The organism is Flavobacterium psychrophilum DSM 3660 = ATCC 49418 (assembly GCF_002217405.1).
GTDB lineage: Bacteria > Bacteroidota > Bacteroidia > Flavobacteriales > Flavobacteriaceae > Flavobacterium > Flavobacterium psychrophilum.
Window position 1 is genome coordinate 9,476 of record NZ_MUHE01000018.1, and the last position, 88,145, is coordinate 97,620.

Consider the following 88,145-nt stretch of genomic DNA (forward strand, 5'->3'; position numbering starts at 1 on the left):
GCTTTTTTTATTAATCATTATCGCCATCATCTAAATGAACTGACTTTTTTAGCAACTTAAATAAAACAGGAAAAGTTGTTATTACGATAATTAAAATAACAATATACTCGATATAATGTTTTAAATTGATATGAAATTCCTCTAAAAATATCTGGTACAAATAATGACCAGAAAAAATCATACCAAATGCCCACAAAATAGAGCCTAGAATATTAAAAAACATAAAACTCTTTTTATTCATGCCCACAATTCCGGCAATAACTGGTGTAAATGTTCTTACAATAGGCATAAATCTTGCAAATACAATAGCTTTGCTTCCGTACTTATCAAAAAAGGCTTTTGCGTCTAATAAATATTTCTTTTTAAACAAAAAATTATCTTTACGATTGTATAAATAGGTTCCGCTTTTTGCCCCAAACCAGTAACCAAACATGTTTCCTATGATACCCATTATAGCAACTAAAGAGGCTAAAAATGTAACATTTAGAAAATCGTTCCCTACTGAGATTTGTTGCGTTAATGTTTTGCTATAAATTCCAGAGAGAAACAACAAACTGTCGCCTGGCAGAAAAAAACCTGCTAACAATCCTGTTTCTGCAAAAACGATAAATAAGACTACGATTAAGCCTATTTTAATACCATTAAATTCTAATAAAATATAAAATTCTGGGTTAAAAAGTTGTTTCCAATCAAAATTATTCATGCAGTAAATATAAATGTTTTTTATTAAAAAAAGCGAATGTAGCACAATTAGCACATTCGCCCTATTTTAAATTATTAATCTTTTATTAAATATTAAGCTGATATACTTCGGGTAAATCTTGATTTGAAGAATAATTTACTTCTAAATCTGTTACATATCCTGAATTTAATCCGTAAACCCAACCATGCAAAGTAAGTTCCTGCCCGCTTTTCCAAGCGCTTTGCACAATCGATGTTTTAGCTAAATCTGAGACTTGCTCTTTTACATTAATTTCGACAAATTTATTAAAACGTTTGCCTTCATCATGAATATCATTTAGTTCTTTTTTATTTAAACGATAAACATCTTTAATATGTCGAATCCAATTGTCGATAATTCCGTAAGACTCATTTGTCATTGCGGCTTTCACTCCTCCGCAACCGTAATGCCCGCATACAATAACGTGCTTTACTTTCAATACATTAACCGCATAATCTAACACGCTCAACATATTCATATCACTATGAATGATCATATTGGCAATATTTCTGTGTACAAAAACCTCTCCTGGTTTTGCACCAATAATTTCGTTTGCAGGAACACGACTGTCCGAACAACCAATCCATAATAATGGCGGGCTTTGTCCTTGCGATAAGTCTTTGAAATAATTTTCATCGATAGACAATTGACTTTCTACCCATTCTTTATTGTTTTCTAATATTTTTTTATAAAAATCACTCATTTTTATTTATTTTTTTTAATTATTATACTGGTTTATGCTCTACAAAAACGTGTTTTTCTTCTTCGCCAGTATTTACTAAATCGTATGCTTTTTTGAAGCCTACTAATTTTACATTAATATTATCTTCTATCGATTTTATTTTTTCAAATTCTTGTATCAAATCTAATACATCATGAGCAATATACACAGTATCTGAGGCATTAATTATCACTTTCGAATTTTCAGGAATAGAAGCCAACGTTAATTTAATTGCTGCTTTATTCAGAAAGGATACTTCTTGAGCCAAATCAATATGAATGGTATCGCCATCTAAAAGAGTTTCTTTTCTAAAAATATAAGCCCTTTGCATATTTCCTTTCAAAATAAAAATAATACTGATAATAACTCCCAATGCTACACCTTTTAACAAATCTGTAAAAACAACCGCTAACAAGGTACATATAAAAGGAATAAATTGGTACTTTCCTTTTTCGAAAAAGTGCTTGATAATTTTTGGATTAGCCAATTTATAACCCACCAATAGTAGGATTGCTGCCAATGTAGCCAACGGTATTTTATTTAACAAAAACGGAATTGCCAAAGCACTCACTAATAATAATACCCCGTGAATTATGGCCGCCATTTTAGACTGTGCTCCAGCATTAGAATTTGCAGAAGTCCTCACAACCACCGAAGTCATGGGCAATCCTCCTAATAAAGCACTAATAACATTACCAATTCCTTGGGCTTTTAGCTCTACATTGGTATCAGTATAGCGTTTATGAATATCCATACGATCTGCCGCTTCAATACAAAGCAAAGTTTCGATAGATGCTACGATAGTAATAGTGAATGCAACAACCCAAACTTGCTTGTTGGCAATGGCAGAAAAATCAGGTGTTATAATGATGTTTTTAAACTCATCAAAAGTAGTAGGTACGGGCAACGAAACTAAATGTTTGCTAGTAATAGCCAATGAGCTTCCTGAACGAATAAATAATTCGTTGATAAAAACCCCTACAATAACGGCAATTAAAGCAGCGGGAACCAATTTTAGCTTTTTGAGAAAAGTTACTTTATCCCACAAAATTAAAATGGCTAAGGAAACAATTGTAATAATTACTGAACCCAAATTAATGTTTTCAACAACTAACATAATTTCGGAAAATGTGTTTTTCCCATCGGATTGCAGAAAAGACAAATCGCCTAAAAAATCCTTATCTAAACCAAAAGCATGCGGAATTTGCTTTAGAAAAATAATAATTCCTATTCCAGCAAGCATTCCTTCGATAACATTTGTTGGAAAATAGTTAGAGATACTTCCGGCCTTAATATAGCCCAAAATAAGTTGTAAAATTCCCGCAATAAAAGCAGCAAGGAGAAATACCCTAAAATCGCCTAAAGCGGTAATAGCGGTGAGTACAATAGCTGTTAATCCTGCTGCTGGACCAGAGACACTTAGATGTGATTTACTTAAATAACCCACAACAATTCCTCCTATTACTCCCGAAATTATTCCTGAAAACAATGGTGCACCCGATGCTAAAGCAATACCTAAGCATAACGGCAATGCGACCAAAAAAACCACTAATCCGGCAGGAAAATCCGAATTGAGGTTGGCAAAAAGATTTGTTTTTTTTGTCATATACCTTTAAATTTAAAACAATATTTTACCACAAACAACCTGTTTGTGGGTTCATTTTTATGCTTTAAACTTGTTTAGGCGGTAACAGAAAGATAGTAGCATCTGCCATGTATTTTTTTAACAAATAGTAGTCATGAACTTTTTTCTTCGGAACCTCATCAAAAACAGGCAATAATTTGTAGCTATCTACCACAAAAACGGCTTTTATTTCTTTAACATCTTTCGAACAATCTTCTTCCTCAGTTATATTTAAAGTAATTTTGCTCTCATTTCGAGCATTAACCACACATATTATTATGGTTGAAAACTGAAATAAAATAAAAACTGCTAAAATTATTCTGGTAAAAAATTTCATAGTGCGAATTTATAAAATTAAAAATAAATAATTTACATATTAACATTAATTTAAAAAACCTTGACTTTTACATCAAGGTTTTTAGTATCATTAACGTTCGTATTTGCAACAAGTATGCAAATTATCATAATCATTAATATTTGCCTTTACAGCTTCGGTATCGTGACCAACTTTTGCAATAGCTTTTTCTACATTAACAACAGTATTTTTTTCTTCGTTCAGAATGAATTTTAACCGATGTGTTTCGATACTCCAACTTGCTTGTTTTACTCCAGAAACACTTAAAGCCGCTTTTTGAATTCGTTTCTGACATTGTTCGCAATTGCCATTTACTTCAATCGTATATTGGGCATTTTTATTCTTTTTCACTTCTTGTGCATTCATAGAAAGTCCGAGAAAAGAAACCATTAATATTAAAATTATATTTTTCATTGTTATTTATTTAATTGTTATTGACATTGATATTGAAACCTATTTAACCTTAAATCGCAAACCTGCATAATACATTTGCCCAAAAACTGGAGCATATACAATACTACTATCAAAACTGGTACCAAAAGGATTTTCTGCCCCTAAAATAGTTCTTTTTTGAGTATAATTACCTATATTCTCGCCTCCAAGATACATTTCGAATTTTGAAGAAAAAGTTCTTGTAATTTGCGCATTCATAAGAGAATAAGATTTAGAAAAATCAGATAATCTGTCTTGAATAGGATTTGATGCCGTGTTTGGCAATTGTTGTTTTCCTATCCAGTTGAAAGTGTAATCAAATTTCCATTGCTGTCCTTTTTCTTTAATATGTGTTTCAAATTCTAAGTTCCCAAAGAAACGTTGCTGTGCTTGCAATGGTCGTTGAAAATTGCCCGAATTATAATTGGTTTTATTGTCGTAAAATTTATACGATGTTCTCAAATTTAGATGCTTTATAATTTCTAAATTAAATTCGAATTGCAAACTGTTGGCAAACGATTTTCCTTTCAAGTTATAAAAATCGACTTGTTGTGCGCTTTGAAATAAATCGACCACAACTTGATTCTGAAAATCAGTTCTATAAAAATCGACAGAAACATCAGCACTTTTTGCGAAAATTTTAAATTTCTGCAAAAAACCAGCACCATAATTCCATGCAATTTCAGGATTTAATCCGTAAATTTTTCCCGAAGATTCTAGGATATTAAAACTTCTAGAACTTCCAAAAAGTTGCTGGTTTTCGGCAAAAATATTAGCAGAACGTTTTCCTCTTCCGGCCGAAAATCGCAATACGCCTCCTTCCCAAGGATTATATCTGGCATGAAGTCGTGGTGTTACAAAAAATTCGAGTCGGTTCTGGTAATCTAATCTTCCACCTAAAATAATACTAAAATTTTCAGTATTATCATACGTATATTCGAAAAAAGCACCGAGCGAATAGTCTTTTCTACTATAATCTTTTGTGTTTACAAATTCCTTATATTCATCGGAAGTAAAATTTAATCCTGCCGAAAATTTATGCAACGTATTGCTAATTATCGAATTAAAAATCAGGTTCGAATAAAAACTATTTTGTTTGATATTGTATTGCACCAAACCAAAATAAGATTCTTGATTATGCGAATTGTAAGCGTTTTGAAAACCAATGCTTTGGTAGGGCATTTCTGGCCAAACATATCCTATTTTTGATGAAAAATCGAACCGATTTGTGTTTATTTCCGAACCCCAAGAATTGGTCGTTAATTTATCCGTATTTGGATTGAAATTGACTTGACCTGTTTGTTTTTTGTCGTTCATATATCTGAAATTCAAAAAACTAACCCAACCTTTGTTTGCATTTGTATATTGCCAACGATTCAGAATATTTATCTGATTTCCCAACGGATTGTCTAGAAAACCATCGTTATTCATATCATTTTTAGACAATCGATTGTTTCCGTGAATAAATAAACTAGTTGCCCATTTGTCGGATATTTTTTTATTTAAATGAGTGTTTATTTCCATTCTAGCATCGGAAGAACCATATACATTTAAGAAAAATGGGATGTCTTTTGCGGGTTTTATCAACTCGGTATTTATTTGTCCCGAAATGCTTTCGTACCCATTAATTACGCTTCCTGCTCCTTTTGTGATCTGAATACTTTCTACCCAAGTTCCTGGCGTAAAGGACAATCCGTAAGCTTGCGAAGCACCACGAACAGAGGGGATATTTTCTTCGGTAATTAATAAATACGGACTTGTAAGTCCCAACATTTTTATTTGCTTGGTACCTGTTAGAGCATCGGAAAAATTAACATCGATTGATGGGTTTGTCTCGAAACTTTCGGCAAGATTACAACACGCTGCCTTTAGCAATTCTTGACCAGACAAAACAGTTGTATTTGTAGTTTTTAGTAATGATTTTTGTAGTTTTTTTCTTCCCATTTGTACCCTTACAGTTTGCAAAGTATCTTGTGCAAAAGCAGGAAATGAGAGTAAAACAACAAAAAATAAGATTATATTTTTCATTGTAAATTATTTTAATGTTTAAAATTCGATTAATTCGAGTTAAACAAAAAAATTAGGCATAAAAAAGGAGTTGGCAGTGCCGCATAAAAATGGGCGGAGCATTTGCATTGCAAATATAAGATGTTATTTTGCATTTTTTGAAAACAGGTTTTTTGCTAAAAACAACAGGTTTCCAATCTTGGAATATAAAAGGAGTGTCAAAATGAAATGAGACAATTTTTACAATCGAATTGTCCGATTTTTTATCAAATTTAAATACTTTATCGTTGCAACAATTTGATTTTTTTTTAGCAATTCCACAACAATCATCTTCAGCGTTTTTATTGAAAAATGGATTTTTTAAAGTAACCGAAGCGATTTCATCTCCACAATAATGCACATTAAAAGCCAAGCCAACATTGGAAACCAATAGTAGCATAGCTAATAAAATACTGATGTGTTTTCTAATTTTCACGTTGTAAAGTTAACTAATTAACTTAAAGACAAAAGCCAATGATTTGTTATTTTTTATTCTGATTTTTTCTGAAAATAAAATGCTGGAATAAACAGTAAAATAAAAATAGGCTGAATAATAAACCGTCTGATATAAAAAAGTATCGTTTTTTGACTTTCATCGAAAAAATTTAAAACAATATAAAAACCAATCATCAATAAAACCAAAAATAAAATATATAAAACAGATGAAATTTTAATCAAACTTAAATCTTTAAAAACAACATACAAAAGAGCCAATGAGATTGTTGCATTAATAAAATATCTAAAAATCAAACTTAAAAAAAACTTAAAAGATTCTATTTCTGGATAATTTGAAGCGTTTTCGTCTTTAAAATATTTTAAAAACGGATCATAAAACAAATCATTTTCGAAAATACGAACCAACGCTAATGATCCAACTAGAAAAACAAATTGAATGATTTTAAGTTTATTATTTAGGAGTTTTTGTAGCATATTTCGAAAATTTATTAACCCAAATTACCCACAAAATAAATACTGCACCGTATATTATTAAAGGAAAAACTACGCCGTGCAAAATGTGTTCTTGTGCAGGATAATAATACAACAGAAAGGTTAAAATCATGATTCTAAATATATTTAGACCATAAATAAACAAACTCCCTGATAAAATAAAAAGTACCGTTTGTTTTAGTTTACCCGAAAAAGCAATTACAAACGAAGTGAATAAAATAATAACGCTAATGGCATTGCAACCTTCAATAATTTTAGCAGTAATCCTATTATTATAAACAAGATTATAATGGGTATCATTGGAAACAATCGATAAATTTAAGCCTACTAAATTTGATAATTTTTCTGTTAATACAGAAACGTTTTCAGTTATTGCATCAATAGAATTATTAAAACTACTTAAATAAAACTGATATATAAAAGTAAACGCCAAATAAGTGAAGAAAAATTTTCCTAGAAAAAGCAAAAAAGGTTTGTGTTGAAGAAAATATTTTTTCAAAATTAGAATTTTTAACAAATTTATATAAAATTTAGAACTAGCTTTAAATACTTTTGTATAAAAATTAGAAAATATGACTTTCGAAGCATTAAAACCAAAAGTAACAGAAATTACGACAAACGTAGCCTTTTCTCGAGACGAAAAATTATTGAAAGTTTGCCAATTGCTAGAAGCAAACATCACATATTATACTTGGGTTGGCTTTTACTTTGCCAATCACGAAACAAAAACGTTGCATCTTGGCCCTTATGTTGGGGCAGAAACAGACCACACGGTAATTCCGTTTGGCAAAGGAATTTGCGGACAAGTAGCAGTATCTAACGAGAATTTTGTTGTACCAGATGTTGCCGCTCAGGATAATTATATTGCTTGTAGCTTTACCGTAAAATCGGAAATTGTAGTTCCGTTATTTGTTAACGAAAAAAATATTGGTCAAATAGATATCGATTCTAATGTTTTAGATCCTTTTACTAGTGCTGATGAAGAATTTTTAGAATTTGTAAACAAACAAGTTGCTGTGCTTTTTTAATCACATAAATACATTATCCTAAAAAATCTGCTAATTTTAATTAATGAGCAGATTTTTTTATTTCTAATACTTGATAGCGTTTTTAAATAATTTTACTTAATTTTGTTTAACTTATCTTTAATTAAATTAAACAAAAAAAATGTCTGTATCTCAAAAAATAGAATTAGACGACATGGCCATCGATAGAATTATTGAAATGGCTTGGGAAGATAGAACTCCTTTTGATGCTATAAAATTTCAATTTGGCTTAGCCGAAGCCGATGTAAAAGCTTTAATGAAAAAAGAAATGAAATTTTCTAGTTACAAACTTTGGCGAAAGCGTGTAGAAAACTGCAAAACTAAGCATCTTGCCAAACGCATTGAAGGAATTAACAGATTCAAGTGCAAGCTTCAAAGAGCTATTTCTAATAACAAAATAGCCAAACGCTAATAAAATATTTAAGCTAAAAAATGAAAAAAGAGAAACCAGATAATGTCGTTTTTTCGGAAGAAAAAGGATATAACGCTAGCCTGCTGCCTTATGCTACGAGTGTTGGTGCGCCAGTAATTAAAACAGATGATGTTGTGGCCTGGAAAATTAGAGGCATACACAATGTAAATAAAGAATTCGAAAACAAGTTTAACGAACTCAAACAGCAATACCAAAAATTAATGCTAGAATATGAATGGAATGAAATGGTATATAATGCTAAATTCTCTTTCGAACCGGTTATTGGCGAAATTTATCATTTGTACACAGGCCATGACGGAATAAATTTTTTATCCTTAATTTCTCCACAAGAATGGAACAAAGAACATATTGCAACTTTCAAACTAAATAGCGACAAAAAGTGGCTAATATTAAATGAGAAAGACGATTCATTTTCTTAGAACAATACCAGCATTAACCATTATACAATATTAAAACAAAATGCAAAAACACATTTCTTCGACAGAAATAATGAACATGGAAAAACAAGAACGTGTTCATTTTATAAATAGTTTAGGCGGTTTTAAAAGTGTTTCGCTAATAGGAACTACAAATAATGACAGACAAACTAATTTAGCTGTTTTCAGTTCTATTTTCCACATTGGGGCCAACCCTGCATTAATTGCGGTGGTTTTTCGTCCAAGTCCTCCAGATCGGGATACACTAAAAAATATTCTAGAAACGGGTTTTTACACTATAAACCATATTAACGAAAAGATTTACAAACAAGCGCATCAAACATCGGCTAGATACGATGCTAATATTTCAGAATTTGATGCCACGGGATTACAACCAGAGTATAAAAATAATTTTAAAGCACCTTTTGTAAAAGAAAGCAACATACAACTAGGTGTAGAGTTTAGAGAAAAAATAGCCCTTACCATAAATAATACGATCATGATTATTGGCGAAATTAAAGATGTGTATTTTCCAGAAAATTGCCTGCTCAAAGATGGCTTTTTAGACCTCGAAAAAGCAAATACCATAACCTGTTCCGGATTAGATAGTTACCATAAAACCATCAGATTAAACCGATTAAGTTATGCTAAACCAGACAAAGAAATTACTTAAATTCTTTAAAATTGGAAAAAAAAGTTGTCAATATTGTTTGGTTTAAACGAGACTTACGTTTTACAGATAACGAAGCACTATTTCATGCGCATCATTCTGGTTTGCCTTTACTGCTGATTTATGTTTTTGAGCCGTCTGTTATGAATTATGATGATTCTGATGTACGCCATTGGCGATTTGTTTACGAATCATTGTTAGATATGCAATTAAAACTAGACCTAGTTGCTTCAAAAATTTATTTTTTTCATAATGAATCGAAAATAATATTTTCAGAATTAATAAAAATTTTTAATGTACAAACTATTTTTTCACATCAAGAAATTGGCAATAAAATCACATTCGATAGAGATATTGAAATGCAAGCATTTTTTAATAAAAATAATATTATTTGGAAAGAGTTTCAACTGCACGGTGTGATTAGAAAATTAAAATCACGACAAAATTGGGACAAAAAATGGGAAGATGTAATGCGTGCTTCGCCAAGAATAATAGATTTGAAAGATTTAAAAATTGAAATATTAAGTGATTCTTTTTACCAAGAATTTAAAGGAGAAATTTTAAATCCTGAAATTACCACTCACAACAAAAACTTCCAGCAAGGCGGAGAAAATTTTGCTTGGCGGTATTTAGATAGTTTTGTAAAAAAACGGTATGTTAATTATAGCAAGCACATATCAAAACCATTACTAAGTAGAAAAGGTTGCAGCAGATTGTCACCTTATTTAACCTACGGAAATATTAGCATGCGAGCCATTTATCAATATACAAATCAACATTATGAAACATCTAAAAACAAACGAGCGATTCTAAATTTTGTGTCGCGATTGCATTGGCATTGCCATTTTATGCAAAAATTTGAAGACGAATGCACCATGGAATTTGAAAATGCAAATCGTGCGTATGACGTTTTAATAAAACCCAAAAACGAGACCTATATAAAAGCTTGGCAAGAAGGCAAAACAGGTGTTCCAATTGTTGATGCTTGCATGCGATGTTTAGTAACAACAGGGTATATTAATTTTAGAATGCGCGCCATGGTAGTTTCTTTTTTTACGTTTAATTTATGGCAGGATTGGCGAGAGCTACATTTTTTAGCTCGTCAATTTCTAGATTACGAACCAGGAATACACTATCCGCAAATTCAAATGCAATCAGGTACAACAGGAATTAACACAATACGAATATACAACCCTATAAAAAACTCCGAAGAACACGACCCAGAAGGCATTTTTATAAAACAATGGTTGCCAGAATTAGCCGAAATCCCACTTTCGTTGCTACATGAACCCTGGAAAATGAACGATATGGAACAACAATTTTACAATTGCAAAATAGGAGAAGATTATCCTACACTCATTGTAAATATTGACCAGACCAGAAAATACGCTAGCGATATCGTATGGAGTTTTCGCAAAAAAGACGAAGTGAAAGTAGAAGGAAAACGAATTTTACAAAAGCATGTAACAAATCCTAATAAACCAAAAAATGAGAGGCATAAAAAAACAAAACCTACCCAATAAAATTTGTTTGGTTTGCAATAAACCTTTCGCATGGCGCAAAAAATGGGAAAAGGTTTGGGACGAAGTAAAATATTGTAGTGATAAATGCAGAAGCAACAAATAAAATGTTAAAAACTTTACGATTAATTCTCGGCGATCAATTAAATATAAATCATTCTTGGTTTCAAACTAACGATGATTCGATTACTTATGTCATAATGGAAATTCGTTCTGAAACCGATTATGCCACACATCATATTCAAAAAATAGCTGGTTTTTTTTCCGCTATGCGAAATTTTGCTTCCGAATTAAAAGAGAAAAAACACAACAGCATTTATTTCCATTTAAACGACACTAATAATTTACAAGCCTTTGACAAAAACCTACAACAACTTATTAATAAAGAACACTATACCCATTTCGAATACCAATTACCAGATGAATATCGTTTAGATGAATTGCTAAAAAACTTTTGTCAAACACTTTCTATTTCAACTTCTGTAGCAGATTCAGAACATTTTATGAGCACTCGAGAAGAATTAGGCAATTTTTTTGATGGTAAAAAAACATTTTTGATGGAAAGTTTCTATCACATGATGCGAAAAAAACACAATGTTTTAATGCAAGGTAACAAACCATTAACAGGAAAATGGAATTATGACGGCGAAAACAGAAAAAAATTACCCAAAAACCATAAACCAACATCGCCATTAGGTTTTAACAATGATGTTTCAGAAATTGTGGCTGAAATTCATAAAACCAATATCAAAACTATTGGAAATATTGACGCAAAAAACTTTGTTTGGCCTACCACCAGAACACAATCTTTAAAATTATTAGACTTTTTTGTTACAGAATGTTTAACTCTTTTCGGAAGTTATCAAGATGCAATGACACCCAACCAATGGTCACTTTATCATTCCAGAATTTCTTTTTCGATGAATGTAAAATTAATTTCTCCGCTAGAAGTCATCAATAGAGCCATTCAAGAATGGGAAAGTCGACCTGACCAAATTGCATACAATCAATTAGAAGGATTCGTGAGACAAATAATTGGCTGGCGAGAATACATGAGAGGCATATATTGGAACAAAATGCCACAATATGCCACAATGAATTATTTTGAGAATCAAAATAAATTACCCCAATGGTTTTGGACAGGAAAAACAAAAATGAATTGCCTAAAAGACACCATAAATCAATCCTTAAATTTTGCCTACGCACATCATATTCAACGATTGATGATTACAGGAAATTTTGCACTTTTAGCTGGAGTAAATCCTGATGAAGTAGATGCTTGGTATTTGGGAATTTATATTGATGCTATACAATGGGTCGAAATCACCAATACAAGAGGCATGAGTCAGTTTGCCGATGGCGGAATTGTAGGTACAAAACCGTATGTGAGTGCTGCTTCATACATAGACAAAATGAGTCATTATTGTGGAAGCTGTTTCTATAAAAAATCGATAAAAACTGGCGATAAAGCCTGCCCTTTCAATAGTTTGTATTGGAATTTTTATGATAAAAACCAAGACAAACTAAGCAAAAACCCTCGAATTGGAATGATGTACAATATGTGGCAAAAAATGAAACCTGATGACAAAGTAGCGTTGTTACAACAAGCCGATTATTATTTAAAAAATATTAATAAATTATGATTAAGACAGCCATAGTTTGGTTTAAAACCGATTTACGAGTAGAAGATAACGAAACAATTATTAAAGCCATTTTGCAAAGCGAACAAATAATTCCTGTGTACTGTTTTGATGATTCGCATTTCGAAACCACCAAATATGGCTTCAAAAAAACAGGGAGTTTTAGAGCACAATTTTTGTTAGAATCCTTACAAGATTTAGATAAAAATTTAAGAGCAATTGGTTCTGGATTAGTAATTACAAAAGGAAAACCAGAAATTGAAATTCCGAAAATTGCAAAAGAATATAAAGCACAAAAAGTTTTTAGCAAACGAGAAGTTTCTTTTGAAGAAAAGAAAACCGAAAAAATGGTTCAAAACGAATTATTCAAATTGCGATGTGAGCTCGAAACTTTTAGCACTAGCACCTTATATCATGCAGAAGACTTACCTTTTTCTATCAGAAACATTCCAGATGTCTTTACTAATTTTAGAAAAAAAACAGAACAAGATGCTACAATTAGAACTGTTTTCAAAAAACCAGAAAAGATAAATTCACCCAAAATTACAACTTTAAGTTTGCCAACATTAGAAGATTTAGGTTTAAAATGCAAAACAATAGATTCTCGCGCTGCAATACAATTTAAAGGAGGCGAAACCGAAGCAATAAATAGATTAAATTATTATTTTTTTCAGACCAATAGCATATCTAATTATAAAAAAACTCGAAACGGAATGGTTGGCGAAAATTATTCCTCTAAATTTTCTCCTTGGTTGGCTCTGGGTTGTATTTCGCCAAGATTTATTTATAATGAAATTAAAAAATACGAATTGCAATTTGGCGCAAATGATTCTAGTTACTGGTTAATTTTCGAATTACTTTGGAGAGATTTCTTCCGTTTTATGTTCAAAAAATACCAAACGAAATTTTTCATATATTTGGGAATAAAAACAGAAAAAGGCAATTCAAAATCACTAAATGATAAATTATTTTCTCAATGGATAAATGGCAAAACTAAATCTGATTTTATTAATGCCAATATGCTCGAATTGAAACTAACAGGATTTATGAGCAATCGAGGAAGGCAAAATGTAGCCAGCTATTTTTGTAATGAATTAAATATGGATTGGCGATTAGGTGCTGCCTATTTTGAAGAACAACTAATAGATTATGACGTTTGCAGCAATTGGGGAAACTGGGCATATTTAGCTGGAGTTGGTAATGATCCCCGTGGACATCGTTATTTTAACATAGAAAAACAAGCCAGTGATTATGATAAAAACAAGGAGTTTAGAGAATTATGGCTAAAATAAATTAAAACTTTTATACTATGAAAATTCTACTAACAGGAGCAAATGGTTATGTTGGAAAACGTTTGTTACCAGAATTATTGGAACAAGGTCATGAAGTCGTTTGTTCTGTTCGAGATAAAACGCGATTGGGGTTAGATGCAATTACTTTAGCTAGAGTTTCTATTTGGGAAGTCGATTTTCTTAACGAAGTAAATTATACAAATTGCCCAAAAGAAATTGACATTGCGTATTTTTTAATTCATTCCATGGCAAGTTCAATCAATTCATTTGATAAAATGGAAAGTATTGTGGCACAAAATTTTAATAAGTATTCCAGCCATATAAACATCAAACAAGTAATTTATTTGAGCGGAATTGTTAATGACCCTAACCTTTCTAAACATATGCTCTCGAGAGAAAATGTAGAGAAAATATTAAATTCAGGTCAGCACCAACTTACTACACTTAAAGCAGGAATAATCGTAGGCTCTGGAAGCTCCTCCTTCGAAATAATTAGAGATTTATGCGAAAAACTACCTTTAATGATAGCTCCAAAATGGGTTTTAACCAAAACACAACCCATAGCCATTCGAGACGTAATTCAATATTTAATTGGGGTTCAAAACAAACAAGAATGTCTTAACAAATCGTTTGACATTGGTGGGCCAAACATTATTACATACAAACAAATGATGCAATTGTATGCTAAAACTCGAGGAATTAAACTAGCCATCTGGACAATTCCTCTTATGACACCTAAACTTTCTTCGTATTGGCTTTATTTTGTAACTTCAACATCATACAAATTAGCCATGAATTTAGTAGATAGCATGAAAGTTGAAGTCGTTTGTAGCGACAATAAATTACAAAAAATACTTAACATAAAACCCATTTCTTATGTTGATGCAATTAAATTAGCATTCGAAAAAATAGAACAAAACCTAGTCATTTCTAGTTGGAAAGATAGTTTGTCTAGTAGCCGATTCAAAAAAAAATTATCCAATTATATTCAAGTACCAAATTTTGGATGCTTAAAAGTTAGTAAGCAAATTCAAATTACCAATCCAGAACAAGTACTTCAAAATATATGGACCATTGGAGGAAATAAAGGTTGGTATTACGGAAATTGGATGTGGCAATTTCGAGGAATTATTGATAAACTCTTTGGAGGAGTTGGCTTACGCCGTGGCAGAACAAGTCCGACACATTTAGACAACGGTGATTCCTTAGATTTTTGGCGTGTTTTATTAGCCGATAAACAAGAAAAAAGATTGCTTCTTTTTGCCGAAATGAGACTACCCGGTGAAGCTTGGTTAGAATTTCGAATCGATGAAAATAATATTTTACACCAAATTGCAACCTTCAGACCAATAGGAATTCTAGGCCGAATGTATTGGTATAGTATGGTCCCTTTTCATTTTTTTATTTTTGATGGAATGATCAAAAATATTGCCAAGGCTAAATAATAAGTAAAAACATTGCCACATCAAAAATAAAGTGTAATTTTGCACTCGAATCCGAGAAACGGAATTCATACATAAAAATCATTAAACAAATATTGGAATGTATTTAACTAAAGAGATTAAAGAAGAAATCTTCGCTAAACACGGAGAAAAAACAAACACAGGAAAAGCAGAAGCACAAATTGCTTTATTTACTTTCAGAATTAGCCACTTAACAGAGCACCTGAAAAAAAATCGTCACGATTATAACACTGAGCGTTCACTTGTTCTTTTAGTAGGTAAAAGAAGATCTTTACTAGACTACTTGAAGAAAAAAGAAATCAACCGTTACCGTGAGATTATCAAAGAATTGGGTATTAGAAAATAATCAATACAAAAGAGGTGCGAAAGTGCCTCTTTTTGTTTTTAATAAAAAGGCAATAGGCATAAGCCAATAGCCTAAAAAAAGAAGTATTTTACACTTCAGAACAATACCTTTTGCCTCATAGCTTTTGGCTGTTCTTAAAAAAAAAGTTGGTTTTTCATTGGGTTTTAGGCATTAACTACGCAACAACAACACAACTAGAACCCATGTTAAACTTAAAAAAGGAAAATTTATGATTCCACAATTATTTGTAGAAAGTATCGATTTAGGTGATGGCAGAAACATCACAATCGAGACAGGTCGTTTAGCCAAACAAGCAGACGGTTCTGTAGTAGTAAGAATTGGTAAAACTGTAATCTTAGGAACAGTTGTATCATCAAGAAAAGCAACTCCAGGGATCGATTTCTTGCCACTTACGGTAGATTATCGCGAAAAATTTGCAGCTGCTGGTCGTTTTCCAGGAGGATTCTTTAAGAGAGAAGCACGTCCAAGTGATAGCGAAGTATTAACAATGAGATTAGTTGACCGTGTTTTGCGTCCACTATTCCCATCAGATTACCATGCAGAAGTGCAAGTCATGATTCAGTTAATGTCTCATGACGAAGAAGTAATGCCAGATGCCTTAGCAGGATTAGCCGCATCAGCAGCACTTGCCTTATCTGACATCCCTTTCGAAACTTTAATTTCTGAAGCAAGAGTAGGAAGAATAGACGGTAAATTTATCATCAATCCATCTCGTGCACAATTAGAATTATCAGATATTGATATGATGATTGGAGCATCTACAGATTCTATCGCCATGGTAGAAGGAGAAATGAAAGAAATCTCTGAAGCAGAAATGTTAGAAGCCATTAAATTTGCTCACGAACACATTAAAGTACAAATTGCAGCACAAGAAAGATTAGCAGCCGCTTTTGGAAAAAAAGAAGTTCGTACCTACGAAAAAGAAAAATCCGACGATGCTATATATGCCAAAGTAAAAGAAGCAGCTTACGATAAAATTTACAACATTGCAAAAGTAGGTTCCGCAAAACAAGAACGTACCGCTGCGTTTGATGCTGTAAAAGAAGAAGTAAAAGCATTATTTACAGAAGAAGAATTAGCAGAAAACGGAGACTTAGTTTCTAAATATTTCTACAAAACGAACAAAGAAGCCGTTCGTAATGTAACTTTAGATTTAGGAACTCGCCTTGACGGAAGAAAAACCACCGAAATTCGTCCAATTTGGTGCGAAGTAGATTATTTACCATCAGTACACGGATCAGCATTATTTACTCGTGGCGAAACTCAAGCATTAGCAACAGCAACTTTAGGAACCTCTAGAGAAGCAAATCAAATCGATTCGCCATCACAACAAGGAGAAGAAAAATTCTATTTACACTATAATTTTCCACCATTTTCTACAGGAGAAGCCCGTCCGTTAAGAGGAACATCAAGAAGAGAAGTTGGTCACGGAAACTTGGCGCAAAGAGCCTTAAAAAATATGATACCCGCAGATTGTCCTTACACAATCCGTGTAGTTTCTGAAGTATTAGAATCTAACGGTTCATCTTCAATGGCTACCGTTTGTGCTGGAACTTTATCCTTAATGGATGCTGGTATTCAAATGATTCGTCCAGTCTCTGGAATTGCCATGGGATTAATTACCGATGGAGAACGTTTTGCAGTATTATCAGATATTCTAGGTGATGAAGATCATTTAGGAGATATGGATTTTAAAGTAACTGGAACCTCAGAAGGAATTACAGCTTGCCAAATGGACATTAAAATTGATGGATTAAAATACGAAATCATGGAAGCGGCATTAGCACAAGCTAGAGATGGTCGTTTGCATATTCTTAATATTTTAACTGAAACTTTAGCAACACCAAAAGTTGATGTTAAAGCGTATGCGCCAAAAATCATCATGAGAACCATTCCTGGTAACTTTATTGGTGCCTTAATTGGACCCGGAGGAAAAGTGATTCAAGAATTACAAAAAGCCACCGGAACAACCATAGTAATTAACGAAGTTGACGAAATGGGAGTTGTCGAAATCCTTGGTACAGACCCTGCCGGAATCGAAGCTGTATTGGCTAAAATAGAGTCAATTACTTTCAAACCGCAAATAGGAGAAGCATACGAAGTAAAAGTAATTAAAATGCTAGATTTTGGTGCAGTGGTAGAATATACAGCCGTTCCTGGAAACGAAGTATTATTACACGTATCTGAGCTTGCTTGGGAAAGAACAGAAAATGTGACCGATGTCGTAAACATGGGTGATGTATTTATGGTGAAATATTTAGGTTTAGATCCTAAAACTCGCAAAGAGAAAGTATCTAGAAAAGCCTTATTACCAAGACCTCCACGTGAGGAGAAAAAAGAGTAATCAGATCTTATAGTTTACTAAAGGTTTATTTATAAAAAATCCCGTTTCAGTTTTGAAACGGGATTTTTGCTTTATTTTACAACCCACTAAAAACCAATCTTCAGTTTCTCATAAACAGCATCATTAGCAGACATTCTTATCGTAAATCCAACTGTAAATCCCCTTATTTCTGGCAATCTATTTTCACCCATCGAAACCGAATAGCCAACACCCAAGTCTATAGCATTAAGAAATGAAATCCCCGTGAGTACATACAAATTCCTGTCTGAACCGCCAAATTTAAAAAAATAACCATTATTTTTATTATAGGATATGTGATAATCTGGCAAACCTTTTATATAACCAAAAGAATTTACCAAACCATACCCCAAACCAAAAAAAAATCTATTATCATTCCTTGCATTCGGATTAAGATAAAACTCGAAACCTCCTTTTAGCTGGCTCCTATTGGTATTAAAATATTCAACATAATAAATAAGCTTCAAGCTACTTAAATTCAAAAAAAAATTAGACTTAGCCTGTTTTTTACCCACATAAAAAACAGGACACACCAAACAAGACTTTACAGAATCCTTTACTATTTGCTGCGCTTCAACATTATAAACAATAAAAAATAAAAACATCACTAACATTTTCGTACCCTGCAAAATATTTTTCATCAAATTAATCATTACCTAATTTTTAAACAAATCTATAAAAAAAAGAAATGGTTAAAAATTAATTTAAAAAAATGTAACTTTTTGCAAACTCATTACGTATAACCACTTGTACACTTATAAATTTTAAGGAGAAACGACAATGAGACAACTAAAAATTACCAAGCAGGTTACCAATCGTGAAACCGCATCGTTAGACAAATATTTACAAGAAATTGGAAAAGTAGATTTGATTACTGCCGATGAAGAGGTAGAATTGGCTCAAAGAATAAAAGCCGGAGACCAACGTGCGTTAGAAAAACTAACAAAAGCCAACTTGCGTTTCGTGGTTTCGGTAGCAAAACAATATCAAAACCAAGGACTTACCCTTCCAGATTTAATCAATGAAGGAAATTTAGGCCTAATAAAAGCAGCACAACGATTTGACGAAACTCGTGGTTTCAAATTCATTTCGTATGCCGTTTGGTGGATCCGTCAATCAATACTACAAGCATTGGCAGAACAATCTCGTATTGTACGTTTGCCATTAAACAAAATTGGTTCTATCAATAAAATCAACAAAATGTACGCTTTATTAGAACAATCTAACGAGCGTCCACCATCTGCTGAAGAAATTGCAAAAGAACTAGACATGACCGTAAATGACGTAAAAGAGAGCATGAAAAACTCTGGTCGTCACTTATCTATGGACGCCCCTCTTGTAGAAGGAGAAGACTCTAACCTTTACGACGTTTTGCGCTCTGGAGAATCACCAAATCCTGACAGAGAATTAATTATCGAATCTTTGCGTACCGAAATTGAGCGTTCTCTAGAAACACTAACGCCTCGTGAGGCCGATGTAGTTCGTTTGTATTTTGGTCTTGCTGACCAGCACCCAATGACATTAGAAGAAATTGGAGAAACCTTCGATTTAACTCGGGAGCGTGTACGCCAAATAAAAGAAAAAGCAATCCGCAGATTAAAACATACCTCAAGAAGTAAAATCTTGAAAACGTATTTAGGATAACCCTAAAACCGATAACTAACAGTTTGATTAACTGTTCGTTTTTTGATTGATGATTGAAACTCCGGCTGATTACCGGAGTTTTGTTTTTTGCAAAGCAAACAAAACCCCAGTCAGTTCGAGCTTTGCTCTCGGGTACCGGAGTTTTGTTTGCTTTGCTCTCGGGTACCGGAGTTTTGTTTTTTGCAAAGCAATCAAAACCCCAGTCAGTTCGAGCTTTACTCTCGGGTACCGGAGTTTTGTTTTTTGCAAAGCAAATATTTTTTTTGGGCGTGACCCGAAAAGGGTCAGGCTATCCGTTACAAGTCCTCGCACTTCCTTCGTCAGGCTGTGGGCTTTTCACTTCTATCCTTCACGCAACTTATCAAACCACAAAACATTCCTTTTACCTTATGAACTTTACAAAAATATTTGCGCACTTTACAGTTAAATCCTTATTTTTGCAAAAACTACAACACAACAATGAACAACACACTAATTGCCCCATCTGTACTAGCAGCCGATTTTGCCAACTTGCAGCGCGACATCGAAATGATTAACAACTCCCAAGCAGACTGGTTTCATATTGATGTCATGGACGGACATTTTGTACCAAACATCTCATACGGAATGCCCGTAATTGAAGCAATAAAAAAACATGCAACAAAACCACTAGATGTACACTTAATGATTGAAAAACCAGAAAGATACATTGAAGAATTTGCAAAAATTGGTGCCGATATTATTACCGTTCATTACGAATCGACAGTTCACCTACACCGCACCCTAACCCAAATAAAAAATGCAGGTTGCAAAGCTGGTGTAGTATTAAACTTAACCACACCTGTTTCCGTACTAGAAGACATTCTTTCAGAATGCTACATGGTCCTAATCATGTCTATAAACCCCGGTTTTGGAGGACAAAAATTTGAAGAAATAACTTACAATAAAGTTAGAAAACTTCGAAAAATGATTACCGACCAAGGATTACATACACTTATCGAAATAGATGGCGGGGTAACAGATAAAAATGCCAAACAATTAGTAGAAGCAGGAGCTAATGTTCTAGTTGCAGGAAGCTATGTTTTCAAAGCTCAAAGCCCAGCACAAGCCATTATCGATCTAAAAAATTTAACTAGATAAACTATTATCGTTATAGTTTATCATCATTTTTACTTTATAAAACAACTCCGGAAATAATTCTTTAAATTTTTCTGGAGTTTCAAAAAATTGTTCTAAAATCACAGCTATAAACTCTACCGAATTTACAAAGGCGTAATCCCTAAAATAATGAGAAGCAACTAATTTTTCGATAAATTCTGGTTTTTTTAAATCAATAATTATTGCATTATAACAATCTAAAAAAACAGGATTTGCAACAGCGTCATATTTATTTTTTTTCAGTGATTCGAACAATAAAACATGAGAAAATTCGTGAATACCAAGATTCAAATTATCATCATTTAGTTTTATCCCTTTATAAAAATCTTCCCAAGAAAACACTACAACTTTTAGTTTTGGATTAAATTCTCCTATATGCATGTTCTGATTAGTAGTAGAATAAAATGAAGACGGATATACTATTATGGTACGAACAACAGTGTGCAAATATTCCTGCATCCCGAAAGTTAGCATTATTGAAGTTGATGCAATTAGCAATTTCATTTCAAAAGTAATCTCAATATCATCTCGACTTATAAATTGAATATCTTCGATAAAATTGAGAACTCTCTGGTCAAAATGATTTTGATCTTTAGGTTTTAATTTTTTATAAAAAGGGAAATGATGTGTTAATATGTCTTTATAATGGGGGTTTATTTTTTTAGAAAACAAGCAAAACCGTAGTGTTAAAGGTTTTTTGTAAATGAGAATATAAATAGGTTGTACAATAATTTTAAACAGATAAACTATTCCAATTATAATTACTAAACTAAGATATATAACAAACATTTTTTGTAAAAATATTTATAAAAAAGTGACTACGGCAGGGTTCGAACCTGCAACCAACGGAGCCGAAATCCGTCATTCTATCCAGTTGAACTACGCAGCCATTGCTTTATTTCGAATTTGAAATTACGAATTATAAAAATTGTAATTCGTAATTTGAAATTCGTAATTATTTAAACTAATAGTTTCTTTACGATACTAGATATTGTTTTTCCTTCGGCTTGACCGCCTAGTTGTGCTGATGCTAATCCCATTACTTTTCCCATAGAGGCTATTCCTGAAGCGCCTGTTTCGGCAATAATTTTTGCAATAATCGCTTCTACTTCTTGTTCTGATAGTTGTGCTGGTAAGAATTTTTCTATTACTACAATTTGTGCTAATTCTGGTTCGGCAAGGTCTGGACGGTTTTGTGCTGCAAAAATAGTTGCGCTGTCTTTACGCATTTTTACTAGTTTTTGTAGAATTTTTATTTCGTCTGCTTCTGTGATATCTTCTTTAGTTCCTGTTGCTGTTTGGGCTAGTAATATTTCTGATTTGATGGCGCGAAGTGCTTCTAGGGCAACGGTGTCTTTTGCACGCATTGCTGTTTTCATTTCGTCCATGATGTGTGTTGATAAACTCATTTTTTTGATTTTAGATGACAGATTTTAGATGGCAGATGGGATTTCAAAAAAAATGAAATCTTATATCTTATTTTTTGCCCCTGATGGCAATGGAAAGCCTTTTGAGAGAAAATGTATTTTTTCTTGAAGCAGAAAAGCGACCAAAGGAAGCTCTTTCTGGTTTGTAGAAAAAAGCATTTTGCGAAAAAAGCTTGTAATGTACAGCAGGAATTGGCTCGACAAATTTAGTAAAAATAAATTTATATTTTGGTACTTATTTTGTAGGTTGTATGGTTGGAAAATAACCCGAAAAATGGTTAGAGGTTTCGGGTTTTAGTTTTTTTTTCTGTTTAATCTACGTTGTCGTGTAGGAATGAGTTGTTTGATCGTAACTGGATTTCGTCGTTACCATCGGTTCCTAATGAGATACGGGATCTGCTATTGTCTATTGTGTTGTTTGAGATGTCTATTCCCATACGTTTGTATGCTGGTTCTTTTTCGAACTCATCTACTTTTGATGCGTTGTTGTGAAATTTATAGTTAAATTCTTTCATTTTACGACGGCGTTCTTCGGATCTCATGCGTAAGGAGTCTTCGATAGACATTTCTAGCGGTGAGATTTCGTTTGCTGTGTTTGGGGTGCTATATTTTGGGGTTTCTACCTGCTTCATGGTGATATTTAGCTCGGTAGGAATGGTTTCTACTACTACATTTTCGGCTTTTTTGGCTTCAAATAATTGGTTTTCTACTTCCATATAGGCTTCGAGCGAATGTTTGATAACTCCGTTTTGAGTTACTTCGGTCATGGGTACGAATTCTACTGCTTGGTTTACTTTGATGTCTTTTATTTCGGTTGTTAGATCGAATGTTAGTCTATCGGTATTTGCTGTTTGGGTTGTTTTTTGTATTGGTAAATCGAATGTAAATGCGATTTGTTCTTGTTCTTTTATTAGAAATTGCGGATCGACTACTTCTATTTGCTTGACTAGTTCACTATCGATGGTGTCTTTTACTGGTGGCGAGGTGAAATAAAAATCATTAACATCGATTGCTTTTGATGAAACTACTTCGAAAGTGACGTCTAAATTCTTGATTAATTCTGTTGTTGGCACTAAATCCATTTTGAAATATGCTTCAACAGGGTTTGGCAATTCTTCGTCTAGGGCAAATACTATTTTTTCTTCTGCAATAGGGGTTTCTAATGTTTTTAGTGGTTCGGTAATTACATTTGATGAGAAATCGAATCCTTGTGCTTGGTATTTTTGGGTTAGATCACGAACAATTTTTTGGTCGTCTTCTAGGGCATGGATTATTTTTTTAGGTTCTATGTTTACAATTTCTGCTTGTTGTTCTACACAAAATCCGGTTGCAATAATGGTTACTGCTATTTTATCTCCTAGTTCTTCTTCTTCTCCAACCCCCATAATAATATTGGCGCTGTGTCCTGCTTCTGCTTGGATATAATCGTTTATTTCTCCTATCTCATCGATAGTAATTTCGTTAGTTCCAGAAACGATAAGCAACAATACGTTTTTGGCTCCTGCTATTTTATTGTCATTTAAGAGTGGTGAATCTAATGCGGATACGATGGCTTCTTTGGCTCTGTTTTCGCCTTCGGCAGTGGCAGATCCCATGATGGCTGTTCCTGAATTAGATAATACCGTTTTGGCATCTTTTAAATCGATGTTTTGTGTGTAATGGTGTGTTATTACTTCTGCAATACCACGTGATGCGGTTGCTAAAACTTCGTCTGCTTTAGAGAATCCTGCTTTGAAACCAAGATTACCGTACACTTCTCTTAGTTTGTTATTATTGATAACAATAAGTGAATCTACTTGTTTTCTTAGTTTTTCGACACCTAAAAGCGCTTGTTCGATACGTACTTTTCCTTCGAATTGAAATGGAATTGTTACGATACCTACGGTTAAGATGTCTCTTTCTCTTGCTAATTGTGCAATGACTGGTGCGGCACCTGTTCCTGTTCCTCCACCCATTCCTGCGGTGATAAAAACCATTTTAGTGTTGCCGTCTAGCATTTTTTCTATTTCGGCAATGCTTTCTATTGCTGATTGTTGTCCTACTTCTGGGTTTGCTCCTGCTCCTAATCCTTCGGTTAGGTTTACTCCTAGCTGAATTTTATTAGGCACTACACTGTTGTCTAGTGCTTGGGAATCTGTATTACAAACGATAAAATCGACTCCTTTTATCCCTTGTTTAAACATGTGGTTTATGGCGTTGCTTCCGCCTCCACCTACACCTATTACTTTAATTACATTTGATTGGTTCTTTGGTAAATCAAATGAAATACTTCCAAATTCTGAGTTGCTTTCCATACTATTGGTTTTTATTTATGCTTTATTATTATGTTAACAATTTCGATTACTCGGCGTTGTCTAAAAAATCTTTAATTTTATCTATATACTTGTCAAAAAACGATTTACGAATCATTTTTTCGCTCGATTTTGAGTCTTTTCTTGTTTCTGGTTTTGGTTCTGTTTTTGTTTCTTCAATTGCATCTTCTTCTTTCTTTATTTCTATTTTTTCTGTGATAATTGGCTTAGGAATAAGTACTGGTTCTGCAATAAAATTTTCATGTGGTACGGCACTTACGGTATTGTTACGAATACTATTCATAACCAATCCTACTGCCGTTGCGTACAATGGGCTTGATATTTCTTCGCTAGAGTTTCCTGCTAAATGTTCGTTTGGATAGCCTATTCTGGTATCCATCCCTGTAATATATTCTACTAATTGCTTGATGTGTTTGAGTTGTGAGCCTCCACCAGTTAGTACAATACCTGCTATTAGTTTTTTTCGAGGATCTTCGTGGCCGTATATTTTAATTTCGGTGTAAACTTGCTCGATAATTTCTACCACGCGGGCATGAATTATTTTTGACAAGTTTTTTAACGAAATCTCTTTTGGGTCTCTTCCTCGTAACCCTGGAATTGAAACAATTTCGTTGTCTTTATTTTCTCCTGGCCAAGCAGAACCGAATTTTGTTTTTAATAATTCTGCTTGCTTTTCTATGATTGAACAACCTTCTTTTATGTCTTCGGTAATTACGTTTCCACCAAAAGGAACTACTGCTGTGTGGCGAATAATTCCGTCTTTAAAAATGGCTAAATCTGTTGTTCCTCCACCAATATCTATTAGCGCAACTCCTGCTTCTTTTTCTTCTTGACTTAAAACTGCATCTGCAGAAGCTAATGGCTCTAGGGTTAGCCCAGACAAATCTAATCCTGAGCTTTTTATACAACGTCCTACATTTCTGATTGATGATGCTTGCCCAACCACTACATGAAAACTACTTTCTAATCTTCCGCCATACATTCCGATTGGTTCTTTTATTTCAGATTGCCCATCGATTTTGTATTCTTGTGGCAAAACGTGAATAATTTCTTCTCCCGGCAACATGGCTAGTTTTTGAACTTGATTAATTAAAACATCGATATCAATTTCGCTAATTACTTCTTCCGGATTGGGTCTTGAAATATAATCGCTGTGCTGAATACTACGAATGTGCTGACCCGCAATACCTACTACAACGTCTTTTATTTTATAACCCGAATCAGCCTCTGCCAAACTTATTGCTTCTTGTATAGATTGTATGGTTTGTGTAATATTATTTACTACACCACGAGCCACACCGAGGCTTTTAGATTTCCCTACACCTAAAATTTCTAGCTTCCCATACTCATTTTTCTTGCCTATCATAGCTACAATCTTTGTTGTACCTATATCTAGTCCTACTGCTATATTATCTCTTTCCATTCTCATATTATTTAGTACAAACTACTTGTTTTGTAAACTTCAGATTAATCTTCTTATAAGATTTTATCAAAGTATCTTGTACTGCTTTTTGAAAAAACGCTTTATAGTTGTTAAATTTCCTTTCCATACAAATGGTTCTCCCGAAAATTATATCATAACTATAATCTCTATTTTTCATAATAACGCTACCATCAGGCAAAACTCTTATTCCGATGATGTTTTTTTTCAAAAAATCATCGTTATAAATACACTGCAAAAGCCCAACAAAATCCTTGTCATAACGATTGTTAAAATCACCATAAACAAGCGGAACTCTTGCCGTAAAATTACTTGAAAGAGGCATCCTACCGCCTTTATAATCAATATAAAAGGAGGTATTTCCGTTAAAAACTCTAGCGATTGGTGTCTTTTGTTTTATAACAGCTTCTAGCTCCCCATCAACACTCAAAAAGACTTCAGACTTCTCGATTAGGTTGTGTTTATTGATGGTTTGCTCAATATTTTTCAAATTTACCCTATCTTTTTGGATACTGAAAGTGCCACCGAAATTATCTTTCAACAAGTTATTAACCATTTCATGGGTTACAAACGGACTCTCTGAGTTTAAAAATTCGATTGTTGGTTTCGATATTTTCCTGTGTTCGTTTCTTTTTGAAGTAAATGAATACAAAAACCCTACCAAAACAAAAATGGCAACCAATTGGATATTTAAAATTAAATTATTTTTCATCTAATTCTTTCTTAATATTTACAACCATTTCGCCAATATCCCCAGCACCTATCGTAACAATTACGGTCGCATCTGACTTTTTTAATAACGGAATTAATTCGTTTTTGTGTACTAATTTTTTATTTTTATTTTCAACTTTATCTAACAACCATCCTGAAGTAATTCCTTCTATGGGCAATTCTCTAGCTGGATAAATGTCTAATAATAAAATTTCGTCGAATTGCGACAAACTTTTGGCAAAATCATTGGCAAAATCTTTTGTTCTACTAAATAAATGGGGCTGAAAAACGGCTAAAACTTTCTCATTAGGATACAACTCACGAACGGCTTGATGCACGGCATTTATTTCTGTTGGATGGTGTGCATAATCGTCGATATAAACGAATTTTGGCTTTCTAATCTGGAAGGAAAAACGGCGTTTTACTCCTTTGAAACTTGCCAATGCTTTAGCAATAGATTCTGTTGGGGTTCCGAAAGTTCGAGCCATTGCTAATGCTAGCAATGCATTGGTTAGATTGTGTTTTCCAGGCAATCCGAATTTCAAATCTTTTATGTTTTCGGTAGGCGTTTTTACATCAAAAATATACCAGCCATTTTCAATTCTTATGTTGTGTGCTACGAATTGCGAATCATCGTTTGCGCCAACAGTTATGCCTTTTAGTGGCAATCCGTTTATTACAAAAAGCTTGTTTTTATCTTCTACTTTATCGGCAAATTCTTTGAATGAGGCTTTAATAGCAGCGTCATCACCGTAAATATCTAAATGATCGGCATCCATCGAAGTTACACAAGCAATATTTGGGTATAAATGCAAAAAAGAACGGTCAAACTCATCGGCTTCAACGACGGTTACTGTTTTTCCAGAACCAATTAAATTTGAATTATAATTTTCGACAATGCCACCAATAAAAGCGGTTACATCGGCACCACTTTCGTACAAAATATGGCCAAGAATACTAGAAGTTGTTGTTTTTCCGTGGGTTCCTGCTACGGCCAGACAAAAAGTATCTTTGGTAATAATTCCTAAAACTTCGGCTCGTTTTTTTACATGATATTCTCTTTCTAGAAAATAATTCCATTCCGAATGCGATTTTGGAACAGCTGGCGTGATGATTACCAATGTGTTTTCTACAAAATAATCCTTCGGAATTAAATCGATATTGTCTTCAAAATGAATGGCAATTCCGCTTTCTATTAATTCTGAGGTTAATATTGATGGCGTTTTGTCGTATCCAGATACGTTTTTTCCAATAAATTTGAAATAACGAGCCAAAGCACTCATTCCGATGCCTCCAATTCCTATGAAATAGACGTTATGTATTTGGTTTAGGTTCATTTTTTATTTTAGTCTTAATGTCATAAAGTCGCAAGTCGTAAAGTCGTTTGACCTTAAGACTTTTGACTTTCGACTAATTTTATAATTTCGTCAACTATATCTTTTGTTGCATTTGGTAATGCCAACTGTTTTATATTTTTACTTAAATCTTCTTGTTTTGCTTTATCGTTTAATAAGCTTTCGAAAACAAACTTAAATTCAGAATCTAATTGCGATTCTTTTAGCAAAATTGCCCCTTGTTTGTTTACAATGGCTTGTGCATTCTTGGTTTGATGGTCTTCAGCAACATTAGGCGACGGAATGAAAATAACTGGCTTTCCTACAATGGCTAATTCTGAAACTGATGAGGCTCCTGAACGAGATATTACAATATCGGCAGCAGCATAAACCAAATCCATTCTGTCTATAAATGATAAAACCTGTACATTTTCTTTGCCTGAAAAATGCTTGTAATCTTCAAAATACAATTTGCCACATTGCCAAATAATTTGAACATTTTGCGACAATAACCAATCTATTTCTTTTGCAATTAATTGATTAATTCTTCTGGCACCAAGGCTTCCGCCAAGGATTAATATTGTTTTTTTATTTGCGTCTAATTTAAAATAATCAATTGCTTCATTTCGTTTGCCATCGACTGAAATTAAATCCTGACGAACAGGATTTCCAGTTAATATCATTTTATCTTTTGGAAAAAATTGTTCCAAATTTTCGTAAGCCACACATATTTTATTGGCTTTTTTACTTAATAATTTATTGGTAATTCCAGGATAAGAATTTTGCTCTTGTATCACTGTTGCAATTCCCAATATTGAAGCAACTTTAAGCACTGCGCCGCTGGCAAACCCTCCAGTTCCTATAACAACATCGGGCTTGAATTGTTGTACGATTCCGAATGATTTAACCAAACTTGACAACAACTTAAAGGGAAACATTGCGTTTTGCAAAGTTATTTTTCTTTGTAGCCCTGCAATGCTTAATCCTTTTATATCATAACCTGCTTGTGGTACTTTTTGCATTTCCATTTTGTCTTTTGCCCCTACAAAAAGGATTTTGCAATTAGGAAAACGAGATTTCAACTCATTTGCAATGGCAATTGCAGGATAAATATGTCCTCCTGTACCGCCACCACTTAATATAAATTTATATTGTTCCATTTTTATATTTACCAAGAATTTTTACGGAATTATTTATTCTATTACTTTTTATTCAAAACTGCATTCATCGGATTATTCGTGTGGTCTTCAATAGTATAATCTTCTACTTGAGAGTCATCTACTAATTGCTTGTCTATTAGTTTTTGCAATGCGTCATCTCTTTTTTGTTTTTCGATGTTTTCTTCGGTAATTTCTTCTTCTTTTTTGGTCACATTTATAATAATGCCAAGTGCAGCACAAGTCATCCAGATTGATGTTCCTCCGCTACTTATAAGCGGTAATGTTTGTCCTGTGGTTGGCAATAATTCGACCGCAACGCCCATGTTTATAAATGCCTGAAAAATGATAGGAAATCCTAATCCTGCCACTAATAATTTTCCGAATAATGTGGGGGCTTTATAGGATGCGATGATAAACCTAATGAATAACATAATGTATAAAAACATGATAGCAAATCCTCCTAGAAGCCCAAATTCTTCGATGATAATGGCAAAAATAAAATCGGAAGAAGATTGTGGCAAGAAGTTTTTCTGAATACTTTTTCCTGGTCCTAATCCGTATATTCCTCCAGTTGCAATGGCTGTTTTTGCTTTTTCTATTTGGTAATCATCTTCTCCAGGCTTGTCTGATGTAAAATTTTCGATACGACTCATCCAGGTATCTACACGATTGGGAAAAGCATTAGGAAAGGCTTTTACAACTAATATAAAAAAGGCAAAAGATAAGATTCCTAATCCTATAATAATACCTATGTTTTTTATTGGATATTTTCCAATAAACGTTAGCATTAATACCATCGAAAATATTAAAGCTGCGGTCGAAAAGTTAGCGGGTAAAATGAGCATTAATGTAAAGAAAACTGGCGCCCATAATTCTAGTAAAGACTTCTGAAAAGTCATTTCTTCTATTGCTGTTTTAGATAAATATCTGGCCACAAATATTAACAATGCCATTGATGCAAAGGCTGATGGCTGGAAGGTAATTCCTAAAAACGGAACTTGTATCCATCGGCTGGCGTTGGCCCCTTCGATCATAGTTCCTTTAAGCAATGTATAAACCAGTAATAACCATGCAAAAGGCAGTAATAATCTGGATAAACTTCTAAAATAATGATATGGCACTTTTTGCACTTGATACAAAATAACAAAACCCATTATTAAGTGCATAAAATGTTTTAGCAGATACACGAATGTATTTCCTGTACCATGATGCAGATAAGCTAAATTACTACTTGCACTATACACTGGTATAAACGAAAATAATGCCAAAAGTGCCACGAATGACCAGATGACTTTATCTCCTTTTAAGTTATGCAATAGCTGTTTCATGAGTAGGTATTGTTTTTTGGTGTTGGTTTTTTGGTGTTGGGTAAAATCTTAACCTCAAAACCTAAAACCTGTTTTTTTTTACAAATTCTGAACTGCTTGTTTAAACTGTCTTCCTCTGTCTTCATAGTTTTCGAATAAATCGAAACTGGCACATGCTGGCGATAGTAAAACTGTGTCGCCTTTTTCTGCCATTTTGTATGCTTGACGAACGGCATCGGTCATGGTTGAAACCTCGATTAATTCATCGACAACATTACTAAATGCGTCAATTATTTTCTTGTTATCTACACCTAGACAAATGATTGTTTTTACATTTTTATTTACCAATTCCATCAATTCTGAATAGTCGTTTCCTTTATCTACCCCACCTACAATCCAAATGGTTGGCGATGTCATACTGTCTAAAGCATAAAAAGTAGCATTTACATTTGTTGCTTTAGAATCGTTTATGTATTGTACGTTTTGTATTTTAAGTACTTTTTCTAAACGATGTTCGACCCCTTGAAAATCAGCTAAACTCTCACGTATGGTCGCTTTTCTGATTTTTAATAATTGCGCTACAGAGGTAGCTGCCAAAGCGTTTTTTACGTTGTGTTTTCCTTCTAGTGATAGTTCTGATGTTTGCATAACAAATGGGTCGTTATTGGTGTTTATATTTATATTATTATTTGCTTCGTAAGCGCCAAATTCAAATTGTTTTGTTAATGAAAATGGAACCAATTGTGCTTTTGTTTTGTTGTTTTTTAGCCAATTATTAATAGCTTGATCATCGGCATCATAAATCAAATAATCCTCTTCTGTTTGATTCATTGTGATTCTAAACTTCGATTCTATATATTTTTCATATTGATAATCATATCTATCTAAATGATCAGGACTAATATTTGTAATGATGGCAATATGCGGTTTGTATTTTTGTATTCCGTCTAGTTGAAAACTACTTAATTCTAGCACATAAAAATCATAATTATCTTCAGAAACTTGCCAAGCAAAACTCTTACCTATATTTCCTGCCAAACCCACATTTAAACCTCCTTGTTTTAGCAAATGATACACCAACATTGTGGTGGTTGTTTTGCCATTACTTCCTGTAATTCCTATGGTTTTTGCATTAGTAAAGGGAGCTGTAAACTCGATTTCTGAAATAACTGGAATGTTTTTTTCTTTCAGTTTTTTAACAATGGGCGATTTGTCAGGAATACCTGGACTTTTCATCACTACATCGGCATTTAGAATTAAATCTTCTGTATGTTGCTCGTCTTCAAACTTAATTTTATTAAGAATTAAGATTTCTTTGTAATTGTTTTTTATTTTTCCAAAATCGGAAACAAATACATCGTATCCTTTTTTCTTACCAAGAATCGCCGTACCAACACCGCTTTCTCCTCCTCCTAGAATTACTAATCTCATATTATCGTAATTTTAAAGTTACTATTGACACTATCGCCAATAAAATTCCAACAATCCAGAAACGGGTTACAATTTTGCTTTCATGATATCCTTTCTTCTGATAATGATGATGTAGTGGGGACATTAAGAAAATTCTTCTTCCTTCGCCGAAACGTTTTTTTGTATATTTGAAGTACGAAACTTGTAAAACTACCGATAAATTTTCTGCTAAGAATATTCCGCAAAATACTGGGATTAGCATTTCTTTTCGAACTGCAATGGCTAAAACGGCTATAATTCCGCCAATGGTTAAACTCCCCGTATCGCCCATAAAAACGGCGGCTGGATAACTATTGTACCATAAAAATCCGATTAATGCACCCACAAATGCGGCAATAAAAACGGTCATTTCTCCCGAATTGGGAATAAACATAATGTTTAGATAATTAGAAAATATTACATTTCCCGAAACGAACGTAAAAACACCAATTGCAATAACTGAAATTGCGGAAGTTCCTGCGGCTAAACCATCTATTCCGTCTGTAAGATTGGCACCATTTGAAACAGCGGTTATAATAAAAATTACGATTGGAATAAATATGAGCCAGGCATAATTTCTATAACCATCGCCAGTCCAAGCTAATAATTCGGCATAATCGAATTCGTTATTTTTAAAAAACGGAATGGTTGTAGCGGTCGATTTTTTATCGGACGAAAGTGTATTTGCTCCCTTTTGAGTAGAATATACTTCGATTTTATTTTTCGAAATATTCTCACGAATTGTTACATCTTGATGAAAATATAAAGTAGTACCTACAATAAGACCTAATCCAACTTGACCAATTACTTTAAAAATTCCTTTTAATCCTGCTTTGTCTTTTTTGAAAATTTTGATATAATCATCAAGAAATCCAATAGCTCCCATCCAAATTGTGGTAACAATTAGAAGTATAATGTATATGTTATTTAGTTTTGCCAATAAAAGAACAGGAAGCAAGGTTGAAAATATAATAATTAATCCGCCCATTGTTGGCGTTCCTGCTTTTTGAGTTTGCCCTTCTAGCCCTAGCTCTCTTACTGTTTCGCCTACTTGCAAACGACTTAGATAGCTAATCACTCTTTTGCCGAAGATAGTCGAAATAAGCAACGACATGATAATGGCTAATGCTGATCTAAAGGTGATATATTGAAAAACCCCAGCTCCTGGAAAATCAAAATATTTGTCTAAATATTGAAATAAGTAGTATAGCATATTATTGTTTATTTGGTTATTCGTTGATTCGGTTAACCGATTAAACGAATCAACGATTGAACTTTATTTGTTTAGTTGTTCTAAAATTTCTTTTACAATTTGCATATCATCAAAATCATGACGAACGCCATTTATTTCCTGATAAGTTTCATGTCCTTTTCCTGCAATGAGAATAATATCGTTAGGTTGTGCTAGCTGGCAAGCGGTTTTTATGGCTTGTTTTCTGTCAATAATCGACATATATTTTTTGTAATTGACGGCTGTAATTCCGGCTTCCATTTCGGCGATAATCGTTTCAGGATTTTCCGTTCTTGGATTATCCGAAGTAAGAATTGCTTTATCGCTCATTTGCGAAGCGATATTTGCCATTATTGGGCGTTTGGTTTTGTCACGATCACCGCCACAACCTACAATTGTTATGAGTTGTTCGTTGCGAGTACGAATATCATTTATGGTACTTAATACATTTTCTAGAGCATCGGGCGTGTGTGCATAATCGACAATTGCAGTGATATTTTGTTTTGATACAATAAACTGAAAACGGCCTGAAACACTTTCTAATTCTGACAAGAGTCTTAAAACTTCTAATTTTTCGATTCCTAATTCGATAGCTACTCCGTAAATCGCCAATAAATTATACGCATTGAAGGTTCCAATAAGTCGAACCCAAACTTCTTGTTCATTTATTTTTAATAGCAATCCGCTTAACTGATTTTCGATAATAATGGCTTTATAATCGGCATACGTTTTTAAGGCATACGACAATTTTCTTGCCTTAGTATTTTGCATCATTACAGCACCATTTTTATCATCTATATTTGATAAAGCAAATGCGTTTTTAGGCAAATTATCGAAGAATGATTTCTTCACATCGCGATAGTCGGAAAATGTTGGATGATAATCTAAATGGTCGTGCGATAAGTTTGTAAAAACGCCACCTACAAATTGTAAACCTTCGGTACGTTTTTGATGAATTCCGTGCGAACTAACTTCCATAAAGCAATATTGGCAACCAGCTTCAACCATTTTATCTAGATAATAATTGATGGTTAATGAATCTGGCGTGGTATGCGTTGCTTTGTGTTCAATTTCATCAACCAAGATTTTTACAGTAGAAAGCAATCCAACTTTGAAACCTGCTTTTTTGAATAATTGATATAATAATGACGCAATTGTTGTTTTACCATTGGTTCCTGTGACACCAACTAATTGTAGTTTTTGAGACGGATTATCATAAAAATTTGTTGCTAGATATGCCAAAGCTGCATTCGTGTCTTTTACTTTTACATAAGTAATTTGCGACAATAAATTGGTTGGTAAAGTATCGCAAACAATCGCCTTCGCCCCAAGAGCAATGGCTTTGTCTATAAACTCATGTCCGTTTGAAACCGAACCACGAATGGCAACAAAAACATCGTTCGATTGTATTTTTCGAGAATCAAAATGAATGTTATGCACAGCAACATCGGTTGAACCGTGAACAACTTCGAGAGCGACTTTATATAAAATTTCTTTTAAAAGCATTTTATGACAATTCTAAAATTATTGTATTTTTTTTTAATATGGGCTGACCTGCTTGTATGGATTGTTTTTTTACTTTTCCAACGCCTATCGCTTTTACTTTCATTCCTAAATTTTCTAGTAATGCAACAGCATCCATTCCAGACATGCCGTGTAAATTGGGTATATATTTTGGCTTTTCATTTACCTTATCATTGTAAGTCAAGTAATTTTTGTCTTGGGCTGGATTATTCTTTTTTAGATTTTTTACTACATTAGTTGATGGCACATCGGTAAAAACCTTTTGTGCAATACGTTTAAAAACTGGCCCAGCAACATCTGCTCCGTAATAATCGTTTTTAGATGTATTTGGTTTATGAACGACAACTATGCAAGAATATTTAGGATTTTCGGCAGGAAAATACCCTACAAAAGATGAAATATAATATTTACCACTTCCGCCATTTGTTCCGTAACTTGCTGCTGCAGTTCCTGTTTTTCCTGCCATCGAAAAATCTTTAGAGTATAGTTTTGATGCTGTTCCTCTTTTAACCACATTTTTTAAGATGGTCTTTATTTTTTTTAGTGCGTCATCAGAGCAAATTTTTGGGTTAATGACTTGTTTGTCGAAATTTTTGATGGTTTTGTTCCATTCCTTAACCTCTTGTACAAAAATTGGTTTTACCATTTGACCATCGTTTGCAATGGCGTTATATAATGTTAATGTTTGTAATGGCGTTACAGAAACTCCGTACCCGAATGCCATCCACGGAAGTGAAATTGCGCTCCAGTTTTTATCTGAAGGCTCTGGAATATATGGTATTCCTTCGCCTCTAAATGGTAATCCTAGTGGTTTGTTTAGTCCTAAATTTACAAGTCTGTCTGTAAATTGTTTGGGATTATTTTTGTAATTTTCATAAACTGCCCGAACCATAATGGTATTAGAAGACACTTCAAATCCTCTAGCTAACGATATTTTTCCGTACCCCCCAGTATGAGAATCTCTTACTTTGCGACCACGATAAGTGATTTGACCACCATTGCTATCATATACTTTACTGGTATCAATTTTATTGTCGTCGATAAGCGCAATTAGATCTACTAATTTGAATGTAGAACCTGGCTCGTGCGATTCTCCTACAGCATAATTTATGGTTTCATAATAAGATCCGTCTTTGTCTTTTCCTAGATTAGAAATGGCTTTTACAGCTCCTGTTTTGGTTTCCATTACCACAACGCAACCGTGATCTGCGTCATATTCTAATAATTGTTTTAGCAAAGCATGGTGCGCAATGTCCTGTATATAAACATCAATCGTAGAAACGATATCATAACCATCTTGTGGCTCTACTTCATTATTATCACGAATAGGTTTCCATTGTCCTTGTGCTATTTTTTGTTTTAGGACTTTTCCGTCTTTACCGTTTAGATATTTTCCGTATGCTCCTTCTATACCTACTGGTAATAAATCGCCATTGTCGTCATAACGTTCGTAACCTATTGTTCGTGCTGCAATTTTGCCAATTGGATGCTCACGTACTGTTCTTTGCTCGGTAATCATACCCCCTTTATTAGAACCAAGATTAAACAAAGGGAATTTTTTGACCGCAGCATATTGTGTATAACTCAAATCTTTGGCCAAAAGAAAATACCTGTTTTTATTAGCTCTTGCTTTTCTGAACTCGTTCAAATAAGTGCTCGAAGATTTTTCTAGTAAGACTGAAAGAGAGTCTGATAAGTCTTTAATATGAGCATCAAAATTTTCTTTGCTTGGCGCTAAAGCATCAAAACGAATAGTATATTTAGGGATTGATGTTGCGAGCAAGCTTCCATCGGAAGAATATACATTACCACGATTGGCAGGAATTACAAAATTTTTGATAGATCTTTCTTTGGCTAATTTTCGGTAATAGTCGCCTTCAACCCACTGTATATTAGTAAGTTTTACGCCCACAGCCGTTACCATAATTAGAATAACTAAAGCAATTACGTAGATACGTTTTAAAATATTTCTATCTTCTATTGCCATATTTTATACCAAGGTTTTTTTTCTTCGATTACTTTTATTTTTTTTGGAGGTACAGATGAGGGTAAGATACCTTTATCTACCATTTGCCCTGCTACGGTCGATTCCATTTTTATTTTCATTAATTCCGAACGACGGTCTACAAACTCCGAACGCAATTCTTTAACATCATTTGTTAAGTCGGCAATTTTAAAAATTTTTTTCTCATAACTGTGCGTGTTTGCAATCATGATTATAGCCAACAAAAGCAGAAACACAATGAATCGCCAATTTTTAGTAGCGTCTTCATTGATAAGAAATCTTGCTTTTAATATGTTATAAATATCTCCTTTCATTATTTTTTTTCTGCAATTCGAAGCTTTGCACTTCGAGCACGATTGTTTATTTTAATTTCTTGGTTTGAAGGAATAATCATTTTTCCAATTAACTTGAAAGGCACTTCAAATCGCCCGAAGAAATCTTTTTCTGGTTCCCCTTCAAACAATCCGTTTTTCATGAATCTTTTTACTAATCTGTCTTCTAATGAATGGTAAGAAATAACGCTTAACCTTCCGCCTTGGTCTAAAACTTCTAATGATTGTTCTAAAAATTCTTTCAAAACATCCATTTCTTGATTTACTTCGATACGAATAGATTGATATATTTGCGCCAGAATTTTATGTGCTTTATTATTAGGCAGAAATCTTGCTAAAACTTGTTTCAAATCTTCGGTATTTACTATTTTTTCTTTTTCACGAGCTTCTATAATAGCTCGTGCAATGGCTAGTGCATTTCCTAATTCTCCATACTCTGCAAAAATGCGACGCAGGTTTGTTTCATCATATTCATTAACAATATTAAAGGCTGTTAAATCATTTTTTTTACTCATTCTCATATCTAACTCAGCATCAAAACGAGTAGAAAAACCTCTTTCAGGCACATCGAACTGATGGGAAGAAACCCCCAAATCGGCAAGAATTCCGTCTACTTTTTTAATTCCATTAAAACGCAAAAATCTTTTAATGTATCTGAAATTTTCTTGTATTAATGTAAATCTTTCGTCTGGCAGTGCGTTTTCCCAAGCATCTTCATCTTGATCGAAACCAAATAATTTTCCCTCAGGACCAAGTCTAGACAAAATTTCTTTCGAATGTCCGCCACCACCAAAAGTCACATCTACATACACGCCGTCTGGCTTAATATTTAAACCATCGACTGTTTCTTTTAGCAAAACTGGATTATGATATTCCATATTCATCGTCATTTACGTTACCCATTACTTCTTCTGCCAAATCTGCAAAATCCCCAACTGAATCATCAATCGCTTTTTCGTATAAATCTTTGTCCCAGATTTCGATAATATTTACTGCCGATGACAATACAATATCTTTTGTAACCGAAGCAAAAACCGCTAAATCCTTAGGGATTAACAATCTGCCCGTTGCATCAATTTCAATTATACGAACACCCGCTGTAAAACGACGAATAAAATCATTGTTTTTTTTTACAAAACGGTTCAGTTTATTAATTTTTTGCATCATCAAATCCCACTCCTTCATAGGATACAATTCTAAACATTGCTGAAAAACCGAGCGCTTCAATACAAAGCCTTCTTGCAAAGACACGTTTAGTTGCTTCTTTAAAGGGTTAGGCATCATGAGCCTTCCTTTAGAATCGACCTTACATTCGTATGTTCCAACAATGGTATTCAAGTAGTTATGATTTTACATGATAGTTAGCAAATATAAATATTTTTTACCACCTTTTACCACAAAATACCACTTTGTTGATAAGTTTTAACTTTTTTAAGAGCTAAACAAATGCAAAATAAGGTAGAAGTGATATTTACGACTTATTAACAAAAAAAGGAGGTTATAAAAAAGACAATATTTATATTTCGTATTTTAGTCCTATATTTGCACCTATTTAAAGACAAAACGATTACACGGTGAATAACTTAAAGAAAGAAGGCAAGTACGAATATTTTGAAGCTGGCGAAGGAACTCCAATTATAATTTTGCACGGATTAATGGGCGGATTAAGTAATTTTGATGGGGTTGCAAACTATTTTCCTGCAAAAGGATACAAAGTTATCATACCACAACTACCACTATACACACAAAACATACTAAAAACTAACGTAAAATCTTTCTCTAAATATGTTAAAGATTTTATTACTTTTAAAGGTTTTGACAGAGTAATTCTGGTAGGAAATTCGCTAGGCGGACATATTGCATTATACTTTACAAAAATGTATCCAGAACGCGTTTCTGGACTTGTAATTACAGGAAGTTCAGGACTTTACGAAAGCGCCATGGGAGACAGCTATCCTAAACGTGGTGATTACGAATATATTAGAAAAAAAGCAGAGAGCGTTTTTTACGATCCTGCTATTGCTACAAAAGAAATTATAGATGATGTTTACAATACCGTAAACGACAGAATAAAACTAATAAAAACATTAACCATTGCCAAAAGCGCCATTCGCCATAACATGGCAAAAGATTTACCAAAAATGCATGTTCCTATAGGAATTATTTGGGGTAGAAATGATGGCGTAACACCACCATCGGTTGCTGAAGAGTTTCATAAATTACTACCCAATTCGACCTTATATTGGATTGAAAAATGCGGTCATGCAGCCATGATGGAGCATCCAGACGAATTTAACCGTTTGCTTGATGAATGGTTGACTACAAAAGCAGAACATTAAAAACTCACTTAATACTAAAGAATAATTATACTGCTATTTTAGCGCAAAACATATTAAATGAAAATTAATACCGCCGAATTTATTATTAGCAATTCTATCGTGAGTTTGTGTCCGCAAGAGCACTTGCCAGAATATGCTTTTATTGGACGATCTAACGTTGGGAAATCATCGTTAATAAACATGTTAACCAATCACAAAAGTTTGGCTAAAACCTCTGGAAGACCAGGAAAAACGCAACTAATAAATCACTTTAAGATAAACAACAATTGGTTTCTTGTAGATTTACCAGGTTATGGTTATGCAAAAGTTTCTAAAAAGACGAAAGAAGTTTTTCAGCAATTTATTACCGATTATTTTGAGAAAAGAGAACAGCTTGTTTGTGCTTTTGTACTTATTGACATTCGTCATGAAGCACAAAAAATAGACTTAGAATTCATCACTTATCTTGGCGAAATCGAATTGCCATTTTGCATTGTTTTTACCAAAGCCGACAAAATTAGCAAAGGAAAAGTTGCCCAACACGTTGCCGCCTACAGAACAGCATTGCTAAAAAACAATTGGGAAGAAATGCCGCATCATTTTGTAACTTCTGCAACGGAACATACAGGAAAAGAAAGCCTTTTAAGTTATATTGATGAAGTAAATCAGGATATTTTTAAGCAAAATGGCTTTTAAACAAACCAGAAAAATCTTGTTAAAACATATAACTAAAAACAAATAATTTTGAAAATATAAAGCAAAAAAGTCGGAAGAAAAATCTTCCGACCATAACTAGCGGTAGCTAACCTTTTTTTTACTTCTTCAACTCGAGCTTCTCTGCAAAATATTCGCAAAAATCTTTCATCGTATCTGTCATTTTTTCGTCGCCCGTAGCTCTATAAAAAGTAGCTGCCATGGCAACTAATGTTTGATGAAAAAATATTTTCATTTCATCTACTGGCATATCTTTTGTCCACAAATCAATTCGCATTGTTTCTTGGGTTTTGTTATCCCAAATAGAAAGCATAATGGCTTTTGTTTCTTCAGTTTCGACACCGCCATCTTGTGCAGACCAATGCAGTTTCTCAGGAACACGATTTTCGTCTAGTTGTACGTTAAATTTTATTTCAGAAGTCATTGTATTTTAAATTTTAGAATTCATTTTAAATTAAGATAATTACCTCATTTAGGAGCCTAATTACTCGGGGCTTAATTTGCAATTATTTTTTTGGTTTATATTTAGATTTTTGAAAAATAGCTGCGGCATCCATTGCCATCATTTCCTGCATCGGAATATCGTTATTTTTCATAAACGAACGTACTATTTGCAAACCAAACCAGGCCCCTATTCGACCAGGTGTTTCATTATCTGAAATTAATCCGAATTTAGAAAATGGCGACGGACTTATAAAACGCTGTGATAATTTAGCATCTGTGTCATATAATAGCTTCTCTTCAATAAAAAATCTCCACATATTAGCCTCGTTATCTTGAGCGTATTTAAGCTGTTCCGGTGTGTAACAAATCTTGTCTCCATTTGAATATTCTGGCAATAATACATCATTAAAATACAATTGTTTTCCTGAATATATCATCAGTGATAATAAATCTTTTGTAACTGGTGGTTTTACTTTTGTTCTAGAAAAACTTTCTACAATATCTGGTAATATTTGAGACGGCTCGAAGGTTTGCTTCATGTAATTTGGAAATTCGTAGAACTTATGATTTTTACCTAAATACAATTCTAACGAAATAATTAATGCTTTTTCAGTATAAATTACCTTATAATCTGTATCCATCTCCTGAATTACAGTATATACTTTTGGAATTTGTGTTTTTGGATAATAGTATTTAATGTAACGAAACAAATCCTCTATTTCGGTGGTTTCTTTATCGAAACTCCCATAACGTTTTTCTACTTCGGCATACAATTCTCTCCAAAGTGGATTGGTCATTTTATCGACCAAAATCGAATCCGAAATAGATGGCGGAAAAAATTCTGGATATTGCAATTTTAATTTTGGCAATTCGCTTGGTGGTGTTTCAAAAAAAGCTTTGTCGTAGCGATCTACTTTTATACTTACTGGTATTTCTGCTACTTTTTTTTGAATTTCGCTTTTTTTAGAACACGAAATAATGGCAAATAGGAATAGAACGAGTATTAAATATTTTTTCATAAACATGATTTTTTAGCCCAGATAAGAGTGGAAATCCTTTTATTTTTTCCTTCAAAAAATAAAAGATTGAAACGTATAGCTGGAATTGCTCCTAATTATTATTTTTGCAAATATACATTCGTTTTTAAAACAAAAGTAACCATGCAAAAAAATAGTACCATAAATTGTGAAAAAGTTAACGAACATATTGTAAACTGGCTAAAAACCTATGCACAAAAGGCTAAAGTAAATGGTTTTGTGATAGGGATTTCGGGCGGAATAGATTCGGCAGTTACCGCTACTTTATGTGCGCAAACAGGACTAACGGTTTTGTGTGTAGAAATGCCTATACACCAAGCACAAAGTCATATAAATAGAGCGCAAGAACATATTATGCAGCTTAAGAAAAATTTTGCAAATGTAACTGACACTCGTGTAAATTTGACCCCTGTTTTCGAGAGTTTTAAGACCGAAGTTCCTGTTTCTAACAATGAAGCAAAACTAAATTTGTCTCTTGCAAACACTAGGGCGAGGTTGCGCATGACAAGTTTGTATTATTTGGCCGGGATTCACGGATTGTTGGTTGCAGGTACGGGCAATAAGGTAGAAGATTTTGGCGTTGGTTTTTTTACCAAATACGGAGATGGAGGTGTAGATTTGAGTCCTATTGCCGATTTGATGAAAAGTGATGTTCGTGCTCTTGCTACTTATCTTAATGTGCCAGAATCTATACAAAAAGCAGCTCCGACTGATGGATTGTTTGGTGATGATCGAAGCGACGAAGACCAACTTGGTGCTAGTTATACCGAATTAGAATGGGCGATGATTGCTTTAGAAAACGGCAAGAAATCTGATGACTTTACAGATCGTGAGAAGGTTGTTTTTGAAATTTACGAACGACTAAACACGATTAATCAGCACAAAATGAACCCCATTCCTGTTTGCTTAATTCCTGAAATTTACAAATAATTTACCAACTGATTATCAATTTGTTATAAAATATTATATACCTTTACCGTTCGTTAACTTTAGTATAACTATCTAAAATTTAAGCTTATGGTAAAAATAGGTCTTGCAGACAACCATCCCGTTGTGCATTATGGCATAAAAGCTTACTACAAGGAACATTCTGATGTTTCTTTAGAAGCAATTGTTGACAATTTTGAAATGGTATCGGAGATGCTAAAAATAAAAGAAATTGATGTTTTGCTTCTAGATCTAGAACTAGAAGGGCTTTCGAGCATAAATCTAATTAAAAATTTACTCAAAGATTTTCCTAATCTAAAAATAATTTTATTTTCTAACTTGAATGAACAAATTTATGCTCCAAACGCTATAAAAGCAGGGGTTTTTGCCTTTGTACAAAAAAGCGAAAAACTAGACGTTTTAACTTCTACTATTATAAAAGTAAATCGTGGCGCTGTAATTTTTAGTGATGCTGTAAAGAAAAATATGGCTCTAATTTCTAAACAAATTAAATCCGAGAGATTGTATAGAAAGTTATCTTCTCGCGAGATTGAAGTGTTAAGATACTTGAGCAACGGCAAGAAAAATAAAGAAATTGCCGAAGCTTTACATCTTAATGAAAAAACGATAAGCACTTATAAACTAAGACTTTTGGCCAAACTAAACGTTACAAACCTTGTCGATTTAGTAAATAAAGCAAAAACTTTAGATATTGTTTAGTTGTGTTTTTTTATTCATTTGATTAATTTTTGCCAATGGGCTAACTATAACGTGACATAACTCGTCCTAACTTATTTGAAAAATTATTGACCAATTTAGAATAATCCATTACCATAGATAGGTTTTCGTAATTATCTGAATCTGTTGCATTAGATAGATTTGATTTGATTTCTTCGATGATTTTATTAACCAAGAACCAACGCAAAGTAAGTATCGTTTCCGATACATACTGACTTATTGTTTTGTCTTTTTGTTTCACATAAATTTGTTGGGCTTCCCAGTTATGCAAAGAAGTTTTCTCATCATCCATAATGATTGTGGTTACTTCTTGTGCTAATTCTGGCGAAAGTCTCATGAGATATTGTTCTATTTCGAAGTTTTCGTTTTCATTAAAATAAGCAATCAAATTATTATAAATATCTTTAAATATTGGCGTACCAAGCTCTACCTCATCTTCTTGAAGACTCAAATAAATACGCTGAAAAACTTTGTATCTATTTACTTCTTTTATTTCTAATAACTCTCCTTCTTCATTTGCTTTAAAAACAAAATCTTCAAAATCTTCTTCTATATTTCCGTAAAGCAGCAGGATTTCAATAATTTTAAGTTCCAATTCGTATAATACGTCAACTTTTGCACCAACTGCGGTATTTTCGTTTTTATAAACTTCAAAAACTTGATTTTTTTGTTCTTGTTTTTGTTTTTTACCTACTTCCGAAATGTCTTTTTGAACCAGTTGTGCTAATGTATTAAACAAAACTTCTTCGGAAATATCCATAATTCGAGAGCATTCCTGAATATATATTTCTCTTTTTATTCTATCTGGAATTTTCGAAATACTATTTACCATATCACGAATAAGTTCTGCTTTCTTAATAGGATCATGCTTGGCATCTTTCATTAATAACGATGCTTTGAATTGAATAAAATCCATGGCATTGTTTTCTAAATACAACAAGAGCTCGTTGAGTGGTGTTTTTTTGGCAAAACTATCGGGGTCATCACCTTCTGGGAAGGTACAAACTTTGACATTCATACCTTCTTCTAGGATTAAATCGATTCCTCTAATAGAAGCACGAAGTCCTGCGGCATCTCCATCAAAAAGAACGGTAATGTTTTTAGTTAATCTATTTATTAATCTTATTTGATCTGGCGTAAGGGCCGTTCCTGAAGAGGAAACTACGTTTTCTATTCCGGCTTGTTGCATCTGAATGACATCTGTATAGCCTTCGCACAAAAAGCAGTTGTCTTGTTTTGCGATAGCTTGTTTTGCATGGTAAATTCCGTATAAAACTTTGCTTTTATGGTATATTTCGCTTTCGGGCGAGTTCAGATATTTTGCTGCTTTTTTGTCATTCGTTAAAATACGGCCTCCGAATCCTAAAACCCGACCAGACATACTTTGTATGGGAAACATGACACGTGCTTTGAAACGGTCGAAATGCTTGCCGTCTTCTCGGAGAATGGTTAATCCAACTTTGTCTAAATAATCGAGTTTATACCCTTGTCCTAATCCTTCTTTTGTAAATGCGTCCCATGCTTCGGGCGAATAACCTAGTCCAAACTTTTTGATGGTTTCGTTTGTAAAGCCTCTTTCTTTGAAGTATGAAAGTCCAACAGATTTTCCTTCATCGGTATTCATCATTGTATTCTGAAAAAATTTTGCGGCGAATTCTGAAACCAAATACATGCTTTCTTTTTCGCTTGCTTGTTCTTTTTCTTCTTGTGATTGCTCTGTTTCTTCGATTTCGATATTGTATTTTTTTGCCAAATATCTGATGGCTTCTGGATACGAAAAATGTTCGTGTTCCATGATAAATGCGATTGCATTTCCGCCTTTTCCGGAACTAAAATCTTTCCAAATTCCTTTTGCTGGCGACACCATAAATGATGGCGAACGTTCTTCTGAAAACGGAGATAATCCTTTGTAATTACTTCCTGCTCGTTTTAGCTGTACAAAATCGCCAATTACCTCCTCTACTCGAGCGGTTTCGTAAACGGTATCTATGGTGGCTTTTGAAATCAATCTTTTAGATTTTAGGTTTTAGATTTTTCTGCAAACATTAAAATCTAGAAAAATATTTTGAAAGGCTGTAAAAATACATAATTCAAAATTTATATTTCAAAATAAAGAAGAAAAAAAAGTGCTTCATTGCTGAAACACTTTTACTTTTCTTAAAATTTATTTTACCACAAGCGTACCGCTGTTATTATCTTTTAATCGAAAATCTGGATTTTTTTTAATGTCAGATTCTTCAAATATTTTTTTTCGCTCTGTATTAGAAGTTATTATATTAAAACTATCGTTAGCGATCCATTCTTCTAGTAGCTTGTCGGGTGTATTTGTTTCTAACTCTACTTTAGCCTTGCAATTATTAAGGACTAAATTTTCGAATTTGAGTTTGTTTAGATTTGAATTTAAAATGGCTTTATTTTCTAGTAGTAAGAATTGATTAAATCCGGAGATGACACTGTTTTTTAATTCGAAAAAGCTATCGTATTTAACATAAATAGCCTCTTTAACCAAACCTTGATCGTTGTCTTCATTATTAATTAAAGTTATATTATTTGCGGTAATTTTTGTTAATTTTCTGTCTAAATCGTAATTTTCTAATTTGTCATAAGAATCGACTTCAAAGCATCTTGATCTTGAAACATCAGATGAAAATGGATAACGAATGGCAATACTATTACTGATATTGCATTGTGCGCCTTGTGTAAAATCGAAATCATCGTCTGTTGCTCTGAAGGAGATTAAGTTATTAAATATTACATTTCCTCCGTATGATTCGAATGAGTCATCATTAGAAAAACTAATTTGCACGTACTCTATTTTTGTTTTACTACCAACACCTGCAAGTGATAATCCGTTTAACTCTTTTAGTGCATTAAGCTTTCTTCCTGAGAATTCGATTCTCACATATTTTAGTATTCCGGAATTACTTTCAGGGTTTTGTCCGCCATAAAAATTGTATTTTGGATTTAAATTAAAATCTAAAATTCCAATTCCTCCAAATTTATTAATAGGTGCATCGCCTAACATTATTATACCTCCCCAATCTCCTGGCTTTCTTTCGGAAACATTTTTATTTGAAGTAAAAACAATTGGATCCGTTGCAACTCCTTCTGCTATTATTTTTGCTCCTTTTGTGATTACTAATGTACCACAGGTTGCAAAATCTCCTCTTATTACTGTACCTGGCTCTATGGTTAAGATGGCGTTATTTGCTAGATAAACAACACCTAAAAGTAAATATGTGTTTTTTTTATAAAGCGTAGTATTTGCATCTATTATTCCGTTTAGAATATGTGTAGATTCTGAGTGTTCTGTTGTCTTTGGTTTAAAATCTGTCCAGTTATTAAACCAGTTTGCTGACCCTATAATACCGTTTGTTACTTGAGCATTTAAAGAAAACACATGTATTAAAAAAATAACTGCTAAAACTGTCTTTTTCATAAGTAGGTAATTAAATATTGCTTTTTTTATTACCCCAAAATTAGGATTGAAATGTTAAATCATTAATCCTTAAATATTATCAATTTGTTATTATTATTTGTGTGTATAAAAAAAGTGTTTCGGTACTGAAACACTTTTTTTAAATTGACTTTTTTTTATTTTAATCTAAAATCTGGTTTATGCTTAACGTTATTATTTATAAATAGGGAATTTATTCCAACTTTGGTAATATTTAATAGTTTATCAGTTTGCATGAACCAATCATTTACATTTAGAGCTTTAACTAAAGCTTCGTCAGTAAATAATTCTGTACAACTATCGATTGTTGAATTATAAATTTTATTTTTTTTGAAATTATCTCTTTCCAAACATTTATCGTCTAAGGCTATAAAACTAGAAAAACCTGCTACTAAACATTTATTTACTTCGATATAGGAATCTGGTTTGAGTGAAATTGCTTCTTTTACTAATCCCATCGTATTCTCTTCATCGTTGGTCATCGTTACATTGTTTAATTTAATGTAAGTTTTCTTTTTTGTAGGATCATAATTTTCTATTTTATCATAAGAATCTATTTCGAAACATCTTGATCGAGTATTGTCTGAGGCGTAAGGATTTCTTATGGCAATACTATTATTCATAGTACTTTGAACACCCATAGAATAATCGAAATCATCATCTGTAGCTCTGTATGAAATTATATTACTAAAATCGATATTTCCGCCAATAACTTCAACAGAATCGTCACTTGAGAAACTTATTTGCACGTATTCTATTTTTGTTTTACTGCCCAAAGCGGCAAGCGTTAGCCCGTTTAATGATATTTTTGAATCGATTTTTTTTCCTGCAAATTCTATCCTAACATATTTTAATATTCCAGAATCACTATTTTCGTTTAAACCACCGAAAAGATTATATAAAGGATTTGGTTCATAAAACGATGCAGAAACTCCGCCAAATCTATTTATTGGCGCATCGCCCATTAGTATCACTCCTCCCCAATCCCCTGGCTTTCTTTCGGAAACTGGTTTATTTGAAGTAAATATGATTGGGTTTGTGTCTGTTCCTACTGCCATTATTTTCGAACCTTTTACAATTGCCAAGGTACCTGTGGTATTAAAATCGCCTCTAATTACAGTACCTGGCTCTATGGTAAGCACGGCCTTGTTTGCTACGTGTACAGTTCCCATTATTAGGTAAACATTGTTTTTTGTAAGGGTCATATTTTCTTTTATATCGCCTACCAAAATTCTTGTTGCCTGATCGTATTCTGTAGATTTTGGTCTGAAATTTGTCCAACCATCAAACCAATTGGATTCTCCAATTATTCCTTGGTTTTTTTGAGCATTGGATACGTAAAAAGTAGTTAAAAGAAATAATAAAATTTTAATTCTCATGGGGTAGGTAGGTATTAATTTGGTGCATGCAAAGGAACGAAAAATACACATATCTTTCAAACATTAGATTGTCAATTGTGTTATTTAAAAAAAGCGCTTCATTGCTGAAACACTTTTAAGGTAATATAACGCTAGTAAAAAAAACTAATTCAAATCTAATCTTATTCCTAACGAGATATTATTTTGTTTGACGGGATTGTTTTTAAACATTGAATTCAAATCATATTTTGCGTATAAACTAATTTGTCCGTAGCCTATATACGAGCTTAAGCCGTAATTCCAGTCGTTTGTGTTCCAATTTCCTTTTTGTTTCACACTAACCCTATGACCATCTAAATCATAAGATAAGAATTGTTTAGCGTTGGTGTTATACCCAACAAACCCGCCTATTCCTAGTCTAAATCCTCTATGAGATCTAAAAAAAACTTTATCATTTATTGTTTTGCTTTTAGAAAAATCGAATTCTAAATGCAACGGAATAGTTATAAATACGTTTTTGAAATAACTATCATTTTTTCTTAATTTGAATTGGTTTGTTACTAAATTAGTATGATCTCCATTCACTTCAAAAGAACGATTATTGGTGGGCGTTAATGTATTATACATAAATGAAAATCCGTATTTTAAATGCAATAAATTGTTGCTTTCTAATAATCGTGTATTGTGGGTATAACCCCATTCTAGGAATTCAGATCTTAAATAACCAAAGTCAGAATTGGCTATTCTTCCGTTTGTTACTAAATTATTGAAACCTGTTGCTATAACAATTTGGGAGGTTGTTCTTTTTTCAGATGTATTTTCTCGGATAGAATCTTTCTTCTTCGCATTATCTCCTCCATAAGAAATACTATATAATTTTTTCTTTTTAGCATTTTCATTATTATTTAATGCCAATTTTCCCTCTACTTTTTCCTTAACTAATTCTGAAAGTTTAGATTCCTCTACAGCAATTCTACTTTCAATATTATTTGCAGATGTTGTTGCCAATTGCATCTTCTTTTCGTCTGCTTGCTGTTGTGTAATACTATTCTTACCTAGTACTACATTAACTTCTTCTACTTGCTTTTTTAAAGCTTCTTTTTCTTCTTTTGTAATTTTTTCGATGTTTGAAGCTATTGCTTTTGCTCTGGCTTCGAAAGATTCTTGTGCCTGTAAACTGTTTGCAATACTGCATAAGAATACTGCTAAGTAAATAATTAAATTCCTCATAATGTTTAATTTTAAAATTGATTTGATGATTGTTACTCCTGATTTCTACTTACTACTGCTTCTTTTGCGCTATCGTAATTTTTACTTATTAATTTAAAAGCTTTTTGACGAAAAGTTAGCGTTATTTCGCCGTCAACTTGCGAAAGTAATGCGATTGCATCTATTTTTAATTTGGGTTTATTTACATTTTTGGTTTGCTCATTCTTCATTTCGACCGAAGCTATAAGTGTTGTCGGATTAGTTTCTGTTTTAAGTTTCTCTTCCGTTTTTTGAGGAATTATCTCCGCAATAATTTCTTTATTCTCTAATGGTTCTTTTGTAAATTCCTGAATTTTTTTATTTGTATTTTTAGCTTTTGCTAATTCTTTTTTGGTTTCAATAATTGCCAAAACTGCTTCTTTTGAATTGTTTGTTATTTTGGACTGATTTACCTCTTCAAGCAAAACAGGTTTCTTATCATCATTAACCTCAACAACCGTTTGATTGTTAGTGTTTGTATTTTTGTTTTCTTGGTCATAAAAAAGCAAGCCAACAAACACAAAACCAATCATACTTGCTGCAATATAGAGCCACGCCAAACGTTTTTTTGGTTTATTTTTTTCTGTAACCAAAAGCATGGCATCTAACCTATCCCAAGCTTGTGCCGAAGGTTGAATTTCTCTAGCATTCAACTTTTCTCGTATTTGATTTTCTAATTTATTCGGTTCCATTTTCGTAATTTTTTAGTTTGGCAATTTGGGTTTGCAATATTTTTCGGGCATGAAATAATTGTGATTTCGATGTGCCCTCGTTTATATCTAACATTTGTGCTATTTCCTGATGTTTGTAGCCTTCAATGGCATACAAATTGAAAACCATTTTATATCCATCTGGTAAACTATCTATTAGAAATTGAATGTCTTCGACCGAAAATTGACTTTCAATATTATTGAAACCTTCTTCTAAATATTGCGAATCATCAACAAATTTTATTGGTTTCTGAACTCTTAAATAAGAGATACATTCGTTTACCATAATTCGTCGTATCCAACCTTCAAAACTACCTTTGTGTTCGAAATTTTTAAGATTTGCAAATACTTTCATAAACGCTGTAATCATAACATCTTCCCCTTGGTGAATGTCTTTAATATATTGTCGGCAAACACTTAACATTTTTCCAGAAAATTTAGAATAAATCTTTTGTTGTGCCTGACGATTATTGCCTGTAGCCAATTCGATTAGTTCTTTTTCAACTTGATGTAAGTTTATTACTTTCATATATAATGGCAAAAATCAATATGAATATCAATCGTAAAATTGTTTTTTTATTGCAATTGATATTAAAAAACTGACTTCTATTTACATAGACGAGAAGAGTCGTGAAATAGTTGCATGAGGTATCAAATTATTTTTAAAATATTTTTTATTAACCTAAAAATGAATATTATATGGTTAAAAAAAATTATTTTTTCCTTTCAATAACATAATTCACCATCAAGATCAGAGAGTCTTTATAGGTTGAATTTGGGAAATCCTGAAGTAACGAAAGTGCTTCTTGCTGAAATTGCCTCATTTTATGTTCGGCATAAGCCAATCCGCTATTATTTTTAACGAAAGTGATGACTTCTTTTACTCTTTTTTTGTCTTTATTGTAGTTTTTGATAGAGTTAATGAGCCAACTTTTTTCTTTTGAAGTACAATTATTTAGAACATGAATGAGTGGTAATGTCATTTTTTGTTCTTTGATGTCTATTCCTGTTGGTTTTCCTATGGCGTCTTCGGTATAGTCGAACAAATCATCTTTTATCTGGAAAGCCATTCCTATGAGTTCGCCAAATTTTCTCATTTTTTCTACTTGAACCTCATCGTTAGAGACAGATTGTGCACCCAATGCACAACAGGCCGCAATAAGTGTAGCGGTTTTCTGGCGAATAATTTCGTAATAAATAGCTTCGGTAATATCTAATCTTCTGGCTTTTTCTATTTGCAACAATTCGCCTTCGCTCATTTCTCGAACTGCTACCGAAATTATTTTTAGCAAATCGAAATCGCCATTATCTATAGAAAGTAATAATCCTTTAGAGAGTAAATAATCGCCTACTAGTACTGCTATTTTATTTTTCCAAAGTGCATTAATAGAGAAAAAACCACGACGACGGTTGCTGTCATCTACCACATCATCGTGTACTAAAGTGGCTGTATGAATAAGCTCGATAACTAGTGCACCACGATAAGTTCGTTCTAAAACTGTTCCGCCAGAAATCATCTTTGCCGTGAGAAAAACAAACATAGGGCGCATTTGTTTGCCTTTTCGGTTTACAACATAATAGGTAATTCTATTAAGCAACGCAATTTTTGAAGACATAGATTGTTGAAACTTTTTTTCGAAAAGTTCCATTTCCTCAAGAATTGGTTTTTTTATTTGTGACGTGATATCCATATAGCGATTCAAAGATAGCATTTAAGTATTAATTTTTTCATATCTGATTAAACCTTTTTAAAAAAACGATGTCTTACCAACAAACCTTTTAAAAAACCATAATTATGAAAAGTAAAATTTTATTATTCGGATTGTTTTTAGCGCTAATAACAATTGGTTGCTCTAAAGACAAGGAAACGACAGACGACTCGACGGTAACTGCTGAAGAAGCTGGAATTAATGCCAAAGTAGATACCGAAAATAACGATGTGCATAATATTGTAGAAAATCAGTATGACAATATCGATTCTAATACCCTTTCGTATAAAAATGCTGCTTCCCAAGAAAATTATTTTTCACCATGTGCTATAATTACTAGAGTTCCTGATTTTGGTGTCGTTTTAACCATTGGACAAACAGTCACTAAAACTATCGATTTTGGTACTATTGGTTGCACCATGTCTAACGGAAATATACTGAAAGGAAAAATAATTCTTTCTTTCGTTTACAATCCAAATGCACCTATCCAAACAATTAATTGTAGTTTCGACAATTTTTATCACAATTTGAGAAAAATTGAAGGCACTAAAACTTTTACAAGAACTATGAGCATGGCAACGGTGGCTTCGCCAAGTCATCCTATTTGGGTTATGCACATGAATCTTACCATTATTTTACCCGACGGAAGAATTATAACAAGAGTTGGCACAAGAACAAGCGAAATTATTGCTGGATACAACACCCCAAACTGGACAGACAATGTGTATAGCGTTACTGGAAACTGGACGACTACTTTTCCTAATACCGTTACACAAACCAGCACAATTACTAGTCCGATAATCATAAAATTAGCTTGTACCCCTACAAACAGTGCGTTATCTAAAGGAGTTATATCATTTGTTAGAAATTCTCATATTGCTACATTAGACTACGGAAACGGAGATTGTGATAATCTGGCAGTATTTACTATAAATGGTGTTTCTCATACTATTGCTTTAGGAAATTAAATAATGCTTTTATTTAAACAAAAACTCCCTAAAATAATATTTCAGGGAGTTTTTTGTTATATTTCTTTATTGGCTAATTGTCCGCAAGCAGCATCTATATCTTTACCACGACTGTGGCGCACTTTTGCAATAATTCCGTTTGCCTCTAGTGCTTTTATATAAGCATTTATAGATTCTGGCGATGCTTGCTGAAACTCACCATCATCAATAGGGTTATATTCGATAAGGTTTACTTTGCAGGGTACATGTTTACAAAATTTAACCAGCGCATCTACAGATTCTTTGTTGTCGTTTATTCCTTTCCAAACCACATATTCGTATGTAATTTTGCTTTTGGTTTTGTGATACCAATATTGTAAAGCCTCACGCAATTCAGGCAATGGAAAACTTTTTGTAAAAGGCATAATTTTATTACGAATCTCTTCGACAGCCGAATGTAAGGAAACAGCTAGTTTAAATTTTACCTCATCATCGGCCATTTTTTTAATCATTTTAGAAACGCCCGAGGTAGAAACGGTAATTCTTTTTGGCGACATTCCTAAGCCTTCGCTAGAAGTTATCATGTCAATCGCTTTGATAACGTTGTTATAATTCATGAGTGGCTCACCCATTCCCATAAATACAATATTAGACAAAGGACGGTTAAAATATAATTTACTTTCTCTATCGATAGCCAGAACTTGGTCATAAATTTCGCCAGGTTCTAGATTTCGCATGCGTTTTAGTCGAGCTGTAGCACAAAAATTACAATCTAAGCTACAACCCACTTGGCTAGAAACACAAGCGGTTGTTCTGGTTTCTGTTGGGATTAAAACAGATTCGACAATTAAACCATCATGCAAACGAACCGCATTTTTTACCGTTCCGTCACTGCTGCGTTGCATTGTATCTACTTTAATATGATTGATAACAAAATTTTCAACAAGCATTTGTCTGGTTTCTTTAGAAACATTTGTCATGTCCTCGAAGCTGTGCGCCCCTTTGCTCCATAACCATTCGTAAACCTGGTTGCCCCGAAAGGCTTTGTCTTTATTAATTACAAAAAAATCACGTAATTGATCTTTAGATAATGCTCGTATGTCTTTTTTCTCGATTTGCATGGTGCAAATTTAGGTTATTTTGTTGATTTAGTAATTTGTTGTTTTGGTAATTTGTATTTTTGCTTAAAATTTTATCAAATGCATTTCCTTTCACAAGATTTAGAAGATTATATCGAGCAACATTCAGAAAACGAACCTGAATTATTAGCACAACTTAATAAAGAAACCTACCAGAAAATTTTGTTGCCCAGAATGCTGAGCGGACATTTTCAGGGTCGTGTTCTCAGTATGTTAAGCAAACTCATTCGTCCGGTAAACATTCTCGAAATAGGCACATATACTGGTTATTCTGGTTTGTGCTTGTGCGAAGGTATGCAAGAAAACGGGCAATTACACACTATTGATATTAAAGAGGAATTAATAGATTTTCAAAGAAAATATTTCGACAAATCGCCTTGGGGAAATCAAATCGTGCAACATTTAGGTGAAGCTGTTGATATTATTCCGATTTTAGATTTGAAATTCGATTTGGTTTTTATTGATGCTGATAAGGAAAATTATATTAATTATTTTAATTTAATTCTCCCTAAAATGAGTAAAGGCGGCATTATTTTATCCGATAATGTTTTGTGGTCGGGAAAAGTTGTTTTGCCTTTAGAAAAAAATGATTTGAGTACAAAAATTTTGCTAGAATATAATTTACTTTTAAAGAATGATCCGAGAGTTGAAACTGTTTTGTTACCTATAAGAGACGGACTAACTGTTAGTAGAGTTTTGTAGTTCAAGATTCAAACGTTTATTTTTAGTACTAAATAACGCTTTTTGAAGTTAAAAAAACTACAAATAATTCTTAAAATATTTTAGCTGAAACCATTTATAGCCTGTAAATGTTATAGATCCTGTAATAATACCACAAGTATATCCTGCAAGTATATCTGTAGGAAAATGCAATGCTAAATAAATACGACTATAAGCAAAGATTAATGGCCAAAGGATTAGTATCCAAAAATACTTGTATTGCTTTTTAAATATAGCGTATAGAAATACAAAAACTGCCATGGTATTTGACGAATGTCCTGAGAAAAAACTAAAAGTAGAACTTGGTTTTATGTTTCTAATTACATCTTTAATTGCTGGATCATTACAAGGTCGCAATCGCTGAAACATGGTTTTAAACAACTCGGTAATTGTATTATTTACCGTAAGCAAAACAGCTACAAAAAGCACAACAATTATTGTTTGTTTTGCTCCCAATTTCTTATAAACTAAATACAATAAGAAGACAAAAAGCGGAATCCAACTAGATTGTTTGGTAATAATTAACCACAGTGAATCGAAATCTTTTGAGCCTAATGTATTTAAAAACACCAACAATTCTTTGTCTATTGTTATTATTTTTTCTAACATTATAACTGGCGTTTTATTGGTCCGGTAAGATCATCTAAATTTTCTTTGACCTTTTCAATTTCTGAAGTAATATCGTCAGTGATAGATTTTGTACCTAAGGAATCCGAAGTATTATCGGTAATGATTTTATTAAATCCTTGTTTTACTTTGTCAATTTCAGAAGTAAAATCGCCTGTTAGTGATTTTATATCAATATCATTAGATTCGGCACCACGCTGAATTTCAGATTTTATATCATTTGTTGCATTTTTTAGTTGCGCCATGGCTTTTCCCATGGTACGAGCAATATCTGGAATCTTATCTGACCCAAAAAGCATCAAGGCTACAAACATGATAAATACTAATTCTCCTCCTCCTATTCCGAACATTTTTTTTGAATTTTAAAATACAAAGTTACAAAGTTTTTTAAATTGATATCGACAGACAACAAATGTTTAACTTTATCTTATAAATTAGTACAAAGTCATAAAGTAACAAAACGGAAAGGTTTGTTAGATTGCATCATGTTTTTTTAGTTTTCTCCCTTTGAAAAAAAAAAAAAAATTAAATAGAATCTCAAGACTTTATGACTTTTAACTTTTTTACTTTTAACTTTTTTATTAAGAAGCCATTTCTAATCGCTTCAACAAGTTTTTTGTTAAGGTATGGTGTGCATATTCCTTATCGATATTCAGAATTTTATCGTCTGAACTTGGTAATTCGTACATAGCATCGGTTAAGATGGCTTCGCATAAAGAACGCAATCCACGAGCGCCTAGTTTGTATTCTAGGGCTTTATCTACAATAAAATCGAGTGCTTCATCTGTAATATTAAATACAACATCGTCCATCATAAATAATTTTTGATATTGTTTGATTAAAGCATTTTTGGGTTGTGTCAAAATAGCACGCAAGGTTTCTTTATCTAGCGGATCCATGTGTGTAAGTACTGGCAAACGACCTATTATTTCTGGAATTAAGCCAAAATCTTTAATGTCTTTTGGGATAATATATTGTAATAAATTGTCTTTGTCTATGTTATCGACATTTTTAGAGGTGCTATAACCAACGGCTTGACGGTTTAATCTTTTTGAAATTATTCTTTCAATACCATCGAAAGCGCCACCGGCAATAAATAAAATATCTTGGGTATTTACTTCTACAAATTTTTGGTCTGGGTGTTTGCGTCCGCCTTTTGGCGGCACATTTACAACGGTTCCTTCTAAGAGTTTTAGTAATGCTTGTTGTACTCCTTCTCCTGAAACATCACGAGTTATAGATGGGTTATCGCTTTTTCGTGCAATTTTGTCAATTTCATCGATAAAAACGATTCCTCTTTCGGCTTTGGCGACATCATAATCTGCTGCTTGCAAAAGGCGAGTTAGAATACTTTCTACATCTTCTCCTACATATCCTGCTTCTGTTAGTACAGTTGCATCGACAATAGCTAAGGGAACATCTAGCATTTTGGCAATTGTTTTTGCTACTAGTGTTTTTCCTGTTCCTGTTTGCCCTACCATGATGATATTAGATTTTTCTATCTCTACTTCGTCATGATCGTTTTGTTGCATTAATCGCTTGTAGTGGTTGTAAACCGCTACAGACATTACTTTTTTTGTTTGGTCTTGACCAATAACGTATTGGTCTAGAAAAGCTCTAATTTGTTTTGGTTTTTGTAAAACTAAGTCTGAAACTTGGCGTGAACTGCCATTGGTTTTTAACTCTTCCAGAACAATTCCGTGTGCTTGCTCGATACATTTATCACATATATGTGAATCTATTCCGGCGATTAATAAGCTGGTGTCTGGTTTTTTTCTTCCGCAGAAGGAACATTCTAATTTTTGTTTTGCCATTTTTTTTTGTCAAATGTCATAAAGTCAAATGTCATAAAGTCTTTTGACTTTCGACTTTTGACTTTCGACTTTTTATTATCTTCTCAACACTTCGTCAATCATTCCGTATTCTTTTGCTTGGTCGGCAATCATCCAGTAATCACGTTCAGAATCTGCGTGTACTTTGTCGAAAGTTTGCCCTGAATGGTGCGATATAATGTTATATAATTCGTCTTTTAGCTTGAGCATTTCACGTAAATTAATCTCCATATCAGTAGCAACTCCTTGTGCGCCGCCTGATGGTTGGTGAATCATTACTCGCGAGTGTGGTAATGCCGAACGTTTTCCTGCTGCTCCAGCGCATAACAGAACTGCGCCCATAGAGGCTGCCATTCCTGTGCAAATTGTGGCTACATCTGGTTTGATGTATTGCATGGTGTCATAAATTCCTAATCCTGCATAAACGCTTCCTCCTGGAGAGTTTAGGTAAATTTGTATGTCTTTACTAGCATCTGCACTTTCTAGGAAAAGCAATTGTGCTTGTACGATGTTTGCTATTTGATCGTCTATGCCTGTTCCTAGGAATATAATCCTGTCCATCATTAGTCTTGAAAATACGTCTAGTTGAGAGATGTTTAACTGGCGTTCTTCTATAATATATGGGGTCATGTTTGTTGGGCTCATGGCGCCCACTATTTTATCATAATACATTGCATTGACACCTTGGTGTTTTGTTGCAAATTTTTTAAATTCCTTCGCCTGTTCGAACATAGCTCTTGGGTCTTTTCTGTAATTCATCTTAAAATTAATTATAAATTATTAATTATCAATTATTAGTTAGCCCAGATAGTAGTGAAAAGCTTTTTGCGGGCTGGTTGTATTTTTTCTTGCAGGAAAAGAGCGACCAGAGGAAGCTCCTTTTTTTGCTTAGAAAAAAACAACTAGACAAAAAAACTTGAAACGAATAGCTGGATTGGCTTCAAATAAAAAAACGCCAAAAATAAATTTCTGACGTTTCAAAGATAATCTTTTTTTATTATTTATTCGCCGTACATTGCTGCAACAAATTGCTCATAAGTGACTTCTTTTGTGGTAGGGTTTGCTTTTTCGACTAACATTTGTAAAAGTTTGTCTTTTGTTACTTGTTCTGACAATCTTTTTACTTCTTCTTGGTTTGACAAAACTCTTGCTACAATTCCTTCTACTTCTTGGTCTGTTGGGTTTGTTTGCCCGAACTGTGCCATTTGCTGACGGATTGATTTTGAGGTAAATGTTTTGAGATCTTCAAAGTTGATTTTGATATCACTTTGTGCTAAAGCACGTCCTTCGATCATTTGAAAACGCAATCCTTTTTCTGATCGAATGTATTCTATTTCTGCTTCTGCTGGGGATAGGTTTTTTTCTCCTGCTGTTTGTAACCATTTTATCAGAAATTCTTTTGGCAAATCGAATTTTGTGTTTTCGATTAATGCGTTTACAACGTCGTCTGTTAGTTTTTGTTCTGCTTGTTCTGCGAACTGAGATTCTGCGTCTTCTTTTATTTTTGCTTTTAATTCTTCTAGCGTTGCTACGTTTCCTTCGCCAAAAAGTTTGTCGAATAGTTCTTGGTTTAGTTCTGCTGGCTCGGTTTCGTTAATGTTTTCTATTGTAAAGTTTACCTCTACTTCTAATCCGTGTACGTCATCGTGGCTTACTTTTAGGTAATCCATTAGTTGATGGTCGTCTTGAAATAGTCCTTTTGTGTTTACTGTAACTATATCTCCTGATTTTTTTCCGATAAATTTTTGTGCCGTTTCTTTGTCTTTAAATATGTCTAGAGAAATGGTAATTGGATTGTTTATTCCTGCTTCTTGGTTTGTAAATGTTCCTGAAATTTCTGTTTTTTCTGAAACAATTTCTTGAGGAATGGCTTTTCCGAATTGTTTTTGGATACGTGTTACTTGCCCGTCGATTAATTTGTCATCGGCAGTAACGACATATTTTACTACGTTGGTTTTTGCATCAAGATCTAAAGTGAAAAATGGTGCTAATCCTACTTCGTATTGAAAAGTTAGTGCTTCTACTTCCCAATTGAAAATTTCTTTTTCGATGGCTAACGGTGTTCCTAGCAATGCTAATCTTTCGGCAGTGATAAATCTTTCTAAAGCTAAATCGACTACTTTTTTTACTTCTTCTTGTTTAATTGCTTTTCCGTATTGTTTTTCTACTAAATCTTTTGGCACAGCTCCTTTACGGAAGCCTTTTACGGTTGCTAGAGGCATTTTTTCGTTGATGCGTTTTGCTACTTGCCCTTTGTAATCTGTAGGCATTACTGTAATTTCGATAATTTCCATTACTGGACTTATTGCTATTCTTCTAATATCCATCTTCTCTTTAATTTACATAATAAAATTGGGTGGCAAAATTACAAAATTTATACCACCCAACAAATTTTTAACTTATTGAATTTTACTATTTGTTGTCTGGTATGAATTTATATAAAACTGATTGCGAAATGGATAGTAAAACACTAAAAAATAATGCGGTTAAGAATGAACTTATGGTAAATCCTTCTAGACAATAATCACATAATAAAACCATTGCTGCATTGATAACTAATAGGAATAATCCTAGTGTAAACATTGTAATTGGAAATGTAAAAAATACTAAAACTGGTTTTAGAAATGTATTTAACAATGCTAATACAACAGCAACTTTTATAGCTATTGCAATACTATCGACCTGAACCCCGGTCATAAAATAAGAGAGTGCTACAACTATAATGGTTGTAATTAGTAGGCGTAAAAGTAGTTTCATTATGTTTTGTTTGTTTAAAATTGATAATTATTTATGGGCTGTTACCACAGCGAATCAAACTTAATAAAATAGAAATTTGTGTAATTTATACTTGAAACAAGAAATTATTATTACAAATTTATGTAATTATTTTTTTTTTGAAAAATTGTATCGTTTTTTCAAAAAAATCGGCAGGGTTTTCGGCATGAAGCCAGTGTCCTGCGTTTGAAATAGTTTGTATTTCTGCTTTTGGAAAATGATGCAAAATGGTCTCGAAATCTGAATCTAATATATAATCGGATTTATCGCCACGTAAAAATAAGGTTTCTTTTTTAAATATATTATTAAAAGGCAAAGCTTTTCCAATACTTTCTATTTTCTCATTAAATACTTTCAAATTGAAACGGAAAGCCAATTGTCCTGGTTCTTGCCAATATAAATTTTTGAGCAAGAATTGTCTGGTTCCAAAATCGGAAATATATTTAGAAACGATTGCTTCAGCTTCTGTGCGTGATGGTTTTTTTGAAAAATCGACTGCATTGAGTGCGGCTAAAATGGTTTGGTGGTGTGCTGGATAAAACTTAGGACCAATATCAGCCACCACTAGTTTATTTACTAATTCCGGATAAACTGTTGCAAGCAGCATAACTACTTTGCCGCCCATAGAGTGTCCTATTAGATTAACAGAGGTTAGATGATGAAACTTGCAATAATTAACCACATCTTGTACCATTATTTGATAATTAAAATCATCAGAATGAAAAGATTTTCCGTGGTTTCGCAAATCTAACGCATGAACCTGAAATCCTTGTTCTGCATATTTTGTGGCGAGTGTTTTCCAATTGTCTGACATGCCTAAAAATCCGTGGAGAATTAGGAGTGGGAAGCCTTGACCTTCTATTTTTGAAAAAAGCATGTTATTTTATATTTTATACCGCAAAAATAATTGTTTAATTTTTAAAAAAGCTTATTTTTAAAAACTTAAAAAAAACACCCTGCAACAGCATTGCTTTATGAAAATAATTAAAACGCTTTTTTTAGTTCGACTTCGCAGATTGGTGGCTAAAGACGATTTTTTAGCTATGTTTCTTGTAGTTATCGCCTATTTACTAATTCCTTTCTTTTTGAATGGTGTTTTTGATAAGGTTAAAAATTATTTACTCTTCATTACGTTAGAAGGTCTAGCGTATCATACTAACAGAAAAGATTTAGAATTGTTAAAGCTAAATAAAAACTACAAACTCATTCTATTTGGGGAATATTTTATTTACACGTTACCTTATCTTATTTTATTTATTATAAACAAAGAATACTTACTGGGATTTACATTGGCATTTATACTGATATTATTTGTGAACTTACCCAAACTAAGCAATACAAAGATAAACTATCCATTTTCTTTAACAGACCCTTTTTGGCATATTGGTTTTAGGAAAAACAAATTAATCATTGCCATTCCTATTATTGTTTTTTTATTTATCATGGGCGAAAAATCTGGAAACGCCAATTTAAAAATAGCAAGCTTACTATTTACAGGAATTATAGCCACGTTTCCTACTTTTGGCAGAGAAGGGATAGAACATATTAAAAGTAGTTTTTATTGTTCGAAAAACTACTTAATACAACAAATGACAGCTAATTTAAAAAACACTTTCTTAATTAGCTTGCCTATTTTGCTATGTATAATTCTTTTTAGAAATTGGGATTTATTATTATTTGTACCATTACTATTTCTTTTGCCTGTTCTAAATATTCTCATTAAATATAGCTTTTTCGGAAACTCATTTATGCATCAATTTATCTTTGCAGCAGCAATAGGAACGATTTATATTGGAACTCCATTTATAATAGCACCATTTTTATACAAAAGATCGTTAACCTTTATAAAAAAAACACAAAATGCTTGATATTAATATTCAGAATAAAAAATATGTACAAAAAGTAATCCTTAAGAACCTTAAACTGTTAGTAAACACAAATGGAATTTTTGGTGTTATTGGTAAAAACGGACAAGGAAAAACTACTTTTTTTAAATGTATCAAAGATTTAACGCCTTTTGAAGGAACAATTAAATACAAAAACAAACCCCTTATACAAAATGAAATAGCGTGGTGCGCCACAGAGCCTTTAATTTACGACGAACTTACTACATTAGAATTTTCGAAATTTTACAGAAACCTACTCAATATTAAAGAAGAAATTGCACAAAAATTATTTAGTGTCGACGAGAAAAAACTAATAAAAGAGTTTTCGACAGGTATGAAAAAAAAGGCATACCTTAATGCTGTTTTGCAAAAAGAATATGCCATTTATATTTTTGACGAGCCTTTTAATGGGTTAGATTTAGAGTCGAATTATATTTTGATGAATTATATTAAGGAAATCTCGAAAACAAGTATTGTGTTTATTTCTTCACATATTTTAGAAATTTTATTTAAAAACTGTGATTCGATATTCCTGATAAACAATCAAAATATTGAAGCATTTTCGAAAGAGCAATTTTCATCTATTGAAGATAAATTATTTTCAATATAAAACAAAACCTGAAAACCTAATTCTACTTCAACCTCTGCAAATACATATTCACCACATTATCCAAACCTAAATATAAGGATTCGGCAATAAGCGCATGACCTATAGAAACTTCCATCAAATTTGGAATATTTTGGTTAAAAAACTGAATATTATCTAAACTTAAATCATGTCCTGCATTGACACCAATTCCGAGTTCATGGGCTAAAACAGCAGCTTTCGTATAGGGTTCGATAGCATTTTTGTTACCCAAACCATATTGGTGTGCAAAAGCTTCGGTGTACAATTCGATTCTGTCGGTTCCAGTATTTTTTGCTCCTTCAATCATTTCGAGCACTGGATCTACAAATATAGAAACTCGAATGTTATGGCGCTGAAATTCTTGTGTAATTTCCGTTAAAAACTCTTTGTTTGCAATGGTATTCCAACCCGCATTGGAGGTTAAATTATCATTCCCATCAGGAACCAAGGTTACTTGCGTTGGTTTTGTTTCTAAAACCAAATCGATAAAGGAACGTTCTAGCGGATTTCCCTCTATATTATATTCGGTGTAAACAATTTGTTTTAAATCGCGTGCATCTTGGTAACGAATGTGTCTTTCGTCAGGACGTGGATGTATGGTGATTCCTTGCGCTCCAAATTTCTGAATATCGGCAGCCACTTTTAGCAAATCTGGCACATTTCCGCCACGAGAATTTCGTAAAGTGGCAATTTTATTAATATTTACGCTTAACTTGCATTGATTTTGAGACATTATAAACTTAATTTGTAGTTATAAATGACAAAAATACAAACTAAAACAAGCTTAGTAACTTATTTTTTAATTATTTTGCAGTAGATTATTTTATTTTACTACCCCAGTGGGTATAATAAATAAAATTTTAAATTTTCTAAAAAAACACATAGAAACAGAGTTGAATAGACCAATTCTATTTGCTAACACTCGGGTCTTGGTTCGCAAAGCTACGATTTACTATAATAAGGTGAAACGTCGCTACAAAAATCCGAAAAACTTAGTATCTATGTGGTAAGAAAAACGAATTACATCTAACAGATATTTTATTATGAATACTTTATCAGACTATATAAATAACGATTACAAACCGCTCGACATTCACGAAAGTATTGGTATGGCTCAGGATTTTTTTGTAGAAACTCCATTTTCTCATTTTCCAGTTACAGAAGAAGGTGTTTTTATTGGAAACTTATCTAGTGATGATATAGAAACTTTCGATTTTGATAAAAAAATTATAGATTACAAATATACACTCGAACAATTTTTTGCCAAAAGCAATTCGATTTGGTTAGAAATCTTAGAAGATTTTGCAAAAAATAAAACCACAATTTTACCTATTATAGACCAGAGTAACAAATACTTAGGCTATTACGAAATTGCAGACATTATTAGTTTTCTTAACCAAACAACCTTCTTGAAAGAATCTGGAAGCATTATTATTATCGAAAAAAATATTACCGAATATTCTTTTAGCCAAATTTCACAAATTATAGAAGGCAATAATGGCAAGATTTTAGGGTTGTTTATATCTGATTCTACTGGTGCAAAAACACAAATAACAATTAAAATTGCAGCTGGTGGCATAAACGAAATTATTCAAACTTTTCGTCGTTACGACTATGAAATTATTTCTGACCATCAAGAAGATAATTACATAAACAATCTAAAAGAACGCTCGGAATATCTAGACAAATACCTTAATATATAAATGTTCGCAGATTTGTTTGGTTGGTTAATCGTATAACCGATTAAACAAAAAACCGATTAACGATTAAATAAGAAAAATGAAAATAGCTGTTTTCGGACAATTCTATCAGAATTCGACATCGCCAATTATTGCGCGATTGTTTGCTTTTTTGAATCAAAATAACATTCAAGTTGTTATTGAAGAAAAATTTGCTGCAATTTTAATCGAAAACAAATCGATTGCAAATACCTACCAAAAATTTAGTTCTCACAAAGATTTAGACAAAAGCTTCGAAATGCTTATAAGCGTTGGTGGAGACGGAACTTTCTTAAGAGCCACAACATTGGTTAGAAATTCTGGAATTCCAATTTTAGGAATAAATGCAGGCAGATTAGGCTTTCTGGCAACCGTACAGCAAGAAAACATTGAGACTTTCCTACAATTAGTTTTAGAAAAAAAATATACCATCTCTAAACGCACTTTATTAAGTTTAAAATGCGCTAGTAAAATTGAAGAAATAAAGGATTTAAATTTTGCTATGAATGAAATTACAGTAAGCCGAAAAGACACCACTTCGATGATTACCATTGAAACCTATTTGAACGGAGAATACTTAAATTCTTATTGGGCAGACGGCTTAATTATATCAACACCAACAGGCTCTACGGGTTACTCTATGAGTTGCGGAGGCCCCATCCTTACACCCGAAGCAAACTGTTTAGTTATAACCCCTATTGCGCCACACAACCTAAACGCAAGACCGCTTGTAATCCCTGACAATACCGAAATAAAATTGAAGGTTTCTGGCCGTGAAGAAAATTACTTAGTTTCGCTAGATTCTAGAATTGCATCGGTAAAAAACGAGGATATTTTGACCATCAAAAAAACACCTTTTAAGATTAATATGATCGAAATTCCAGAAGAAACTTTCCTAAAAACACTACGCAATAAACTACTTTGGGGCGAAGACAAACGAAATTAATTTTACCCAAAAATACTACAACACCTCTTTTTTCGTTTCTACATTAATACCAGAAAATAATTATTTGCTCTGGATAACAAATTTCACTTTGTTAAGTGTTCAGAATTAGTATATTTGCACCCTTATTAAAAATAAATGAGAAAAACGACTTACATATTAACCTTATTCTTTCTGTTTCAGATAGCTAACGCACAAACACATGAAATTGGCGTTTTTGCTGGAGGAAGTAATTTTATAGGAGATGTAGGAAGCACTGATTATATAAACCCTAGACATGTTGCTTTTGGCTTATTATACAAATGGAACGTAAACCCTAGGTATTCATGGCGTTTGTCTGCAATGCAATCTAAAGTTGGAGGTAATGATTTTGCTGCTGCAAATACAGCAAGAAAAAACCGTGGACTAAATTTTGAAAACACTATAACTGAATTTTCCGCAGGATTCGAATTTAATTTTTTCGATTTCAACCTACATAAATTCGGTTTTGTTTCTACCCCATACCTATATTCAGGAGTAAGTTATTATCTTTCTGATAACTTGTACACTATTAATAAAAAACACTATTCAAGTGGTGTTTCTGGCGGGGTAGCACTTCCAATAATAGCAGGATTTAAAGCCAAAATTTCAGATAATTTTATTTTAGGACTTGAAGCTGGAGCTCGTTACACCTTTTCTGATGACCTAGATGGAAGTATCCCCCAAAAAAAGGAGTTTAAACAGTATGCGTTTGGCAACACAAACAGCAAAGATTGGTATGTATTTACTGGACTTACGCTAACTTATACCTTTGGAAACAAACCTTGCTATTGTAACGACTAATCGAAAATGAGCCTACTAAAAGATATAAACAACAGTAACCTTCCCAAACATCTCGCCATTATTATGGACGGGAATGGTCGTTGGGCAAAAAAACAAGGATTCCTACGTGCCATTGGTCACGAAAACGGAACTAAATCTGTAAAAGTAATAGTAGAAGCTTGTGCGAAAATAGGAATAGAAAATCTAACATTATATACTTTTTCGACCGAAAATTGGAACCGTCCAAAATTAGAAGTCGATTTGTTAATGAAAATACTAATTAATTCCTTAAAAAAAGAATTAGCAACCTTAGTAAAAAACAACATAAAGTTAAATTCGATAGGAAACCTTGATAATTTACCAAAATCAGTTCAAAAAGAATTGCTCGAAGTAATAGCGCAAACAAAAAACAATACCAGAATGACCCTTACCTTAGCATTAAGCTACGGATCGAGAGAAGAAATCATAAATGCTGTTAAAATAATTAGTGATAAAGTTAAAAATAATATAATTTCAATAGATTCTATTGACGATTCAATATTAAATAAGCATCTTTACACGCATAATCTACCTGATGTAGATTTAGTAATAAGAACAAGTGGCGAACACCGCATTAGTAATTTTCTGTTATGGCAAATAGCTTACGCAGAATTTTATTTTACATATGTATTGTGGCCAGATTTTAGTGAAGAAAATTTATATGAAGCCATTATTAGCTATCAAAAAAGAGAACGTAGATTTGGAAAAACAAGTGAACAGATTAAATAATTTATTTAATACCGTAAATAGTACAAAATTAGTACTATTATTTTTATTTTTAGGTAGCGCAGTACAAGTTAACGCACAAGATCGAGTTCCTTTCGATCAAGGAAAAACTTATATATTAAAAAAAGTTAGCGTTACAGGTAAAATAACCTATAACGAACAAACTATTGTAACCTTTGCGGGTCTCACAAAAGGAGAAAGCATCACAATTCCTGGAGAAGAAATAAGCAATTCGATAAAAAAACTATGGAAACTAGGGTTATATAACGATGTTAACTTTTATATAGATAAGATAGAGGGCGACAGCATTTCTCTAGAACTAAATATTAATGAACTTCCAAAACTAAAAGAAGTAAAGTTTATAGGCATTAAAAAAGGAAAACTAGAATCTATCACAAAAGACACGGAACTAACTCCTGAAAAAATAGTTAACGAAAACCTTATTACAACCACTAAAAATTATATTGAAAACAAATATAAAAAAGAAGGGTACTACAATACAAAAGTAAATATCGCAACTACCGAAGATACCGAAACTATAAACCATGTAAATATGGTTGTAAATGTAGATAAAGGTAAAAAAGTTAAAGTATCAAAAATCACTGTAAATGGGAATACACAATTTACAGATGAAAAAATTCGTTCTGCCATGAAAAACACAAAACAACAAAGTGTTTTTCGTATCTTAAAATCATCTAAATACATAAAAGATAAGTACAAAGAAGACTTAACATCAATTATAAACAAGTACAAAGAAAACGGATATCGTGATGCAAGAATAATATCCGATTCCGTAACTTACGAAAAAGAAAAAAACACAGTAGCCATTAGTATAAATGTCGAAGAAGGAAATAAATATTATTTTGGAGATATTAAATTTTTAGGAAATACGATTTACAATGACCAATTATTAGGTAGAGTTTTAGGTATCAAAAAAGGCGATGTTTACAACGGTGTTTTACTAGAAAAAAGAATTGCAGACAAATCTAGTCCAGATAGTGAAGACTTAACCAATTTATACCAAAACAATGGATACCTTTTTTCTACCATAAACCCAGTTGAAGTTTCTACGGCAAACAACATCATCAATATGGAAATTCGTGTAACCGAAGGACCATTAGCATATTTTAACAAAATATCAGTTGTAGGAAATGACAAGACAAATGACAAAGTTATATATAGAGAACTTCGCACAAAACCAGGAAACATATACAGCAAAGAAACATTAATTAGAACCATTCGTGAGATAGGACAATTAGGCTTTTTTGATCCCGAATCTATAAAACCAGATTTCGAAAATGTAGATCCCGCAGCAGGAACCGTAGATATTAAATACCATTTAGTAGAAAAAGGAGCCAGCCAAATAGAGCTACAAGGTGGTTACGGTGGTGGTGGATTTATAGGAACGCTAGGGCTTTCTTTTAACAACTTTTCTATTGGAAATATTTTTAATAAAAAATCATACAGACCATTACCTATGGGTGACGGTCAGAAAGTATCTTTACGTTTACAAGCAAGTACAAATTTTCAGACATACAGTTTCTCTTTCTCTGAACCATGGTTTGGAGGCAAAAAACCAATAAGCTTCTCGACATCATTAGCTTTTACAAAACAATTTGGCTACGACTTAACATACAGAACAGACAAATCGAAATACATGAACATATTTTCGGCTTCTATAGGAATTGCAAAAAAACTAGAGATTCCAGATGATTATTTTGTGTTATCACATGCCATAAGTTATCAACATTATGATTTAAATAATTACTATGGAGGTCTATTTACCTTTGCCAATGGAGCATCAAGAAACTTAGCTTACACCATAGGAATAAGCAGAAACAGTAAAGGAAACAACCCTATTTTTCCTACTTATGGTTCAGACTTTAGTCTTACAGGAAAATTTACTTTACCGTATTCATCATTTAGCGGGATAAACTATAGTAACTTAGAAAACCTAGAAGAGTATAAGAAAAGAGATACAAATGGTGCTAGATCAAATCAATTAGACGGTAACGGTAATGTAGTAAGATTGGGTGACTATTTAGATGCCAATGGAAACAAAGTTGACAATTATAACTTAGCAGCAGCTGATAATGCAAAAGTAGATCAGAAAAAATACAATTGGTTAGAATATTATAAGATAAAATTTAAAGCCGAATGGTTTACAACTCTTTATGGCAAGTTAGTTTTACGCACACTAGGAGAATTTGGTTATCTGGGAGCATACAATCAAGGAAGAGGAATTGTTCCTTTTGAAAGATTTGTTGTTGGTGGAGACGGATTGGGCGGAAATTACATGACCAGTAACGAGAACATACAAGTAAGAGGCTATAAAAATAACGGAAGTTTATCTGTACACAGAAGCAGCGGAGATCCAATTTATAATAAATTTTCATTAGAATTAAGATACCCAATAACCCTAAAACAAGCGGCATCTATTTATGCCCTTAGTTTCGTAGAAGGAGCAGGATCGTATGATAATTTCAAAACCTACAATCCATTCATACTGCAACGCTCTGCCGGTGTAGGACTAAGAGTATTCATGCCAGCATTTGGACTATTAGGAATAGATTTCGGACATGGTTTCGATGCGCCACAAGGGTCAAATGAGAAAAACGGTTGGGAAACACATTTTATAATAGGTCAACAATTTTAATTATATTTGGCACGATAGTTGAATTTAACATTATACGCTTATGAAAAATTTTTTTGCATTCTTACTAATTTTTGGCACTACCCTAACCAGTAATGCACAAGCAAAAGGAGCTAAAATAGGTTACATCGATATGGACTATATCCTAGAAAACGTACCCGATTATAAAGAAGCAAACATACAATTAGAACAAAAAGCACAAAAATGGAAACAAGACATTCAAGTTAAAAAAAACGAAATAAACAAACTAGAAAACATTCTTAAATCAGAAAGAGCTTTGCTTACCAAAGAACTTATAGAGGAAAGAGAAGAAGAAATAAAGTTCCTTGAAAAAGACTTGATAGACTACCAACAAAAAAGATTTGGTTCTAACGGCGATTTTATAATTCAAAAAACAGCCATAGCAAAACCCGTACAAGACCAAGTATTTACAGCAGTTCAAGATATTGCAGAAGCAAGAGGATATGATTTTATTTTCGATAAATCCTCCGATTTAACAATGCTTTTTTCAAAAAAATCATTCGACATAAGCGACAGAGTCGTAAGAATGATAACACAGTCTGAAAAAAGAGAACAAATAAGCAAAAAACAACTTAAAGCTAACGAAGAAAAAGAAGAGCAAAAAGATAAAATAGAAGACAATCCAGCACTAGCCGAAAGACAAAAAATTCTCGAAGAAAAAAAAGCATTAAGAGAAAAAATAATTAAAGAACGTAAAGAAAGCGCTGCCCAAAACAAAAAAGAGTACGAAGAAAAGCACAAAAAAATATTAGAAAACAAAACTGGAGCAATCATAGATTCCGCAGCAACTAGTAAACCAAATGCTACTATAAATAAAATTGAAAAACGAAAACTAGCACAAGACTCTATAAAAAAAGCAAAAGAAGCAGTCCGCTTAAAAACAATAGAAAACAACAAAAAAACAATCGAAGATCGCAACAAAGCATTAGAAGAAAAAAAGAAAAAAATAGCAGCCGATAAAGAAGCCGCTAAAACTAAAAAATAATTAAACACAAAACCTAAAATTAATTAATACACTAATACTAAAAATGATGAAACAGATTAAAACTTTACTTATTGCAGCAGTTATATTTTTTGGTGCTAGCACAATGAATGCGCAGACAAAAGTAGCACACATCGATGTAAGCGAATTATTAGCTAAAATGCCAGAAATGACAGCTGCAAAAGCACAGTTAGACAAACTAAGCAAAACTTTCGATACAGAATACGGCACCATGGTCACTGAGTACCAAACAAAAATGAAAAAATACGAAGCAGAAGCAACAACTGCAACCGAAGCCATCAACGAAACACGTGCAAAAGAAATGCAAGACATGGGACAACGTATCCAACAATACAGAGACTCTGCTCAAAAACAACTACAAGAAAAAGAACAAGAAATTGTAAAACCAATCATGGACAAAGCTAAAACAGCAATTGTAAAAGTTGGAAAATCAAAAGGATACCAATACGTTATGGATTCTGCAAGTTTAATCCTTGCCGATGGACCAAACTTATTCGAAGACGTAAAAAAAGAATTAAAATTCTAAAATTTCTTAAATAAATTAAAAAACTGTGCTACAAAATAGCGCAGTTTTTTTTTACATTTGTTTCATGAGCAACAACAACCCAATAGGATTATTCGATTCAGGAATAGGCGGCACATCAATCTGGAAAGAAATTCATCAATTACTTCCCAACGAAAACACCATCTATCTAGCAGACAGCAAAAACGCACCATACGGAAAAAAAAGCAAACAAGAAATAATAGAACTTTGCTTCAAGAACATCGACTATCTAGTATCACAAAACTGCAAAATGATCGTAGTTGCCTGCAATACAGCCACAACAAACGCAATCATACAAATAAGAGAAAAATACAAAATCCCAATCATAGGAATAGAACCAGCCATAAAACCAGCTGCAAACAAAACCAAAACCCAAACCATAGGAATCCTAGCCACAAAAGGCACCATAAACAGCGAATTATTCAACAAACAAGTAGAAAGTTACACCAACATAAAAATAATAGAACAAATAGGCTACGGACTCGTAGAACTCATAGAAAACGGAGAAATAGAATCCCCAGAAATGACAAAACTACTCACCTCCTATCTCGAACCCATGATAAAAGCAAACATCGATTATCTAGTACTAGGTTGCAGCCACTATCCATATCTAGTACCAGCCATCAAAAAAATCATACCCGAAAACATCAAAATAATCGATTCAGGTCAAGCAGTAGCAAGACAAACCAAAACCATATTAGAAAAAAATAATTTATTAAATACCACAACAAAAAACAGCCAACAAATATTTTATGCAAATAGCAACCCTACAGTATTAAAAAATATTTTAGGCTTTTCAGAAAATGTATTCGCAAAAGATTTCTAGGAGAGCATCACTTGTGCCATCTTGCAAACCATATACCTGCTGTCGTTTCAATCTCGCCAAGAAAAATGGCGAGGATTTTCACATCCATCAGGGCTAAAAGCAAAGTAATCGCATACTTGCAAACACACAAATATCAAAAACCGTAAAACGCAACCTATTTTTTTAAACACCACCACTTATAAAGTAAATCTACAAGAACTGCCACTAATTCAAAAAAAAGCCCACAGGTAACAGAATTTTACAAATACACACCCATCAAAAAAATAAACCTCCCTCCTGCAGAAAACCCAAAAAATTAGTGTAATCTGAGCAAAACAAAACACATACCAGTTAGCAGACAGCCATACAAATTATATACCCGTATAAATCAAGCAAACTATTGCTCATCCTTAAACCAACCCGAATACATCACATAATTATTAGAAATACGACCAATTTCACCAGCAAAATTACTCTGGTCAATATCCTTCACCTTCTTAGCAGGAATTCCAGCATAAATAGCACCAGATTCAACCACCGTATTTTGTGTAACCACACTTCCAGCTCCAATAATCGAATTACTATGTACAACACAATTATCCATAACAATAGCCCCCATACCTATTAGCACATTATCATGAATCGTGCAACCATGCACAATAGCATTATGACCTATCGAAACATTATTACCAATAATAGTAGGATGCTTCTCATAAGTACAATGCACCACCGCACCGTCTTGAATGTTCACTTTATCGCCAAACCTAATAAAATTCACGTCGCCACGAATCACCGCATTAAACCAAACACTACAATTTGCACCAAAAGCAACATCACCAACTATAGTCGCATTTTCTGCAACAAAACAATCCTCAGGAATTTGCGGATACTTTCCATTCACCTCTCTAATTACCATATCTAACAAAAAAAATAGTCCCGAAATAATCGGGACAAGTTATATAATTAATTAACCGCAGGACAATTACAGTCATATCGCTCTTTCTTACAACCAAAATCAAATCCTAAAGTAATTTGATGATAGCCACCAGTATCAAACTTAATATCTCCAGTAACTTGAGAATAAGTATAAGCAAACATAAATTTATTATAATTTACCCCAACAATTGGTGTAATATATTGCAAATACTGATTTTTTAATTCCCGCCCATTATCATACTGTGCCCCATCAAAACTTCTTCTATACGACATAGCCGCCCAAATTTTACCAAAATCAACAGACTTATACACCTTAATATTTACATCTAACGCCTTCTCCTTAGTCCTATCTGTAAGCTGAAACAACAAAGAAGGTTCCCAAAGCAATTTTTTTGCATCCCCAAAAGTATAACCTACACTTACAAGATATTTTCGCAAATTATTCGATTCGTAAGATGTGTAAAGACCTCTACTTTGAAACAAAGCGTTCTTAACCGTCGCATGCGCATAAAAATCAAGAAAATTATAAGACGCCCCAAAATCGACATTAAAATAAGAAGACCTCTGAAGAATACCGCCAATAATGGGATCAAAATCTTGCAAATCAAAACTAGTTTCATCCAACTGATTTTGTACCATACCAGCACTTAACCCAAAAGACAACTGGTTCAAATCAGTTGTAGTTCTAGAAAACATAATATGGTGAGCATACGTAATTTTTCCTCCTTTTTGAGAATGATACCCATTTTTATCATTAAAAAGAATAACCCCAATACCTGATTTGCCACTTTCGCCAAGAGAACCGTTATAACTCAAAGTCTGCAATGACGGCGCCTCACTACTACCAAACCATTGTTTACGAGCAGTTAATCTAATTTTATTACAACTAGAAGCACCAGCCATAGATGGATGAAGTAAATAATAATTATCCGACAAATAATCCGAATAAACAGCAATACCTTCCTGAGAGAAAGCAAATTGGGTTGAAATAAAAGCTAATACTAATATAATTTTTTTGAAATTCATTTTTATAATCTTTTTGGTACGAAATGGTTCAAACTGTTTTCTTTACAAAATAATTAGTCAAGCTAATCTATTTTTCAAAACGTTCAAAGATATAATTTTTTACGAAAGTTTTTCTAATTATACTTTTTTTTATATTAATATTTTATTAACCTTAACCAATACTAAATTAACAAAAAATAAATTATTCACAAAAAACAAAAGACCAAATTAAACTTTACAACAAATAACACCACAAAAAAAGCCATTCAAACCAACAAAAAGTTAAATTAACCCTAAACCACCCACTACACAAGACATAAGTCGAGTAATAACAATATTTTTAGTTAGAAATTTTGCACAAAAACCTTCTTAAAGCTATTTGCACCTCAAAAAAATCACCCCACTACACAACTATTATTATACGAATTTAACAACCCTAGCTTGCAACTAAAAACATAAAATTTTAAAATACTGTTTATTGCAAAATTAAGTGTCATAAACCAAATAGGTTTCTTAATTTTGCATAAAATATAAAACCATGAAACTAATCACCATAAAAGACACCAATAATCCGAATATTCTAAAATTCGAATTCTCTTATTTCATAACACCAAATCAAAGTTACGAATACAAAAACATAGATGAAGCCGGCGCTTCGCCACTTGCCCAACAACTATTTTACCTACCATTTGTAAAAACAGTTTACATCTCAGGAAACTTTATCGCTATCGAAAAATACAACATTGTACAATGGGAAGATGTAAAACATGACGTAGCAGACCAAATGGAAGCATTTGTAAGCAATGGCGGCGAAGTAGTAAAACAAACCGAAACACCAAAAAAATCGCCCGTTACCGTTTACGCAGAAAGCACACCAAACCCTGCCGTAATGAAGTTTGTAGCCAGCAAAAAACTAACAAAAACAATTGTCGAATGCAAAAACATAGACCAAACCCACGCATCGCCATTAGCCAAAGAACTATTTAAATTCCCATTTGTAAAAGAAATATTCATCGACGAAAACTACCTCTCAATAACAAAATATGCCGTAGCAGAATGGCAAGAAATCACACTCGAACTACGCACATTCATCAAAGAATTTATCGAAAACGGAAAAATCGTAGTCGATGAAACTAAAATCGTAGCTACCAAACTCGAAGAAAAACAAGAAATTACAAATTTCGACAATCTAGATGTAACCTCACAAAAAATCATCAATATCATCGAAGAATACATTCGTCCAGCCGTAGCTGCCGATGGCGGAAACATCCTTTTCGATTCCTATTGTCAAGACACCAAACAAGTAAAAGTCATCTTGCAAGGCGCCTGTAGCGGTTGCCCATCGTCAACATTCACACTAAAAAACGGAATAGAAAGCATGCTAAAAGACATGCTAAACCAACCCGAACTAAGAGTAGAAGCACTAAATGCCTAGCTAAAAAATAATAAAAACACATTTCAAACTAAAAAAACCCACATAAAATCATAAATTAGCGTTTCAAAATTTGAAGCGCTTTTTTTTCGAAGCTATTTCCCGCTATCCGTTGCAATCTCGCCAAGAAAAATGGCGAGGATTTCCACTACTATCGGGGCTAAACCAACCAGTATGAATCAGCTAAATTTAGAAACCAGTCCCTATTTGCTACAACACGCCAACAACCCAATACATTGGCAAGCATGGTCAAAAAACACATTAGCAACAGCCCAAAAAGAAAACAAACTAATCATCATAAGCATAGGCTACTCAGCATGCCACTGGTGCCACGTGATGGAACACGAAAGTTTCGAAAACCAAGAAGTAGCATCAGTAATGAATCTAAACTTCATCTCAATAAAAGTAGACAGAGAAGAACGCCCAGACGTAGACGCCATTTATATGAAAGCCGTACAAATGATGACAAACCGTGGAGGCTGGCCACTAAATGTAGTTTGCCTGCCAGACGGAAGACCAATATGGGGCGGAACCTACTTCCAGAAAGAAGAATGGACAAACACACTACAACAACTACATGAATTGTATGTTTCCAATCCTCAAAAAATTATCAAATACGCCCAAAAATTACACCAAGGCATTCAAGTATTAGGCACCATACAACACCATACGGCACAAGAACAAAACCACACAAATAACATAAAACCACTAGTCGAAAAATGGTCTAAAAGCTTCGACTGGGAATACGGTGGTTACGCCCGTGCACCCAAATTTATGATGCCAAACAATTATTTATTCTTGCAACGTTATGGCTATCAAACCAAATCTCAAGAACTACTCAACTTTGTCGATCTAACCCTAACAAAAATGGCACACGGAGGCATTTTCGACACCATCGCTGGAGGATTTTCCCGCTATTCAGTAGATATTCGTTGGCACATTCCTCACTTCGAAAAAATGTTATATGACAACGGACAACTCGTTTCTTTATATGCGCAAGCCTACAAAAGAACCCAAAACCCGCTATACAAAGAAGTCATCGAAAAAACACTAACATTTGTAGAAAGAGAATTTCTAAATTCAGACAATGGCTTTTATGCCGCACTCGATGCCGATAGTTTAAACCAAAATAACGAACTAGAAGAAGGTGCATTCTACGTTTGGACAAAAACTGAATTGCAAGAAATTTTAAAAAACGATTTCGAAATTTTCAGCCATCTATATAATGTAAACGATTTTGGGTTTTGGGAACACGACAATCATGTACTCATTCAAAACCAACCCTCAAAAAGTATTGCTTCAAAATTCGGCTTGACCGAAAACGAATTACAAAACAAAAGGAAAAATTGGGAACAATTACTTTTTACCAAAAGAGAAAAACGCCCCAAACCAAGACTCGACGATAAATCGCTCACTTCCTGGAACGCCATCATGCTAAAAGGATATACAGACGCTTATAACGCCTTAGGAAACCAAAAATATTTGGCCATTGCCGAAAAAAACGCACAATTTATCACCACCAAACAATGGTCGGCAGAAGGCTTCTTGTATCGTTCGTACAAAAAAAACAAAAGCACCATTGAGGGATTTCTAGAAGATTACGCCTTTACAATCGATGCGTTTATTAGTTTATACCAAGCCACTTTAAATGAAAAATATTTGCAGCAAGCAAAGCAATTAACAGATTATTGTTTTGACAATTTTTATAACGAAAAGCAACATTTTTTTGCTTTCAATTCTAGAAAATCGGCACAACTTATTGCCCAACATTTCGAAACAGAAGACAATGTAATGCCCGCTTCTAACTCCGTTATGGCAAATAATTTATATGTTTTAGGCCTTTTATTTAGCAATAACTATTATGAAAAAATAGCCTTACAAATGTTGCATCACATAATCCCCAATATCGATTATGCTTCTGCTTATTCGAATTGGATGAATTTATGGATGAATTTGTCTCAAGACAATAAAGAGCTAGCAGTTTGTGGCAACAATGCCGTGGCAAACAATCATAAAATAAAGGCTAAATATTTACCGCATATTATTACCGCCGGAACAACAAAAAACTCCAGATTACCATTTTTAGAAAATCGATTTATAGAAGAAGAAAACTTATATTATATTTGCCAAAACAAAGCCTGTTTGATGCCTAAATTTACAATTGAAGAAACTTTTAACAATTTAGAAATATAATTTAACTAAAATTATGTATTTTTACATGAATAACTAAAAATTTAAAACAAAATGGGAGTAGCAAGTTTTTTTAAGGGGATATTTGGTTCAAAAAAAGTAGACGAGATAATTGACCAAGCAGGAAATTTCGCTGATGATGCAATTGCAAAAGCAAAGCAAAGCGCAGCGCCACTAATAGACAAAGTAGAAGATTTTGCTGAACAAGCAGGGGATAAAATTAAAGAATATGTACCGCAAGCAACTGCAACTATAGATAATGCCGTAGAAACAGTAAAAGAAAAGGCTGGCGATTTAATAGAAAAAGTAGAAGATATGGCACATGGAGCTGTTGGTACTGCCCAAGAAAAAGCAACTAACCTTGCGGCAGATACAACTGAAAAAACGGCAGACAAAGTAGCTGAATAACTACTTAGATGCAACCGTCATCATAAAATCTTTAAGATAAAAAGGTTCGAAATAAGCGACACTAACAGTGTCGTTTTTTTTGTACTTATCGAAAGCTATTTTACTCATTTCGCTTGCCGACGGAAATTGTATTTCGCTGTGATAAACAAATTTAGCATCGGTTAAAACCGCATTACATTTAGAAGCACCATCACCAATAAGATGAATCGTTTGGGTTATTTCGCAAAAAGAATTACCATCGATAATTTCAGCCTTCACCTCTCGTTTATTTATATAGTTGGCATCAAAAATTGCTGTATAACACTCCATTCTTCGAGCATCAATCATAGGAATAATAACACCACTATCTATCGTAATTTTCCTAGCCAAAACCTCTAAAGTATCTATTGCAACCAAAGGAATATCTAAAGAATAGCACAATCCCTTTGCTGCCGAGACACCAATTCGCAAACCTGTATAAGAACCTGGCCCCTGACTAATGGCAATTGCAGATAAATCCTTGTAAGTAATTGTGTTTTCTTTTAGAATTTCATCAATAAAAATGTGCAATTTCTCAGCGTGAGAATAACCAGCCTCCGCAATTTCTTTACAAGCAATAATATTTCCGTCTTGCGACAAAGCAACAGAACAGTTTCTTGTAGCGGTTTCTATATTTAATATGTATGTCATTTTTTTGATGCAAAATTGTAAAAAGCAAAGTTACAAAGTTAGAAATTAATATAACCATGCTTATCATACTAAGTCATTTTTTTACCAGATATTACAGATTTTTAAAAATAAAGATATTAGATTTGAATATTCCTATTGGTTATACCTATATTTGCAAAGTTTTAAAAAATAAATATTCCTGCCTTGAGTGCGATAAATACATTACCACCTATAAAATCTATCTTCAACGATTTCAAAGAAATTACCAAAGCTGGTTTGGCTATTAGCGTAGTTTTCTCATCGCTGGCTGGATATTTATTAGGGATTCATGAATTCAACCTAGAGACTATTTATGTTTTATTAATGCTTGCTATTGGGGGATATTGCATGGTCGGGGCTTCAAATGCTTACAATCAAATCATCGAAAAGGATTTAGACACTTTGATGAACAGAACTAAAAACCGTCCAATTCCTTCGGGAAGAATGTCAGTAAATACTGCTTTTACAATTGCAACAATTTTAACAATTACAGGCCTAACAATTTTGTATATGATAAATCCCAAAACAGCAATGTTTGGAGCGATATCGATATTTTTATACACCTGCGTTTATACCCCACTTAAAACCGTAACCTCATTATCAGTCTTTGTAGGTGCTTTTCCTGGAGCAATACCATTTATGCTAGGATGGGTTGCTGCTACTAATGATTTTGGCATAGAAGCAGGAACGTTGTTTTTAATTCAATTTTTCTGGCAATTTCCACATTTTTGGGCAATCGGCTGGTTTTTATTTGAAGATTACAAAAAGGGAGGATTTTATATGCTACCCACAGGCAAAAGAGACAAAGGAACTGCAATGCAAATTGTATTATACACACTTTGGTTAACAGCAGCCTCTATTTTGCCAAGCTTTGGCTACACAGGAAGATTATATTTAACACCCGTTTCAGCAATAATTGTTGTTTTATTAGGTTTATGGATGCTCGTTTATGCTATCAAACTATACAAAAACAAAACCGACAAATCTGCAAAAACATTAATGCTAGTAAGTGTTGCCTACATATCCCTAATACAAGTGGTATATATATTAGATAAATTTTTAAGATAATAATTATGGAAGGAATGACTATTGAGGAACATAACAACAGAAAAGCAAGATCATACAAATTATTATTACTCTTTGCAATGATAAGCATGTTTATGGTTTTTGCAGGACTAACAAGCGCTTATTTAGTAAGTTCGTCAAGAAAAGATTGGATACACACTATGGTTTTGCCACCAGCATTTACTTTTAGCACCATAGTAATCATAATAAGTAGTCTAACTATTTATTTAGCAAAAAAAGCAATTCAAAAAGATGACAGACAAAAAACAACATTGTTTTTAGTAACCACTTTAATTCTAGGAATAGCCTTCGTCATATTACAACTAAAAGGATTTAGCCAAGTAATAGAAATGGGGTATTTTTTTACAGGAAGTGCTAGCACAGTTACATCATCTTTTCTGTATGTTTTAACAATTTTACACCTAACACACCTTGCGGGAGGAATAATTTCGCTATTAATTATAATTTATAATCATTTTAAACAAAAATACAACTCCTCTCAAAGCACTGGTATTGAGCTTGGTGCGATGTTTTGGCATTTTCTAGATATTCTTTGGGTATATTTGTTTTTATTTTTATATTTCGTAAAATAATAAAAAATTGTAAATTTGACAACTTTATAAACACAATTCTATGGCAACGACAGTTACTACTAGTGCTGAAGGCAAAACTTGGGGCGGCGGAAATGAGCCGATGAATGCTAGTTACGGAAAAATGATGATGTGGTTTTTCATCGTTTCCGATGCATTAACCTTTTCAGGATTCTTGGCAGCATACGGTTTTTCAAGATTTAAATTTATCCAAACTTGGCCTTTGGCCGATGAGGTCTTTACCCACTTCCCATTCATGCATGGCGTTTCAGCCCCCATGTATTACGTGGCATTTATGACATTTGTACTGATATTCTCATCGGTAACAATGGTACTAGCAGTAGATGCTGGTCATCAAATGAAAAAAGACAAAGTAATCATTTACATGTTTCTAACCATTGTTGGTGGTTTTATATTCGTAGGCTCACAAGCTTGGGAATGGAAAAACTTCATCAAAGGAGAATATGGAGCAGTAGAAACCAAAGGAGGTTCTATATTACAATTCGAAAAAATTGACAAAGAACATTCAACAGCTGATAATATTGTGTACAAAAGAGTAGCACTCGCAGAATTTGCAGCCGACATTCCTAGTGAAAGAACAGAAGATACTAAAAGCAAAGGAATTTGGTTTTTTGGAGATGAAACTTTACCAAGCTATTCTATAGCAGAAGTAAAGGAAGGTTTTAAAGCACATTCAGACATATTAATTCGTACTGAAGCGATTGATCCAAAAACAAAAACAAAAATTACTTTATCTCGTGAAGAATCACTAAAAAGAATTGAAGACACTAAATATGTAGTAGAAGGCGCTAATTTAATTCGTAACGAATACGGACAAAAATTATTTGCAGATTTCTTCTTCTTCATTACAGGTTTTCACGGTTTTCACGTATTATCAGGAGTAATAATCAATGTTTTAATTTTCTTTAACGTCCTTTTAGGAACTTATGACAAAAGAAAAACATATGAAATGGTCGAAAAAGTAGGTTTATATTGGCACTTTGTCGATTTAGTTTGGGTGTTTGTATTTACATTCTTCTACCTAGTTTAATTTTAATATAAGAAAAATATATATTGTTATGTCACAAGAACACGTATCAAATGTAGGACGAATCTGGAAAGTTTTCGGATTACTATCAATAATTACAATCATCGAGGTTATTTTAGGAATTGTTAAACCTGACTTTTTATATTTCAATACTTTTTTTAGTATGAATTTATTAAATTGGATTTTCATCATGCTAACCATATATAAAGCATACTGGATTATGTGGTCTTTTATGCACCTTGAGGGGGAAAAAGCCTCATTGCGTTGGGCAGTTGCAGGAACAATTGTATTCTTAATTATTTATTTAGTATTTATTTTGCTAGTTGAAGCTGATTATATATTCGAAGTTTTTAAAAACTCTACCATTAAATGGAATTTTTAACAACATATTAATTCAAAAAAGAGCTCCTATTACAGGAGCTTTTTTTATTTTTGTACTCAAATAAATTACACTTTCCCTATGAAAAATAAATTAGTTCTAATCATCCTTCTAATACTTCCCGTTTTAATTTATTTAATCTTTGCAACAGCAACACATAATTCACTTTTCTTACCAACCATTTCTAGAAACAACAAAGAATTACCCAAATGGAAAAGCCTAGATGGCAAACCCGTTTCTCTTATAAACAAAATTACAGTACTCGGATTTCTAGGCAATGATATCTATAAGAATGAAGAAAACTTATTTAATTTGAACCAAAAAATATACGGAAAATACGAGGGGTTTCATGATTTTCAGCTAGTTATGATAGCGCAGGAAGGTTCTGAGAAACAAGTAGAAGATTTATTAGAAAAATTAACTAGATTTTCTGAAGATTTATCAGGATGGAAATTTGTTTTCGCAAAACCCCAAGAAATTCAATCCTATTTTGACTCCTTTAAACTGCACGATCGTCTTAATGAAAATTTTAGCTCTACAAAGGTCATTATTATAGATAAAGATAAAAATCACCGTGGGCGAAAAGGAAAAAATAAAGAGGAAAAAAACGAATATAAAGAAAGTTACAACACAAATTCTGCTGCAGATTTACACAACGAGATGTCAGACGATATAAAAATAATGCTCAGAGAATATCGATTAGCACTAAAACGAAATAACAAAAGAAAAGATTTCCGTTTGCACGAAAACAAATAATAATTAACACCCCCTTTTTACTACAAACATGCAAATTAGTAGTTATTTTTGATCAAAATATTAAATCTGCAGCGAAATTATAAAAAGACCAAACAAAAAAAACAGCAATATGAAAAACAAATCATACATAGGAACCGCTTTTATCATACTAGTTTTTGGAATTTACTTTGTTCCAAAAATTATAGACCGAATAAAAAACAATGACATTGTAAAAGGAGATAGACTAAATATTGAAGGAACACACGTTGCAACAAAAAGCGATTTGATGACAATAGGCAAAGCGCCAGTTTTTTCCTTAATAAACCAAGACAAACGAACAATTTCTAACGAAAGTTACAAAGGAAAAGTATATGTTGCTGAGTTTTTCTTTTCTACTTGTCCTTCTATTTGTCCTATTATGAATAGAAACATGAAGCTTGTGCAAGAAGCATTTGCTAGCAATACTAATTTCGGAGTGACTTCTATAACAATAAATCCAGAAATCGATACGCCAGAAGTTCTCAAAAAACACGCTGAAACAATAGGTGCTAAAGGTAAAAACTGGAATTTTTTAACCGGTGATAAATCTAGAATTTATGAAATTGCAAACAAGGGTTTTAATTTATATGTTGGACAAAACGCAAAAATACCTGGAGGATTTGAGCATTCTGGATTCTTTGCTTTAATAGACAAAGAAGGAAATATACGTTGCCGAAAAGACGAATTTGGAAATCCAATTATTTATTATGATGGTATAAAAGATGAAGGCATCAAACAAATTAAACAAGACATATCGAAGCTTTTAGCGGAATAATTATCATCAAAATTTAATTTAAACTTCCTTTTTAGAAATTTTGATAATTTTACAAATTTGCTTTCAAAAAAATAAGATAAAAAACAATGAAAAAAAAGATTTCAGAAAAAAAATACAATGTTTGGATTACCATATTGTCAATAGTAATTCCTGTAGTGGTGGCAATTTTATTTAAAATAAAACTAAGAGATTTAGGTTTCGATGTAAAACCATTATCATTCTTACCTCCTATTTATGCAACAATTAATGCAATTACAGCTATTGTATTAGTATGGGCTGTTATTGCTATCAAAAACGAGAAACAAAAACTACATGAAAATTTAATGAAAACCGCTATTGGCCTTTCGGTAGCATTTTTAGCAATGTATGTGGCGTATCACATGACATCTGAAGCTACAAAATATGGAGGAGCGGGAATTTTAAAAGTTGCTTACTTTTTTATATTAATAACCCATATTACACTATCTATAATTACTATCCCATTGGTTTTAGTCACTTATGTTCGTGCACTAGCAGAAAAATTTGATAAACATAAGAAAATAGCAAAAATTACTTTTCCTATTTGGTTATATGTTGCTGTTACTGGTGTTATTGTATATTTAATGATTTCTCCTTATTATGTTAGCTAAAGTAGAAAATTCAGGTAAAAGAATAGCATTTCTTTTACTTATCGCCCATTGCCTATTACCTATTGCATCAAATGCACAATGTGCCATGTGCCGTGCTTCGCTAGAAAGCTCAGCAGACGTATCGCAAGCAGAGGCGGTAAATGATGGCATTATATACTTAATGATTATTCCCTATATACTTGTGGTACTCATAGCTATTGCAGTTTATAGAATGTATAGGAAGAAACAATAATTACATACCATTTATATTTACCGTTACATTTCCTGTAATATTTAGAAAGGCAACGATAGCATGATTGGTTAATTGTACTTTTTGAAAAACAATATCATTTAGTTTGCCGTTTACAAAAACACCTGTTATGGGTGAATAGTTATTTAAGTATTTTAAAATATTTTGCTTTCCTTCATCTAAATTAGGCTGAATCGAGTAGCGACAAGTAGCTCTTATTTTGTTCAAAATTAAACCCTGAGCAAACCAATTGGCAGTTTTCATAAGCTTACTTTTAGTCTCTAGGGCGTAATCTAAATCATCAAAAAATAATTCTTTGGTTTGCGTGTTATATTGCGGAAAACCAGACAAATAAATACGCCCATTTAAACTTCCAAGCATATCTAGTGCAATAACCATTTTGCCTTGTTTGTGCCAAATTTCGACATTTTGAATCGTTACTTTTCGTTTTCCTTCGCCAAATTCTTTTCCCTTAAAATTGGTTGTCATTACTCTCGAAGCATCCTGATAAGTAGAAACTGCAGCAATGTTTGCTACTACTTTTTCGGGCAAATTTACGATAGGCTTCAATACTATTTTTTCTTTTACAAAGTTAGGTTTTGGTTTTTGTCCTATGCAGGATTCCATTAAACATTTAAGACCTACGGTCATAGAAACGGCTTTTTTTTCTAAATTAGCTTCGGTAGCATATATTTCTTGCGGGGTTACTTTTAGCCAAGTCTGATAGGTTGAACTCATCTCGAATGGTTCGCTTGCTTTTTGCATCATTTCGAGAATATTTGATTTAAAATCTAGAGATTTCTCTAGCGATTCATCAATAATTTTTTCAATTTTATTTCTAAATATTCGAATCGTTGGATTTACTAAATAAGTAATAGGAATTTCTTTTCCGCCTATGATAATTGTTGGACTTTCTTGCCATTCAAAATCTTGCAATTCGGTAGTAGTTGTAATTTTCCAGTTACTCATTTTTACATTACTTAAAAAAGTAATTGTGCCGTTTAGGTTTATTTCTCGAGTATCATACAAATTAATCCCTAAAACTGACGTGCCGTATCTAACTTTTGCCCAGATTTTTAGAGGAATAATTGTTTTTAGTTTATTATTATCTTCAGAAATTAATATTGGGGCATTTTTCCATATTTTCATTTCGGTTTTGTCATCATCAATATTATGATCATCATAAATTAATCCCATCAAAGCATTGTTGGCTTGTTTTTCAATATCTTTCAATGTTAATGTTACAGGAAAACTAATATAGGAAGAAGTTACGGGATAAATTATAGGGGTAGCGTCATCTGGTTCTGGCTTCATGAGTTCTATTTTTTGAGTTGTCGAGCAACTGGTATAAAAAAATGTTACCGCAAATAATCCAATAATCCGTAATATATTTTTCATCAAAAAAGTAATTTAAGCAAATGTAAAAATTAATTTTCATTTATTTTTACGCATTAATTGTAACAAATTATAAAAGCAAGAGTCTTATTGTAAATTTAATTTATAAAAAGATTAAATTCGCTAAACAAAAAATTCCATATTATATAAAATGCAAAAAATAAAATACTCGTTTTTAATAATTACAACATTATTGTATTGTGGTGTTTCTTTTGGCCAACCCAAAAAATGGACACTCGAAGAATGTGTAGCTTATGCTATAGAGCACAACATTTCGATAAAACAAGCTGTTTTAGACAAAGAATTGTCTGACATTTCTAAGAAAGATGCCTTAGGTAAATTTTTTCCTTCGGTAAATGCGCAAAGTTCCCATTCTTGGAATATTGGTTTAAACCAAAATATCACAACAGGTTTGTTAGAAAACCAGACCACACAATTTACTTCGGCAGGAGTAAATATTAGTATCGATATTTATAAAGGTTTGCAGAACCAAAACCTGTTGCGAAAAGCAAATCTTAGCAGCATTGCTTCGCAATACCAATTAACAAAAATGCAAGAAGATGTTTCGTTAAACATTGTAAACGGGTATTTGCAAATACTTTTTAACAAGGAAAATCTAAAAGTACAGCAGCTACAATTGGCTTACGACAACAAACAATTAGAAAGGAGCAAAGAACTAGTAGAAGCTGGAGTAACGCCTCGTGGCGATTTACTAGATGTAAAAGCGACTGTTGCCACAGATAACCAGCGATTTATTGCTGCAGAAAACGCCTTATTTTTATCGAAATTAAGCTTAGCCCAATTATTACAAATAGATGATTTTGAAAATTTTGACATTACCGATGCCGAAATTCCCATTCAAGAAAACACCATCTTAATGCAAGACCCTAAAGTAATTTTAGATAAAGCAAAAAAAAACAGAACCGATTTGAAAATTGCGCAAACCAATGTACAAATTGCCGAAAAAAATCTGCAAATCTCACGAGGCGCATACCAACCAACACTGCAAGGTTTTTATAGTTTTAGCACCCGAGCAGGTTATTCGGATAGAGTCGTTGGGTTTGCACCAAACACAAGCAATCCCACAGCTATAATTGGTTATGTAGAGGGTACAAACCAGTCAGTTTTACAACCCAATTATTCTAGAATATTAGACAAACCAGATGCTATTTTTAATCAGTTTAGTACCAACAAAGGACAAAACTTTGGGCTAAATTTAAACATTCCTATACTTAACGGATTTTCGGTAAGAAACAATGTAGCACGCTCGAAAATCGCACTAGACCGTTCGAAAATAACTTTAAAACAACAAGAATTAGATGTAGAAAGAACAGTTTTTACTGCCTATACCGATACAAAAGGGGCACAAAAAACACATGAAGCTGCACTTGCCACATTTGAAGCAAGACAAAAATCATTTAACTATGCTAAAGAAAGATATGAAGTAGGACTCATGAATATTTTCGATTTTAATCAGGCACAAACATTGTTTACAAATGCCCAATCGGAAGTTTTAAGAACCAAATATGACTATATTTTTAGAACCAAAATTTTAGAATTTTACTTCGGAATTCCAATTATTAAAAAACAATAAGTACCATGACAAAAAAAACAAAATATATCGTATTAGGCATTGCTGTTACCGCAATTATAGGAGCAATATATCTTAAAAAATCAGGAGCTATAGGAGATAGTAATAAAGGCAAAGAAGTAGAAATTGCTACAATAACACAACGAACTGTAACAGAAACTGTATCTGGAACAGGAAAAATTCAGCCTGAAATAGAAGTTAAAATCTCATCTGAAGTTTCTGGAGAAATTATTGCATTACCCGTAAAAGAAGGACAAACTGTTAAGAAAGGAGATTTATTAGTACAAGTAAACCCTAAATTATACACACAAGGATTAAACAAGTCTCAAGCTGGTTTATCTAATACCAAAGCTGGTTTAAGCCAAACTGACGCTCAGTTTAAAGAAGCAAAAGCAAGTTATGAAAGAAGCAAAAAATTATATGACAAAGGAATTATATCTAGAGCAGAATGGGACAAATCTGTAGCTACTTACGAAAGTGCGCAAGCAGCAAAACAAGCAGCATATTATAACGTACAAAGCGCATCGGCAACGGTAAATGAGTCGAAGGAAAATTTAGGAAAAACAGCTATTTATGCACCCGTTGACGGAACTATTTCTAAACTTGGAGTAGAATTAGGCGAGCGTGTTTTAGGAACACAACAAATGGCAGGTACCGAAATGATGCGTGTTGCCGACTTAAACAATATGGAGGTCGAAGTTGATGTAAATGAAAATGATATTGTAAAAATTTCGATAGGAGATTTAGCAAAAGTAGAAGTAGATGCGTATCTAAAAAAAGAATTCAGAGGAATTGTAACGAGTATTTCAAATTCGGCAAGTACTGCTTTGACTGCGGATCAAGTTACAAATTTTAAAGTAAAAGTTAGAATTATTAAAGACTCCTATCAAGATTTAATGTCAGGAAAACCAGCCAGTTTTTCTCCTTTTCGCCCAGGCATGACGGCAACCGTAGATATTATAACAACACGCAAAGAAAATGTTATTGCCGTACCTATTAGTGCTGTTGTCATGAGGACAGACACCTCTGCTTCACGCAAAGTATTAATGGTTAAAGATGATAACTCAGACAATTCCGAACAAGAACCAGAAGTGAAAAACGAAAAAAGATACGAATGTGTTTTTGTAAAAATGGGAGATAAAGTAAAACTCCGAATCGTAACCACAGGAATTCAAGATGATAGTTATATAGAAGTTCTTTCTGGTCTCAAAAAAGGCGAAACCATTATAACCGGACCTTATACAACAGTTACAAAAGAGTTAAATCCTGACGATGCCGTTTATGTAAAAACGAAAAAACAAATCGAAACCGAAAAGAAAAAAGAAAACGACAACAAAGAGAGCTAAACCAAAAGAAATTTAATATAAAACATGCCCAAAAAAATTAGACACTATTTTGGGGCATGTTTTATAATTATATGCCTTTTTTTAGTAAAAATTATCGTTTTTTTATTACTATACCATTTAAAGTTTAAA

89 protein-coding genes and 1 tRNA gene are annotated in these 88,145 nt (G+C 33.0%); 42 read left to right on the top strand and 48 right to left on the bottom strand.

Annotated features, from left to right (window positions below; translation table 11 throughout):
* Positions 1-10: 10 nt before the first annotated feature.
* The 9 genes from B0A57_RS05310 to xrtF form a co-directional block, all read right to left on the bottom strand.
* Complete coding sequence (locus tag B0A57_RS05310) at positions 11-703, bottom strand: DedA family protein (protein WP_011964128.1); 693 nt, start codon at positions 701-703, stop codon at positions 11-13.
* 85 nt (positions 704-788) lie between these two features.
* Positions 789-1,424, bottom strand: coding sequence for a carbonate dehydratase (can, locus tag B0A57_RS05315; protein ID WP_011964129.1), 636 nt, complete (start codon positions 1,422-1,424; stop codon positions 789-791).
* A gap of 22 nt (positions 1,425-1,446) precedes the next feature.
* Entirely contained in the window at positions 1,447-3,048 is a 1,602-nt protein-coding gene (locus B0A57_RS05320) for a SulP family inorganic anion transporter (RefSeq protein ID WP_034098803.1), read from the bottom strand.
* Positions 3,049-3,112: 64 nt separating this feature from the next.
* Positions 3,113-3,403 carry a hypothetical protein gene (locus tag B0A57_RS05325; RefSeq protein ID WP_011964131.1) on the bottom strand — a complete coding sequence of 97 codons (291 nt, stop codon included), beginning with the start codon at positions 3,401-3,403 and terminating at the stop codon, positions 3,113-3,115.
* Positions 3,404-3,493: 90 nt separating this feature from the next.
* Positions 3,494-3,835, bottom strand: coding sequence for a heavy-metal-associated domain-containing protein (locus tag B0A57_RS05330; RefSeq protein WP_034098806.1), 342 nt, complete (start codon positions 3,833-3,835; stop codon positions 3,494-3,496).
* A gap of 39 nt (positions 3,836-3,874) precedes the next feature.
* The gene (locus B0A57_RS05335) at positions 3,875-5,881 is read right to left on the bottom strand and encodes a TonB-dependent receptor plug domain-containing protein (protein WP_034098808.1); all 2,007 of its coding nucleotides are present in this window, start codon (positions 5,879-5,881) and stop codon (positions 3,875-3,877) included.
* Positions 5,882-5,933: 52 nt separating this feature from the next.
* Complete coding sequence (locus B0A57_RS12315) at positions 5,934-6,335, bottom strand: HYC_CC_PP family protein (RefSeq protein ID WP_034098811.1); 402 nt, start codon at positions 6,333-6,335, stop codon at positions 5,934-5,936.
* Between the two features lie 53 nt (positions 6,336-6,388).
* Positions 6,389-6,829, bottom strand: a complete 441-nt coding sequence (locus B0A57_RS05345) for an exosortase F system-associated membrane protein (RefSeq protein ID WP_034098813.1) — start codon at positions 6,827-6,829, stop codon at positions 6,389-6,391.
* On the bottom strand, positions 6,807-7,346 hold the full coding sequence (xrtF, locus tag B0A57_RS05350) for an exosortase family protein XrtF (RefSeq protein ID WP_034098815.1): 540 nt from the start codon (positions 7,344-7,346) through the stop codon (positions 6,807-6,809). Before xrtF ends, B0A57_RS05345 begins: the two co-directional genes overlap by 23 nt.
* Positions 7,347-7,419: 73 nt before the next feature.
* Here xrtF and B0A57_RS05355 point away from each other — a divergent pair, with 73 nt between their 5' ends.
* The 11 genes from B0A57_RS05355 to B0A57_RS05405 all read left to right on the top strand — a co-directional run bounded on the left by B0A57_RS05355 (position 7,420) and on the right by B0A57_RS05405 (position 18,038).
* Positions 7,420-7,875: a GAF domain-containing protein gene (locus tag B0A57_RS05355; protein ID WP_011964137.1), complete on the top strand. Its 456-nt coding sequence runs from the start codon at positions 7,420-7,422 to the stop codon at positions 7,873-7,875.
* A 139-nt stretch (positions 7,876-8,014) separates the two neighbouring features.
* Positions 8,015-8,305: a TIGR03643 family protein gene (locus B0A57_RS05360; RefSeq protein ID WP_011964138.1), complete on the top strand. Its 291-nt coding sequence runs from the start codon at positions 8,015-8,017 to the stop codon at positions 8,303-8,305.
* Positions 8,306-8,325: 20 nt separating this feature from the next.
* Positions 8,326-8,745 carry a DUF2452 domain-containing protein gene (locus tag B0A57_RS05365; protein WP_011964139.1) on the top strand — a complete coding sequence of 140 codons (420 nt, stop codon included), beginning with the start codon at positions 8,326-8,328 and terminating at the stop codon, positions 8,743-8,745.
* Positions 8,746-8,785: 40 nt separating this feature from the next.
* On the top strand, positions 8,786-9,415 hold the full coding sequence (locus tag B0A57_RS05370; protein ID WP_011964140.1) for a flavin reductase family protein: 630 nt from the start codon (positions 8,786-8,788) through the stop codon (positions 9,413-9,415).
* An 11-nt stretch (positions 9,416-9,426) separates the two neighbouring features.
* Complete coding sequence (locus B0A57_RS05375) at positions 9,427-10,935, top strand: cryptochrome/deoxyribodipyrimidine photo-lyase family protein (RefSeq protein WP_034098817.1); 1,509 nt, start codon at positions 9,427-9,429, stop codon at positions 10,933-10,935.
* On the top strand, positions 10,901-11,038 hold the full coding sequence (locus B0A57_RS05380) for a DUF2256 domain-containing protein (RefSeq protein WP_071948513.1): 138 nt from the start codon (positions 10,901-10,903) through the stop codon (positions 11,036-11,038). Before B0A57_RS05375 ends, B0A57_RS05380 begins: the two co-directional genes overlap by 35 nt.
* A 1-nt stretch (position 11,039) precedes the next feature.
* Positions 11,040-12,575, top strand: a complete 1,536-nt coding sequence (locus tag B0A57_RS05385; RefSeq protein WP_034098833.1) for a cryptochrome/photolyase family protein — start codon at positions 11,040-11,042, stop codon at positions 12,573-12,575.
* Positions 12,572-13,864, top strand: coding sequence for a DASH family cryptochrome (locus tag B0A57_RS05390; protein ID WP_034098819.1), 1,293 nt, complete (start codon positions 12,572-12,574; stop codon positions 13,862-13,864). The genes B0A57_RS05385 and B0A57_RS05390 overlap by 4 nt, the downstream gene beginning before the upstream one ends.
* Positions 13,865-13,881: 17 nt before the next feature.
* Positions 13,882-15,309 (top strand): SDR family oxidoreductase, encoded by a 1,428-nt coding sequence (locus B0A57_RS05395; RefSeq protein WP_034098821.1) that lies wholly within the window; start codon positions 13,882-13,884, stop codon positions 15,307-15,309.
* A 97-nt stretch (positions 15,310-15,406) separates the two neighbouring features.
* The gene (gene rpsO, locus B0A57_RS05400) at positions 15,407-15,673 is read left to right on the top strand and encodes a 30S ribosomal protein S15 (RefSeq protein WP_011964145.1); all 267 of its coding nucleotides are present in this window, start codon (positions 15,407-15,409) and stop codon (positions 15,671-15,673) included.
* A 229-nt stretch (positions 15,674-15,902) separates the two neighbouring features.
* A complete protein-coding gene (locus B0A57_RS05405; RefSeq protein WP_011964146.1) occupies positions 15,903-18,038 on the top strand; it encodes a polyribonucleotide nucleotidyltransferase in 2,136 nt (711 codons plus the stop codon).
* 86 nt (positions 18,039-18,124) lie between these two features.
* Here B0A57_RS05405 and B0A57_RS05410 read toward each other — a convergent pair whose 3' ends face one another.
* Positions 18,125-18,697, bottom strand: coding sequence for a hypothetical protein (locus tag B0A57_RS05410; RefSeq protein WP_052079108.1), 573 nt, complete (start codon positions 18,695-18,697; stop codon positions 18,125-18,127).
* A 139-nt stretch (positions 18,698-18,836) separates the two neighbouring features.
* Here B0A57_RS05410 and B0A57_RS05415 point away from each other — a divergent pair, with 139 nt between their 5' ends.
* On the top strand, positions 18,837-19,700 hold the full coding sequence (locus B0A57_RS05415) for a sigma-70 family RNA polymerase sigma factor (protein WP_011964148.1): 864 nt from the start codon (positions 18,837-18,839) through the stop codon (positions 19,698-19,700).
* A 459-nt stretch (positions 19,701-20,159) separates the two neighbouring features.
* Positions 20,160-20,819 carry a ribulose-phosphate 3-epimerase gene (gene rpe, locus B0A57_RS05420; protein WP_011964149.1) on the top strand — a complete coding sequence of 220 codons (660 nt, stop codon included), beginning with the start codon at positions 20,160-20,162 and terminating at the stop codon, positions 20,817-20,819.
* On the opposite strand, the gene B0A57_RS05425 is transcribed toward rpe, so the two are convergent.
* From B0A57_RS05425 to mraZ, 16 genes are all read right to left on the bottom strand, one after another.
* Complete coding sequence (locus B0A57_RS05425; RefSeq protein ID WP_011964150.1) at positions 20,808-21,626, bottom strand: zinc-dependent peptidase; 819 nt, start codon at positions 21,624-21,626, stop codon at positions 20,808-20,810. The genes rpe and B0A57_RS05425 overlap by 12 nt on opposite strands.
* A 26-nt stretch (positions 21,627-21,652) precedes the next feature.
* Positions 21,653-21,726 (bottom strand) — tRNA-Arg (locus B0A57_RS05430).
* A gap of 70 nt (positions 21,727-21,796) precedes the next feature.
* Positions 21,797-22,246 carry a GatB/YqeY domain-containing protein gene (locus B0A57_RS05435; RefSeq protein WP_034098842.1) on the bottom strand — a complete coding sequence of 150 codons (450 nt, stop codon included), beginning with the start codon at positions 22,244-22,246 and terminating at the stop codon, positions 21,797-21,799.
* Positions 22,247-22,575: 329 nt separating this feature from the next.
* The gene (ftsZ, locus tag B0A57_RS05440; RefSeq protein ID WP_034098844.1) at positions 22,576-24,558 is read right to left on the bottom strand and encodes a cell division protein FtsZ; all 1,983 of its coding nucleotides are present in this window, start codon (positions 24,556-24,558) and stop codon (positions 22,576-22,578) included.
* Positions 24,559-24,604: 46 nt separating this feature from the next.
* A complete protein-coding gene (ftsA, locus tag B0A57_RS05445) occupies positions 24,605-25,999 on the bottom strand; it encodes a cell division protein FtsA (RefSeq protein WP_034098846.1) in 1,395 nt (464 codons plus the stop codon).
* A 7-nt stretch (positions 26,000-26,006) separates the two neighbouring features.
* Positions 26,007-26,729, bottom strand: coding sequence for a cell division protein FtsQ/DivIB (locus B0A57_RS05450; RefSeq protein WP_011964154.1), 723 nt, complete (start codon positions 26,727-26,729; stop codon positions 26,007-26,009).
* Complete coding sequence (gene murC / locus B0A57_RS05455) at positions 26,719-28,065, bottom strand: UDP-N-acetylmuramate--L-alanine ligase (RefSeq protein WP_034098849.1); 1,347 nt, start codon at positions 28,063-28,065, stop codon at positions 26,719-26,721. Before murC ends, B0A57_RS05450 begins: the two co-directional genes overlap by 11 nt.
* Positions 28,066-28,118: 53 nt before the next feature.
* A complete protein-coding gene (gene murG / locus B0A57_RS05460; RefSeq protein WP_034098851.1) occupies positions 28,119-29,222 on the bottom strand; it encodes an undecaprenyldiphospho-muramoylpentapeptide beta-N-acetylglucosaminyltransferase in 1,104 nt (367 codons plus the stop codon).
* A gap of 41 nt (positions 29,223-29,263) precedes the next feature.
* Positions 29,264-30,550 carry an FtsW/RodA/SpoVE family cell cycle protein gene (locus B0A57_RS05465; RefSeq protein ID WP_034098853.1) on the bottom strand — a complete coding sequence of 429 codons (1,287 nt, stop codon included), beginning with the start codon at positions 30,548-30,550 and terminating at the stop codon, positions 29,264-29,266.
* 78 nt (positions 30,551-30,628) lie between these two features.
* Positions 30,629-31,960, bottom strand: coding sequence for a UDP-N-acetylmuramoyl-L-alanine--D-glutamate ligase (gene murD, locus B0A57_RS05470; protein ID WP_034098855.1), 1,332 nt, complete (start codon positions 31,958-31,960; stop codon positions 30,629-30,631).
* Between the two features lies 1 nt (position 31,961).
* Positions 31,962-33,191 (bottom strand): phospho-N-acetylmuramoyl-pentapeptide-transferase, encoded by a 1,230-nt coding sequence (gene mraY, locus B0A57_RS05475; RefSeq protein ID WP_011964159.1) that lies wholly within the window; start codon positions 33,189-33,191, stop codon positions 31,962-31,964.
* A 63-nt stretch (positions 33,192-33,254) separates the two neighbouring features.
* Positions 33,255-34,715: a UDP-N-acetylmuramoyl-L-alanyl-D-glutamate--2,6-diaminopimelate ligase gene (locus tag B0A57_RS05480; protein WP_011964160.1), complete on the bottom strand. Its 1,461-nt coding sequence runs from the start codon at positions 34,713-34,715 to the stop codon at positions 33,255-33,257.
* 1 nt (position 34,716) lies between these two features.
* Entirely contained in the window at positions 34,717-36,720 is a 2,004-nt protein-coding gene (locus B0A57_RS05485; protein ID WP_034098857.1) for a penicillin-binding protein, read from the bottom strand.
* Positions 36,711-37,052, bottom strand: coding sequence for an FtsL-like putative cell division protein (locus B0A57_RS05490; protein ID WP_011964162.1), 342 nt, complete (start codon positions 37,050-37,052; stop codon positions 36,711-36,713). The genes B0A57_RS05485 and B0A57_RS05490 overlap by 10 nt, the downstream gene beginning before the upstream one ends.
* The gene (gene rsmH / locus B0A57_RS05495; RefSeq protein ID WP_172605046.1) at positions 37,052-37,960 is read right to left on the bottom strand and encodes a 16S rRNA (cytosine(1402)-N(4))-methyltransferase RsmH; all 909 of its coding nucleotides are present in this window, start codon (positions 37,958-37,960) and stop codon (positions 37,052-37,054) included. The genes B0A57_RS05490 and rsmH overlap by 1 nt, the downstream gene beginning before the upstream one ends.
* Complete coding sequence (gene mraZ, locus B0A57_RS05500) at positions 37,935-38,408, bottom strand: division/cell wall cluster transcriptional repressor MraZ (protein ID WP_011964164.1); 474 nt, start codon at positions 38,406-38,408, stop codon at positions 37,935-37,937. The genes rsmH and mraZ overlap by 26 nt, the downstream gene beginning before the upstream one ends.
* Positions 38,409-38,644: 236 nt before the next feature.
* On the opposite strand from mraZ, the gene B0A57_RS05505 reads away from it, so the two are divergent.
* Together B0A57_RS05505 and yihA are read left to right on the top strand one after the other, a co-directional pair.
* A complete protein-coding gene (locus B0A57_RS05505) occupies positions 38,645-39,409 on the top strand; it encodes an alpha/beta fold hydrolase (protein WP_011964165.1) in 765 nt (254 codons plus the stop codon).
* 57 nt (positions 39,410-39,466) lie between these two features.
* Positions 39,467-40,084 carry a ribosome biogenesis GTP-binding protein YihA/YsxC gene (gene yihA / locus B0A57_RS05510; protein ID WP_011964166.1) on the top strand — a complete coding sequence of 206 codons (618 nt, stop codon included), beginning with the start codon at positions 39,467-39,469 and terminating at the stop codon, positions 40,082-40,084.
* Positions 40,085-40,202: 118 nt separating this feature from the next.
* Here the strand turns inward: yihA and gldC are convergent, their stop codons facing one another.
* Positions 40,203-40,526: a gliding motility protein GldC gene (gene gldC, locus B0A57_RS05515; protein WP_034098859.1), complete on the bottom strand. Its 324-nt coding sequence runs from the start codon at positions 40,524-40,526 to the stop codon at positions 40,203-40,205.
* 82 nt (positions 40,527-40,608) lie between these two features.
* Positions 40,609-41,565 carry a gliding motility lipoprotein GldB gene (gldB, locus tag B0A57_RS05520; RefSeq protein WP_034098861.1) on the bottom strand — a complete coding sequence of 319 codons (957 nt, stop codon included), beginning with the start codon at positions 41,563-41,565 and terminating at the stop codon, positions 40,609-40,611.
* Between the two features lie 141 nt (positions 41,566-41,706).
* On the opposite strand from gldB, the gene nadE reads away from it, so the two are divergent.
* A complete protein-coding gene (nadE, locus tag B0A57_RS05525) occupies positions 41,707-42,513 on the top strand; it encodes an NAD(+) synthase (RefSeq protein WP_011964169.1) in 807 nt (268 codons plus the stop codon).
* 87 nt (positions 42,514-42,600) lie between these two features.
* Positions 42,601-43,230, top strand: coding sequence for a response regulator transcription factor (locus B0A57_RS05530; RefSeq protein ID WP_011964170.1), 630 nt, complete (start codon positions 42,601-42,603; stop codon positions 43,228-43,230).
* 40 nt (positions 43,231-43,270) lie between these two features.
* Here the strand turns inward: B0A57_RS05530 and dnaG are convergent, their stop codons facing one another.
* From dnaG to B0A57_RS05565, 7 genes are all read right to left on the bottom strand, one after another.
* On the bottom strand, positions 43,271-45,256 hold the full coding sequence (dnaG, locus tag B0A57_RS05535) for a DNA primase (protein WP_011964171.1): 1,986 nt from the start codon (positions 45,254-45,256) through the stop codon (positions 43,271-43,273).
* A 156-nt stretch (positions 45,257-45,412) separates the two neighbouring features.
* Positions 45,413-46,687: a hypothetical protein gene (locus tag B0A57_RS05540; protein ID WP_034098863.1), complete on the bottom strand. Its 1,275-nt coding sequence runs from the start codon at positions 46,685-46,687 to the stop codon at positions 45,413-45,415.
* Positions 46,688-46,842: 155 nt separating this feature from the next.
* A complete protein-coding gene (locus tag B0A57_RS05545; RefSeq protein WP_034098865.1) occupies positions 46,843-48,084 on the bottom strand; it encodes a hypothetical protein in 1,242 nt (413 codons plus the stop codon).
* A gap of 144 nt (positions 48,085-48,228) precedes the next feature.
* On the bottom strand, positions 48,229-49,293 hold the full coding sequence (locus tag B0A57_RS05550) for a hypothetical protein (RefSeq protein ID WP_034098867.1): 1,065 nt from the start codon (positions 49,291-49,293) through the stop codon (positions 48,229-48,231).
* A gap of 32 nt (positions 49,294-49,325) precedes the next feature.
* A complete protein-coding gene (locus B0A57_RS05555) occupies positions 49,326-50,003 on the bottom strand; it encodes a hypothetical protein (protein WP_034098869.1) in 678 nt (225 codons plus the stop codon).
* The gene (locus B0A57_RS05560) at positions 49,990-50,550 is read right to left on the bottom strand and encodes an RNA polymerase sigma factor (RefSeq protein ID WP_034098872.1); all 561 of its coding nucleotides are present in this window, start codon (positions 50,548-50,550) and stop codon (positions 49,990-49,992) included. Before B0A57_RS05560 ends, B0A57_RS05555 begins: the two co-directional genes overlap by 14 nt.
* Positions 50,551-50,734: 184 nt before the next feature.
* Positions 50,735-51,712 (bottom strand): polyprenyl synthetase family protein, encoded by a 978-nt coding sequence (locus tag B0A57_RS05565; protein WP_034098874.1) that lies wholly within the window; start codon positions 51,710-51,712, stop codon positions 50,735-50,737.
* Between the two features lie 104 nt (positions 51,713-51,816).
* Here B0A57_RS05565 and B0A57_RS05570 point away from each other — a divergent pair, with 104 nt between their 5' ends.
* Entirely contained in the window at positions 51,817-52,698 is an 882-nt protein-coding gene (locus B0A57_RS05570; protein WP_034098876.1) for a hypothetical protein, read from the top strand.
* A gap of 56 nt (positions 52,699-52,754) precedes the next feature.
* On the opposite strand, the gene rlmN is transcribed toward B0A57_RS05570, so the two are convergent.
* Entirely contained in the window at positions 52,755-53,798 is a 1,044-nt protein-coding gene (rlmN, locus tag B0A57_RS05575; RefSeq protein ID WP_034098878.1) for a 23S rRNA (adenine(2503)-C(2))-methyltransferase RlmN, read from the bottom strand.
* A gap of 78 nt (positions 53,799-53,876) precedes the next feature.
* Between rlmN and B0A57_RS05580 the strand changes: the two genes are divergently transcribed.
* Positions 53,877-54,518, top strand: a complete 642-nt coding sequence (locus tag B0A57_RS05580) for an O-methyltransferase (RefSeq protein WP_011964180.1) — start codon at positions 53,877-53,879, stop codon at positions 54,516-54,518.
* A 57-nt stretch (positions 54,519-54,575) separates the two neighbouring features.
* Here the strand turns inward: B0A57_RS05580 and B0A57_RS05585 are convergent, their stop codons facing one another.
* The 7 genes from B0A57_RS05585 to B0A57_RS05615 form a co-directional block, all read right to left on the bottom strand.
* Positions 54,576-55,145, bottom strand: coding sequence for a phosphatase PAP2 family protein (locus tag B0A57_RS05585; RefSeq protein ID WP_034098880.1), 570 nt, complete (start codon positions 55,143-55,145; stop codon positions 54,576-54,578).
* A complete protein-coding gene (locus B0A57_RS05590; protein ID WP_011964182.1) occupies positions 55,145-55,513 on the bottom strand; it encodes a Sec-independent protein translocase subunit TatA/TatB in 369 nt (122 codons plus the stop codon). Before B0A57_RS05590 ends, B0A57_RS05585 begins: the two co-directional genes overlap by 1 nt.
* Positions 55,514-55,744: 231 nt before the next feature.
* Positions 55,745-56,977: an ATP-dependent Clp protease ATP-binding subunit ClpX gene (gene clpX / locus B0A57_RS05595; protein ID WP_011964183.1), complete on the bottom strand. Its 1,233-nt coding sequence runs from the start codon at positions 56,975-56,977 to the stop codon at positions 55,745-55,747.
* A 75-nt stretch (positions 56,978-57,052) separates the two neighbouring features.
* Positions 57,053-57,754, bottom strand: a complete 702-nt coding sequence (gene clpP, locus B0A57_RS05600) for an ATP-dependent Clp endopeptidase proteolytic subunit ClpP (RefSeq protein WP_011964184.1) — start codon at positions 57,752-57,754, stop codon at positions 57,053-57,055.
* Positions 57,755-57,996: 242 nt separating this feature from the next.
* Positions 57,997-59,322, bottom strand: coding sequence for a trigger factor (locus tag B0A57_RS05605; protein WP_011964185.1), 1,326 nt, complete (start codon positions 59,320-59,322; stop codon positions 57,997-57,999).
* An 85-nt stretch (positions 59,323-59,407) separates the two neighbouring features.
* Positions 59,408-59,752, bottom strand: coding sequence for a phage holin family protein (locus B0A57_RS05610; RefSeq protein WP_011964186.1), 345 nt, complete (start codon positions 59,750-59,752; stop codon positions 59,408-59,410).
* Positions 59,753-59,870: 118 nt separating this feature from the next.
* Positions 59,871-60,647: an alpha/beta fold hydrolase gene (locus B0A57_RS05615; RefSeq protein WP_034101778.1), complete on the bottom strand. Its 777-nt coding sequence runs from the start codon at positions 60,645-60,647 to the stop codon at positions 59,871-59,873.
* 97 nt (positions 60,648-60,744) lie between these two features.
* Here B0A57_RS05615 and B0A57_RS05620 point away from each other — a divergent pair, with 97 nt between their 5' ends.
* Positions 60,745-61,638, top strand: a complete 894-nt coding sequence (locus B0A57_RS05620; protein WP_034098882.1) for a hypothetical protein — start codon at positions 60,745-60,747, stop codon at positions 61,636-61,638.
* Positions 61,631-62,266 (top strand): ATP-binding cassette domain-containing protein, encoded by a 636-nt coding sequence (locus tag B0A57_RS05625; protein ID WP_034098884.1) that lies wholly within the window; start codon positions 61,631-61,633, stop codon positions 62,264-62,266. Before B0A57_RS05620 ends, B0A57_RS05625 begins: the two co-directional genes overlap by 8 nt.
* 22 nt (positions 62,267-62,288) lie before the next feature.
* Here the strand turns inward: B0A57_RS05625 and B0A57_RS05630 are convergent, their stop codons facing one another.
* On the bottom strand, positions 62,289-63,017 hold the full coding sequence (locus tag B0A57_RS05630) for a pyridoxine 5'-phosphate synthase (protein WP_034098886.1): 729 nt from the start codon (positions 63,015-63,017) through the stop codon (positions 62,289-62,291).
* 310 nt (positions 63,018-63,327) lie between these two features.
* Between B0A57_RS05630 and B0A57_RS05635 the strand changes: the two genes are divergently transcribed.
* The 8 genes from B0A57_RS05635 to murI all read left to right on the top strand — a co-directional run bounded on the left by B0A57_RS05635 (position 63,328) and on the right by murI (position 71,558).
* On the top strand, positions 63,328-63,987 hold the full coding sequence (locus B0A57_RS05635) for a CBS domain-containing protein (protein ID WP_011964191.1): 660 nt from the start codon (positions 63,328-63,330) through the stop codon (positions 63,985-63,987).
* A 76-nt stretch (positions 63,988-64,063) separates the two neighbouring features.
* Complete coding sequence (locus B0A57_RS05640) at positions 64,064-64,948, top strand: NAD kinase (RefSeq protein WP_011964192.1); 885 nt, start codon at positions 64,064-64,066, stop codon at positions 64,946-64,948.
* Between the two features lie 135 nt (positions 64,949-65,083).
* Positions 65,084-65,767: a type IX secretion system protein PorG gene (gene porG / locus B0A57_RS05645; protein WP_034098887.1), complete on the top strand. Its 684-nt coding sequence runs from the start codon at positions 65,084-65,086 to the stop codon at positions 65,765-65,767.
* Between the two features lie 6 nt (positions 65,768-65,773).
* A complete protein-coding gene (locus tag B0A57_RS05650) occupies positions 65,774-66,514 on the top strand; it encodes an isoprenyl transferase (RefSeq protein WP_038466695.1) in 741 nt (246 codons plus the stop codon).
* On the top strand, positions 66,447-69,167 hold the full coding sequence (bamA, locus tag B0A57_RS05655) for an outer membrane protein assembly factor BamA (RefSeq protein ID WP_034098889.1): 2,721 nt from the start codon (positions 66,447-66,449) through the stop codon (positions 69,165-69,167). Before B0A57_RS05650 ends, bamA begins: the two co-directional genes overlap by 68 nt.
* Positions 69,168-69,207: 40 nt before the next feature.
* Positions 69,208-70,170, top strand: a complete 963-nt coding sequence (locus B0A57_RS05660; protein ID WP_052079107.1) for an OmpH/Skp family outer membrane protein — start codon at positions 69,208-69,210, stop codon at positions 70,168-70,170.
* Between the two features lie 46 nt (positions 70,171-70,216).
* On the top strand, positions 70,217-70,714 hold the full coding sequence (locus B0A57_RS05665) for an OmpH/Skp family outer membrane protein (RefSeq protein ID WP_034098891.1): 498 nt from the start codon (positions 70,217-70,219) through the stop codon (positions 70,712-70,714).
* Between the two features lie 64 nt (positions 70,715-70,778).
* Positions 70,779-71,558 carry a glutamate racemase gene (gene murI, locus B0A57_RS05670; protein ID WP_034098893.1) on the top strand — a complete coding sequence of 260 codons (780 nt, stop codon included), beginning with the start codon at positions 70,779-70,781 and terminating at the stop codon, positions 71,556-71,558.
* Between the two features lie 376 nt (positions 71,559-71,934).
* On the opposite strand, the gene B0A57_RS05675 is transcribed toward murI, so the two are convergent.
* A complete protein-coding gene (locus B0A57_RS05675) occupies positions 71,935-72,453 on the bottom strand; it encodes a gamma carbonic anhydrase family protein (protein ID WP_034098895.1) in 519 nt (172 codons plus the stop codon).
* 47 nt (positions 72,454-72,500) lie between these two features.
* Positions 72,501-73,499, bottom strand: coding sequence for a PorP/SprF family type IX secretion system membrane protein (locus tag B0A57_RS05680; RefSeq protein WP_011964200.1), 999 nt, complete (start codon positions 73,497-73,499; stop codon positions 72,501-72,503).
* Positions 73,500-74,016: 517 nt separating this feature from the next.
* Between B0A57_RS05680 and B0A57_RS05690 the strand changes: the two genes are divergently transcribed.
* The 3 genes from B0A57_RS05690 (at position 74,017) to B0A57_RS05700 (ending at position 77,508) form a co-directional block, all read left to right on the top strand.
* Positions 74,017-74,913 (top strand): NifU family protein, encoded by an 897-nt coding sequence (locus tag B0A57_RS05690; RefSeq protein WP_034098899.1) that lies wholly within the window; start codon positions 74,017-74,019, stop codon positions 74,911-74,913.
* 171 nt (positions 74,914-75,084) lie between these two features.
* A complete protein-coding gene (locus tag B0A57_RS05695) occupies positions 75,085-77,103 on the top strand; it encodes a thioredoxin domain-containing protein (RefSeq protein ID WP_034098919.1) in 2,019 nt (672 codons plus the stop codon).
* Between the two features lie 51 nt (positions 77,104-77,154).
* A complete protein-coding gene (locus B0A57_RS05700) occupies positions 77,155-77,508 on the top strand; it encodes a hypothetical protein (protein ID WP_011964203.1) in 354 nt (117 codons plus the stop codon).
* Here B0A57_RS05700 and tsaB read toward each other — a convergent pair whose 3' ends face one another.
* Positions 77,509-78,177, bottom strand: a complete 669-nt coding sequence (gene tsaB / locus B0A57_RS05705; RefSeq protein ID WP_034098901.1) for a tRNA (adenosine(37)-N6)-threonylcarbamoyltransferase complex dimerization subunit type 1 TsaB — start codon at positions 78,175-78,177, stop codon at positions 77,509-77,511.
* Positions 78,178-78,360: 183 nt separating this feature from the next.
* Here tsaB and cyoE point away from each other — a divergent pair, with 183 nt between their 5' ends.
* The 8 genes from cyoE (at position 78,361) to B0A57_RS05745 (ending at position 83,687) form a co-directional block, all read left to right on the top strand.
* A complete protein-coding gene (gene cyoE, locus B0A57_RS05710) occupies positions 78,361-79,263 on the top strand; it encodes a heme o synthase (protein ID WP_011964205.1) in 903 nt (300 codons plus the stop codon).
* A 5-nt stretch (positions 79,264-79,268) separates the two neighbouring features.
* Positions 79,269-79,853 (top strand): cytochrome c oxidase subunit 3, encoded by a 585-nt coding sequence (locus tag B0A57_RS05715; protein ID WP_034098903.1) that lies wholly within the window; start codon positions 79,269-79,271, stop codon positions 79,851-79,853.
* Positions 79,854-79,893: 40 nt separating this feature from the next.
* Positions 79,894-80,901 (top strand): cytochrome c oxidase subunit 3, encoded by a 1,008-nt coding sequence (locus tag B0A57_RS05720; protein ID WP_034098905.1) that lies wholly within the window; start codon positions 79,894-79,896, stop codon positions 80,899-80,901.
* A 28-nt stretch (positions 80,902-80,929) separates the two neighbouring features.
* Complete coding sequence (locus B0A57_RS05725; RefSeq protein WP_011964208.1) at positions 80,930-81,280, top strand: cytochrome C oxidase subunit IV family protein; 351 nt, start codon at positions 80,930-80,932, stop codon at positions 81,278-81,280.
* Positions 81,281-81,358: 78 nt separating this feature from the next.
* Positions 81,359-82,033, top strand: coding sequence for a hypothetical protein (locus B0A57_RS05730; protein ID WP_034098907.1), 675 nt, complete (start codon positions 81,359-81,361; stop codon positions 82,031-82,033).
* A 109-nt stretch (positions 82,034-82,142) separates the two neighbouring features.
* A complete protein-coding gene (locus tag B0A57_RS05735) occupies positions 82,143-82,826 on the top strand; it encodes an SCO family protein (protein WP_011964210.1) in 684 nt (227 codons plus the stop codon).
* Positions 82,827-82,912: 86 nt separating this feature from the next.
* Entirely contained in the window at positions 82,913-83,455 is a 543-nt protein-coding gene (locus tag B0A57_RS05740; protein WP_011964211.1) for a DUF420 domain-containing protein, read from the top strand.
* The gene (locus B0A57_RS05745; RefSeq protein ID WP_011964212.1) at positions 83,445-83,687 is read left to right on the top strand and encodes a hypothetical protein; all 243 of its coding nucleotides are present in this window, start codon (positions 83,445-83,447) and stop codon (positions 83,685-83,687) included. Before B0A57_RS05740 ends, B0A57_RS05745 begins: the two co-directional genes overlap by 11 nt.
* Here the strand turns inward: B0A57_RS05745 and B0A57_RS05750 are convergent, their stop codons facing one another.
* The gene (locus B0A57_RS05750; RefSeq protein ID WP_034098909.1) at positions 83,688-85,082 is read right to left on the bottom strand and encodes a DUF4403 family protein; all 1,395 of its coding nucleotides are present in this window, start codon (positions 85,080-85,082) and stop codon (positions 83,688-83,690) included.
* Between the two features lie 148 nt (positions 85,083-85,230).
* Between B0A57_RS05750 and B0A57_RS05755 the strand changes: the two genes are divergently transcribed.
* Positions 85,231-86,673: a TolC family protein gene (locus B0A57_RS05755; protein ID WP_034098912.1), complete on the top strand. Its 1,443-nt coding sequence runs from the start codon at positions 85,231-85,233 to the stop codon at positions 86,671-86,673.
* 5 nt (positions 86,674-86,678) lie between these two features.
* Positions 86,679-88,016, top strand: coding sequence for an efflux RND transporter periplasmic adaptor subunit (locus B0A57_RS05760; protein WP_011964215.1), 1,338 nt, complete (start codon positions 86,679-86,681; stop codon positions 88,014-88,016).
* Positions 88,017-88,145: the final 129 nt, after the last annotated feature.

What these genes read in the sequence shown, in the direction of transcription:
- B0A57_RS05310 (WP_011964128.1), bottom strand. Translation starts at nt 703, where the DNA reads ATGAATAATTTTGATTGGAAACAACTTTTTAACCCAGAATTTTATATT.
- can (WP_011964129.1), bottom strand. Translation starts at nt 1,424, where the DNA reads ATGAGTGATTTTTATAAAAAAATATTAGAAAACAATAAAGAATGGGTA.
- B0A57_RS05320 (WP_034098803.1), bottom strand. Translation starts at nt 3,048, where the DNA reads ATGACAAAAAAAACAAATCTTTTTGCCAACCTCAATTCGGATTTTCCT.
- B0A57_RS05325 (WP_011964131.1), bottom strand. Translation starts at nt 3,403, where the DNA reads ATGAAATTTTTTACCAGAATAATTTTAGCAGTTTTTATTTTATTTCAG.
- B0A57_RS05330 (WP_034098806.1), bottom strand. Translation starts at nt 3,835, where the DNA reads ATGAAAAATATAATTTTAATATTAATGGTTTCTTTTCTCGGACTTTCT.
- B0A57_RS05335 (WP_034098808.1), bottom strand. Translation starts at nt 5,881, where the DNA reads ATGAAAAATATAATCTTATTTTTTGTTGTTTTACTCTCATTTCCTGCT.
- B0A57_RS05345 (WP_034098813.1), bottom strand. Translation starts at nt 6,829, where the DNA reads ATGCTACAAAAACTCCTAAATAATAAACTTAAAATCATTCAATTTGTT.
- B0A57_RS05355 (WP_011964137.1), top strand. Translation starts at nt 7,420, where the DNA reads ATGACTTTCGAAGCATTAAAACCAAAAGTAACAGAAATTACGACAAAC.
- B0A57_RS05360 (WP_011964138.1), top strand. Translation starts at nt 8,015, where the DNA reads ATGTCTGTATCTCAAAAAATAGAATTAGACGACATGGCCATCGATAGA.
- B0A57_RS05365 (WP_011964139.1), top strand. Translation starts at nt 8,326, where the DNA reads ATGAAAAAAGAGAAACCAGATAATGTCGTTTTTTCGGAAGAAAAAGGA.
- B0A57_RS05370 (WP_011964140.1), top strand. Translation starts at nt 8,786, where the DNA reads ATGCAAAAACACATTTCTTCGACAGAAATAATGAACATGGAAAAACAA.
- B0A57_RS05380 (WP_071948513.1), top strand. Translation starts at nt 10,901, where the DNA reads ATGAGAGGCATAAAAAAACAAAACCTACCCAATAAAATTTGTTTGGTT.
- B0A57_RS05385 (WP_034098833.1), top strand. Translation starts at nt 11,040, where the DNA reads ATGTTAAAAACTTTACGATTAATTCTCGGCGATCAATTAAATATAAAT.
- B0A57_RS05390 (WP_034098819.1), top strand. Translation starts at nt 12,572, where the DNA reads ATGATTAAGACAGCCATAGTTTGGTTTAAAACCGATTTACGAGTAGAA.
- B0A57_RS05395 (WP_034098821.1), top strand. Translation starts at nt 13,882, where the DNA reads ATGAAAATTCTACTAACAGGAGCAAATGGTTATGTTGGAAAACGTTTG.
- rpsO (WP_011964145.1), top strand. Translation starts at nt 15,407, where the DNA reads ATGTATTTAACTAAAGAGATTAAAGAAGAAATCTTCGCTAAACACGGA.
- B0A57_RS05405 (WP_011964146.1), top strand. Translation starts at nt 15,903, where the DNA reads ATGATTCCACAATTATTTGTAGAAAGTATCGATTTAGGTGATGGCAGA.
- B0A57_RS05410 (WP_052079108.1), bottom strand. Translation starts at nt 18,697, where the DNA reads ATGAAAAATATTTTGCAGGGTACGAAAATGTTAGTGATGTTTTTATTT.
- B0A57_RS05415 (WP_011964148.1), top strand. Translation starts at nt 18,837, where the DNA reads ATGAGACAACTAAAAATTACCAAGCAGGTTACCAATCGTGAAACCGCA.
- rpe (WP_011964149.1), top strand. Translation starts at nt 20,160, where the DNA reads ATGAACAACACACTAATTGCCCCATCTGTACTAGCAGCCGATTTTGCC.
- B0A57_RS05425 (WP_011964150.1), bottom strand. Translation starts at nt 21,626, where the DNA reads ATGTTTGTTATATATCTTAGTTTAGTAATTATAATTGGAATAGTTTAT.
- B0A57_RS05435 (WP_034098842.1), bottom strand. Translation starts at nt 22,246, where the DNA reads ATGAGTTTATCAACACACATCATGGACGAAATGAAAACAGCAATGCGT.
- ftsZ (WP_034098844.1), bottom strand. Translation starts at nt 24,558, where the DNA reads ATGGAAAGCAACTCAGAATTTGGAAGTATTTCATTTGATTTACCAAAG.
- ftsA (WP_034098846.1), bottom strand. Translation starts at nt 25,999, where the DNA reads ATGGAAAGAGATAATATAGCAGTAGGACTAGATATAGGTACAACAAAG.
- B0A57_RS05450 (WP_011964154.1), bottom strand. Translation starts at nt 26,729, where the DNA reads ATGAAAAATAATTTAATTTTAAATATCCAATTGGTTGCCATTTTTGTT.
- murC (WP_034098849.1), bottom strand. Translation starts at nt 28,065, where the DNA reads ATGAACCTAAACCAAATACATAACGTCTATTTCATAGGAATTGGAGGC.
- murG (WP_034098851.1), bottom strand. Translation starts at nt 29,222, where the DNA reads ATGGAACAATATAAATTTATATTAAGTGGTGGCGGTACAGGAGGACAT.
- B0A57_RS05465 (WP_034098853.1), bottom strand. Translation starts at nt 30,550, where the DNA reads ATGAAACAGCTATTGCATAACTTAAAAGGAGATAAAGTCATCTGGTCA.
- murD (WP_034098855.1), bottom strand. Translation starts at nt 31,960, where the DNA reads ATGAGATTAGTAATTCTAGGAGGAGGAGAAAGCGGTGTTGGTACGGCG.
- mraY (WP_011964159.1), bottom strand. Translation starts at nt 33,191, where the DNA reads ATGCTATACTACTTATTTCAATATTTAGACAAATATTTTGATTTTCCA.
- B0A57_RS05480 (WP_011964160.1), bottom strand. Translation starts at nt 34,715, where the DNA reads ATGCTTTTAAAAGAAATTTTATATAAAGTCGCTCTCGAAGTTGTTCAC.
- B0A57_RS05485 (WP_034098857.1), bottom strand. Translation starts at nt 36,720, where the DNA reads ATGGCAATAGAAGATAGAAATATTTTAAAACGTATCTACGTAATTGCT.
- B0A57_RS05490 (WP_011964162.1), bottom strand. Translation starts at nt 37,052, where the DNA reads ATGAAAGGAGATATTTATAACATATTAAAAGCAAGATTTCTTATCAAT.
- rsmH (WP_172605046.1), bottom strand. Translation starts at nt 37,960, where the DNA reads ATGACGATGAATATGGAATATCATAATCCAGTTTTGCTAAAAGAAACA.
- yihA (WP_011964166.1), top strand. Translation starts at nt 39,467, where the DNA reads ATGAAAATTAATACCGCCGAATTTATTATTAGCAATTCTATCGTGAGT.
- gldC (WP_034098859.1), bottom strand. Translation starts at nt 40,526, where the DNA reads ATGACTTCTGAAATAAAATTTAACGTACAACTAGACGAAAATCGTGTT.
- gldB (WP_034098861.1), bottom strand. Translation starts at nt 41,565, where the DNA reads ATGAAAAAATATTTAATACTCGTTCTATTCCTATTTGCCATTATTTCG.
- nadE (WP_011964169.1), top strand. Translation starts at nt 41,707, where the DNA reads ATGCAAAAAAATAGTACCATAAATTGTGAAAAAGTTAACGAACATATT.
- B0A57_RS05530 (WP_011964170.1), top strand. Translation starts at nt 42,601, where the DNA reads ATGGTAAAAATAGGTCTTGCAGACAACCATCCCGTTGTGCATTATGGC.
- B0A57_RS05540 (WP_034098863.1), bottom strand. Translation starts at nt 46,687, where the DNA reads ATGAAAAAGACAGTTTTAGCAGTTATTTTTTTAATACATGTGTTTTCT.
- B0A57_RS05545 (WP_034098865.1), bottom strand. Translation starts at nt 48,084, where the DNA reads ATGAGAATTAAAATTTTATTATTTCTTTTAACTACTTTTTACGTATCC.
- B0A57_RS05550 (WP_034098867.1), bottom strand. Translation starts at nt 49,293, where the DNA reads ATGAGGAATTTAATTATTTACTTAGCAGTATTCTTATGCAGTATTGCA.
- B0A57_RS05555 (WP_034098869.1), bottom strand. Translation starts at nt 50,003, where the DNA reads ATGGAACCGAATAAATTAGAAAATCAAATACGAGAAAAGTTGAATGCT.
- B0A57_RS05560 (WP_034098872.1), bottom strand. Translation starts at nt 50,550, where the DNA reads ATGAAAGTAATAAACTTACATCAAGTTGAAAAAGAACTAATCGAATTG.
- B0A57_RS05565 (WP_034098874.1), bottom strand. Translation starts at nt 51,712, where the DNA reads ATGGATATCACGTCACAAATAAAAAAACCAATTCTTGAGGAAATGGAA.
- B0A57_RS05570 (WP_034098876.1), top strand. Translation starts at nt 51,817, where the DNA reads ATGAAAAGTAAAATTTTATTATTCGGATTGTTTTTAGCGCTAATAACA.
- rlmN (WP_034098878.1), bottom strand. Translation starts at nt 53,798, where the DNA reads ATGCAAATCGAGAAAAAAGACATACGAGCATTATCTAAAGATCAATTA.
- B0A57_RS05580 (WP_011964180.1), top strand. Translation starts at nt 53,877, where the DNA reads ATGCATTTCCTTTCACAAGATTTAGAAGATTATATCGAGCAACATTCA.
- B0A57_RS05585 (WP_034098880.1), bottom strand. Translation starts at nt 55,145, where the DNA reads ATGTTAGAAAAAATAATAACAATAGACAAAGAATTGTTGGTGTTTTTA.
- B0A57_RS05590 (WP_011964182.1), bottom strand. Translation starts at nt 55,513, where the DNA reads ATGTTCGGAATAGGAGGAGGAGAATTAGTATTTATCATGTTTGTAGCC.
- clpX (WP_011964183.1), bottom strand. Translation starts at nt 56,977, where the DNA reads ATGGCAAAACAAAAATTAGAATGTTCCTTCTGCGGAAGAAAAAAACCA.
- clpP (WP_011964184.1), bottom strand. Translation starts at nt 57,754, where the DNA reads ATGAATTACAGAAAAGACCCAAGAGCTATGTTCGAACAGGCGAAGGAA.
- B0A57_RS05605 (WP_011964185.1), bottom strand. Translation starts at nt 59,322, where the DNA reads ATGGATATTAGAAGAATAGCAATAAGTCCAGTAATGGAAATTATCGAA.
- B0A57_RS05610 (WP_011964186.1), bottom strand. Translation starts at nt 59,752, where the DNA reads ATGAAACTACTTTTACGCCTACTAATTACAACCATTATAGTTGTAGCA.
- B0A57_RS05615 (WP_034101778.1), bottom strand. Translation starts at nt 60,647, where the DNA reads ATGCTTTTTTCAAAAATAGAAGGTCAAGGCTTCCCACTCCTAATTCTC.
- B0A57_RS05620 (WP_034098882.1), top strand. Translation starts at nt 60,745, where the DNA reads ATGAAAATAATTAAAACGCTTTTTTTAGTTCGACTTCGCAGATTGGTG.
- B0A57_RS05625 (WP_034098884.1), top strand. Translation starts at nt 61,631, where the DNA reads ATGCTTGATATTAATATTCAGAATAAAAAATATGTACAAAAAGTAATC.
- B0A57_RS05630 (WP_034098886.1), bottom strand. Translation starts at nt 63,017, where the DNA reads ATGTCTCAAAATCAATGCAAGTTAAGCGTAAATATTAATAAAATTGCC.
- B0A57_RS05635 (WP_011964191.1), top strand. Translation starts at nt 63,328, where the DNA reads ATGAATACTTTATCAGACTATATAAATAACGATTACAAACCGCTCGAC.
- B0A57_RS05640 (WP_011964192.1), top strand. Translation starts at nt 64,064, where the DNA reads ATGAAAATAGCTGTTTTCGGACAATTCTATCAGAATTCGACATCGCCA.
- porG (WP_034098887.1), top strand. Translation starts at nt 65,084, where the DNA reads ATGAGAAAAACGACTTACATATTAACCTTATTCTTTCTGTTTCAGATA.
- B0A57_RS05650 (WP_038466695.1), top strand. Translation starts at nt 65,774, where the DNA reads ATGAGCCTACTAAAAGATATAAACAACAGTAACCTTCCCAAACATCTC.
- bamA (WP_034098889.1), top strand. Translation starts at nt 66,447, where the DNA reads ATGAAGCCATTATTAGCTATCAAAAAAGAGAACGTAGATTTGGAAAAA.
- B0A57_RS05660 (WP_052079107.1), top strand. Translation starts at nt 69,208, where the DNA reads ATGAAAAATTTTTTTGCATTCTTACTAATTTTTGGCACTACCCTAACC.
- B0A57_RS05665 (WP_034098891.1), top strand. Translation starts at nt 70,217, where the DNA reads ATGAAACAGATTAAAACTTTACTTATTGCAGCAGTTATATTTTTTGGT.
- murI (WP_034098893.1), top strand. Translation starts at nt 70,779, where the DNA reads ATGAGCAACAACAACCCAATAGGATTATTCGATTCAGGAATAGGCGGC.
- B0A57_RS05675 (WP_034098895.1), bottom strand. Translation starts at nt 72,453, where the DNA reads ATGGTAATTAGAGAGGTGAATGGAAAGTATCCGCAAATTCCTGAGGAT.
- B0A57_RS05680 (WP_011964200.1), bottom strand. Translation starts at nt 73,499, where the DNA reads ATGAATTTCAAAAAAATTATATTAGTATTAGCTTTTATTTCAACCCAA.
- B0A57_RS05690 (WP_034098899.1), top strand. Translation starts at nt 74,017, where the DNA reads ATGAAACTAATCACCATAAAAGACACCAATAATCCGAATATTCTAAAA.
- B0A57_RS05695 (WP_034098919.1), top strand. Translation starts at nt 75,085, where the DNA reads ATGAATCAGCTAAATTTAGAAACCAGTCCCTATTTGCTACAACACGCC.
- B0A57_RS05700 (WP_011964203.1), top strand. Translation starts at nt 77,155, where the DNA reads ATGGGAGTAGCAAGTTTTTTTAAGGGGATATTTGGTTCAAAAAAAGTA.
- tsaB (WP_034098901.1), bottom strand. Translation starts at nt 78,177, where the DNA reads ATGACATACATATTAAATATAGAAACCGCTACAAGAAACTGTTCTGTT.
- B0A57_RS05715 (WP_034098903.1), top strand. Translation starts at nt 79,269, where the DNA reads ATGGAAGGAATGACTATTGAGGAACATAACAACAGAAAAGCAAGATCA.
- B0A57_RS05720 (WP_034098905.1), top strand. Translation starts at nt 79,894, where the DNA reads ATGGCAACGACAGTTACTACTAGTGCTGAAGGCAAAACTTGGGGCGGC.
- B0A57_RS05725 (WP_011964208.1), top strand. Translation starts at nt 80,930, where the DNA reads ATGTCACAAGAACACGTATCAAATGTAGGACGAATCTGGAAAGTTTTC.
- B0A57_RS05730 (WP_034098907.1), top strand. Translation starts at nt 81,359, where the DNA reads ATGAAAAATAAATTAGTTCTAATCATCCTTCTAATACTTCCCGTTTTA.
- B0A57_RS05735 (WP_011964210.1), top strand. Translation starts at nt 82,143, where the DNA reads ATGAAAAACAAATCATACATAGGAACCGCTTTTATCATACTAGTTTTT.
- B0A57_RS05740 (WP_011964211.1), top strand. Translation starts at nt 82,913, where the DNA reads ATGAAAAAAAAGATTTCAGAAAAAAAATACAATGTTTGGATTACCATA.
- B0A57_RS05745 (WP_011964212.1), top strand. Translation starts at nt 83,445, where the DNA reads ATGTTAGCTAAAGTAGAAAATTCAGGTAAAAGAATAGCATTTCTTTTA.
- B0A57_RS05750 (WP_034098909.1), bottom strand. Translation starts at nt 85,082, where the DNA reads ATGAAAAATATATTACGGATTATTGGATTATTTGCGGTAACATTTTTT.
- B0A57_RS05755 (WP_034098912.1), top strand. Translation starts at nt 85,231, where the DNA reads ATGCAAAAAATAAAATACTCGTTTTTAATAATTACAACATTATTGTAT.
- B0A57_RS05760 (WP_011964215.1), top strand. Translation starts at nt 86,679, where the DNA reads ATGACAAAAAAAACAAAATATATCGTATTAGGCATTGCTGTTACCGCA.